A 95,221-nucleotide genomic window follows, 5' to 3' on the forward strand; every position below is an offset into this window, starting at 1 on the left:
TTATTGATTATTAATTAAATGTATATCGTATGGTAATTCCTGAACGAATGGTCGTCATCGGATAAGAGGTCGAAATAGCATATTTCGAGAAAGAATAATCGAAATAGAAGATTCCCGATAGGTTCTTGGAGAAAGCATAATCCGCTGTAAAGCGTGCCAGCCAGGAAGTCTGCCCATTGGTTACCTGATTATCGTCCAATTCCATATTGCGAATCACCGTATAGTCACTACGTAAGGCTATATCTGCCTTGAGGTTCAGGTCACTTTTGATAATCACATCACGCCCATTGAAGCGGGAAGCGAAGCTAATATCCTTAAAGCGGTAACCCAATCCTATACGATATTCACGGCGCATAAGTTCAGTGAGGTAGTTGTTGTCTAAGCTAATAGAGATAGTCCTATCACGGCGTATTTCTCCCATAATACTTAGCGAGTTCTGTAGCTCGGTATCTATACGTATCAGTGGAGAGAACTGCTCTACCAAGTTCACATTGGTGAAGAGTTTCTCGCTGCGGAAATTACCCCCTTGATCTAACTGATCTGGGTTCTGGTAATACTCCAAGTTGGTACGGAAATCACTTAGTGCATAGCTTGAACGATAGCCATGGGTGAGGGAGAAGCGGCGGAAATTGTGCTTGATAAACTCCAATCGCATCAGTCCCGAATAGCGTACTGTCCATGCAGGAATAGGAATACTGCGGAAAGCACCCAAAGAAACCCCCTCGGCACTACGCCCTGTATAAGCGGCATAGAAGGCAGGCATCAGTACCGCTTGACTATTCTTACCATACCCCTTAGGGAAACCATCAGCATCTATATTGTTCGGATTCGAAAGGTCAATACCTCGCTGTCTGGCCAATCGATTGGCTATGGTAAGCCTATTCTCCTTGAAAGTCTGGAAGGTCTTGGAACTATACTCATCCGATGGTGTAAAGGCCGTAAGAATCATATTGTCCGAAATCACAAAGTTACCTGTGGTATTGCCTATCAGCGGATTGTAATAACCATTGATAGCATTGAAGGTCTCTGTGAAGTTATCTATATACTCTCGATCGGCTTTCAGGTCTATCTGTAGGTCATAGGCAGGTTGCAATCCAGCGGTAATATTAAGGGTCTTATTGGTAGAGCGAACAAACTGATCATTGAAATCAGCAAAATTGGTCAGCCAACCATGACGCCCTGCCTCATAGCGAATATCATCCTGCCAGCCAAAGGCAAAAGGCAAGGAAGGTTTGGAGGTACCAAAGAAGCCTACTTGTGGTAGATACCCTGGTAGCATGGTACCATTGGTCTCGGTATAGCTTACCCCTACACGCTTGATCATAGTTGCAAAGCGCAAGAGATGATCCTTCAACGTTGTTTTCTGTCCTAATCCCTTGTTCTTCACTCCTAAAGTGGTATAGAAGCGATCGAAGGTCATATTGGCAGTGAAATTATGGGTATTGGCATTCTGCACTTTATTGATCTGATGTCCTGCTACTTCCATAAGAGCATCGGAACCTCGTTGCCAATCGAAATCTCCTGTATAGGAATACGATGCCTTGACAAAGGAGAGGTAAGGCAACTTATCCAAAGGCAATTCGTAGTTGAGCTTGAAGGCCGACATGAAGTGGTTTGGAGTTCCTGGATTCCAGAAGTCATTCCACAAGGTGAGCTCTTTGTTCGTTTGGCGCTGTCCATTCTCCCAAGTATAATAGTTGCGAACAATATTGCTATTGGTCACATCATAGCTTAGCTTGAGCGACTTGGTCAGTGAGTAGTTCAGACCATATTGCCAATCAAAAAGGTAGTTACGTTGTTGCAACTCTGGTAGGGGCACCTGATTGTTCGGATTCACTCCCAAAGGATACACCTCTCTAAACTGCTGACGGGCAAAAGTTCGTGTGATGGTAGGTCCTATATAGATATTGTTAGGCAATAGGTTGAAATTCACTTCCGATAACCATTTGAGATATTTATTGGTATTAACCTTCTGATTGGTTTTGAAAGGAGTCCATTTCACCTGTTCGAAGGCATGGGCATAGAGTACCCCTGTGCGCACATTCTGTTCCCTTTGGTTTTCTATCTCAAAATCATGGTGATCCATTTCATTATAAGCATAGTTCACCGTAAAGTTCTCTATACTATAGAATTTGGCTTTCTGCTCTTCCCCTAAATTCTTCTTGACTCCTATCAGGGAGATTCCTCTTCTTAGGGTATAGTCCTCTGCTTGGCGCTTGATAAGGTCTTTCTGCTCTTGAGTCTGTGCAGCATTGATGCGATCTTTGAGCTTAATATCCTCATACTGAGGGTCATATTCTGGCGTAGCTACTGAGGATGAACGGTTTAGCCCGATAGGCACTTGCATATTCCATTTTTTAGGGAAGAGCTTTCCTGCATTGATATTCATCATAGCATCAAGCTGTCTGAGTTCTTTGCGGCTACGTTCATTAGGTTTCTGTTCTACCGTACCAAAGCCTACAGTACTTATCTTACCTGTTACGGACATCTCCATGAAGTCAGCGGCATTGAGGTCTACGGCAGCTATCCCTGCCCAGCCTCCTTTGTTCTCAAGCTCTGCCATGCGCAATTCGTTGAACCACACTTCTCCACATACTTGATTGGAAGTAGCATTCTTGATCCCTACCATAATCACTTGTATATCAGCCAAAGACGGATTTCCCTTGATAGCATAGCGGTTCTGCCCAGCTACATGTGGGGTAGTACTTGGCGAAGAAATCAGGTTCAGTGCTGCATCATAATAGGTAAGGTTGGCCAAGTTGCCGCTATTGATTCCCTTTGCTTTGATCTGGGTGAGAGCATCCATAGGAATATCGAATCGGTTCTGAGTAGGCCATATAGCATCGGCTAAGTAAGCTCCTGCAGGGGTTACCTGTAGGGGTAGCTCTACCTGATAGAAGTTCTCTGAAAGATCTGACCCTAAGCGCACAAAGGCGACCATCTCTCCATCGGCAAGAGGTTGGTTCTTATAGCGCTCAGCATGAACAAACATCTTGATACGCTTGTACTGCCTTAGGTCGGCATTGAGGTTTTTATACACCCCGCGTGCATCTCCTGTATTAAGGTCACATACGGTATAGGAGAGGGATTGCTCATTTTGGCTAACTATTGTATTATTCTGATTGATCTGCTCTCTGTATACTCCTGGTGGCATACGATATGGGATAGGCTGGCGAGTTTCGTTCTCGATAAGGCTGACCGAACCAATCTCGGTGTGGGTACCTGTGCCAGGAGCTGAAAGATCATCCTTGAGAGACTTGGTATAGTGTCGCCAGTCACCTCGTACCAGATCCAAAGTACCAAAGCGCAAAACTACATCGGAAGAGAAGCCAGTAAGGTACATACGGATGTGAGTTACCGAGCGGAGGTCTCCCCCACCACCATATTCTCTTCGATTGGCATCCTTTACAGGTATCTTATACTGAATCCAACGGGCTAAAATAGGTTGTCCACTTGGGGTCTCAGCATATACCTCTCGGATATCGCTCACATAGCGATCGGTACGTTGTACATTGCCTCGGATAGGAACACGGTATTCGTAATAGCTATCCACAGTACTCATGGTATTGTCCTTATTAATATCCTCTACATCAGGGGTGAGTGAGGCTGCCTGACTATTCCCAGCTACAGGGGAATTCCCTTGGGTACCATTATAATTATAGTATCGACTGAGGATTCCTCCACTACGAGAGAGGTAATACTCATAGTTGTCCATAGCTGGGTCATTAGGGAACTCTGTTATATTATTGGCATAGATAGCTCTCTCCTGTGCATCAGTAAGACCATCTAAACCAATATCTTGCAAAGCTCTATTTTCTGTATTACTATCAAAAGCATAGAGGAGCGACTGTGCCACTGGAGTTTTCCCCCAAGTGGTTGCATAAGTGGGTGACTGTATAGAAAGTCCTGGTAATCCGTTTTCATATTGCTTCCTACCATCCTTGAGGATATCCTCAGAAATATTTCCTAAGTCAAAGACCAATTCGCCTGATATTGAAGGGGTAAATTCGCCCGAGGTATAAGGATCTAATACCCAGAATTGTATATATTCTATATTGTTTTCCTCAAAATTCGTTGCTGAAACCCCTCGCATAATACCTCCCCATTTGTCGGTAGCAGCTACAGAGGCCATGGCTGTAGGGTTGTTATTGTAAGGACCTTTAGCCGATGGATAATAAGCTAGGTCTAAGGTATTCTGTACCAAAAGATCTCCCTGTGCTAATTCTCGTTCTGGGAATATTTCTTTGACATAGATACGGCGGGTACTGTTTTTGGATATTTCAGTAGCACTGACATCACTAGGCTTATTATTGGTATAGAATACAGGATCTATAGTATACCAAGCCAATTTGGCACGACCATAGCCATTCTTTAAGTTCTCTGGATCATCAGGGGCAGTACCATAGAGGGTTTGGTTAGGGTAGGCTCCCTGACCAAAACGCAACGGAGTACTGGCCATTGACCAAGCTCTGAAGCCGCGTATATCTACGGTAGTTTGCGCTCCCTCGAAGTCGTCGAGATAAGCGGTAGATTCTCCATCGAAATCGGTACTCTTAGGAGCACTGGGGCGCAAGAAAGCTACCTCTCCTCTTACGGAGATATTCGAAGGCACATCGCTCTGCAAGGAAGGTACCTTGTTGAGCAAGCGGGTAAGGAAAGGCAACTCTGTGGAATAGGTTCCTCCAAATCCAAAAATGGTATTGTTCACTGGCTCTTGCCCATAATTAGCTTTCTGAGTATAAGGGCGCTCTCGCATATTGATAAGCGATCCACCTATGATGAACTTATCATTGAACTTATGCTCTATATTCACCCCCATAAAGCGGCGGCTTTGCCCACCAAATATTAAGTTATTCTCCACAGATACCTGTATTGGCATATTGGAGTTCTCTATCGTTGGGTCTATGATCTGTACGGTTCCTTGTTGGTAATTCACTACATAGTCTATCCCTTCCTGTAGGATACGCCCTCCTACAGTTACACGCACCGAACCGCGTGGTACATTGTAGGCTCCCAAGGAAATACCTCGGCTTCCTTTGGACTTGTAGCGCCCCTTGAGGGTGAATTTGTTCTTCTCAGCATCCTCCAAGGCTTTTGCCTTGATGTCTGTATAGAGCGAACGGAATACGTATTTCTTCTGGTTGGCATTCCATGCCGTTGAGGTAGATTGGTAGGCGGTAGGATCCTGATATCGATTCCCGCCTCCGAGCTTATCATAGAGATACTTCCCAAAAGGCTCTACCTTGGTAAAAATAATCTTCCCATATTCAGGGTCTATAGTGATTCCTTCGACAAAGTCAAAGAAACCATCTCCCCCATCCTGAGGGTCGTTATAGGCATTGAGTCGGTCAAAATTGAAGAGTTGAAGAAGGATCTTGCGGGTCAGTTCCCTATTCCAAGTGGTTTCATCTACAGGAGAAATATAGTTCACTGGCGAAGGGTCATTGTAGAAGATATTTAGGCGGAAGTTCTCGGGGTTGATCTGTGCGGTATTGAGAGAATATACGTTCTTCATCATCAGGTTCCAGATAGGGTCTCCCACTACCAAGCGGTTACTCTTGAGCATCTTGAGTACCAAACAGTTATTAGTGATTTTGTTTTGCCCTGCTATATAAGCATTGGTGGTTGCAGATATCCCATCATTGGCAAACTCTCCTACTTGGTATACATTTCCTTCGTAGGTATATTGGTAAGCCACTGCCAAGACTTCATCGTTATTAAGTCGCTGGCTCAGGGAGATATATCCTAATTGCTTATTCACCTTGAAGTCTCGTCCTTCTTCGAGTTTTTGGGCATTTTCCAATACGGCATAGTCAAATCCTTCATTGACCAAGGAAGACATAGAGCCGAACCCAGAACGAATAGTGGCGACATCTCGGATATTTTTTGTCAATACAGACTGGGGAGAATCCATACGAGTAGGATCGTACATATTGGCCTCATTGGTAGGTCGATCTCCTATGGATCCACGGAAGAAGCCCACAGGGGCATTGCCTGCTATACGGGTATTCTCCGCTTTGGCTTCTCCTAAGTCCTGTAGGGCTACTATATTACGAATGTTGGCAGTACGGTTGGAGCGATTGGTTGCCCACACTTCCACACGCACGATTTGCACTTTACTACGTATATAGGGATAGTTCTCAAGGGCGCGATCGTATTGGTCTCTGAAGAATTGAGAGAGGAAGTAGTTGCGGTTTTCGTCATAATCCAGGGCACGTATCTCAAAGTCTTGTAGAGTACCTCCCCCTTGAGCAGTGACGGTTTGGGACTGAGAGCGTTGTTCGGAGAAGACACCCGTTACTCGGGTACGACCGAACTGAAGTTCTGTCTTGACCCCAAAAAGGCTTTGGGCACCTGTAATCAAGGAGCTATTCAGTGGTAGGCTCACGTTCCCCAGCTCTACCTTACGCACAATATCGTCTTCATTGGGGGTGTATTCCAGCTTAAAAACATTCTGAAAATCAAAAGTCGCTTGGGTATCATACATAGCGCTCAGTGATAGGCGTGTCCCTATCTTCCCTTGTATCCCTAAGCTAATCCTCTGATCAAAGTCAAGCCCATAAGAACTTCTGTATTCAGGACTGATGGACGGGTTGTCATTCTTATTATAGCGTATCCCAAGGTCAAAAGCAACATTTCCCTGTGGGATGATATCTATATTGTTCCCACCAAAGATGGACTCAAAGAGCTCTGACTTTACATAGAACTCTGGAAGCAAATCTCGCTGTGTGTTGGCCGATTGGGGATTAGTAGCAGGCTGCATAGCTGCATTCTTCTCTCTGAAATACAAGCCCATACGCTCACGAAGCACCAAGTTCTCATACTCCTTGGGAGTGAGGAACATAGGGGTAGAGATATCATATGTCCCTACCTTTTCGGTATATACATACTTGTCCAAAGCGGCATTATACTTATACTTTCGAGAGATTCTGTCTGAATCTTTTAGCAACAAACGCCTCAGCGAGGTACTTGTCCTAACGGTATCCTTGACTTTTTCCTGGGGGGTATCCTGCTGTGCCCTAAGGGTAAGAGTAGGTGTGAGCAAAAAAAAGAAAAACAACTGTATGACTAATTTCCCGTTCATCTTTGTTTATAATTGTTTTAATGCTTGTTTGATAAGCTGTTCTACAGAGAATTCTTGTCCTGATTGGGTAAGGATTTTATTGACTACGGCTTCGGCCGCTTTCCTTGGATAGCCCAAAACTTCTAAAGCAGCCAGCGCTTCTTCTTTGTTTGATGGGCTTTGTGATGCCGCTACCAAAGAGGCATTATCGCCTGTGAGCTTAACCATCTTTTCCTTCAGATCCAATATGATTCGTTGCGCTGTCTTAGCACCTATCCCCTTGACTGACTGTATAGTACGTACGTCTGAATTGACGATCGCACTCTGAAGCTGTGCCGGAGATAGCGAGGAAAGCATCACTCGGGCAGTATTGGCCCCTACACCTGATACAGAGATAAGTAGCGAAAAAATCTCCCGCTCGAACTTATCAAAAAATCCAAAAAGCGTATGTGCATCTTCCTTTATTTGCAAGTAGGTATATATCTTCAACTGCTGTGTATCAGACAATTGTGAAAATGTATGCAATGAGATATTCACCCAATAGCCTACCCCATTACAGTCTATAACAAGGTAGGTGGGTGTCTTCTCTACTAAGCGTCCTTGTAGATGTGTTATCATAGGCTTGTGCTTTTTTATTCCCCATTGTGCATGAAATCATGCTTTTGCATAAGCTGCTCCTGGGTCTCCTTACAATTCTCATCTGGAATACAACAATCCACAGGGCACACAGCAGCACATTGTGGTTCCTCATGGAAACCTACACACTCAGTACATTTGTCGGGGACTATATAGTAATAGTCATCACTGATAGGCTTTTGTACCTCATCGGCATTGGCATGCTTTCCACTGGGCAAAATGATATTCCCACGGAGCTTGGTGCCATCACTATAGCGCCAATCATCGGCGCCTTCATAAATAGCATTGTTAGGACATTCAGGTTCGCAAGCCCCACAATTGATACAGTCGTCTGTTATTATAATTGCCATTTTTTTATTTTTTAGTAATAAAGTAATGTCAGAATTGGGGGATGTTTTATTGAGGGCAAAGATACAACATTTTCTTTGGCAAAAAGGAAAAACTATCTATTTTTAACAAAAAAACTGCTCACGTGTTTTTCACGTAGAGCAGTTTTGTGCTGTATATATAAGTTATCCCCTACAAATCAATCATTTGTATCGCTGTGATTGCTGCTTCTATTCCTTTGTTTCCATGCTTGCCTCCGCTCCTATCTATGGATTGTTGGAGAGTATTATCGGTAAGCACACAGAAGATTACAGGAATATCTTGGATGGCATTCAGGTGGGCTATTCCATAGGTAACTCCTTGGCAGACAAAGTCAAAGTGCTTAGTCTCTCCCTGTATTACACAACCTATGACGATTACGGCATCCACAGCCTCCTCTATCATACGCTTAGCGCCATTAACCAGCTCAAAAGCCCCTGGCACACTCCACTCTATGATATTCTCTGGGGAGAAACCACAATCCAAGAGGGTATCCACCGCTCCCTTACGCATATTATTGGTAATCTGCCCATTCCATTGAGAGGTGATAATCCCTACACTCTTACCCACAACCGATGGCAGAGAATCCTTATCGTAAGTAGATAGATTCTTGTTCTCTGTTGCCATATTATTGGTTCATAAGGGTTTTTACACGGCTGATTTGCATATCTACTGAAGTAGCTTCTTGAGATTTAGGATAGTCGTTTTTGATTTTCTCCAAGTACTCCAAAGCCTCTTTATAGTTCTTTTGCTCTTCTGCTACAAGAGCTGCTTTGTTCATATATATGGGAGCTGTAAGAGTGTTATCACTCTTATCAATAGCTTTTTTGTAATAATCCATCGCTTCTTTAGGTTGCTTAAGGGCTACAAAAGCATCTCCTATATTCCCTAAAGCCAAAGCACTTAGGATAGGATCCTCTGAAGAGAATTTGTCCAAGTGGGTTACCGCTTCCTTGTATTTGTTCAATTGTAGATAGGCCATTCCTGCTGAGTAATAGGCTACATTGGCTGCTTTGCTGGAAGAATAATCCTTAATCACTTGCAGAAATCCTCCATGACTCTTATCCCCATTGAGAGAAAGAGTAAATAGAGAATCGCGCTGTGCTGTTGTAGGAGCATTGAGAGCTTCATCAAATACAGTAAGGGCAAAAGATAGTTTTTCTGAGGCCTCAGTCTCACGTGGAGTGGATACAAATTGTTTATATAACATATATCCCAAACCTACCACTACGACAGCTACCACCGTCAAGAGAATAGAACGCTGATTTCTCTGCACCCATGCCTCAGTCTTTCCTGCTTTCTCATCCAATGTCTGAAACACTTCTGCAGTGGTACTCTCATGTGATAATTGCTCGCTGGTGAGCTCTTTGGTTGGCTCTTCTTGTTCTCTTTCTTTCTTTGTTTGTCGCCCAGGACGATAGTTATTCTTCTTGTAAACTGACATAAATTTTTTGCTTTAAAAAGATTTTGCAAAAATAAAATTTTTATTTGTAATAAAGGGTGTTTTTCTCAATATTTTTTTATAATTTGCGCGAGTTTTTTCAAGCCCCTTTTTAGATGTTCCTAAAACGACTTTACATATTGAATTTCAAGAATATAGAAAGCCGAGACTTTTCTTTTTCTCCCTCTCTCAATTGCCTAATTGGTGACAATGGAGTGGGAAAAACGAATTCTTTGGACGCTATTTACCACTTAGGAATGACCAAAAGCTACTTCTCTTCGTCTACTTTGATGAATATTCGCTTAGGGGAAGACTTCTATCTTATTGAGGGAAATTTCGAAAAAGAGGGACGGGAGGAGACGGTCGTTTGTAGTGTAAAAAAAGGTCAAAAAAAAATCCTCAAACGCAATGGCAAGCTTTATGAGAAACTCGCCGATCATATAGGCGCCTTTCCTATAGTGATTATCTCGCCCTCGGATCGTGACCTTATTCATGAAGGAAGTGAGGCACGTCGCAAATTCTTGGATGGACTCCTAAGCCAGCTATATCCGAGCTACCTCGACACATTACTTAGGTACAACAAAGTCTTAGCCCAGCGCAATACCCTACTCAAGTCCTTTCATGAGAGGCAATACCTTGATCCTGATACACTTGATATCTATGATGACCAGCTTTCACTATATGGGAACAAGATCTTTCAGGTGCGCTTGGCTTTTCTTGAGTCTTTCCTACCTATCTTCCAGGAACAGTATACACACCTCTCCCAAGGGAAAGAAGAGGTAAGCATCCGCTATGAGAGCCGCTTGCTTGGACAGGATTTCAAGAACCTTCTTAAGGAGAGTTTCCCTCAGGATAGTGCCGCTCAATACACCACTATAGGAATCCATAAGGATGACCTCCTCTTGGATATCAATGGACAATTGGTCAAGAAGTTCGCCAGCCAAGGCCAACAGAAATCATTCCTTATCGCACTGAAATTAGCTCAGTTCCATTGTTTGTATAAGCAGACAAATACCACTCCTATTCTTCTATTGGACGATATTTTCGACAAACTGGATTCCAAGCGTGTCGCACAGCTGATTTCCTTGGTTACTCGTCCACCCTTTGGACAGGTTTTCCTGAGTGATACCGACAAAGAACGTACGGAAAACATAGTAAAAGAAACAACCTCTAATTACCATCTTTTTTATTTGTAGAAATTTATCTACAAATATTTTTGTGTAATTAAAAAAATTCCTATATTTGCACCCTCAAACTGCATATTAGAATGAAAGATAAAAAACGCGATCTAAAAGCGTATGATATTCACTTTGCAGGATTAAAAGATGGCGAACATCTCTTTGAGTATCAAGTAGATAATCATTTTTTTGAGCTCTTTGATTATCAGGAGTTCAATAGTGTTAATCACTTAGTACAGGTGCACTTACAGAAGAAAAGTACACTCTTAGAGTTGGATTTTTCCGCTCAAGGCACTATCAATGTCAATTGTGATATCACTGATGAACCTTTTGATCTCCCCACTCAGGCTCAGTCTCACTTGGTTGTCAAGTTTGGGGAAGAATATAATGATGATAATGAAGAGCTGCTTATTCTCCCTCAGGGAGAACACACTCTCAATGTGGCTCAATATATCTATGAAATACTGGTACTATCAGTGCCTGCAAAGCGTGTGAATCCTAATACACAGAGTTTTGCACAAGCCATGGAAACTCTTGAGGCACTCAGTCCAAAAGAGCTTGACGAGGCTGAAGATGATTCCCAAATAGATCCTCGATGGAACGAATTAAGAAAATTGTTGAACAAATAAAAAAATAAGAAAATGGCACATCCCAAACGAAGACAATCCTCTACACGCAGAGACAAAAGAAGAACTCATGATAAAGCTGTAGTTCCTCAAATAGCTAAAGATGTAACTACAGGTGAGTTCCACCTATACCACCGCGCTCACTGGTTCGAAGGTAAGTTGTACTACCGTGGTCAAGTCCTTATCGACGAAACTCCTAAAGAAGCTCAAACCGAAACAAAATAAAACAAGAGGTTTTTTTATAAGAATGTTATAGGAACTCTTCCCCTTTTAGGGAAGGGTTTTTTTATGTAGATATACAAGGGCTATTTGTGGTATTTTTATAAAGATACCTTTTTTTGCATAAGCGAAGTATCTAAAGCAATGCTCCCTTACCAAGAGAATCGCTACAAATCTATAAAAATCAAAAGACTATCCTCTAAAGAGGATAGTCTTTCTTTATGAATTATAAAATAGACATTTCTGCTTATTTGTACATCACTTTCTTCACAGCTTTGATTACATCCTGTGCATTAGGCAACCATTCTTGTAACAAGGCTGGTGAATAAGGTGCTGGAGTATCAGCGGTAGTGATACGTTGGATAGGAGCATCCAAATAATCGAAGATATGTTCTTGTACTTGGTAAGTAATTTCTGAAGATACAGAGCCAAATGGCCATGCTTCTTCGAGAATCACCAAGCGGTTAGTCTTTTTCACAGAAGCGAAGATAGTTTCCCAGTCCATAGGGCGAACTGTACGAATATCTATGATTTCACATTCTATTCCTTCTTTAGCCAATTCCTCTGCTGCTATGAAGGCTTCTTTGATAATCTTACCAAAAGAAACAATAGTCACATCTTTTCCTTCTCGCTTGATATCGGCTACACCAAGTGGAATAGTGTATTCTTCTTCTGGCACTTCTCCCTTGTCGCCATACATTTGTTCTGACTCCATGAAGATCACAGGATCGTTATCACGGATAGCTGATTTGAGCAATCCCTTAGCATCATAAGGAGTAGAAGGCACCACTACTTTGAGCCCTGGACAGTTCGCAAACCAGTTTTCGAAAGCTTGTGAGTGGGTAGCTCCCAACTGTCCTGCAGAAGCGGTAGGACCACGAAATACGATAGGAATATTAATCTGTCCTCCAGACATTTGGCGCATCTTGGCTGCATTGGAAATAATCTGATCCATTGCGACCAAAGAGAAGTTAAAGGTCATAAACTCTATGATAGGACGGCATCCATTCATGGCTGACCCTACTCCGATTCCTGAAAACCCACTCTCTGCAATAGGGGTATCTATGATTCGCTTAGGACCAAATTCGTCCAACATCCCCTTGGAAGCCTTGTATGCTCCATTATATTCTGCTACTTCCTCTCCCATGAGATAAATAGAAGGATCACGACGCATTTCTTCACTCATTGCTTCGCAAACAGCTTCTCTGAATTGTATTGTTCTCATTGTATTTATTTTATATCAATCTTTTAATGACTAATGGTTTATGATCAACAGTTAGCTACTAAAACCTTAGAATCGTGCAAAGTTACGTATTTTTTTATTTTACACAAAATCTGTTATCAATTTTGTGATAAAATTTATTTGTTCTTTGTCCAATTCTGTGTGCATAGGCAAGGAGATAACTTCCTGTACCAGCTCATTGGTAGCAGGAAAATCCGCTTCACGATAGCGACTATCCTCATAGGCTTTCTGCTTGTGCAAAGGTATCGGGTAGTAGATACCAAAGGGTACTCCATGCTTTGTGAGGTGTTCGGCCAAGGCATCTCGCTTACCGCCTAATATGCGTATGGTATATTGGTGAAATACATGCGAGGTATCTCCCTGAGGAATCTCTGGGGTGATGATATTTGGATTGCCTTGCAACCCCTCGGTATAGAGACGAGCGGCTTCTCTTCTCTTTTGGTTATAGCTATCCAAGTGTGGTAATTTGGCACGAAGCACACAGGCTTGTAGAGAGTCCAAGCGAGAATTCACCCCTACTACATCGTGATGATAGCGTATGTACATCCCATGATTGACTATACCTCGTAGGATATGTGCCAACTGATCATCATTGGTAAAGATAGCTCCCCCATCTCCATAACAACCTAAGTTCTTGGAAGGGAAAAAGCTGGTAGCCCCTACATGTCCTATAGTCCCTACTTTCTGTTTGCGTCCATCACTCCAAGTGAAATCAGCCCCTATGGCTTGTGCATTGTCTTCTATGACATAGAGGTTGTACTCCTTGGCTATCTGCATGATAGCTTCCATATTGGCCGGACGACCATATAGGTGTACTGGTACGATCGCCTTGGTCTTAGGAGTAATAGCTTTGCGAATTGCTTCTATATTTATATTAAAGGTATCTTTATCCACATCTACCAGAACAGGGGTAAGTCCCAATAGGGCTATCACCTCCACTGTAGCCGCAAAAGTAAAATCAGCAGTGATTACTTCATCGCCTCTTTTTAGGCCTAAGCCCATCATGGCTATCTGGAGAGCATCCGTACCATTAGCACAAGGAATCACATGCTTCACCTGCAAATAAGTTTCCAATTCCTTCTGGAATGCTTGTACTTGAGGACCGTTGATAAAGGCAGCGGAATCCAATACTTCTGCAAAGGATGCTTGTATTTGTGCTTTCAAGGGTTCATATTGCCCTTGCAAGTCTACCATCTGAATTTTTTTCATGGTCTTTGTTTTTTATCGCCTGCAAAATTACGAAATAATGATTAATTTTTAATGATTAATGATTATTTTTTTTACTATAGGGTCGCATAACCTTCCGCCCTCTATCTTTCATAGGACAAGTGAGCTTTCCTCTATTATTTAAAGAAATGTTAAATATACAAATTAGACCAAATACAAATAATATCTTTGCAGCCTGAAATTTTTCTATATGAAGTGTTTTGCAATAGTTCTTTTTTTCTTCTTCTCTTGGAGTTACAGTCAGCAACAACTGCTCTCTGGAGTGGTACAAGATGAAAATAAAACACCATTATTAGGCGTGAGTATCATAGATAAAAATACCAAAAAATGGGCTATCACCAATGAAAAGGGACAGTTTTCCCTCCCTTTTTTAGAAGAATATGATCTTGATATTCAGCTTTTGGGCATGGAAAAGAAAGCACTCAAAGGAAAAGATACTTCTATAACCATCACTCTCAAGGAAGAGACGCTCTCCCTTAAGGAAGTTGTGGTTACTGCTGATAAGGTTAAGGACAAAACCAGCTCAGCCATTACCTTGGACAAATATGCGATCTCTCAGTTCCAATCGCTTTCCCTCTCCGATGTACTCCAACAGCTTCCAGGACAGGCGATCAAGAATATCGACCTGACAGCCCCTAAAAGTATTCAACTGCGTTCTGCACTTTCTTCGCTTAACAACGCTTTTGGGGTGGGCTTCATCATAGACGATATGTATATATCCAATGATGAAAATATGCAATCCTATGGCTATACTCGTATAGGTGGAAGTAATACTGCAGCTTTCTCTCATATGAATAGTTCTATTGACCTACGTACCATTCCCGCGGCTAATATAGAGAAGGTAGAAGTGATCAGTGGTATTGCCGATGCTAAGTATGGCAATGCTACCTCGGGGCTTATCATTATAGAGCGCAAAGCGGGAGTCTCTCCCTTGCAGCTCTCGGCTTCTATGGTAGGAGGTGGAAATACGATTAATGTACAAAAGGGTTTTAAGCTACCTCAAAAATGGGGAAGCCTGAGCCTTTCCTTGGATTACCTCAACTCCAATAGTGACCCTCGCAACGATCTAATGTCCTTCAACCGGCTCTCTGCCACAGGTATATGGAGTACTTTCAATGCTTCTCAAAAGCTAAAAAATACCCTAACACTCTCAACAAGCAGAAACTTAGATGGCAGTAAGCAGTATCAAGAATTGGACGAAGCTTTTCGCAATGGTTCTACCAAGAAGGAATATAGCTACTCACTAAGCAATCGTGTCTCTTGGCAGATAGATAACTCTTGGATAGATCTGCTGAGTGGTTCGGTAAGTATATCTTATACAAAAACAGATTCTTCCAAAGAATCCTATGTTAATGGTATTGGCAATGTTGTTCCTTTAGCAGATCGCACTTCCTTTCACCAAGGAGTCTATACCCCCGTCTCCTATATGTCGATCGAACGTACTATAGGTGAACCTCTCAACATCTCTGCATCTGTGAGTGCTTCCAAGACACTCTCACATGGTTATTTCCGCCACTCGCTCTCTGGGGGAACAGGATTCACTTATAGTGACAACATTGGTGAGGGAAAGGTCTTTGATTCGAACTCGGCCTCTATTATGACCTCTCTTATGCCCAACAGAAGTGGGGACAGTCAACAGGGAGTACGCCCACTGAATTTCAATAGATATGTAATTGCCAATAAGCTCTTTCACTTTTACTTACAGGACAATATCTCTTATACCTTCAATGACCGTCAGTCTCTACTGGCCAATATAGGGCTTCGCTATGAAAACCAAAATGGGTTTTCCTCTCTTAGCCCGCGTATCAATACCGCTTTTGTCCTCTCCCCTTCTGTGAAGTTTCGTGCAGGCGTGGGGCTCTCTACCAAAGCTCCTTCTCTGGTGAATCGCTTTCCTGGCAATGTCTTTTTTGACGTCTTGGTCAAGGACTTGCGTACACGCGACTATGCAGTGAACTATATACAGACACATGTAGTTGAGCGCCCCGAGGTGTCTCTCTTGCCTGCCAAAGCTTGGAAATATGAAGTAGGAGCGGACTTCAATCTTCCTTTCGTTCGTATGAACCTTACAGGCTTCCTCAATCATAATTTTGACAACTTTGAGAACACCCCTCACTTAGGACTTTATCCTATTCCTGAGCTGAGCTTTACTAACAATCCAAACCCCACACTCCCTCCTTCCTATACCATTACAGGATATAAGGATATTGTCTTAGAATACCAGACGACAGGGAACACCAAACGAAGCAAGGATATAGGGGTGGAACTGATGATGCACTTCAACAAAATTGAGGCGCTCAATACCCAATTTACACTCTCTGGTAGCTATGTATACTCTGAGTCCGATAGTACTTTGCCCAATCGTGAAGCCAATGCCAATGTAGCAGATACCGAGCATAAATATATCTTTTATCCCAGAGACATCAATCGTGCTGATAAGCTCAGCCTACGACTTACCACCTCTTACCACCTATCTTTCTTGGGACTGCTCGCCTCCCTAACTATTGAACAATTTACCTTTAGCAATGCTTTTGCCTCCATTAAGGATATTTATCCCTTGGGGTATCTCAATGATCGCTTGGAATATACAGAAATTCCTCCATCGGAACGTACTAATAATCAATATCAGGCACTACATAGAGTTACTAAAGAAAAAAATAGGGATAGTCGTACACCTATATATCACAATTTCCACCTGCGTCTGACCAAGGAGCTCCAGAATGGACTTTCACTCTCTTTTTATATCAACAATGTGGCCAATTACCGCCCTACCATTATCATTAATGGCAGTGAAAGACGTATGAATGAGGATATCTCTTTTGGAGCTACAGCTACTTTCAAATTTGGAAAATTATAATTCAGGAAGCAATAAGCAGTGGTATGTGATGAAGAATCAGCTGACCACTAACCCATAACACCTAAAACCTTTTAAAAAAATGAGAAAAATTATTTTTGCTTTATCTCTAACTGCCCTTCTGAGTGCTTGTCGCAAGGATGACGACAGCTTTGGCAGTGGAAATGACAATGGACAAGTGTCCCGCATCGCCTACACCATAGAGACTACTTATGGGGATAAGTTCAATAACCTCAAAGCCGCTGGATCTGTAGTGAAACTCACCGACACCTCTACCGGACAACAATACGAAGCCACTACCTCCGATGAAGGAAAGGCTATCCTACAGCTCCTCCCTGGTACTTATAACATAGAGGTATCCAAATCCCTTACTAAAGAACAGAACAACAGCCTTTTTGGTTTTGACAACGAGGCTAATTTCGCTGCTTCCAAGCAAGGAGTCATTATCTCCTCAACCGCTAATTCTCTCTATTTCAAGATGAGTGCGGCTCGTATGGGAGACTTGGTGATCAAGCAGATATATTATACTGGTTCTGATATAAAAAAAGCAGCCAACTATCATGATAATTTCTTTGAGGTGTACAACAACTCCTCCGATACGATCTACTTGGATGGTATCTATTTTGCCAAATTACAAGGAGCTCAAAAGTATATAGCCTCCAATGCTGGAAAAAAAGGATATACTGCCAACGGACAATATAACTGGGCAGAGGCACAAGGCTTGGAAGGATTGGGCGAAAAGGCCAATACCGATTATGTATATGCCAAAACAGTCATCGCTTTCCCTGGCACTGGCAAGGACTATCCTTTAGCTCCTGGCAAGTCTAAGATTGTAGCCAGTTCCGCTCGTAATCACAAAGAACCACTCCCTGGCAAGCCTGCAGTACAGAAACCTGAACTCACCATTGACCTAAGTCATGCCCATTTCGAGGTGTACTTAGATCCTTCTTTTGTAAAAGATGGAAAATCGTTAGACACTGATAACCCTGCTGTTACGAACATGGTCATACTTCACAAAAATGGAGGGAAGGACTTTCTCTTAGACACCCAAGGCAGAGAGGCTTATATCCTCTTTAGGGACACTAAGGAGAACTTTGAGGCTTATAAGCGTGTTCCTCTTCCAACCGTTACCAATGCTGATTCTAATAGTGCCAAATGTGTACAGATTCCTTTGGATAAAATCATCGATGGGGTCAATGCCCAGCACAATAATGCCAACAACTCTCTCCCTCATCGCCTCCCTGACAGCATAGATGCAGGAGAGCTCAAGGCTAAAAGTGCCTTCTCTTCTGAAGTATTTATTCGCAAAGTCAAAGAGGTTAAGAATGGTTTCACTCGCTATCAGGATACCAACAATTCTACCAATGATTTTCAGTTAAAAGACAATGTATTCGACCTTAGTGCCTTAAATGAATAACCTGTAGGGGCAAATTGCAATTCGCCCTTACATATTTTATATTGCAATTCACCCTTTCATATTTTCATATTGCAATTCGCCCTTTTACTTATTTTTACCATGAAAAGATTCCTTTTACCCTTGTGTATACTCTTTACACCTATTCTTTATGGACAAATAGCCCCGGATACGGATATGTTTGCCAAGATGTACACTATATACGAGCAGACTCCTATTTTTTTGACAGAAATACCTGTAAAAAATTTTACCCTCAGTAGTGTATACCTCAATCATCAAGAGGGAAATCTCCGCTTAGGACAACAACCCAAGGAACAAACTGACTTTGGCTTACAGTCCTATGGGTTTTACAAACATAAGGAAATACGTTTTTTAGGTCGGCTCAATATGCAGCGTATCTACCAAAGAAACAAGGCTTGGAATCTCTCCGAAACAGAGGTACAAGCTAATGGTCTCATGCCTGATCCTCACTACTTTGGGGTAAGCCGTCCAGCTCCTTGGGTAAACCAACAATACAATATTTTTGGAGGAGTATCCCTCCCTCTATACCAACAGGTATGGTCTCTCTCACTCTCTACCCATATCAACTATGAGGAGAAATTCCGAGAAACCTACGATCCTCGTCCTAAAACAAGCCATAACGAGCTCCATTTTGCTGCACAAACGGCCTTGCGTATTTTCCCCAAGCACAAAATAGCCCTCTCTGGAGAATATGGATTCAACAAAATGGTTGATAAAATGAAGTTTGCCGATGAAAATGGACAGAAACCACTGAACTTAACTAAGTACAACCGTTGGCAACTTGGCTATGGTAATTTTCAACTCTCTTCCTCCTCCAATAACAAACGTAAGAATGACTATTATGGCTTTGCTCTTGGCTATCATTATACAGGGCTACAGCACAAGTTCTTGGTGGAAGGAAGTTACCGAAATACCCTAACTCATACCTACCTCAATGCCAATGACAGTGAGTCTGATTTGGATATCATTGCCCGCCTATACGAAGATACTTTTATGGCTAAGGCTCATTATCTTAATCAGCTAAAAGAAGACCAAGTACTGAGTCTTTCCATAATTGCCTCCCAACGAGAAGCCTCGAACCGTCTTGTGATGCGGCAAGGACGTTCTTACCGCTCCTACCAAGAGGATATCACCTTCTCTGCCAATCTGCTAAAAAATATCGGTACTACCACTCGCGAACTCGCCTTTGAAGCTGTTTATCAAGGAGCTTATCAAAAAGATATCATTGCCAAAACCCTTACCGATCACAGTACTTTGGCTCTTTCTCTCCTATGGGCTAAGGAATATGAAGTGGACACTTTCTTGGTTCGTCCGACTGTAAAAGGTACTGTAATTTTCCCTTTGTATAACAAACTTATCAATCAAAATACAGATTATCACAAGCCCTATTCCGAAACGGACTATGCAGCCCGTACCCTACGCCTTTTCTATGAGGAAGTAGTCTACCCTGACCATGAATTTTTCCATACTACCCGCTATCAGTTTTCTTTAGGAACTGACCTGAAGAAGCGTCTTTCCAAGCAAACCTTACTGATCACAGGCATCCATTCGACCTATACGACCTCTTTCAAAGGAAAAGATCGCTATGGAGCGGCTATCTCTATTTCACTACTCAAGTAAAAATCGTATCTTTGCCTCCATAACTATACCCCTTAAATTCTATAACCCTAAAATGAAAAAAATACTTATCTTACCCCTTTGTATGGGAGTTTTCTTCTCTTTCACTCGGCTGAAAGACTCCTTATATGAACCAGAATATATCACCCAACTCCGAGAAGCCTATAGCAGTGGAGATACGAAAAACTGGGAAGTTCCTTTCTTGGACGAAAGTGTCAAGGCTTACTATGTGGAGATAGGATCCTTACCTAAACTCTCTTTCCCAGAAAACAACCCTTATTCCGATGCTAAAAAGGAGTTGGGCAAACTCCTTTTCTTCGACCCTCGCCTATCGAAATCCAAACAAATATCCTGTGCCAACTGCCATGACCCCGAATTGGCATGGGCGGATGGGCGCAGTGTCTCTTTCGGGCACAACCGCAAGAATGGGGTAAGGAACTCTCCTTCGGTGTTCAATATGGCGTATCATACTACCTTCTTCTGGGATGGAAGAGCAAGCACATTAGAATCTCAGGCTATGTTCCCACTTACCGATCCGGTGGAGATGGCCTCCCACGAGGCAGTAGCAGTAAAGCACATCAAGCGTATCAAGGGCTATCGTCCTTACTTCAAGGAAGCTTTTGGCGATGAGAAGATTACCCTTACACGTATCTTCGAGGCCATTGCCACCTACGAGCGTACCATTGTCAGCGGCAAAAGCAAGTTTGACCGCTTTATCTCTGGAGATAAAAATCTCTTCACTGATGAGGAGGTCTTGGGCTTACACCTATTCCGCACCAAGGCACGTTGTGTGAACTGTCACTTCTCTCCCCTATTCTCCGACCAGCAATTCCACAACTTAGGTCTTTCCTACTATGGGCGCAAGCATGAGGACTTAGGGCGCTTCAAGATCTCTAAGGACACTGCCGATGTAGGGCGCTTCAAGACAGCTTCCCTTCGAGAAGTAGCCCGTACCGCTCCCTACATGCACAACGGGCTTATCCCTTCCTTGGACGAGGTCATCCAGATGTATGATGCAGGCATGGCACACCCTAAACCACGCAAAGATCAGCAGAACGATCCCCTATTCCCTACCACAGATCCTCTATTACAAAAGCTCTCCCTTACCAAAGAGGAAAGAGCCGCTCTCAAGGCTTTTCTTCTAACACTCAACTCCCCTGCCAAGCGAGAAAAAATGCCTGAATTACCATGATTTAGTGATTTAGAGGTTTAGAATTTAAGGGTTATAGGGTTTTAGCTAAAATCCTATAACCCTAAATATTTCTATAAATCCTTTATCCTTACTCTACTAAACTATTGTTAATTATTGATTGATAACAACTTATATTTCATACTTTTGCCTCCTAAATATAACTATATTAAAAATAAAAAGTATGAAAAAGCTCATCTTTTCGGCTCTTGTAGCCACAGCAATATGCATTTCCTCTTGTTCCAAAGATGGAGATGGAGGAGGAAGTGGCAGCGGCCTCCCTGGTACACTCTATGTGGATTTCGCTACCGATGGCATTCAGTCCTATAACTTCTCCAATGGCAAGCTCAGCAAGGTAGTCAAAACCATGAATGGGCCAGGCATCACAGGTTGTGATATCACTTATGGTAGCAAGGAAATAGCACTGGCTATCAGTACTGATCGTTCGTTTGGCACTCAAGATACCCAAACTTTCTTATTGCGTCCTTGGGACGGTGGTCATGTATGGTTCGCCTATGATAAACTTCCAAAAACAGGCAACACTTTCTCGTTTAGCTTTACTTATGACCCTAAGGAGTTCTACAAAGAGTGTATCATTCGCCTCTCACCCAATAAGAAATTTATCGCCGTTGATTCCTATGAATGGGACGAGCGAGGGGTGCTCTTACTCAATACCGAGACAGGTAAGCTCATAGCCGACTTCACCAAGGGACTTACCCGTGACGATTTGGGCTATCAAAGCACACCTGTATGGACTGAAAACAACGAGATGTATAGTGCTATCAAGGGAGTACTTTATCGCTGGAAGGAGGGCTACGGAGACCGTGTAGAAGAAGTTCTTACACTCAACGAAGGCAAAGGTGCCAGCTATGTAACGGTAAATCCACAAGGTACTCGTGTGGCTTTTCGCTATAACAAACACCTTTGGGTACAGAATATAGACGGCAGTAACCTGCACCAAGTAACTACCTCCCAACTCACTGGCTCTAACAAAGCCGATGGTGAATATCACCCTGTATTCTCCCCCGATGGCAAGTATATTGCTCTTGTAGGAGCACCCACTGTAGGGCGTGCTTGGACAGACTATGATCCCTTGCAACCCAGCCAAGGAGGTGTTGTGGTAACAAGTGGTGGCTATGGCTATGTGTTTGTAATTCGTGATGACGGCAAACTCTATGACCTTGAAAACGACAAAAGTGGCTTCATTGTGCTCCGCCAAGGAGGAGGCATACATGGAGTACCCTCTTACTTCAGCGGGATGATGTGGAGATAATGGTCAATGATTAATGATTGATTCTATAAAAAACTGATTCTTTCGGCTCTTGTAGCCACAGCATTATTCGTTTCCTCTTGTTCCAAAAAGGGAGATGTAGGGGAGGTGATAAATATATGATGTTACTGACCCTCAAAACAAAAAAGAACTATTGCTTGCTGCGAAGAAGGTGATACTTTTGATTAGGTAAAAGAAGACAATCACTAATACAACGTTTCTAATAGACAAAAGCACCTATCCCGTTTTAGATTTAGCGAAGATAAACAAACGCTTTTCTTTGGTAATGAATACTACTTTAGTCTCACAAAAATAAATCTAAAAATTTCTTGTAACATTCAGGAAAATATTGTATTTTTGTGCGCAAAATTCTTAAATGATAAAAAAATGGATAAAAAAACTACAGCTCTCGTGTCATATATCACTCTTATTGGGTGGTTGATTGCGTTTTTTACAGGAAAAGATGACGCTGATGACTTTGTGAAATTTCATTTTCGCCAGTCTTTAGGGTTACACATTACCTCTTTTGTGTTCTGTATTGTACTAGGAATCATTATTTCCATTGTTCCTGCCTTAAGTTTCTTAGGACTTATTGGTCTTGTATTCTTTGTACTTATGGTCTTGGGAGCTATCAATGCCAACAAAGGAGAGAAAACTCCTCTTCCTATCATTGGACAATATTTCCTAGAAAAATAAAATCACAGTTCTCAGCGATCTGTAAAACAACAAACAGGTAATAGTGATTAGTAATTGATCTCTATTACCTGTTTGCTATTTATGTCGACACTCGCTAGCTTTACTCTCATACTCGCTCACGCGACTTTATCTATTACCTTACCTAACATAAAGATATCCCTTCTTCATATAAGACACTCCCTGTTGGTAATAGTGTATCACGTAAAAATACGTACCTGTGGGAAGGCGCTGTCCACTACCTACCACTCCTCGGACATTAGCATAGCCCCTAAAGACATCGCTTCCTTGTTGGTAGTGAGTACTTTCGTATACTTTCAACCCCATTTCATTAAAAATAACTACTTCTATAGGAGTGTTATCATCTGTATTCTCTATCTTAAAATAGTTTTGACTTCCACTCTCTGTAGAAATCCCATTATATACAGCTATTCCTTTATTATTTAGCTCTGGCATGAAAGCTGGAGCAGGCTTAGGCTCTGGAGTAGGAGCCGGTATATCCTTTTTAGGCTTTATAGTAATAACCTGTGTATGAGTGGCTTTATTACCATTGCTATCACTCACAACCCATTGGTAAGTAATGTGATCAGAAGTTTCTTCCTTAGTAGGAGTGGCCGTAAGAATACCCTCACAATTGTCTTGCGCTGCAAGGGGTGCACCTTCTGGTATAGGATCTCCCTGTAGGATCTCCTTAGGTTGTGGCAATTGTCCTAGCCATACAGGAGCTTTGTCATCTTTTACTGTAATAAGCTGTAAGTGAGTCACCTCCCCACAATTGTCTTTAGCTTTGTAGGTTCGCTCTATCTCGTAGTCATTAGGAGCATGTTGTACTTTTATCCTATCCTGATATGTCACTTGGGGAGTACTACAGCCTCCTGAAGTCAAAGGGAGTTGCACTGAGGGTACTTTTCCACTACAATCCACAGTAATGGACTGAGGTAGTGTATGTGCTACAAAAGAGATCGGTTGTGGGTTGTTGCTCTTTTGTGGGTTAATGGTAATAATCTGTTCATAGCGATTTTCATTATGGGCATTATCCTCTGCAAACCATATATTACGTTCTCCTATCTTTTTACCTTGTTTGTCATAGATAGGCTCAGAACTTGAAGAAACATCTACTCGAGAATCACAATTATCCGTAGCTGTAAGGGTAGGTTTGAAAGGTATTTCACTTTCATCCTTTACGGTTAGGTTCGCAGGATAAGCTGAAAATTCGGGACGCTGGGTGTCTTTTAAGAAAATTTGTTGAACATGGCGGATAGCGGGGGCATCAGCCGCATAAGCCGTCCATACACGAGTGAGCTTGTAGGCTTTCTTATCACCCTCGGTCATTTCTTCCTCGTATTCTATCTCAACCGAATCGCTTCCTTCTGCCTGCAATGTGGCTTTAGGAGGAATCTCTCCTCGGCACTGTACATGTATATCTTGGGGAAGATCTCCTACAAAATGTAGGGTCCTGGTAGGTGTTTCCTTTTCAAAATAGATATATTGAACAAAAGTGGCTTTGTTTTTACATTTATCTATAGCTACCCAACGGCGCAGTATATAGTCGGGATATGTTTCTTCTGAAAAAGAAACCATTGTATTTTTATCATTACAATAGACAGATCTAGCAGTAACCTCCGCCCTTTCTGGAATTTCTGTCCTTTTTACGGTAATGACAGGCTTGGGCAGATTATTGAAGATGATATCCGATTTTACCATGTCCTTCATATAGAGTTTATCCAAATCAACAGCATAAGCTATATGATCCAGCACTTCTATCTTAAAGAGCCCCTCCACATAACCAGCATATCCCTTCCAGCCTTTTGCTTGAGGAAAAGTTACTGTTGCTTCTCCGTTATTAGGTACCCCTTCTGCTAAAACATAGTCATAGGTCTTTCCATAGTTATCTGAGAAAAGGATACGTACCTTACTATCTGGAGCAAATAGTTTCTTATCTACACTCCAGTGCAGGGTAACATCCTCCCCCCTCTTGTAAGCTCCTGACCTACTACTCCTTACTATATTTGTAATTCTAAAAGGGGTTCCATCCTTTATTTGTACTTTGGTCTGATACACATCATAGAGAGGCGTATGGGGTTTGCCCGCTTTATAAGCACCTACAGAGCCGTCGCATACCCCTAACCAAAAAGTAAAATCTCCTGTTTCGTATTCCTCAGTGAATTTGTAAGGAACCTCTTTCCATTCATTCGTGTTATTATCCTTAGTATATGGACGATAGAAAGCAATTTTATTATCTGTAGTAGGACGGTTGGAAGGGAAACGTGCCTTACCAAACTCCTTAAAATCAGCCTGATGCGCCATATAAAGCAAAGGGTCTCCATCGGGATCACTCGCTTCTATGGTAAATTGAAAATAGGTATTAGGGGGTAAGGCATAGCTTTTTTTGAGTTTGCTACGGTCAATCATCGGTGCCTTGTTATCAGAGGGTTCTCCATAAGGTATATTGGGCTGAGGAAGACCCACAAGCTGGGTACGTGCCTTATCGGCATAATAGGCATCATGCAGATTGGTACGATTATGAATGGTATAGATAGAAGGCAAGGAAAAATAAGTGCCATAAGGGTCATTGATATAACTCATAATAGAGTTGCCCCTATCGGGTTCGGTAAAAGAAGAAGCTGTCGCACCTCCTATGGTAAAAGTATGGGCAGAACCCAATAGGTGCCCAAGCTCATGCAGAATAATATAGAACTCCTGATTGGCTACACAGCCTCCCTTGAGCTTGCCTGTAATCTCTCCCAGATGTGCCAATCCGCGATTGTCCTTATATACAGAAAAGACAATACCTGCATCGTAATTCTCCTCTCCTATGAGTTTATTAAATGTATCTGTAGCTGTATTTACAACAGTACGTACCAACGGCTTATCGGGATAGACTTCTTTTTTCTCGGTATCTCGGATGAGGCGTGCATCATCTACTAATTCAAATTGGTAACCCAACTCCCTTCCGCATACCTCATTGAGTTTGGTTTGTACATCCACCATAAAGGCCTTGGCCAGTTCCATACTCCCCTGACAATGCCCTTTGTAAAAGCTATAATCTATCAGCATGGCCAAGCGGAAAGTCCTCAGTACATGCACATTATACAGTACTCGTTTGTCCTCGGAGGGTAGAGATTCCTCTGCAAGAATTGTTCCTCGGCTAAGAACTTGTGAAGAGGGGCGTATATCACAATCCCCTTCTTGACAAGTAGCACAGGAAGTAGCTCCTCGGGAGGGGCTAACCCTAAGCAGCCCCTTCTCATCTGTGAGAAAATAGGTATGCCCTTCATGCCATATTTCTCCCGAAAAGGTATTGGAAGACAAAGAGATACTTCCTGAAAATACTCCCTCATGGTAGGCTACAAAGCTGCGAAAACCTTCTTGAGAAAGCGAATTTTGTCGAGGACGCCACTCCAGATCAAGACGTCCCTCATTAGTAGAGATTGCCCAATGAACTGGCGCTTCTGATGAAAAACGCGCTAAGACATCTGCTGTTTTCTCTTGAGCATAGAGCATGGAGGTACTAAACCATGCAAATGCCACAGAAAACAAATAATATATTTTTTTCATTTCTAATAAAATAATAATCAACGATTACTTCCTACCTACCAGTAAAAATTATCTAAGATACAAGTATCCTTTCTTTGTATAAGGTACTCCCTGATAATAATAGTGTAAGATATAAAAATAAGTTCCCGAAGGCAGGCGTTGCCCCTTGCCTACTACGCTACTCACATTGGCATAACCGCGGAAAAAAGCTCCTTTTTCTTGATAATGAGAACTCTCATATACTTTTATTCCCATTTCATTGAAGATAAGCACTTCTATGGGAGCATCAGGATCGGTATTTTCTACTTTAAAATAGTTTTGAGAATCTTCTACAGAGGAAACTCCATTATACACAACTACTTCTTTTTGCTTTAGCTCTGGTATGGGAGTAGGCACTGGTTTTGGATCGGGTTCCGGAGTAGGAGTTGGCTTAGGCTCCGGAGTAGGAACTGGCTTAGGCTCGGGAGTAGGGACCGGCTTAGGCTCCGGAGTAGGAACTGGCTTAGGCTCCGGAGTAGGGGCTGGCTTAGGATCCGGGGTAGGGACCGGCTTAGGCTCCGGAGTAGGGACCGGCTTAGGCTCCGGAGTAGGTATTTCTTTTTTAGGATTAATAGTAATTACTTGGGTATGAGCAATTCTACCCCCACAATCATCAGTAGCTATCCACTGATAGATGCGCTTTACTAGTTTACTCTCTTTCTTTTCTTCTGTTACAGAAGGAGTTACTATAGGATTATTACAAGAACTTACCGCACTAAGATGTGCCTGTTCTACGATAGGTTGTCCCTCTTCTATTGTCATATCCTGAGGAAGAACTCCTACAAAAGCCAAGGGAAGAGAAGAATCCTTCTCTATGGTAAAACCGCCTCCTTGTTGAGGATTTTCAGCAGTCACAGTGAAAGCAATTCCTTCCATCACTTCTATCTTAATCACCCCTGCCCCCACCTTGAGGTTTGTGTTCCCATAGTTTTTCTTTCCTATAGACAAGTTGGGCAAGACAAGCTCATAACTCCCCGTATTGTCCACACCTTCAGCTAAGGTATAGGGAAAGGTTTGCCCATGATCCTCAGAGAGGCGAATGCGCACCTTGGTATCCCTAAATAGCTCAGGATCCACCGTCCATGTAAGGGCGAGCCTCTGCCCTCCTCTATAGGTCTTTCCAGCTGTAGAAGTAGTGATTTTGAAGGGAATCCCATCACGCACTTCCACTTGGGTTTCTGCCAAATCATACTGTACAATATGATCCACAGTAGGAGTCTCCAAGGCATCACTCACTCCAAGCCAAAAAGTAAAAACCCCTGTTGTCTGCCCACTAATCCAGCTATTGGACACCTCTGCTCCTGTTTGTTTGCTATACTCTCTCTTGAAGGCTATCAAAGGGCTGTGGCTACGCTGAGGAATGATGTACTGTGCGATAGAAGGATCTTCGCCCAAGCGGACATCACGCTGCTGTGCCATATAAGTAAGAGATGGACTATCGGGATCTGTGGCGGAAATAGCAAACTGAAAATAGGTATCTTTGGGCAAAAGGTATTGCTTTTTTATTTTTGTCTTATCTATATGAGGAGGCTGAGTACCCAAAGGAATTCCTCCTACAGGAACCGCTGCTACCAGATGCTCACGAATCAGTTGGATACTAGAGAGGGAAAAGAAGTCTCTAGGACTACCTGTACTCATGACTGATTGCCCATTGTCATATTCGGTTTTCTCACTAGCATAGTCAAACTTTTTCCCACTAAAAGTATGCCTTCCCCCAAAAAGGTGACCTATCTCATGAGCAATAACTTCTTTGGTAGGAAAAGCAACTGCTGCCCCTTTATATTGGTCTTGATACACGCCTCGGATATGGGCAAGCCCTCGTATCCCCTTGGAACTAGTATAAGAGATACAAATTCCTACATCATAGCTATCGCTCCCTATCCGATTGTTGATAGTTTCAGTAGAAAGACCTATGACATAGCTTGCATTGTGTGCACGGGTGAAAACTTCCTCTGCAGGGACTTTGATAATCAATCGCTCATCCCTAAGTACCTCAAAGCGTACGCCTATATCACGCATATATAATTCATTAAGAAAATCCTCTGTTTTTTGCCAAAAAACCTTTACTTTCTCGGTATTCTGAGCAAAAGTAGCGCTCTTATAAGCATTATGGGTGACGTAAATAGCCAAGCGATACACCCTAAGAGTTTGCGTATTGGAGATGGTGGGTTGAGCAATTACCTTTGCTAACCCTAAGAATAACAAAAAGATACACAAAAGAGAATTTCTCATGAGAATTATTTCTTAACAAAAGGCAAAGGTAGTAAAAAATATTCTAAAAATAGTATCGATTTCTCAAAAAATTTCACCCTCTCAACATTCGTTTTAAAAATGGAAAAATGGAGACAAAAAGAATCAATACATTGCCCTCAAGCTACATCTGCCATTTTGTCAGCCTTACAAGTATGGTATTATCTTTGCTAAAGAATAGGCAAAATTCGAATACAAATGAAAGGACAAATAAACGTTTCTGTGGAAAATATCTTTCCACTCATTAAAAAATTCTTATATAGCGATCATGAGATTTTTCTTCGTGAACTAATCTCCAATGCGACAGATGCCACTCTTAAGCTCAAGCACCTTTGCCAAATTGGGGAAGCTAAAGTACCTTATGGCAATCCAATTATTGAAGTCAAGGTCGATAAGGAAGGTAAGAAAATCCATATCTTAGACCAAGGTATCGGAATGACTGAGGAAGAAGTGGAGAAATACATCAACCAAATCGCCTTCTCTGGAGCTGAAGAGTTCCTAAACAAATATAAGGACTCCGCCAAGGACACCGGTATCATCGGGCACTTTGGTCTGGGCTTCTATTCGGCTTTCATGGTAGCCGATAAGGTGGAAATCTTGACCCGTTCTTACCAAGAAGGAGCACAAGCAGTACGCTGGGAGTGTGATGGCTCCCCTGCCTATAGTATAGAACCTATCGAAAAAGAAGGACATGGAACTGAAATTATCCTTCACATTGCTGAAGACTCCACTGAGTTCTTAGAAGAAAGTAAGATCCGTGAACTCTTAGTGAAATATAACAAGTTCATGCCTATTCCTATCAAATTAGGCATGCGCAAGGAGGCACTCCCTCGTCCTGAAAATGCTCCCGAAGATTACAAAACAGAGTATAAGGAGGTAGATAATATCATTAATAACCCCACCCCTGCTTGGACAAAACAACCTTCTGACCTTACCGACGAAGACTACAAGGCTTTCTATCATGAGCTATACCCCTCGCAGTATGAGGATCCTATGTTCAGTATTCACCTGAATGTGGATTATCCTTTCCATCTGACAGGGATACTCTATTTCCCTAAACTAAGCAACGACATGCAATTGCAGAAAGATAGAATCCAACTCTACCAAAATCAAGTCTTTGTAACTGACAATGTAGAGGGTATTGTTCCTGAGTTCCTTACTCTTTTGCGTGGGGTAATCGACTCTCCAGATATTCCCTTGAATGTCTCTCGTTCGTACCTACAAGCCGATGGTAATGTAAAAAAGATTTCTAGCTATGTAACTCGTAAGGTAGCTGACAAGCTACAATCCCTTTTCAAAGAAAACCGAGAGGATTTCGAGAAAAAATGGAATGATATCAAAATCGTAATAGAATATGGGATGCTCTCCGAAGAAAAGTTCTTCGAGAAAGCTCAGAAATTTGCTCTATACCCTACTGTAAATGACAAATACTATACCTTTGAAGAGCTTTTAGAAAAGATAAAACCCTTACAAACCAATAAGGACGAGCAAACTATCATCCTCTATGCCAACAACAAGGAAGCCCAACACAGCTACATCGCTGAAGCAGAAGCTAAAGGTTATGAGGTACTCCTCTTGGACTCCCCACTGGTATCTCACTTGATTCAGAAATTGGAAACTACTCAAGAGAAAATATCTTTCGCCCGTGTAGATGCAGACTCCATAGAGAACCTTATCAAGAAAGAAGATACTCTAATCTCCAAACTTTCTGAGGAGGAAACCGAAAAGCTCAAGGACTTTGTAACCACTGCCATAGAGAATACTGCCTATACAGTACAACCTGAGGCCTTGGATAGCGAAGCAACCCCTTTCCTTATCACTCAGCCGGAATTCATCCGCCGTATGAAAGAAATGCAAGCTGTAGGGGGAGGCATGGGCTTTGGTGGCTTCCCTGAGATGTACAACTTGGTCGTAAATACCAACAGTCCCTTAGCCAGTCAAATCCTCTCCACATCGGATGAGGCTGCTCGCAAGGCACTGATTAGTCAATCCTTCGACCTAGCTCGTCTCTCCCAAGGATTACTCAAAGGAGAAGCCCTAACTGAGTTTGTCAAGCGCAGTTTTAGTTTGTTGAAATAAAATAGTAGAAATGAGGGAGTTGTACAACTCCCTTATTTATTTTATCATTCTTCGTATTTTAAAATATCCATGTTAGGACACTTATTTCACATAGAGAAATCCTTTTTTCACTTCCTTTTGTCCCCTATGTGAACAAGTAAGTATATAGAAATAAGTCCCTTGAGGCAATCTTTGTCCCTTCCCTACTACCCCACTTACATTCGCATAGCCTCGGAACACCTCTCCATTTTCTTGATAATGATTACTTTCATATACTTTTAACCCCATTTCATTAAAAATCATTACCTCCATAGGCGTAGGTATATCATACCCCTCTACCTTGAAATAGTTCTGTGAATTGTCCTGAGTAGAAACAGCGTTATATATGGCAATCTCCCTCGTTTCTTCTATAGAATCAGGTGTTGGTTCTGGCTTAGGTGCTGGTATTGGATCAGGCTTGGGAACTGGCTTAGGCTCAGGTGCTGGTTTTGGGTCTGGCTTAGGAATAGGCATTGGCTTGGGTTCAGGTGCTGGCTTTGGTTCAGGTGCTGGCTTTGGCTTGGGAGCAGGTACAGGTTCTTCTTTTTTGGGAAGAAGAGTAATTGTCTGAGTATGTGTCACCTGATTCCCACAATCGTCCTGAGCAACCCACTGATAGACTATTTTTTGCTCACTCTTCTGTTGTGTAGGCATCACCTGAAAGGTTCCTTTGCAATCATCCTGAGCTGTAAGGACTTCCCCCTGAGGAATAGCAGCACCTTGTTCTATTGTTTTGTCCTGTGGCAGTCCTCCGACAAAAACAGGAGGAAGAGCATCTTTCTTAGTGATATATTGTTCAAAGGTAAGCCTATTCTGACACTGATCTACAAAGGTATAAGTACGCTTTAGGGTATATAACTCTGGGCAATGCTTTTGTATCATCTGCTCAGAAAGAGAAAAAGTTATCTTATCACAACCTCCTTGAGTCTCTATAGAAGCTGGTGGCGGAAGAGTTTCTTTGCAGCTTAGAGTCACGTATTGTGGAGGAAGCGTTGTTGCAACAAAAGTCAAGGGTTCCTTATTAGAAGTAGGCTCTTGAGGAGTAGAGGTAGGAAACCCTATCTTGTTCTCCCCTATTCGTATGAGCTGAATATGCTCTATTGTATGCCCGCAACTATCCTTAGCGGTAAAAATACGTTCTATAGCCACATCTGGGGCATAGGATACCTCATTGCGGCGATCTTGATAGCTTACTTGAGGGGTAGAACACCCTCCCACCGCAGTGGGCAATTCCGCAGGAGGTATAGCAACCTCTTCCTTTACTGAAATATCCTGTGGAAGAGAAGCTGGAACAAACTGCAAAGGCTCTGGAGCCTGCTGATCTTTCTCTATCATAAAGCCACCCTGCTTATAGGGAGAACGTGTGGTAAGTGCATAGGCCAAGCCGTCAATAACCTCAACCTTGATAATCCCCTTCCCCTTGAGCTTGCCAAAATGACCACGAGTAGTACCTATGGCTACATTGGGAAGGGTTACCTCACAATGTCCATTATTAGGAGCTTCTTCTACCAGTACATACTTATAGCTCTTTCCTGAATCGTCAGAAAGAAGAATACGCACCTTGCTCTCTGGAGAAAAAATCTGTTCATCTACCTGCCAATGAAGCGCAAGACGTTCACCTGCACGATAGGTTCTATTGTGTGTATAAGAACCATTATCAAAATTTTGTATCTCAAATGGTTTCCCCTTCTTGATTTTTACTTTTGTTTCTACTACATCATACTTAGGGACATGATAAGGATTCGCAGGATTGTGATCGGCAACTCCTATCCAAAAAGTAAAAGTTCCTGGACGATAGGAAATAGTCCCCTTGGCAGGAGCAAAAGTATTATGTTCAGCTTCTACCCATTCCTCTTGGAAACGGATATGAGGTGTAGCAGTTCCCTTATAAGTAAGGAACTGTGCATTGGAGCGTGATGAATGAAAACGTCTGTCAGCAGGATGCGCCATATAGGTTAGTGCGTCCCCCTCTGGATCTCTACCTGTAAGATAAAACTGAAAATAAGTATTCTCAGGGATTAGATATTCTCTCTTAAGGCGCGCCTGCTCCAGTATAGGTGGTTTATTCTCGCTTTTGACACCATAGACCAAATTGTTTCCTGTATCCTTTACACGTTTTCCCGCTTCTTGAGTACGTGCCTGATCGGTATAATAAGCCATAGAATTGCCCAAAAAAGCGCGGATAATCTGTACACTGATTAAGGAAAAGAAATCACGAGCATACTCATGTCCATAGCTCATAATAGACTGTCCTCTATCTGTTTCTGTTTTTTCTGAATATTCTCCTCCATTAGAGAGAGTATGATCCGCACCGAACATATGGCCAATCTCATGTGCTATAGTCGAAGGCCCCTTGGGGCGTGCTGCTCCATTGGCTTTCTGATGTGTCTGGTAGGCAGCATATACTGCAGCTAAGCCATTGTAATTTTGTCTGAAATCGGTAATAATTACTGCCAAATCATAGTCCTTGCTATCATAATGCTTATTGAGGGTGATGGTACCCATATCTACCACCTCATTTCCACTAATAAGGGAAGGGAAAAGAGCACTTTGTGGAGTCGTGAAAATAAGCCTATCATCATCTATCACCTCGAAATGTACTCCTATATCATTGCCATAGAGTTCGTTAAGAAAAGTTTCTGTAGCATACCAGAAAGCCCTAATTTTGTTCTTATCCTTATTGAAAGGAGTTTTCATGATATAGTAACTATAGTCCACCGGCAAGGCAAGGCGATAGAGTCGCCATACTCCATCGGTATGAATAAGGCTCTTAGGATAGAGAGAGTTGTAGATGGTAGGTTGTGTGATAGGAGGATCGTTTTCGTCCTTATCTGCTTGAGGAAACATATTACGAAAGCCTATTCCTTGAGGTATAGTCTTTTTTGGGGCTTCTTTTCCCTGTGAGGGGGTTGTTCCACAGCGAGCATTTTTCTGTAGAATGACTTCCAATTTTCCTTTAGGAGAAGTCATAAGCTGATAAGATTTCCCTTTGTAGAGAATTTCTCCATAAAGCAATCCCTCAGCCAAAGAGAGTGTCCCTACAAAAGTTTCTTGGTGATAGCCTACAAAAGTACGATACCCTTTGGCATTGAAGGCTCCTTTTCGCTCTTGCCAGCGAATCAGTAAGGGTTTTTTCACAGCGGGGAGCTGAGGAGACCACTTAGGAGTTGTTTGTTCAAATAGAGCATATATCGTCTGTACATCTTCTTGTGCTTGAACCACTTGTACACTCAGCCACAAAAAGAGACAACGAAAAAAAGTTTTCATCGGATAACAAGATTACAGTAAGGCAAAAATACGATTTCTTTCTTACTTTTTAAGATTTTTCTTGTTAATATAAATGTTAATTTTAGACAATAAAAATGAGGGGGTAATACTAAACCATGCAATAAGCAAAATCACATGAATAAGTATGGGGGTAATAACACCCAATCAAGAGTTGAGAAAGAGACAACCTTTTAATTTTATAGAAAAACTACAAGCGAGTATTAGACTCTCTCAACGAAGAAGAGGCAACAATAAAGCAAAAAAATATTGACCATTAAGCTTTGATCATTGCTTATATACCAATGGTATCGAAAGAGTGCTTTCGTTTCCTACTTTATCTGCTACAGTGAGTTCAAAAAGGTAGTCTTCACCTTCAGTGAAATATTTATCAGAAAGGGTAAAGAAGAGCAGCCCTTCCTTATGTTCGTACTCCATAAGTACCCATTGTCCATTGATGGTGGCACGATATTTGCCTATCCCACTGAAATTGTCTTTGACACTGACCTTGAGCTTGTCAAGCTTGTTTATATTGTTCTTTACCTTGGAGAAGTTCAGCGGCTTTATAACTGGGGGTATCTTATCGGTGGTAAGAACAAAGTTGCCTAAGGTCTTCACTCTGGCGGTGAGTATCTTATCCTTGCGATAAGAGCCCTGATAATACTTACCCTTACCCCTTACTGAGGCGATACATACATAAGGAAGTTCTGCCTCGGAATACTTATCCCCATTGAAAACCACAGTATATTGTTTCTTTAGAGGTTGAATAGGCGCTTTTACCGATAGGGTATCTCCTTTTTGCTGCACCTCTATATAAGTATCATGGAAGAAAGTATTTTCAGGGAAGAATACTGAAGCTCGATCGGTTTTGTACATATTATCACGATTGGCTACCAAGAGGGTTCCTTTGCTAAGGGTTTCTTCAGCCTTAGGGGATAGCACTTCTTTTTTTCCTTCTATAGGAATGGTAATAGTGGATTTGTTGTGTGCAAAATCTTCTACCTCGACAGTAATAATATAGAAAAGACCGTCCTGAATCTCTATAACACCGTTATTTTCAACTAAGGTATAGTTGGATAGCTTATTGTAAGGTTCCTTGTAGAGAAGCTGTACTCGCGCCCCTGTCTTGACAAAAAGAGGAAAGTCTATCAGGGTATTGATATAGGTATCCTCCCCTGAGACAAGTTCGTCGAAAGTATATGAGAACTTAGGCGTCCCATTGACCGAGAGAGTTACCTTATACACCCCAAAGGTATTATAAGTGCCGGTCATCTTATCTATTGCCTTGATACCTATCCCAATTTTCCCTTGAGCGGTAATCTTAGCTGTGTGGTAGTCATTCTTCTCTTTAGCCAAGTATAGTGCTTTCTTTTCTTGCCTGCCCTCTATGGCAGCTGCATCGTCCAAAGGATACGCCACTACTTGATTTATGATAGGAGAGAGATCATCTGGACAAGGATAGCCAAAGAGCAAGGGATTATAGGCATTTTTGGTCTGTGTATCGCGAATTTCATAGTGTAAGTGAGGGGCAGCACTTCCGCCTGTATTGCCACTTACAGCGATCCAATCTCCTTTCTTCACAGGGAAATCAGTTGGTGTAAAGTCCCATTCCATTTCATATTTTTCGGCTTTGTACTGTTGCTCCTTAACAAACTTCTCTATCTCAGGAGCAAATTTTTGTAGGTGGGCATACACTGTAGTATAGCCATTAGGGTGATCTATATACATCACCTTGCCATAGCTATAGGTACTAACCTTAATACAAGAGATATAGCCATCGGCAGTGGCGTATACATTCAGCCCCTGCTTCCCATCTGTTTTGATATCCATCCCCCCATGAAAGTGATTGGGACGTAGCTCACAGAAATTCCCCGCATAAGAGAGGGGAATGTCCAAAGGGGAAGCAAAATAATCTGTAGGGTGTTCTCTATGGGTAGTCTGAGCCCAAAGAAAAGTTGCTGAAAAATATAATAAAAGGAAAGAGATTTTTTTTATCATCTTATATAAAATAAACAAGCGGCAAAATTACAGGTTTTTCTCTTACAAATCAAGAAGTTTTGATTGATTCTTTATCTTCTTCGTTTTACCTTGACAAGAATAGATAACAAAAAAGCACCTATATTGATAAAATCACTGATAAAAAGAGTATAAAGCCATAGCATTCCTCTGTAGAAATCACCTTTGAAAAGTATATAGAACAGATACTGATAAAGGATATGGAGCGCAAAACCCATAGCCAAAGACATAGGAATAAAATAAGACATTGCTTTTTTGGAAAAGAAATATATCCCTATAAGGAAAGGGATTGAAAGCAATAAGGCCTTCATATAGAGAGAAATATTGTCTGTTAAGACCTGATAACTCATCACTCAAATTTTCTGCAAAGGTACTAAATATTTCTCAGAACAAGAAAATCACTATCAAAAAAATCTATAGTAATAAGCCTTTTTATTTCATTTTTTGTAGTACTTTTGCTCCAATAAAAATAGACCTATATGAAACTTAGTTGGGGCACAGGGATTCTCCTGGCCATCTTAGCCTTTGTAGGCTTTATCATGTATTTCTTCGTCATTACTTTAGTGGACAAGCAGTATGATCATGAATTGGTTACTGAGAACTATTATGCTCAGGAATTAGACTTTCAGAAGGACATTGATGCTCAGAAACAGACACTTGATGCACACATGCAAGTGGAACTCTCCTACACCAAGGGTGCCAAAGAGGGGATTCGCTTTGACTTTCCTTCGGAGGTTGCAGGCAAGTCGGTGGTAGGAGTTATCTCTTTCTATCGCCCTTCGGATAGCAAAAAAGACTTTACCTTGCCTATCACCTCCTTGGATAACTGCTCTCTAAAAGTCCCTGCCGACTTGCTCACTGAAGGGCGCTGGAATATCCGTGTGGAATATAGTTTTGAAGGAAAGAATTACCTAACCCTATTTGACAAAGTTAATTATTAGATGCTCGTCCTCGCTTTCACTTTAGGACTATTTGGGAGTCTTCATTGTGTAGGTATGTGTGGCCCTATTGCCTTGCTGATTCCTCTGCAAAGACAGCGCAAGGGCTTTCGCTACCTCCAATTAGGTGCTTATTTCATAGGTAAAACCCTTACCTATGCCCTTATGGGCTTGCTCTTTGGTCTTGTAGGAGAAGGAGTTTTTATCGCTGAGTACCAGCAGGAATTTTCTATTTTTGCAGGTCTTCTGATGATTCTTATGGGACTTTTCTCCCTATTGCACCTCCGTGTAAAAGGTCTTGGCAACCCACTGCTCAAGGGATTTTCTCTACTGAAAAATGCCTTAGGAAAGCAACTTTCAAAAAAAACCGTCACAAGCTCGCTCTCTATTGGTTTTCTCAATGGGTTTCTACCTTGTGGACTTGTCTATACTGCTCTATTTGGAGCGCTGGCTATGGGCAATTGGAGGGGAAGTATGACCTATATGGCCGTATTTGGAGTGGGCACCATTCCCCTGATGCTCTTACTCATCCTCTTAGGTGATTTCTTGCCTCTTGCTCTTAGAAGAAGGCTCAACCAATGGCTACCCTTAGTGGTAATTTTGGTAGGGATATTGTTCATTTTACGCGGCTTAGGTCTAGGAATTCCATACCTCTCCCCTGCAGATACTCATCTGATACTCCACCCAAAGGCAGATTGCTAATGCTTATTATTTATGAAAAACTTTTGCTTATTACTTCTGCTCTTGTTTACCTCCTGTGGTATCTTTCATAAGAAAATAAGTCCGCCAGAGACCTCTCTATACTCTTCACAGACACCTGTGGTGGAGAATCTTCACGATTCCTTGTATTCCTTTGGGGACAACTATCTTATCCGCAACAAACAAGGAATATGGGAGCTGTACCTCTCTGGCAACCCGCTACAATTGGGACTCAATTCTGGCGCCCTGACCCAAAGACTCTACCACCGTCAGGACAGTCTTCTTTTTACCAAGCTCAAAGACTTTGTCCCCTCCGAGCGGAAACAGCGCTTTCTGTACAAATTTCTCAAATGGTTCAATCGAGATATCGATAAGAATATCCTCCCCATCTATAGAGCAGAACTCTACGGACAATCCCGCTATGCCGATAGCCTCTTTGACTATATAGCTCCTAAGTATGAGCGCAGCCTATACCTGCACTCAGCCCATGACATAGGGCATGCCTTACAGGATCTGATGCTGGTAGGGTGCTCCTCCTTAGCCGCATGGGGCAAGCATACCGAAGGGGGGAAGCTCCTTATAGGGCGCAACTTTGACTTCTACCTCTCGGACGATTTCGCCACCGAGAAAATCGTTCGCTTTGTTCGTCCCACTCAGGGGTATCCCTTTATGTCTTATGCTTGGGGAGGGATGATTGGGGTCATGTCGGGCATGAACACCGAAGGGCTTACTGTAACGATTAATGCAGGTAAGTCCAATATTCCTCTGAAAGCACGCACCCCCATCTCTCTCCTGTGTAGAGAAATATTACAATTTGCCACCACCACTGGAGAAGCTATCGCGATTGCAAAAAAAAGAAAAATATTTGTCTCCGAGGCAATTATGGTAGCAAGTGCCAAAGAACGCAAGGCTATCTTGATAGAAGTCTCCCCAAAGAAGTTTGGCGTATATGAGGTAGATAATGGTATACTACTATGTGCCAATCACTTTCAAAGCCCTACTTATGCCAAAGACAAAAAAAACCTCAAGCAAATAGCTCAAACACATACTGCCTATCGTTATGCAAAAATGCAGGAATTAGTAGCCGAAAATGAGCAACTTACTCCTGAAAAAATAGCCAATATTCTTCGTAATACCGAAGGATTACAGGGAAAATCTTTAGGCTATGGAAACGAAAAAGCCCTTAACCAACTTCTGGCTCATCATAGTGTTATCTTCTCCCCAGAGGAACGTATCGCTTGGGTCTCTACAGCTCCCTATCAGTTAGGGGAGTTTGTCGCCTATGATCTGAAAGAAATTTTCAAAGGAGAAACATATGCTCCTCATACAGTATATCCACAGACTAATGAGAATATTCCTGCGGATCCCTTTCTTTATACACAAGCCTATAAGGACTATGAAGCCTACAGACAACTCGAACAGCGACTCAGCCAGCAATTGAGAGAGAAAACTACTATACAGATAAGTGATTACCTCTCCCTAACCTCTCTTAATCCCAATTATTGGAAAGGCTATTACCTACTTGGAGAGGCTTATTGGGCAAATGGACAATATGAAGAAGCCAAAGAACAATATAAAATAGCGCTGACGAAGGAGATTCCCTATGCTGTAGAAAAGGAACGTATAGAAAAGAGACTTAAAGATTGAACCTTGGGGCTCATTCTTCCTCCGATGACAAATCAAAAGGAAGAGTATAGAAAAACTCATCAAGGAAAATTTCCCCAAAGTCCGCTGTATCAAGCTGTATTTCTTGTTTCTCTCCATTGACCAAGGTAATTATCCCTATTTTGTGAAGCAGTATAGCATCGGGCTGAGCATAGAAAGTAACATAGCTTTTGACTTGTTTTTGAGTATCCCCATCTGAATAACCGCCTTGCCCTTCTGTGGTGAAGTATTTCCCTTTGACTACAATTTCATAAGAATTACCTCCATAGAGACTACTCTTTAGGTGAAGTCCTTCATTGACAAGCACCTTGTACTGATCCTTTTCTTGGCTTAACAGTACAATAATAGGCTGTTGCGGCATTCTGGAATTGGTAGGAGAAAAAACAAAGATATGATCCTCATATCCATCCCCATTAAGGTCTGCCGACTTCTCTTTGTCCTTTGTATAGAACCCTGCCGACTCTATACGGGCTACAAAGGCGGCAGCATCGGTGATATGTACTTGATCCTTGTTGGGCTTAATCAGTTGCTCTTCCAATCCCTCTGATGCTTTAAGATATTCATAAATATTCCATGGATTATTGGTTATGGAGATAGGTTCTTCCCTTGTCCAATGCCCATCCTTGAGCTTATAGAAAATAATCTTGGCGAATTCCTTCATTCTATATCCACTGACGGAATCTGGTTCCAAATATTTCTTATCGACAATGGCAAGCAATACATTGAAGTTCTGAGCTATCTGTTGGGGAGACATCTCCTTGATAGGATTAAAAACTACATCCACCCAATCCTGTTTGTCCCCATAGTACATAGCTGCCCTAACTACTTTAGTGTCGAACTGTTCATTCTTTGGATAGAGAAAGATATCTACCTGCCCGAAAGGGTTTTCCTCCTCTGGGCAAGCCTCATTAGCAAAGTAATAACCATTTTTTTCGATATCCTTCAGCTCACTCAGGTCAAAACGTGCACAGCCGATGAGCTTGTACAATGCCGCCTCTACCTTAGGTGTGAGAGATTCATCATTGATAGTAGGGGTATGCTTAGGACACCCCCACAAAAGAAGTGCTAAAAAAACTAAGAAGATTCTATACATAATGGATTAGGGTTAATTTGCAAGAGACTACTTCACTCAAAAATATTCTATCTGTCGCTCAATAATTGTCTTTGGTTTGCCATCTTGATACTCGAAACGCTCTATCCAATTGCCGTTTTTATCATATTTGTAATGAAAGGTATTCTTCTGAGCAAAATTTCTCTTGAGCAACGAAAGAATACGGTCGTAATCTCCATGACCATTGTAGCGATACTTCCCTTTGTTGAATATATTCTCTCCTTTGTCCACTATATGTTGTTCCTGCTCCAAGAGTCGCCCTTTACTATCATAGGAAGAGTGAATTTTCATAGAAAAATCCTCTCCTAGGAAATTGCTCTCCTTAGCCAATCCCTTGTCATTATAGATAAACAAAGCAGAATACTCCAAGTCTCCATTCTGATCATAGGTCTCTTCCTTGGTCACATTGCCTTGTGCATCACAATTGAAGAGTGTAAGCCCCACCTTTTCCTTTTTCGGGTTGAGATGTAGCTTGTACTTCTTGGCTCCCTGGGCATTGTACACATACTCATAGCGAAGTGTCTCGGCATTCTTATCATCAAAATAGATTTCCAAGATAATATTTCCTTGTGAATCAAAAGTTTTTTCCAGATTCATCTCGGCTATAAGTGCCCCCTTCTGCGCCATTGCGCCATTTTCTATGACATGATACCCCTTAATACGAAGTGTTTTTATAGCTTTTTGGAGCCTTTCCCTACTCCAATCTGTCTTATGTTGTCCATAGGAGAGAGAAAAGACCCCCCAGAGACAACAGATATATAACAACCTACATATTTTCATCATTCAAGAATAAATTACTCCCTTATTTTACGCTGTTGAGCAGCTCTGATACGCTTAAGTCTAAGCATCACCTCGTCTTGATGAAGGGCTTTCTTAGCCACTTTTCCTACTGTAAGTCCCTGTACTAAGATAGAGAACAATACTACTATATAAGTAATCTGCAAAAGTGTTTCCTTCATCCCTGCATGATCCTGTGGAATAGAAAGCACCAAGGCGATAGAGACGCCCCCACGTACTCCCCCCCATACCATAGTAATGAGGGAACCTCGTGAATAGGAGCTGACCTTGCGCAAAATCGTTTGTGCAGGTATATAAATAGCCAGTGCGCGCGCCAAGAGACATACAATAATAGTGATAGCACCTAGAAGAAACTGCTTATCCAAATTGTCAATCAATAGCATCTCAAAACCTATAAAAAGAAAGAGGATAGCATTCATAATCTCATCCACAATCGCCCAGAACTTACTAAGATAATCCCTATTTTCCTCACTGCTGGCTTTCTTTCCTACATTACCCACAAAAAGTCCTGCAATAACCATTGCCAAAGGAGAGGACACATGAGAGGCCTTGGCAATAAGAAATCCTCCCATAACCACCGCAAGGGTTACTAGCACACTCACATGGTAATCATCTGCTTTTTTCATCATCTCAGAAGCAAGAAAGCCTAAAATCACTCCTAGGAAAATTCCTCCTCCTGCCTCCAAAAGAAAAAGCTTAGTAATGGCATTGAACGAAGGCTCAAAAGCCGCATCAGTAGCCAGCTTGAGTACCACGGCGAACATCACCACAGCTACCCCATCATTGAAAAGAGATTCTCCTGTGATCTTCGTCTCAATACGCTTGGGCACATTGGCCTGCTTGAGTACGCCCAAAACCACAATAGGATCCGTAGGCGAAATAAGAGTACCAAAGAGCAAGCAATATAGATAAGGGATATCCATTCCTACCCAATGAGCAATATAGTACAACAGACCAGAAATAATAAATGCTGAGAGCACCACACTCACAGTAGCATAGGTAAAAATAGGCAATTTATACTCCTTCAAATCGGAGACATTGATATGTAATGCAGCTGCAAAAAGCAGGAAATTAAGCATCGCACTCATCAAGATTTCTGTAAAGTCGAACCCCTGCAAGAGAGACTCCAACTTATGAGAGAGACCTGCAAAAATGACCTCCCCAAAGAGACGTATCCCCACCGATACCATCATGGCGACAACCATAATCCCTATAGTCATTGGGAGCTTTATGTACCTTACATTTACATAAGAAAACAAAGCTGCCAATACAATAATTACAGAAAATGCGTAGTATAATTCCATATTGTTTTTAATTTGGGCAAAAATACAAAAATAATGATAAATGACAAACGACTAAAGAGAATTTTATTCGTTATTTGTCATGCTGCCGCTCTTTAGAAGAAGGCAATATACTTTCAGCCTTATTCAACAAGTTATCTCAAGAACACCTTTTTGCAGTTTTCTCCTCAAACAGCAGCCTCTCAAGCAATTCTTTCTGATCCTACCACATTTCATAAGTGATTTTCTGGGGTTTTATCCCCCAATCGTCCAAGGAGATAAGCATCTTGACAGCATTAAGTAGCTCTCGTATAGAAGAGTAAACGGTCTTCTCCTCTTGTACTTGAGGCTGACCCCTTGACAATACACCATAGGATTTAGTAATCACTACTAAAACTCAAAACTCAAAACTTGTTTGCCATTTGTTATTATTTTTGTATTTTTGTACCCTGAAAACATTTGAAAAATGCTTAAAAAACTTACTCAAATCCTTATTTCTACACGCCTAATGGCGGTGCTTTTCTTAGTCTATGGAGCGGCTCTTGCTATGGGTACTTTTGTAGAAACATGGTACAATACTGACACCGCAAAAATCTGGATCTACAATGCTTGGTGGTTCGAACTCATCATGGTACTTTTTGTAGTGAATTTCATAGGAAACATTGGCAGGTATCGCCTACTTAAGCGTGAGAACTGGGCTGTCTTTGTCCTACATGCTTCTTGGATATTCATTATTGTAGGCGCTGGAGTTACTCGATACATCAGCGATGAGGGCAAGCTCGCCCTACGCGAAGGTGAGGAGGCTGATTTCTACACCTCGGAGCTAACCTATATTACTGCTCAGGTCGATGGCATCTACGAGGGACAACCCTTGCGTAAAGCCAAACAGACAGAGGTACTCTTCTCTGAGTTCACCTCGAACAACTACAGTTGGGCTTCGGACTTCAAGGGAAAGGATTTCCATATAGAACTCACCCGATTCATAGCCAATGCTGAGGAATCCTTTGTAGAGGATCCCTCCGGCGAGGAATACCTCAAGATTGTAGAAAGCTCTGGAGGGGAAGGACACGAACATTATCTCAAAGTAGGTAGTCTCGAGAACTTCCATGGGCTACCTATTTCCCTGAACAAACCTACCGAAGGGGCTATCAACCTACAGATTACTCCAGAAGGAAGCTATATCAGTAGCCCTTATTTGGGCAGCTATATGACTATGACAGACCAAAAGGTTTTCACTGTGGCTAAGGATAGTATGCAACCCCTCCAATATCGCTGCCTATACAACATAGGGGGCATGCGCTTTGTATTACCAGAACCTCTTAAGAAAGGAAAAATGGTTATGGCTTCTATTGCGGCAAACAAACGAACTGCGGCTGACCAAAGCGCCCTTCTGATGAAGATCAGTTGTGGTGGAGAAACCAAGGAGGTAGAGGTTCTCGGCAGGCGTGATGTGATCAACCCTCCTACTTCAGTAGAGGTAGGTGGACTTACCTTCCACCTGAACTATGGCTCGGTACGTACCCCCTTACCCTTCAAGGTGAAATTGGATGACTTTATTGCAGACAAATACCCTGGTACTGATCGTAGCTACTCTTCTTTCAAGAGCAAAGTGACCGTAACAGCACCTGAGGAGTCTTTCAAATATGATATCTACATGAATAATATCCTTAACTATAAGGGCTATCGCTTCTTCCAAGCCAATTTCTTTCCTGACGAACAGGGAACTATCCTCTCTGTTAATCATGATTTTTGGGGAACTTTACTTACTTATATCGGTTATACCCTGCTCTATATTGGCCTTATTGCCAGCATGTTCTTCGGAAAGACACGCTTTGTACAACTGAGCCAAAAACTCAAAAAACTCTCCCTCAAGCGCAAAGGAACCCTCATCCTCTTGGCTATGTTCTTCTGGGTCGGAGGTTATGCACAACATAACTCTTTTGAACTAACTCCCAAACAGATAGACTCCCTTATCAAGGCTACTACTGTGAAAAAGGAACATGCTGACCGCTTCGCTCACTTAGTAATACAAGACGAAGACGGTCGTATGAAACCTATCAATACCTTTGCTTCTGAATTGCTCAGAAAAGTCAGCAAGGCCGATACTTTCCGCGGACTGGATGCCAATCAGGTATTCCTCTCTATGCTTCTGAATCGTCAGCTATGGTACAATGTAGATTTTTTCTATATCAAGAAAGACAATGATAGTTTACATAAGATCTTAGGTGTAGAAAAAGGTCTCAAGCGTGTACGTGCTTTGGACTTCTTAGACCAAGAATATAACAACAAACTTAACCCCTACTTGGTAGAGGCTTATTCCACTTCCAACCCTAACCAATTCCAAAAAGAATTCAAAGAAGTGGACATGAAGATGCACCTTTTAGAACGTGCCCTTTCGGGAAGTATGTTGCGTATCTTTCCTCTGAAGGATAGTCCTAACAACAAGTGGATTTCCCCATTGGACATCTACGAGAATCCTCGCTATACCCAAGACTCATTGGAAGTTGGATTTATCAAACATGCCTTCCGCTGGTACCTCTCTTCGGTAAAGGAAGCTACTGAAACAGGGGATTACACGGAGGCCGACAAGATTTTGAGTTTGCTCAAGGAAAACCAACGTGCCGTAGGTAAGGCTGTGATCCCTTCTGAGAGACAAATCGATGCCGAGATTCTGTACAACAAATATGATGTTTTCAAAAGTCTCTTTAGCTGGTACTTATATGTAGGAACTCTCATGTTCGTTGTGCTAATAGCTCGTATTTTCAGAGAGCGAAAAGTGCTACGCATCATCACCCAAGTGTGTACAGGGTTACTCTTTTTCCTCTTTGCCCTACATACCGCAGGACTTGCCTTCCGCTGGTATATCTCAGGTCACGCCCCTTGGAGCGATGCCTATGAGAGTATGATCTATGTAGCATGGGCTACCATGGGTATTGGTTTGTGCTTTGCCCGTCGCTCACCGCTGAGCCTCGCCTCCACCGCCTTTGTAACCTCCATGATCCTGATGATAGCACACTGGAACTGGCTTGACCCTTCTATAGGCAACCTACAACCTGTACTCAATAGCTACTGGTTGATGCTCCATGTGGCGGTGATTGTAGGTAGCTATGGACCTTTTACCTTGGGAATGATCTTAGGAGCTATTAACCTCTTACTCATGATCCTTACCACGTCAAAGAACCGAGAAAAAATCAAGGGTGTAATAGATGAACTGACTATTGTCAATGAGTTAGCACTCACTGTAGGGCTTATTATGCTCACCATTGGGAACTTCTTGGGAGCTCAGTGGGCCAATGAGAGCTGGGGACGCTACTGGGGCTGGGATCCAAAGGAGACTTGGGCACTGGTGAGCATCATGGTTTATGCCTTTGTGATTCATATGCGTATTGTACCCTCCTTACGTGGCGTGTGGAGCTTTAACTTTGCCAGTGTGGTAGCCTTTGCCAGTATCCTGATGACCTATTTCGGGGTTAATTTCTACCTTTCAGGACTACATAGCTACGCCAGCGGAGAAAAGGTCATTACTCCAAACTTTGTCTATTATGCGGCAGTATTGGTCGTGATTTTAGGAATTGTCTCTTTTATCAGAAGGAAAAAACTTAAAGATTAATTACCCATGAAACCTGTTTATTTATTTCTCTCCAGCATACTGCTCTTTGCCAATTGTCAGAAAAACAATTCTGAAGAAACAGTTCTCTCTGTCCCTACCGATTACAGTCAGATGGAGATGAAACAGTATACAGAAAGTCAAGCAGACATTCTTAATCCTGAACGAGGATTCTATACACATCGTGGTTTCTCTGCCAATAAAAAAGAAACACTCTCTGTCAGTGATATCCAAAAATATCGCAAGGAAGGCATTTCTCTTGTTTTCACGATCTACTATTTGAAAGAATTCCGAGATAGGCCTATATCTGAAGCTTTTCTTGAGCAAATTCGTCACAATATGAGAGTACTCCGCGAAGGAGGTAATAAGGCTATTCTACGCTTTGCTTATACTTCTTCCAGAGACGAGAAACCTTGGGATGCCCCTTGGGATATTACCCAAAGACACATCGCTCAGCTCAAGCCTATTCTGCAAGAATATTCAGATGTCATTTGCCTAATGGAAGCTGGCTTTGTAGGGGTGTGGGGAGAATGGTACTATACAGATAACTATGTGTACAAGCCCAAGGAGGGAGAGTATACCCCTAGAGCTCGTGTTCTTACCGCTCTTTTGGATGCACTCCCTTCGGATAGAATGATTGCTGTACGCACGCCTCAGGCCAAACTCCTCACTCAGGGCATCAGCGCCAAAGATACTCTTAGCGCTTCGACAGCCTTTCAGGGAACTCCTCTATCTCGTATTGCCGCACATAATGATTGCTTTTTAGCAGACAACGATGATAGAGGTACCTTTGCCAACAACCTCATGTACCGCAATTTCTGGAAGGCAGAAAGCAAATATGTCGCCATGGGGGGAGAGACTTGTGCTCTTTCTTCGTTAGCTATATGTAGCAATGCCTTGGAACAACTCTCTCAGTATCACTGGTCTTACCTCAATCGAGACTATCATCAAGATGTTTTCCAACAATGGAAAGGAGGGAAATGCCTTGATGAAATCCAAAAACGATTGGGCTATCGCTTCTCTTTAGTCAAAGGGTATTTCACCAAGACTCCTAAGATAGGAAGTCCTTATCAGATAGAATTGCAGCTAAAAAATACTGGATGGGCTTCCCCTTTCAATCCTCGCAACGTAGAGCTGTTGTTCGTCTCTGAGGAAAATCCTCGTGAGAAATACAAAATCACCTTGACAGATGATCCTCGCTACTGGTTTGCTGGAAAAACAAGCACCATAAGGACTACTTTTTTGTTACCTAACAGTATGGCAAAAGGCAAATATACTATCTACCTAAACCTACCCGATCCTCGAGAGACCCTTTACCTCAAAAAGGAATATAGTATCCAACTGGCCAATAAAGATGTATGGAATCCACAGAAAGGATACAACAAAATACAAAAGGTTACTCTCTCTGAAATAGGGGAAAATAACTTAGGAAATATACGCTCTTTAGCAAAATTTACTGAATAAAAATGAGATTATTTTATTATAATTTCTTTTGAAAAGGGGATGTCCCCTATTGACCACAATTCAGGATGTACCTTACTATAATTTAGTAACGAACATCGCAGAGAAATACACATAGCTCTCCAAGCACAAGCAGATATAGGAAATCTCTTCTCTGTAAAAGCAGGAATCGCTATCAAAATTTAATCAAAAAAATCGTTATTTCTCCGATAAAAATTGTATTTTTGCACCATAACACAATTGTGATTATTCGATGAAATATACACAAAAAAAACCGGCTATAATCCTCTTGGAGGATGGCACTATTTTCTATGGGAAGGCCGTAGGAAAAGAAGGAAGTGCCTTTGGGGAAATCTGTTTTAATACAGGAATGACAGGGTATCAGGAAATTTTCACTGACCCTTCCTATTATGGACAAATTATGGTAGCTGCTACCGTTCATATAGGTAATTATGGAACTTTCTCCCAAGAGAATGAGTCCGAAGGAGTAAAAATTGCAGGGCTTGTATGTCGCAATTTTAGCGAATTTGGTTCTCGCCCTATCAGTGAAGAGACTTTAGGAAACTTCCTCGAAAAACAAGGTCTATTTGTGGTAAGTGAGGTAGATACTCGTGCCTTAGTCTCCTACATCCGTGACCATGGAAGTATGAACGCTGTACTCTCCACCGAAGTGGAGAATATAGAGGGGCTCAAAGCCCGACTTAAGGCACAACCTTCCATGAAAGGATTAGCCTTAGCTCCTAAAGTATCTACCAAAGAAGCTTATTTTGTAGGTGATGAAAATGCACCTTTCCGTGTTGCTGCTTTGGACTTAGGTATCAAGCGTAATATATTGCGTAACTTAGCTGCTCGTGGTGCCTATATCAAGGTGTTTCCTCATACAGCTACTTTTGAGCAGCTCAATGCTTTTACTCCAGATGGTTTCTTCCTCTCCAATGGTCCCGGTGACCCTGAGCCCTTGACTGAGGTAATAGCTCTTACCCAAAAACTTATTGAAAGTGGCAAACCTATTTTTGGTATCTGCTTAGGCCACCAGCTTATTGCCCTCTCCCAAGGTATCCCTACCTATAAGATGCGTAATGGACATAGAGGTATCAATCACCCTGTGAGAAACCTCCTTACAGGAAAAAGTGAGATTACTTCTCAAAACCATGGATTCGCTGTTAATAAAGAATTAGCCGAGAAAAACCCAAATATTGAGATCACTCACCTGCACCTCAATGATGGTACAGTAGCGGGTATCCGTCTTAAGAACCGCCCTGTATTCAGTGTACAATACCACCCTGAAGCCGCCCCAGGTCCTCATGATGCGAGCTATCTCTTTGATCAATTTATTGAACTAATGACCAATAATAAATAAACTAAAATAGGAAACGCCTCACAGATCTGTGAGGCGTTTCCTATGAATTGATATTCTCTATTATTCTTTCTCCAAGAGTTGTCTTTGCATATCCATCGTAAGGCGATAACTTTCCTCTATAGGAACTACCTTTCGACTGACAGCCTCTATCTGTTGTCCTTCTTTTGTCCAAAGGAAAGGAAAGAAAGAAAATACCTGATTCCCATTAAGCTTGGAAACTTCTTCCTGCCATCCATCCCAATAGAAAGGCTCATAAAACATATGTATATCTCCGCCCAGTGTCCAGCTGACAAATTCGGAATAACCACAGTTCATAGGCTCCCAAGAGAGTGTATCAGGAGCTAAATAGTACATCTGCCCTAACCCCTCTTGTCCAAACGCCCCTCCATTGATAGCAAAAAGTCCTCCTAAGATATCATCGGCTACCAAGAGGTATGCAGGTGGCTCTCCATAGTTCTCAAAAGTCTTTCCTTTATTCCACTGAAACATCCCTCTGTCCAATCTTTCACAGCCTGAACCTAAGATACGTATCCAACCGTTATTTATAAGAATGCCACCCGTCTCATAGAGAATAGCTCCCATAGGAGAACGAGTAGTTACTTGTGCATTGAGAAGCTCTGCCTCGGCTCGCTTAGCATCTCGAGGTAATACTTCGTATGGATTGGTAGCCTCTTGCATCCATTCTTCTACCAAGTCCCATCCTGGCTCTTCCTTATTGATCAATTCTTCTAATGTTCTCATATCCTGCTTTTTTATAAAAATATTGCCTTACAAAATGTAAGGCAATATCTCAAATATTAAGTCAATAATTTTATTTTACATAATTTTGAGCTACTTCTTTGGCAACTTTTTCCAATACAGCAGTAATCTCATCATTGATTTTTCCAGCTTTAAGCTCCAAGAGAACATTCTCGTGTGCTGTACGAAGGTTTTCCAAGTATTCTTTTTCGAACTCACGTACTCTCTCTACAGGAATTTGACGCAATAGGTTCTTAGACCCTACATAGATAATTGCTACCTGATCTTCTACCTTGTATGGAGTATTAGAAGATTGTTTGAGAATTTCCACGTTGCGTTTTCCTTTCTCAATCACATTGCTTGTAGCTGCATCAAGGTCAGAACCGAACTTAGCAAAAGCGGCTAATTCGCGGAACTGTGCTTGGTCAAGCTTAAGAGTACCAGCTACCTTCTTCATAGACTTGATCTGAGCCGATCCCCCTACACGAGATACAGAGATACCTACGTTGATTGCGGGGCGCACTCCAGAGTTGAAGAGGTCAGACTCAAGGAATATCTGTCCGTCAGTGATAGAAATCACGTTGGTTGGGATATAAGCAGAAACGTCTCCAGCTTGAGTCTCTATCACTGGTAATGCAGTAAGAGATCCACCACCCTTTACAAGGTGCTTGATAGAGTCTGGAAGGTCATTCATATTGCGAGCTACATTATCATCTTTGATTACCTTAGCCGCACGCTCTAAGAGACGAGAGTGTAAGTAGAACACGTCCCCAGGGTAAGCTTCACGTCCTGGTGGGCGACGAAGCAAGAGAGATACCTCACGGTAAGCCATTGCTTGCTTGGAAAGGTCATCATAGATAATAAGGGCAGGGCGACCTGTATCACGGAAGTACTCCCCTATAGCAACCCCTGCAAAAGGAGCATATACCTGCATAGGAGCTGGATCGGAAGCATTAGCCGCTACGATAGTAGTATAAGCAAGCGCTCCTGCATCTTCCAAAGTCTTGGCAATACCTGCCACTGTAGAGGCTTTCTGACCAATGGCTACATAGATACAATATACAGGGTTACCTGCATCATAAAATTCTTTTTGGTTAAGGATAGTATCGATACATACTGTTGTTTTCCCTGTCTGACGGTCACCAATCACAAGCTCACGCTGACCACGACCAATAGGAATCATGGCATCAATAGCCTTAATTCCTGTTTGCAAAGGCTCATTCACTGGTTGGCGATAGATTACCCCTGGAGCCTTTCGCTCAAAAGGCATTTCGTAAAGTTCGCCTAAGATAGGGCCTTTGCCATCGATAGGTTCCCCTAAGGTATTGATTACACGACCTACAATCCCCTCCCCTACCTTGATAGAGGCAATGGTTTTGGTACGCTTTACAGTATCTCCTTCTTTTATTTGAGTAGAAGAACCGAGGAGTACTACCCCTACATGATCTTCTTCTAGGTTGAGCACCATTCCTTCTTGTCCAGACTCAAAGTGGACAAGCTCCCCATTTTCAACTTTGGAGAGACCAAAAATGCGAGCAATCCCATCTCCTACTTCTAACACCGTCCCTACCTCTTCCAAAGATACAGACGCATCGAAGTTTGCTAGTTGTTTTTTAAGAATCGCTGAAACCTCAGCCGCCTTTATTTGTGCCATTATTTTTATGTATGAATATTCTTTTTATTTGTTCTAATTTTTCTTTTAGAAACACTTCTATAAGTTACCGCGCAAAGATACAAAAAAAAATCAAATCTACCATACTTTTACAAAGAAACTTTTTATGACTAATGCTTATATTGAAAATGATTAATACTATTGCTAGTCAAATCTTTCTGTATGGCGTATTGGTTATTACTCATTGTCTTATGCTATCTTTATTTGTCATAAGTGTTTAGAAAACAAAAAACAGCTGCAAAATGCAGCTGTTTTTTGTTGAATAGTTATTAATTGTTTCTATTGTTTGGCAAAAATAAGTTTTTTATTCATCACATCGGTAGATCCCATACCCATGTTCTTCAAAGCTTCTTGATAGTTAGCCAAGTTGATATTCTTATATGTCAAAGGATAACGGAGACGTTCTGGGAAAGGCACTCCATCTACCAATGAAGTAAAAGAGTAAGTAGTTATAGTAGAACCATTCTTATCTTGTACTGGTTCTACCATAGGTATACCTCTTTCTCCATCTTTTATAAGTACTGAAGGATATCCTGTACGGCGGTACTCTGTCCAAGCCTCATTAGGATTCATATAGAGGGCTATATACTTTTGGGTCATTACAGTTTCCTCTGTAGCAGCAGGAAGAGCCGTAACAAAAGCAGTTATCTTACTGCTTTCTACACCCCATTTTTCCATAGAAGCTTTTACTCCTTCTTTGTACTTAGCATCATCCCAAGTTCCATTCACTACATAGTTAGCTTCAGAAAGCAAGAAACATACTTCTGAATATTCCATAAACACTTCTGCATAGTCCGCAGATAGAATCTTCTGTGAGAATAGAGAAACTATACGTCCTGAACCAAATTGAGAGTCACTATAAGATTCACTAATTCCGTAAGGCATTCCTACATATTTAGTAAGATCCGTAGTTTCTTGATATTGACCATCTCTTACTTGCTCTATTTTAAGACCCTTAGGAGTCACATATTTTTGCAAACGAGGGTCCACTCCAAAGCCTAAACTCGCTCCTCTAGTTCCCTTAAGCATATCCACAAGTGTATTGGCTGGGGAATAGTCAGTTCTCTTATCTACAAAATAGTTCTTATAAATAGGAGAAGCATTTATATCATTTTTTTCATAAGGAAGCTCTACAGTATCTGCATTAGAAGCCATTACTGGATATTGAGCAGGATTTTGCACAATCTCTTTGATAACATCAATAGCTTTCTGTTTTAGTTCTGCATCTTGCACCCTTGAAAGGTGTATAGCGATACGCAAACGCAATGAGTTACCAAATTTCTCTAAGCGTTCAGGGGTCTTGAAGACCATATCTCCTGCTGTAAAGACATTTGATTTTGACTTGTTTATTTGTGCTACAGCTTCCTTAAGATCATCCAACATATCCATATAAATATCCTTCTGAGAAGCATATTTAGGAGAAATGTATTTTTCCAACTGTAGCGCTTGGAACTTAGGATTATCCTTTCCATGCCAAGAGTAATAAGGAACATCTCCAAAAGTTTCAACAACAATGCTCATCGCATAATTCATCATAATACGTGCAGCAGCTATTTGATTGTCATTATCTCCATAAAGAGCTGTTTTCTCTTTAGTCTTAGGATCTGTATTGAGTTCTATTATTTCCTTATAGATACCTGCTACTTGGTAGCAGAAACGCCAGATATAGTCTCCCGCTGTATCCGCGTAAAGAAATCTACTTTCCTTAGTATAAGCGGTTTGAGCGGTATATTGCATCCAAGTACGAATAAGCTTTCCTGAAGTAGTAGTATACCTCGTATAGTCCATTAGTCTCTTGTTAGCACCATTGAACAAAGCATAAGGAAGAGATGTTTTAGGTTTATTAGGATTCGTATTGATCTCTTCGAAATCTTTTTCACAACTAGAGGTAGCAAAAAGTAGCCCTACCCCACATAAAATAGATACTATTTTTTTCATGTTCGTCATCTTAAATTTGTTTTATAATTTTAAACCTAAGCTCATACCGAAGGAACGAGTAGAAGGCAAGGAAGTCTCACCGATACCTTTGTTAGAAGCAGCGATTTCAGGATCCATACCATCCCAATCAAGACCAGTAGTCCAAAGATTGTTTCCAAAGATAGAGATATTAACTCCTTTGATATGTTTTTTCTCTGTTAGAGGTACATCATAAGAAAGGGTTACACTTCTGAGCTTAAAGTAAGTTGCATCAAAAATATTTTGAGCATCTACCCCACGATAGAAAAGTCCTCCATATGCTTTAGGGCTGAGTCGTGCATCGTTAGGTTGTCCTGCTTTAGGAGTTCCTGGTGCAAATACTCCGGGTACTACAATACCTTTCTGTCCATCTATATATTGGGTGCTCTTTTCACGCATTCCATTATCAACGGTTTCACGTAGAGTACCTGTATACATACCTAGCATATAGGCATTAGCAAAATATTTCCCTCCTTTTTGGAAGTCAAACAAGAAAGACAAACTTACAGGACCATACTTAAATGAATTTCTAAGTCCCATTGTATAATCAGGAATAATAGTTCCTAAGGCCTTAGGTTCTGAAGTAACATATTTACCTGACTTATCTACTAATTTATTTCCTTTATCATCATATACGAAGTCTCTACCAAAAAGCTGTCCATAAGCTTCTCCTTCTATTGCATAGAGAGATACCAATCCTGAACTATCATTAGTGATTTTGTAACGAGTAGTACCTGGGTAAAGTTTTAAGAGCTTATTGTTGTTCTTAGCAAAATTCCAACTTACATTCCAAGAGAAATTTCCTACTTTCACAGGAGTAGCTGAAAGAGATACTTCTATACCTTTATTAGACATCTCTCCACTATTCACCATTTTGTTTACATACCCATTAGCTCCATCCACAGGAAGCGGAATGATTAAGTTCTTTGACAAGATATCATATACAGAAACATTCGCTGAAAGTCGATCGTTGAAGAAGCGCAATTCCAAACCTGCTTCTTTAGTTTCCTTAATCTCTGGGACTAGGTCTGGGTTATTTTGAGTAAATGGATGTAAATATACAGGACTTCCATTAAAAGGTAAGTTAATAGTAGGATAAGTAAGCAACTGATAAGGTCCTGTATCATTACCTGCTTGTGCCCATGCTCCACGTATTTTACCATAAGAAAGCCAAGATGGTTTGCTCTTCCATGCATTGGTAAATACAAATGAACCCGTTACTGAAGGATAGAAAACTGGAGCTGATACAGTAGAGAAATAATCCTGACGGCCTGTTACCTCTACGAAAGCCATTCCTTTGTATCCAAAAGAAGCCATTCCAAAAATACTATTGGTTCGTCTCCAACTACGATAATTGCTAGAAGAAGGCGTTTCTACACTATTTTCTAAGTTATAGAAGTCAGGAAGCACAAGCCCTCCATTGGTTTTTCCTTGTACCCATTGATACCTTCCTTCACGGCGAGCCAAGCCTATAAATCCTGTAAGGGTAAAGTCTTTCCCTAATTTAGGAGTATAGTGCAAACGTGTTTCATAGTTAAAATCAGAATTAGTATAATTAGTTACTACATAAGAAGCTGTCTCTTTTGAACCTACTGCTACACGAGCTTCTGTATTAAGAGCATAAATATCTCCATAGGCCTTAGCTACCCAATACAAATTATCTGTAAAATTGTAAGTGAAACCAATATTACCAAAGAAACGATGACGCTTGTCATTGCTGGTATTCTCATAGAGCGTCCAGTAAGGGTTATCTGCATAACGAGGAGTTCCATCTTCTGCTGACTTTCTATTCCAAGTACGATGTGTTCCATCAGGTGCCTTATAATAATCCTGTAATTTTTGAAGATCCAACTGACGCTGTGTCCATGCATATAATACTTTGGAAATAGGATTCTTCATTGTATAAGAGTTTTCTGGGTTCTCACGAGAAGTGATAATGTAGTTAAACCCTCCTTCACTCTTTAGCTTTTTAGAAAGAGTAGAGTTAAAGCTAATAGAGAGATTGGTTTTTTCCAATTTGGTATTAGGAATAATCCCTGTTACTTCATTATTACCTAAAGAGAAACGCAAATTAGTTCCTCCTACTGCACGAGATACAGAAACTGAATTAGAAAGGTTAACACCTGTTCTATACAATTTATCTACGTCATTCTTAGGAGCCTGCCAAGGAACTGGCTTAAGGTAATGTTGAGGAAGATATTTTTCATCAAATGCATACCAAGGTAGATAAGGTGTTCCATCATATTCAGGTCCCCAGCTCTCATCACTCTCGTAAGCAGCTATATTATAGGTTTGACCATTCTTAGTATACTTTTTAAAAGCATTAGCTCTACCACCCCCAAAACGGTTTTGCAACTTAGGAGCAATATAATGAGTTTCAAAAGCCACAGAAGACTTTACATCAATCGTTGTCTTCCCTGACTTTCCCGATTTAGTGGTGTAGATAATCACCCCATTACCTCCACGGCTACCATAAAGAGCAGTTGCAGCACCTCCTGAGAGCACGGTCACAGATTCTATATCTTCTGGGTTGATATCCCCAGCAGCATCTCCGAACTTACTATCAGCTCCTCCTACTGTTGCCATAGGCACCCCATCAATTACGATAAGTGGCTGGTTACTACCAGTGATACTCCCTACCCCACGAATGGTTACATTGGTATTACCACCCATAGAAGAAGTAGTACTAGTCTGTACCCCCGCTACGTTACCAGAAAGCCCTTGATCCGCATCTGTTTTTTGGGTAGCATATCCTACAGCGTTTTTATCACGCTTGATACCCAAAGCTCCTGCTTCTCCTTCTTGAGAGGAAGCGAGTTGAAGAACTGCATCCATGGTGGTAGAGAGACCTACCTTCATTTCTACATTCTTGTACCCTGCGGCAGAGAACTGGATCACTTCCCCTTCTTTGGCCATGATTGTATAAGTCCCCTCAGGACTCGTTTTAGTGGTACGGGTAGTGCCGAAAACCGTTACACTAGCCCCTGCTACAGGCTTTCCTGTGGCATCTTTTACGCTCCCAGAGAGATTCTGCTGAGCGAATGTCATTGTCGTAAAGACAAAGCAAATCCATAAGAATAATTTTTTTAAGTTCATATCTCTTGTATATTCATTAGTGTCACAAATTTACGTTTTTTATTTGAATTATGAACGATTTTATTTAATATTTTTTTTACATATACCCACATTAATACTCACTATTATTCATAAATTTAACACCCATTATATATTATGTTTATTATTTTGATTTAATTTGACAATATAAGAAAATAAATTCTTCATACATAATAATAAGTTGCTACTCTTTATAGATTTTTTATACACTTCTTTGAACAAAAAGATTGTCCAAAAGAGGCTTTAATAGTCTATTTTTAAAACCTCTTTGGACAATCTTAAAATGAATGAAATTAATTATATTAATGTCTTGCAAAGATTAGCTTCTTAGCCATAGAATCCTCTGACATATTCATATTTTTAAGGGCTTCTTTATAATTTTCAAAATTAATAAGCTTATATGTAGTCGGATAGTATAGGCGCTCAGGCAGGTCTGTAAGTTCCGCTACAGTAGAGGTGAAGGTATAAGTAGTCTCACCTGAAGTAGTAGGTTTGTTCAAAGGAACTGTTTCTCCCACCTTAATAAGTGTCTGAGGATATCCTGTTCTCCTATACTCAGCCCATGCTTCGTTAGGATTCATATATAATGCTATATATTTTTGGGTAATCACATTTTCCTTATTAGCTGTAGGAAGTCCATTAGCAAAATTTGTTGCTACGGTGGGGTCTACCTCCCATTTTTCCATAGAAGCAATTACTCCTTTTTTATACCATTGAGAATCCCATCCATTTACTTCAGAGAGTAAGAAACATACCTCTGCATACTCCATATAGACTTCTGCATAATCTGCCTTAAGAATCCTTTTTCCAAAGAAAGATACATCTCTTCCTGAATTAAACTGAAAGTCAGCCATGCTTTCTTCCATTCCATAAGGCATTCCTACATATTTAGAAAGATCTGTAGATTCTTGATATCCATCTCTTGCTTGGTATTTAGTAAGCCCCTTGACAGCAAAGTATTTTTGTAAGCGAGGATCCACTCCATAATTACCTCTTTGTCCTTTTAATAATTGTACAAAACTATTAGCAGGGGCATAGTCGGTACGATTATTCACATAATAGTTCCTAAATATAGGAGAAGGGTTTGTGTTGTCATTATCAAAAGGACGCTCTACTGTATCTGCATTGGACTGCATCACCTTAGTTCCATCCTTAAGCTCATTGATGGTTTCATTTGCCAAGCTCCTAAGTTGAGAATCCGTCACTTCATGTACACGAACAGCAATACGCAAACGAAGTGAATTAGCAAAACGCTTCATTTTTTGAGGCGTACCAAAGATGCGATCTCCTTGAATGAATACATAGGGCTGTGATTCATCTATCTGATCAGTTGCTTCTTTGAGTTCCTTCAGTAGATCCATATAGATTTCCTTCTGTGTAGCATATTTAGGAGAGATATATTTGTCCATCTGCAAAGCTTGGAAATTAGGATTATCCCTACCTCCCCAAGAATAATAAGGGATATCTCCAAAGGTTTCTACTAAGAGATTGAAAGTAAAAGCCATCATAATACGAGCTGCTGCTATTTGGTTGACATTACTTCCATATTTAGCAGTTTCATTCTTTGTTTTTGGATCCGTATTAAGTTCTATTATATCCTTATAATTACCAGCAGCCTTATAAGGATATCTCCATAGGTAATCTCCTGAATTATCTCGATATAAGAATCTACTTTCGGTAGTATAAGTTGTCTGTGCGGTATATTGCATCCAGGAACGCATCATCTGTCCTGAAGTAGTGTACACCCTTGTATTACTCAGAATAAGCTTATCAGAGCTATTGAACAATGCATAACTCAAAGGCTTCTGAGGTCTGTTGGGATTGGTATTGATTTTCTCAAAATCTTTCTGGCAACTAGTACTTAGTAATAATCCCACCCCACAGAATATAGTTGTTAATATATTTTTCATTTCTTTATTATATTAAATTTTTTACAATTTTAATCCTATGCTCATACCAAAAGAGCGAGTAGTTGGTAAGGAAACTTCCCCTATCCCTTTGTTAGAAGCAGCTGTTTCAGGATCCATACCATCCCAGTCAAGACCTGTAGTCCAAAGATTGTTTCCAAATAGAGTAATATTCAATCCTTTGATATTCTTCTTTTCAGGTAGAGGAACATCATAAGAGATGGAGACATTTCTCAATTTTAAGTAAGTAGCATCGAAGATATTTTGAGTATCAATACCTCCTCGATAGAATCCTTCCCCATATCTTTTAGGAGAGAGTACTTTAGTATTGCGCTGTCCATTGGCCAAAACCCCATCGAGAACAATACCTCTTTCTTCTACTCTTCCATTTCTTGTAATCAAATCACGTATCCCATTTTCAGTAGTTTCTCTCAACATACCTGTAGACATTCCCACCATGTGAGCCGCTGAGAAATACTTGCCTCCTTTTTGGAAATCAAACTTAAAGGAAACACTCAAGTGGCTATATTTGAGAGTATTGGAAAGCCCCATAGTATAATCTGGAATAATAGATCCTAAGGATTTTAACTCTGAAGGAGCGTATTTACCATTAGCTTGAATGATCTTATTTCCTTTATCATCATATTTAAAATCTCTACCATAAAGCTGTCCAAAAGCCTCTCCTTCTATAGCATAAAGAGATACCAAACCATATCTATCTGATGTTACTTTGTATCGCTTGATACCAGGAGCCAATTTGATCAATTCGTTTTTATTCTTAGCAAAATTCCAACTTACATTCCATGAAAACTTACCTACTTTCACTGGAGTTGCAGATAGAGATACCTCAATCCCTTTATTGGACATTTTTCCACTATTAACCCTTTTGCTAATAAAACCATTAGCCGCATCAACAGGAAGAGGAATAATAAGATCCTTTGAGAGAATATCGTATACAGAGACATTGGCAGAAAGGCGATCTTTGAAAAGACGTAGTTCTAATCCTGCTTCTTTAGTTTCTTTTATTTCTGGTACTAATTCTGGATTATTCGATACATCAGGACGAGAATAATCAGGAGCTCCTCCAAAAGGATTGTGTACAGTAGGATAGGTTACCAATTCATAAGGATTAGTATCATTTCCTGCCTGAGCCCAAGCTACACGTACCTTACCATAAGAAAGCCAAGAAGGTTTCTTTTTCAAAGCTGAAGTGAATACAAAGGAACCTGTTACTGAAGGATAAAATACAGGTTTGGAAACAGTCGAGAACCAATCTTGGCGTCCTGTTAGCTCAACAAAAGCCATTCCTTTATATCCGAAAGAGAGCATTCCAAATACACTATTGGTACGTCTCCATGAAGCATAATCAGAGGCTTGAGGGGTTTCTTTACTATTCGCTAAGTTATAGAAATTAGGAGAGACAAGACCTCCAACTGTTTTCCCTGAAGACCAGCCATATTTTCCATTACGACGAGAGAGCCCAATAAACCCTGTTAGTGTAAAATTCTTTGAAAGCTTAGGAGTATAGTGCAAGCGAGTTTCATAGTTGAAATCTGAGTTATTATACACTGTTTTAGTATAATAAGGAGTTCCAAAAGAACCTACTGCTTTTCTATCTTCCTTAGTGAGACTATAAATATCTCCATAGATTTTTCCTACCCAATATAATTGGCTTGAAAATTCATAAGTAAAACCAATATTTCCAAAGAAACGATGGCGCTTATCATTATTTGTGTTTTTATTAAGTTCCCAATAAGGATTGTCCACAAATTTGGGTTCAGCATTATTCCATGCTGTTCTGTTCCAAGGTCGCTGATCTCCAGCCTCATTTTCATAATATCTTTCCAAATTTCTCATATCCAACTGTCTTTGGCTCCAAGTATAATGCACTATAGCCAATGGATTATTCACTGTATTGGAAAAATCAGGATTATCGCGTTCGGTCAAGACATAGTTAACCCCTCCCTCACTTTTGAGTTTTGAAGACAACTTAGAGTTAAAATTGAAAGAGAAGTTTGTCTTCTGCAATTTGGTTGTAGGAACAATCCCAGTTACTTCATTATTTCCTAAAGAGAAGCGAAGATTGGTCCCTGACAAGGAGCGAGATACAGAAATAGAATTGGATATTCCCACTCCTGTTGTATAGAACTTATCTACGTCATTATCTGGAGCCTTCCAAGGCACTGTTTTCAGATATTTCTCTGGAAGATATTCTTTGTCGAAAGCATACCAAGGGAGGTATTGTTGGTTTTCGAATTTAGGCCCCCAGCTTTGATCTACTGCATAGCGAGCTATTTTATATTGTCGTCCATCGATATTAACTGTTTCAAATCGTTGAGAATCTCCACCTCCATACTCGTTTTGCAGCTTAGGAGCAATATATATTTTTTCAAAAGTTACCCCTGATTTCACATCAATAGAGGTCTTTCCTGCTTTTCCCGATTTGGTAGTATAGAGAATTACCCCATTACCTCCACGACTTCCGTAAAGAGCTGTAGCGGCTCCTCCCGATAGGACAGTTACAGACTCTATATCTTCAGGATTGATATCCCCAGCAGCGTCTCCGAACTTACTATCAGTACCTCCGACAGTAGCCATAGGCACTCCATCGATGACGATCAAAGGTTGGTTACTTCCTGTAATAGTACCGACCCCACGTATGGTAACGTTGGTATTTCCTCCCATAGAAGAAGTCGTATTGGTCTGCACCCCTGCTACACTCCCTGAAAGGTTATCACTGGCTCCTGCTTTTTGAGCGGTGTAACCTACAGCATTTTTATCACGCTTAATACCGAGAGCCCCTTCTTCTGCGGCAGCTTCGGCCTGTGGGAGTACCACATCAATAGTAGTAGAAACCCCTACTTTTACCTCCGTACTCTTGTAGCCAGAGGCTGAAAAATGGAGTACTTCATTTTCCTTAGCAGAGATTGTATAGGCTCCCTCTGCATTGGTTTTAGCGTTGCGCTGAGTTCCTACCACAATAACAGAAGCCTCCGGTAAGGGTTTTCCTGCACTATCCTTCACACTTCCAGAAATTTTCTGTTGAGCAAAGGTCGTAGCTGAAAAAGCTATAAAAAGATATAGCCACAATTTTTTAAAATTCATATCCTTTGTGTTTTTATTAGTAGGACAAACTTACGTTTTTTTTCTGAATATCCATCACTTTCTGTATATTTTTTTTAGCACTTTATATTTTTTTAAACATAAATCATACATAATAAATCTTATAAAAACTTAATTCATTGATTATAAAGCAGCTTAGAGACAAAGCACACCAAAAGGGGGATAGTAAAAAAAGAGACTGTCGGGAAAGACAGTCTCTTTTTGTTAAGAGATTATTTAATTACTAAAGAAACAAACTAAGGGCGACGTTGACCTCTATCAAAGATAAGTCTCTTGGTAAGAATATCTGTAGTCATCTGCATTGATTTCAATGCATTCTGGTAATTAGCCTCATTAATTACTTTGTATGCTACAGGATAAAACAAACGTTCAGGAATATCTGTAAGATCGGCTACTAAGGACTCAAATCTATATTTAGTTTGTCCTGCCTCAGTAGGAATATTTAAATCGGTTTCCTCATTTACTTTAATAAGGGTATGAGGATATCCTGTACGGCGATATTCAGCCCAAGCCTCATTTGGATTCATGTAGAGAGCAATATACTTCTGAGTCAATACATTTTCCTCATTAGCTGCAGGAATTGTATTCAAGAAGTTAGTTATCTTAGTATCAGCTACTCCCCATTTTTTCATAGAAGCTTCTACCCCTTTCTTATACCAAGTATTATCCCATCCGTTTGCTTCGGAAAGAAGGAAGCATACTTCAGAATATTCCATGAATACTTCAGCATAGTTAGGTTGGAGTATTCTACTACTGAAAAATGAAACTGCTACTCCTGATTTAAACTGAAAATCGGCCATACTTTCGTCCAAACCATAAGGCATTCCTATATAGTCATTGAGATTGTCACTTTCTGTATAGCGTCCGTCACGAGCCTGATACTTAGTAAGTCCCTTAGGAGCGAAGTATTTTTGCAAGCGAGGGTCTACTCCAAAATTTCCTCTTTGCCCTTTGAGTAACTGTACAAAGCTATTAGAAGGAGAATAATCCACACGATTGCTTACAAAGTATTCTTTGTAGATAGGGGCAGGGTTTGTATCGTCACTATCAAATTGGAGCTCTACTGTATCCGCTTCACTTTGCATTACTGCAGTACCTGCTTTTAGTTCATCAATGCTCTGTTGTGCAAGGGTTCTAAGCTCTGTATCTGATACATCTTTCAAACGAATCGCAAGGCGTAGGCGCAAAGAGTTGGCAAAACGTCTCATCTTATCAGGAGTTTCAAAGATATAATCTCCTTCCTTGAACACATAGGAATCACTGACTATTTGTGCAGCAGCTTCCTTAAGTTCTTTCAACAAATCTGTATAAATTTCCTTTTGAGTAGCATATACAGGAGAAATATATTTTTCCAACTGTAAAGCTTGGAAACGTTCTGGATTAGGAGATCCATAGGAATAGTAAGGTACATCTCCAAAAGTTTCTACCAAGAGTGCAAATGTATAGGCAAGCATGATACGTGCTGCTGCAATTTGATTTTCACTTTTTCCATAAGTAGTCATTAGTTCCTTAGTCTTAGGATCGGTATTCAAATCAATGATGTCCTTGTAGCCCCCAGCTACTTGATAAGGGTAGCGCCATAGGTAATCCCCTGCATAGTCACGGTATAGGAAACGGCTTTCCTTGGTATAGGTGTCCTGAGCTGTATATTGCATCCAAGAGCGAAACATCATTCCTGAGGTGGTATAGTTACGAGTATTCTTGAGGAAGAGTTTCGTAGATCCATTGAACAATGCTGTAGGAAGTGCCTGTTGTGGTCTATTAGGATTGGTATTAATTTCTTCAAAATCCTTTTGACAACTGGTGGTAGTACCCAAGAGAGCAAGCCCACCTAAAATTATGATTGCTAATCGTTTCATATCATATTCTATTTAAAGTTATAATTTTAATCCTACACTCATACCGAAAGAGCGTGTAGTAGGAAGAGAGATTTCTCCTATCCCTTGATTAGAGGCAGCTGTTTCAGGATCCATACCATCCCAATCCAATCCAGTTGTCCAAAGATTATTACCAAAGAAAGAAACATTCACATTCTTGATATATTTAGTACTTGGTAGAGGGACATCATAGGATAGTGACACACTTCTGAGCTTTAAGTAAGTTGCATCGAAGATATTTTGTTTGTCCACAGCACCTTGGAAGAATCCTTCTCCATAGGTCTGAGGGTCAATTCTCTTCGTATTGACAGCTCCACTTCTTGTGACACCTGGTAGAACAATCCCTTTTTGATTCTTAGGTCCTGTAGGATCGTATTCACGTATACCTCCTGCAACTGTCTCACGAAGCATACCTGTACTCATCCCTGTCATGTGAGCGGCAGAGAAGTAATTACCTCCTTTTTGGAAGTCAAATACGAAAGAGAAGTTCAAGCGACCATATCTGAAGCTATTGGTAAGTCCCATAGTATAGTCAGGGATGATATTTCCTAAGGCTTTAAGTTCAGAAGTTGCATATTTCCCATTGGATTGTACAATTCTATTTCCCTTGTCATCATATACAAAGTCTCTACCATAGAGTTCTCCAAATGGACGACCTTCTATCGCATAGAGAGATACCTGTCCATATTTGTCCCAATTCACCCTATAGGTTCTGATACCAGGAGCCAATTTTTCCAATTTGTTTTTATTCTTAGAGAAGTTCCAGCTGAGGTTCCAGTTGAATTTTTCTGTCTGTATAGGAGTTACAGACAAGGTTACTTCCACCCCTTTGTTGGACATTTCTCCACTGTTTACATATTTCCAGTTATATCCGTTGGCAGCATCTATAGGTAGTGGGATGATAAGGTCTTTGGAGAGAATATCATATATAGAAGCATTGATAGAAACACGATCCTTGAAGAAGCGAAGTTCGAGACCTGCCTCCTTAGTTTCCTTTATCTCAGGTACGAGGTCTGGATTGTTGGATGTATTGGAGCGAATATAGTCCGGACTACCTCTAAAAGGAGTATTTACGAGAGGATAGTTCATCAATCGGTAAGGACCAGTATCGTTACCCGCTTGTGCCCAAGCTACACGTGCTTTACCATAAGAAAGCCAAGAAGGTTTGCTCTTCCATGCAGAAGTAAAGACAAAGGAACCTGTTACAGAAGGATAGAATACAGGCTTGGACACAGTAGAGAACCAGTCCTGACGACCAGTTACTTCCACGAAAGCCATATTCTTGAATCCAAAAGAAGCCATTCCATATACACTATTAGTACGTTGCCAAGAAGAATAATCAGAAGCTTGTGGTACTTGCTTACTGTTAGACATATTATACAAATTAGGAACTACCAAACCTCCTACTGTTTTTCCACTTGACCAAGCATAACGGCTTTCACGACGAGACATACCCACAAATCCGGTAAGAGAGAAGTTTTCCCCTAACTTAGGAGTATAGTGTAAGCGGGTTTCATAGTTGAAATCGGTATTATTATACACAGTTTTCTGATAGCTTGGCACCCCATAAGCCCCTACTGCATTTCTATTTTCTTTGGTATAGTAATAGATATCTCCATATACTTTTCCTACTAAGTAAAGATTTTCTTTGAAGTGATAGGTAAGTCCCAAGTTTCCAAAGAAGCGGTGACGCTTATCATTATTGTAGTTCTTATATACTTCCCAATAAGGGTTATTAGCGAACTTAGGTTCTTCATTATCCCAAGCAGTACGGTTCCAAGTACGTTGTCCTCCAGCTGGATCTATGTAATATTTTTCCAAATTTCTTACATCCAACTGGCGGTGGCTCCAAGCATAGAATACATTCGCCAAATCATTATTCACCGTATTGGCATAATCTGGATTGGTACGGGAAGTTATTACATAATTGAATCCTCCTTCACTCTTAAGTTTTTTAGAAAGATCTGCACTAAAACTGAAAGCAAGGTTTGTCTTGTGCAAATCGGTATTAGGAACGATACCATTTACCTGATTGTTACCTAAGGAGAAACGTAGGTTGGTACCTGAGAGGGAACGTGTTACTGAGAAAGAGTTGGACACCCCTACCCCTGTACGATAGAATTTTTCAATACCTTTTTGTGGAGCTACCCAAGGTACAGGTTTTAGATAATGTTCTGGAAGATATTTTTGGTCAAAAGCATACCAAGGAAGGTACATTTTACTAGAATCATACTTTGGTCCCCAGCTTTGGTCTACTGCATAACGGGCTAAATTGTATTGCTGTCCATTGATTGTAGCTCTTTCAAACTGCTGAGAATCTCCACCTCCGTATTCGTTTTGAAGAACAGGAGCTATATAAGCCGTTTCAAAGGTAACTCCAGATTTGACTTCAATAGAAGTTTTTCCACCTTTACCTGATTTGGTAGTAATAAGGATTACCCCATTACCTCCACGGCTTCCGTAGAGTGCTGTTGCAGCACCTCCAGAGAGTACGCTTTGGGATTCTATATCCTCAGGGTTGATATCACTGAGCGCATCCCCTGTGTTCTTACCATCTCCTACGGTAGCCATAGGCACCCCATCAATTACGATAAGTGGTTGGTTACTACCTGTTACGGTACCTACCCCACGAAGGATGATATTGGTATTCCCACCCATAGAAGAAGAAGAACTGGTTTGAGCTCCCGCTACGGCACCTGAGAGGTTCTGCCCTCCCTCTGTATTTTGGGTATTGTACCCCACAGCATCCTTGTTACGCTCGATTCCCAAGGCACCTGCTTCCTGTTTGTTTTCCATAGGGAGCAATACTGCATTCACTACGGAGGAGAGCCCCACCTTAATTTCTACGTTTTGATACCCCTGAGCGGAGAAGCGAAGCGTTTCCTCAGCTTGTGCTTGGATCGCATATGCCCCCTCGGAGTTAGTTGTTGCACTACGGCTGGCGCCTACCACTTGCACGGTAGCTCCGGCCACGGGTTTCCCTGTGCTATCCTTCACACTCCCTTTTACAGATTGTTGTGCAAAGGCCATTGTCGTAAAGACAAGGAAACACAATAGAAGTAATTTCTTTAGGTTCATATCTCTTTATGATATTTGATTAGATACCCAAAAGTACGTTTTTTTTCGCTATTATCCTACAGCCAAAGATAAAAACCAAAAAAATTATGTCCTACTTATTATTTATAATTTTTTATACTAAAAAAGGGGAGAGTATAGCCACTAAAAAAGAAAAATATACTGTTTTTTATAATTTTATTTTTACACGGCTTTTAAGAAGAAAGAAGGGATATTTGTCTTTTTTTAGACAAAAAAAGCCATCTTTTATAAAGATGGCTTTAAAATATGATTACAAATTCACTTTTACTGACGTGTAGCGAAGATTAGTTTATGAGATCTAGCATCATTAGGATTCCCCATGTTCTTAAGGGCTTCTATATAATTTAAGTTGAGCCCAGTATAGGTATCTGGATAGTTCAATCGATCTGGTATGCCACTAACATCCTTAGCAGAAGGTTCCTTTTTGAACTCATATACAAGAGGATTTCCTTCGGGATAGTTACCTCTTACACGTTCGCCTACTTGGATCAGTGTTTTAGGATAGCCTGTTCTACGATATTCTACCCAAGCTTCATCTGGATCCATATATAAGGATATGTACTTTTGGGTAAGGACATTTTCCTCATTCGCTGCAGGGAGTGCTGCCATAAAGTTAGATTTTCTAGTACCTGTGATATCCCATCTGTCCAAAGAAGCTTCTACCCCTTTTCTATATAGAGCATTATCCCATCCTCTTAATTCAGAGAGGATAAAACATACTTCTGAGTAGTCCATAAGTACTTCTGTAGCAGTAGCTGACAATATTTCTTTAGAAAAGAGAGAAACTCTATCTCCTCCATTGTACTGGTCAGTAGTAGCTCCTTCTTGCATACCATAAGGCATCCCTACATAACTAGTAGTATCGATAGGATTGCTTTGATCTAAGGTATAACCATAGTACACATCCCATTTACCCATACCTTTAGGTGCGAAATACTTTTCCATACGAGGATCTACACTTCCAAAGTTCAGACCTCTGTCATTAGCTTTTTTATTATTTCCTGCAAGAAGTTTTACAAAATTACTAGAAGGCAGATAGTCCACACGGTTTCCTACATAATAATCATAGTAGATTGGTGCAGGATAGGTATAGTTATCCTCAAAAGATAATCCTACTCTTTCTCCTTCTCCCAAAAGTTCAGTTTCTGTACCTACAGTGGTGTAATGATTAATGATATCCGTAACTTTTTGTTTCAATTCAGCACCTAATACAGTAGCATTAGCTCCTTTCAAGTGATTAGCAATGCGCAAGCGCAAAGAGTTGGCAAATTTTTTCATTTTTGCTGGAGTACCAAAAATAAAATCTCCATCTTTAAATACATAAGAAACAGAAGTATCCATCTCACTTATGGCTTGGTCTAATTCTTTGAGAATATCCAAGTAAATATCCTTTTGAGAGGCAAATACAGGAGTTACATAAGTATCTGTCTGCAAAGCTTGGAACTTAGGATTATCGGGATCCAAAGCAGAATAATAAGGAACATCTCCAAAAGATTGTACCAAAAGACTAAAAGTATAAGCCATCATGATACGAGCTGCGGCTATCTGGTTTTCATTCTTTCCATAAGCAGCAACCAATTCTTTCGTTTTAGGATCCGTATTAAGATCTATAATAGTCTTATAATCCATAGCTCGCTTATAACCTTGAAAATAAATTGTACTAGGTCCATTAGGATCCAATAGGTAACGACTTTCCTTAGTGTAAATAGGCTGTGCGGCATATTGCATCCATACACGCATTTGCTTCATATTATCATATCCTCTTGTATTATTCATCAGAGCTTGGTTACTGCCATTGAATAAAGCGTAGGTAAGGTAATCTTCTGGTACGTTTGGGTTTTTATTAATTTCTTCAAAATCCTTTGTACAACTTCCTAAGAGGAGTCCAGCTCCTAAGGTGGCTATTAGAATTTTTTTCATGTTCGTCCAATTTTAGTTTATTATTTTATAATTTTAATCCTACACTAAGCGCATAGCTTCTGATAGTAGGCAAGGAAGAGTTCCCCATCCCTTGATTATACATAGCTGTTTCAGGATCCATACCATCCCAAGCCAAGGCTCCAGTCCAGAGGTTATAGCCAGAAAGGGTGAAGTTCAATCCCTTGATATATCTGGTCTCTGTTAGTGGCACATCATAAGAGAGTGATACACTACGAAGTTTCAAGAAAGTAGCATCAAATACAGCCTGTGCATCAATTCCTTTATAGAAAGTAGTACCATGCTGTTTAGGACTGATGGCTTTGGTATTCTTCACTCCTGTAGAAACGATACTTCCATCAGCTTGTTTGTGTCCTACAACCCCATCAAGTACAATCCCTTTTTGTCCATTAGGTCCATTGGGATCTCTTTCACGCATACCATTTTCTACTGTTTCACGGATAGTACCGGCATACATACCCAAGGCATAAGGTCCTGCATAATAGCTACCTCCATGAGAGTAGTCAAAAGTAAAGGAAAGGCTTAAATTACCATAGGTAAGAGTATTGGTAAGACCTGTAGTAAAATCAGGGTTGATATTACCTAACACCTCTTTTTTAGGAGATATGAAATAATTACCTTCTTCATCCACTAGGCGATTTCCCTTGTCGTCATATACATAATTACCTCCATAGATTTCTCCAAAAGGACGACCTTCTACGGCATATAACTCTACATTTCCATAGTATTCCCAAGTGACTTTATAACGAGAAAGCCCAGGAGCTAATTTGAGAAGTTTATTTCTGTTGCGAGAGAGATTCCAGTCCAAAGTCCAGCTAAACTTATCTGTCTGAACAGGAGTAGCAGAAAGAGTTATCTCGAAACCACGATTCACCATTTCTCCACTATTTACCTTTTTATAAGTGTAGCCATTGGCAGCATCTACAGGCATAGAAAGGATAAGATCTTTGGAGAGAATATCGTAATAAGAGAATCCTAAAGAAAGACGACCATTGAAGAATTGCAAGTCGATACCGGCTTCTTTAGTTTCTTTGATTTCAGGTCTTAGTTCTGGATTTTTCTTTTCTGTAGGCACTAAATAATATTGAGCTCCCTTGAATGGTTGGTATACAGAAGGATATGTTTTGAGTACATAAGCAGAAGCATCATTACCTACTTGAGCCCATCCTGCACGGAGCTTACCATAAGTAAACCAAGAAGGCAAGTTCTTGAAGGAATTAGAGAATACATAAGAAGCCGTCACTGAAGGATAGAAGATGGAAGTAGAGACTGTAGAGAACCAGTCATTACGCCCTGTTACTTCTACGAAGGCAGTACCTTTGTATCCAAAAGAAGCCATACCATATACACTATTGGTACGTGTCCATGAAGAATAAGTGACCCCTCTAGGTCTTTCTTTACTATTAGCTGCAGAATAATAGTTAGGAACGATTAATCCTCCTTGCGTTTCTGCCCCTACATATTCATATTTATTTTGGGCACGAGCAACTCCTATAAATCCTGTAAGAGTAAAGTTTTCTCCTAAGTCAGGATTGTAGTGCAAACGAGTTTCATAGTTGAAAGAAGAGTTGTCATAGATATATCTTGAATATTGAGAAGTATCATGAGAACCTACTGCGGTTCTGGATTCAGTAGTAAGAGCATAGATATCTCCATACATTTTACCCACCAAGAAAAGCTTATCTGTGAAGTTATAGGTAAGTCCTATATTACCAAAAAAGCGATGGCGTTTGTCATTTTGTGTATTTTCGTAGAGCATCCAATAAAGGTTGTCTGCAAAGTTAGGTTTTGGATTTTCCCAACTTGTTCTGTTCCAAGTACGTTGTTCTCCAATAGGGGATTTGTAGAATCTTCTCAAATTCTCCATATCCAATTGGCGGTGAGTATATCCATATAACACAGTAGAGAAACCTCCATTATCATTGGCATCAGCATAGGTATAGTTAGGATTTTCACGTACAGTGATAGAATAGTTCAACCCTCCTTCTGCTTTTAGTTTTTTAGAAAGCTCTGAAGTAAAGCTAAAAGCAAGACTGGTACGGCGTAGCTCTGTGGTAGGCACTATCCCTGTAGTTTCGGTATTTCCTAAAGAGAAACGCAAGTTAGTTCCTGAAATAGAACGTGTAATAGAAGCTGAGTTATTGATATTCATCCCTGTACGGAAGAACTTATCAATATCATTCTTAGGAGCTTGCCAAGGCACTGGTTTTAGGTAATGCTCTGGAAGATATTTTTTATCAAAAGCATACCAAGGTAGGTAAGGAGTCCCATCATACTTAGGACCCCAACTTTCGTCTACTTCATATTGAGGAAGATTGTAGGTAGTTCCATTGATCAGTTGTTGTGTAAAGTCCAAGCTAGAACCACCTCCATATTCGTTCTGTAATTTAGGAGAGATATAAGCTCTATCAAAGGATACAGAAGAGTTGATATCAATAGCAGTTTTTCCTCCCTTACCAGACTTAGTAGTATAGAGAATTACCCCGTTACCACCACGGCTACCATAGAGAGCAGTAGCTGCTCCTCCAGTAAGTACCGTTACAGATTCGATATCATCTTTGTTGATTTCACTGGCTGAGTCTCCATATTTGGATCCCATATCTACCATAGGTACCCCATCAATTACGATCAGTGGTTGGTTACTACCGGTAACACTTCCCTTACCACGGAGTTCCATTTTGGATCCTTGCATCCCTCCTGAGGAAGTAGCTGTAAGTCCTGCCGTTTTCCCTTTGAGGTCTTCGCCTCCTTCCAAGGTAGTATCGGTATAACCTGCGGCGTTGGCATCACGCTCTACCCCAAGAGCACCTACTTTTTTGTTTTCTTCGGTAGCCAAAGGAAGTACAATATCAATTGTGGTTTCTAAACCTACCTTTTTTTGTACATTTTGATACCCCTGAGCAGCAAATTGCAGCGTTTCCTCAGCTTGTGCCTCTATGGAATATCCTCCATCGGAGTTAGTAGTTGCAGAGCGACTGGTGCCTATCACAAGTACAGTAGCACCTGTCACAGGTTTCCCTTTGCTGTCTTTTACACTCCCCTTAATGGTCTGTTGTGCAAAAGCCATTGTTGTAAAAACAAGGGAACACAATAAAAATAGTTTTTTTAAATTCATATCTCTTTATGAAATTTGATTAGCGAACCAAAAGTACGTCTTTTTTTTTAATTGACCAACGAGAAAATAGTATTTTTTCCGCAGAAAATGTGTTAAATTTATGTTTCCATTCTAAATCATTCAAAACAAAGAAGTTCTATATTTTTAGGAGAAAATATCCGTTATTAGTTCTAAAGAAGGATAAACTACTCTCTTTGTTATAAAAATCAACCATTTATAAAAAGAAAGAAGCGATTTTTTTTCTGTTTTTAGACAATAGAATTTTTTTCGAGAAAAGTAAAGAAAGAAGGGAGAGAAGAAACCTTCGCTCGCACCAGCGAGGAGGTATGTGTTGATAAGTTGGTTAATAACTTATCTACTCTTGTGGAAAAACCCATCTTTTTCTACCTACCTTTGCCCTACCACAAAAAAAGACTTGTATATGATTTATTATTCTGACTTGCAGGTAGTTCTGCAAGAGGTGCCTGGAGAAATCAGCCTATGTGTGAGTGTGACGGGCTGTCCACTGCGCTGTAAGGGATGTCATTCACCTTTTCTTTGGAAAAAAGGTACTGGATCTGCTCTGACAGATGAGGTATTTGTTGGAGCTCTTGAGCGCTACAAGAACATGCTCTCCTGTGTACTCTTCATGGGAGGAGAATGGGAAGCAGAGGCACTGATCCACAAACTACAAATCGCACGCTCTTACTCCTTACATACTTGCTTATACACCGGACTGATAGAGGAGGAAGTGCCCCCCGCTATCAAACAAGAGCTTACTTGGCTCAAAACAGGTCCCTGGATAGCATCCTTAGGAGGACTCTCCTGCCCTACTACTAACCAACGCTTTATAAAGGTAAGTACTGGAGAAGTGCTTAACAAACTCTTTTATAAGTGAAGACCCAAGAGCGAAAAATTAAAAATCCACTCTCATAATTAAAAACTCAAAAACCCAAAACTTAATTTTATACCATAAATATATGTCTATGATTCGACTTACACAAAATCAAATTCAACAGAAGATTGACTTTATTAGCCAGTATCTGCAAGCGAGTAATGCCGCTACTGCCTCACAGGTAGATGCCAATGCCAATGTCACCAGTAAGAATATTGCTACCATGGAGGCGGAAATCAACAAGGATATCAATATCCAAATCAATCGAGAACTTGTCCGTCGCAAGATTGAGGAACTTTTCGGAGAGGAACTTTCCCGAGAGTATATTCGCCAGATAGAAGCGCATGAAATCTATGTACATGATGAGACTTCGCTCAAGCCCTATTGTGTTTCTATCAGTATGTATCCCTTCCTTTTAGATGGACTCATGAAGCTTGGCGGGGAGAGTCGTGCACCAAAGCACTTGGAAAGCTTCTGTGGAGAGTTCGTCAATTTGGTTTTTGCCATCAGCTCGCAATTTGCTGGAGCCTTGGCTACGGTAGAATTTCTCTTATACTTTGATCATTTTGCAGCCAAGGACTATGGAGAGAATTACCTGGAGACCCATCCCAAGATGATAGAGAACCACTTGCAGCATGTAATCTACGCAATCAACCAGCCTGCGGCAGCCAGAGGATATCAGTCTGTCTTTTGGAATATCTCCCTATATGACGAACCTTATTTTGATAGCATGTTTGGTGATTTTGTATTCCCAGATATGAGCAAACCTTCGTTTGCCCGCTTATTCAAGTTACAACATTTTTTCCTTAAATGGTTCAATGCCGAGCGCCTCAAGGCTATACTAACCTTCCCTGTGGTAACAGCAGCTATGCTTACCTCAGAGGGTAAGCCTGTCGATAGTGCCTTTGCCGATATGTGTGCTGAAGAGCTCAGCGAAGGCAATTCCTTCTTCGTATACCAATCTGAGAGTGCTGATAGCTTGGCCTCCTGCTGTCGCTTACGCAATGAGATTTCCGATCACACCTTCAGCTACTCACTCGGGGCAGGTGGAGTCGCAACAGGATCTATCAATGTAATCACACTAAATATGAACCGCCTTGTACAACAAAACCGCAACCTATCAGAAGAAGTACGCAAGATACACCGCTACCAAGTGGCTTTCCGCAAACTTATAGAGGAATACAAGGCAGGAGGATTGCTTCCGGTATATGATGCTGGCTTTATCTCCCTTGACAAACAATTTCTTACCATTGGAATCAATGGTATGGTGGAAGCCGCTGAGTATCTGGGAATTGCCCCAACCAACAACGAGCAATACAAGAATTTCGTGCGCCATCACCTGAAAATCATCTATGAAGAGAACCGCAAGGCACGTGAAGTGTATGGATATATGTTCAATACTGAGTTTGTCCCTGCAGAGAACTTGGGAGTGAAGAATGCCCTATGGGACAAGAAAGACGGACTTTTCTCCCCTCGTGAATGCTACAACTCCTACTTCTATGCTGTAGAAGATACACAGGTGAATGCCTTAGACAAAATTATCCTCCATGGCAAGGAGATTATCCAATACTTGGATGGAGGGTCTGCCCTACACTTGAACTTGGAGGAAACGCCCAACAAGGAAGGCTTTCTCAAGCTGCTCAACGCAACGGCATTGGCAGGTTGTAACTACTTCTGTTTCAACATTCGTATCACAATATGCAACGAATGTAACCATATAGATAAGCGTACACTCTTTGAGTGTCCTGAGTGCCACAGCGAGAATGTGGATCACGCTACTCGTGTAATTGGCTACCTAAAGCGTGTGTCCTGCTTTAGCACTGCTCGCCAGAAGGAACATGCCCTTAGACACTACCATGTACAGTGAGCAGTGAACAGTAAGCAGTGAACGGTGGCGGTGAATTTTTTATGAGAAAAATTTGTCAGATAGAAAAAAAGGCGTATCTTTGCACCCGCTAAGTAACCTCTGGCGAAGGACGTGTATGTTGCTTAGGATTCACTTAATTAATTTTATATTTTTTATGGAGTCTTTATTAAAGTACGTACAAGACAATCTCATTGCTAAAAAAGATTTTCCTGATTTTTCCACAGGGGACACAATCACAGTGTACTATGAGATCAAGGAAGGTGAAAAATCACGTGTTCAGTTCTTCAGAGGTGTGGTAATCCAACGCCGTGGTACAGGAGCTACTGAGACATTTACTATTCGTAAAATGTCTGGAGAAGTAGGGGTAGAACGTATCTTCCCTATCAATATGCCTGCTATCCAAAAAATTGAAGTGAACAAACGTGGGAAAGTACGTCGCGCTCGTATCTTCTATTACCGTGAATTGCGTGGTAAGAAAGCACGTATCAAAGAAATACGAAAATAATATTTTTATTGTATTCAAAAACAGAAAAAGGTTGTCTCTTGACAGCCTTTTTTTGTAATACTAAAGACTTTCCTTATTATTCCTGACTCATGAGTAAGATTTTTATCAATGGGCTCTCGTGTATCTCCCCACAGCCTACATTTGCAGAGGAATTTCCTATGACTCTCTTAGACCATAGCTTAGAGAATGTTCTCTGTGCTATAGAGCCCTCATACAAAGAATACATCTCTCCGGCAGCCAGCAGAAGGATGGCCAAAGGGGTAAAAATGGGTACTGCTACAGCTATGACAGCCCTAAAGCAGGCAGGTATTTCGCTACCTGATGCCATCGTGGTAGGTACCGGTCTGGGATGTATACAGGATTCCGAGAAATTCCTCAAGGGAATTTTGGACAACCAAGAGCAGCACCTCACCCCTACCTCCTTTATCCAGTCCACTCATAATACTGTAGCTGGGCAAATCGCCCTAAACCTACAGTGCAAAGGGCTGAACTTCTCCTATGTAAATGGTGCTGTTTCCTTTGAGAGTGCCCTATTGGAAAGCATACTCCTAATACAGGCAGAAGGTCTACACCATATATTGGTCGGCGCTGTGGACGAACACGCACCCCACACCATCTACCTATATGAACTCTCAGGAGCCATCAAGAGCAAAGAAGCCCTACAACAGCCCTCCCCTACTTCAGGGATTCGTATGGGAGAAGGAGCTACCTTCTTTGTCCTGAGTGATACCTTTGGCGAAGAAACCCTCGCCGAATTGGTCGATGTTACTTTCTGTAACCAATTAGAGAACAATAGTATAGAGCACTTCACACACACATTCCTCTCCCGAGAAGGGCTTGAGTTCTCGGATATAGATCTGATTGTTTCTGGTAGGAATGAAAACCAAGATGACACCCCCTATTTTGAAAACTTCGAGCGCTTGTTTCCCAATGCTACCACACTGATATACAAACACCTAACAGGAGAATTCTTCACCGCCTCCGCTATAGGAACCTGGCTGGGATGTCAGGCACTTCAAGGAAAAGAAATCCCCAAAGCCTTTTTCCTTAGAAAGAACTTAGACAAGCCTTTGCAATATGTATTACTATACAACCAATACTTAGGAAGAGAACACAGTTTAGTATTGTTAAGAAAAAAATAACATCTTTCTTACTATTAAACTTGTTGTTGGTATTATTTTTTTTCATACTTTTGTCCTTTATTACTAAAAATAAATTTTATGTCATTTACATTACCCCAACTTCCTTACGCTTATGAAGCACTTGAGCCTTCAATAGATGCGCGTACTATGGAAATTCACTACACCAAGCACCACAAAGCCTATACTGATAATCTGAATAATGCCATTGCAGGAACCCCTTTAGAAGGAAAAAGCATTGAGGATATTCTCCTACATTTGGACACAGAAAACAAAGCTGTTCGCAACAATGGTGGAGGATACTACAACCACAATTTGTTCTGGGAAATTCTTACTCCTAAGAAAGGAACTGCCCCAAGTGAAGAGCTGGCTAAGGCCATAGATGAGGCTTTTGGTTCTTTTGAGGCTTTCAAAACAGCCTTTTCCAAAGCTGCTGCTACCCAATTTGGTTCTGGATGGGCTTGGCTTACTGTACAAAAAGGAGGAAAGGTAGCAGTATTGTCCACTGCAAACCAAGACAATCCGCTAATGCCTCATGTAGGTGGTGGTACTCCCATCTTAGGATTGGATGTATGGGAACATGCTTATTACCTAAACTACCAAAATCGCCGTGCTGACTATATAGAAGCCTTTTTTGCTATTATCAACTGGGAAAAAGTTAGCCAACTATACCACCAACATGCATAGTTTTTATTATTTTTTCTTTAAATAGAAAAAATTGGCACAATTATTGATTGTATCTATAACAAATAGAAACTTTTAAAAGAAATCACCCATGAAACCTAAAAAGAACCCCAATGCCGACCTGAAAAAACGTACAGGTTTATTCTTTTCCATAGGGCTTGCTTTGGCTACTTTCGCCAGCCTATACGCTCTAAATTATCGTTCTGTAGATAAAGAAAAGGGAAAGATTGAGTTTGACAAAGTTGTAGATCTTACCGAAGATGTGAAGGACTTCACTATGGAAGAGAACACTCCTCCTCCCGCAGCTCCTCCTGAACCTCCTAAAGTAGAGGTGGAGCCAGAAGTGATCAAGCAGGTAGATGATAAACAAAAAGTAGAGACTGACTTCAAAGCCAACGATACCAACAAAGAAGACAATGCTAACACAGTTCCTCCTAAGATCAACTCAACTGGTGGGGTTGCTGGAGGTACAGGTACTGGTGATGAAGAGATAGAAAACGATGTCCAATTCTTTGCTATCGAACAAAAACCTATGTTCGAACAATGTAAGGGGTTGCCTAAGGAAGAACAAGAGAAATGCTTTAAGAAATCCTTGGATGCCTTTGTAAACAAAAATCTTGTCTATCCGGATGCAGCTATCCAAATGGGTTCTCAAGGACGTGTGGTGGTTCAGTTCCGTATCAAAAAAGACGGAAGTGTAGAGGTGATTAATACTCAAGGGAAAGACAAAATTTTAGAGAAAGAGGCTCGTCGTGTAATCGAAAAACTACCTAAGCTTATCCCTGGAAAACAACGTGATAGGCCAGTGGCGGTAATCTTCTCTTACCCTATTGTATTCAAGCTAAACTAATGATTTTTAGCAATTATATTTGAAAGAGGCTATCTGAAAGAAAAATTCTGTTTTTAGTAAGCAATTGCTATTCAAGGGCGAAATTATCCCCAAAACAGTATTCTAATTTTTTCAGATAGTTTCTTTTTTAAAGAGTACTCTCATGCATCAGAAACTAAAATCAGTGTTGTGGATAGGTAGCTGTGTAGCCTTAATAGCTTTGGCTGCATGGGGGATTCATGCCCTACGCAAAGGACAGTCTCATGGATTCTATATAGTAGGCAAAGCCCCTGCTTTCTGTCTTACTGATCAGCATGGACAGCATATCTGCAACAAAGATTTTGAGGGAAAGATCTGGGTGGTGGATTTCTTCTTTACCTCCTGTCCGACCATTTGTCCTGTGATGACAAGTCATATGGTTGCCGTACAAGATGCCTTTGCTGACCATAGTATTGGGATTGCCTCTTTCTCTATAGATCCCGAGGTAGATACTCCTGAAGTATTACAGACTTATGCTCGGGAAAAAGGTGTACGTTCTCCCCACTGGCACTTACTTACAGGGGATGAAAAGGAAATCTACCGTATTGCCAACGAAGGATTCAACATCTATGCGAAAGCAGGAGACACACCTGAGAATTTTGAGCATTCAGGACTGTTTGCTTTGGTAGATACTCAAGGAAACATTATATGCAGAAAAGAGAAAGGAAAACCCATTCTCTTTTACAATGGGATGACCCCAGAAGGCATAGCCATGCTTATAGAAGACATCAAAAAGTTAAAACAATAACCTTTTTATTTTGAAAAAATCCCCTGTTCAACCCAAGAAACATTTAGGTCAACACTTTCTTACCAACCTAAGTATTGCCCAACAGATAGCCAACACCTTATCCGAAGTAGGGTATGATAGAGTTTTGGAAATAGGTCCCGGTACTGGGGTGCTCACCCAATTCCTTTTGGGAAAAAATATAGAAGTCTTTGTCATCGAAATTGATACAGAATCGGTAACCTATCTTGAACAACACTTCTCTAAGCTCAAAGGTCATATATTGGGAGAGGATTTTCTAAAGTTCGACATTGTAAGCCATTTCTCTAAGAAACCGTTTGCCATTATTGGAAACTTCCCTTATAATATCTCTTCCCAGATTGTGTTCAAACTATTAGAGATAAGAGACTTTGTACCTGAATTTTCAGGTATGTTCCAGAAGGAAGTAGCTGAGCGCATCTGTGAGAAGGCTGGAAGCAAGACCTATGGAATTCTCTCAGTGCTTACCCAAGCCTTTTATGATACCGAATACCTCTTCACTGTAAGCGAACATGTATTCAACCCTCCCCCAAAAGTAAAAAGTGGTGTGATACGCCTCAAGCGCAAAGAGAACTACAGTCTTCCGTGTGAGGAAAAGCTCTTCTTCCAGATAGTCAAGACCGCTTTTGGCCAACGCAGAAAGACCCTACGCAACAGTCTCAAGTCCTTTCTAATAGAAAAAGAGTCGCTCAAAAGCGACCCCTTATTCGATAAGCGTCCCGAGATGCTCTCCGTGGAGGAGTTCATCACTCTTGCGCAATGGTTAGCCTAAAGTCTTAGGAATAGATTCCCCCATTGATATTGACGACCTCTCCTGTGATATAGCCTGCCTTCTGGGAGACAAGAAAACTCACTAAATCGGCCACTTCCTGAGCCTTGCCAAAGCGCCCCATAGGAATCATTCGGGAGAGTTCCTTCTCGTCCAAGGCAGCTGTCATATCCGTCTGTATAAAACCTGGAGCTACCGCATTAACCGTGATATTGCGCTTGGCTACTTCTTGTGCCAAAGCCTTGGTAGCTGCTACCAAAGCTCCCTTAGCCGCAGAATAATTTACCTGCCCTTCGGTACCCTTTACTCCTGAAACAGAAGCAACATTGACAATACGTCCATAACGATTTCTCAGCATTTTTTGGATAAAAAAATGCGTCACATTATAGAAACCATCCAAGGTTGTTTTCAGTACTTTTTCCCAATCATCATAGGGCATCCACATAAATAAGCCATCGCGAGTGATACCCGCATTATTGACAATCACCTCTACCAGTGCTTCTTTGTTCTGCTCTTGCCAGAGAGAGAGCACCTGCTCGGTTTGCTCCTTGTCAGTGACATCAAAACAAAGTAGCTCCGCAGTAGCTCCTAAGCGCTGTACTTGCTCAAGGGTCTCAGTTGCAGCAGATGCATTACTCTGATAATTAATCAGTAAGTGATAGGAAGTATCCGAGGCCAGTTGTTCGCAGATAGCCCTACCTATCCCTCGAGAACCTCCTGTTATAATAGCACATTTCTTCATTTCTACTTTTTATTAACAAACAATGATCCGTGAATAGTGTAAGAGACTGTCCGAAAAGTCCAAAAACAGTATTTTTCAAAGTTTAAATTGAATGAATATTTTAAAATTTTATTCTATTGAAAATTAGTTGTTTTGGGTTCTGTTGTAGAGGCGATTTGCAAATCGCCCTTCAGGAATAAGACTTTTCGGACAGCCCCTGAGTGATGAGCGTCATTGATTAATACAATTGAGGATATTTGATAGGATTTATCTCATTCATCATAGCATATACCTTTTCAAAGATATCCTCTGCATTGGGCTTGGAGAAATAATCCCCATCAGAAGCATAAGCAGGTCGGTGCGACTTAGCGGTAAGTGTCTGAGGTTTGCTATCGAGATAGCGGTAAGCATTCTGATTCTCTACAATCTCCTGTAATAGATAAGCCGATGCTCCTCCTTCTACATCCTCATCTACGATCAGTAAGTTATTAGTTTTTTGGACACTCTTAACCGTATCATGATTGATATCAAAAGGAATGAGCGACTGAGCATCAATAATTTCTATACTAATATCCACCCTATCCAATTCCTTAGCGACCTGTTCTACAATACGCAAGGTAGAGCCATAAGATACCACAGTGATATCCCTACCTTCACGGATTTTTTCCACTACTCCGATAGGAGTGGTGAACTCTCCTAAGTTGGTAGGCATTTTCTCCTTAGTACGGTATCCATTGAGGCATTCCACTACAAAAGCAGGCTGATCTCCTTGCAAAAGTGTATTGTAGAATCCAGCCGCTTTAGTCATATTGCGAGGCACTAATAAATATACTCCTCTAAGGAAGTTCAGCAGCCCTGCCATAGGTGATCCAGAGTGCCAGATGCCCTCCAAGCGATGGCCGCGAGTGCGAACAATCAAAGGGGCTCTCTGGTAGCCACAACTACGATAACTTAATGTAGCTAAGTCATCGGTAAGAGTCTGTATGGCATAGGGAGTATAGTCAATATACTGGATTTCAGCAATAGGGCGCAGTCCTCGCATAGCCATACCTACCCCCTGTCCTATGATAGTGGATTCACGTATACTGGTATCATTTACACGAGTGACTCCATATTTCTCTTGTAGACCTTCCATCCCCTGATTTACATCGCCTATCTTGCCCGTATCTTCACCAAAAGTAAGTAGTGTCGGATACTTAGCCAATAGCGCATCAAAGTTATCCCTTAGTACAATACGCCCGTCCACCTCTGGAGCATCTGGAGCATATTCAGGATCTACTTTCTTTACAAGAATAGGATTTTTATCCGTCTCGCTATAGAGATGAGCACTATATTTCTCTTGTAATTTTTCCTGAAGATCACCAAGCCATTTCTTAAGATTTTCTACCGCTTCATTCTCTTCACCTACAACCCAGCGCAAGACCTTGCGAGCAGTACTTACCACATCACGATAGAGGGGGGTCTCTATTTCGGCCAAGGCATCCTTCAAGCGAGAAATCTCCAAGCTATTGAAACACTCTTTTTCCATCTCATAAAGCAAGTTAATCAGCTCTCTTTTTGCTGTTTTAATAGGAGTTTGATACTCTTGCCATGCTTTATCACGTGCTTCTCTAACTTGTTTTTTTGCTTCTTCCTCTATAGCAGAGAGTTCCTCAGAAGTCGCTATCCCATTTTCAATCAACCACTTACGGAATTGTACATTACAATCGAACTCCTTTTCCCATTCCAGACGTTCACTACTTTTATAGCGTTCGTGAGAGCCCGAAGTAGAGTGTCCTTGTGGTTGGGTAAGCTCTGTAACATGTATCAAAGAAGGCACATGCTCGGTGCGTGCCAAGTGACCAGCCTTGGCATACGTATCCATCAGTGCAGGGTAGTCCCAGCCCTTGATGGTATATATCTCAAACCCCTTGTGATTAAAATCCCTTTGGAAGCCCTTGAGCGCCTCAGAGATACTTTCCTTAACTGTATGATAGGCCGCAGGTACCGAAATCCCATAATAATCGTCCCATACACTCATCACCACAGGTACCTGTAGTACTCCTATAGCATTGAAAGCCTCTAAGAAAAGGCCTTCACTGGTCGAAGCATTTCCTATGGTACCCCAAGCCACCTCGTTCCCATTGTTGGAGAACTGCTCACTTCCTTCTATAGAAAGGGTACGATACACCTTGGAAGCCTGAGCCAGCCCCACCAAGTGAGGAATCTGTCCAGCAGTACAAGACACATCGCTGGCTGTATTATATTGATCCACCAATCTTTTCCAGTTTCCTTGCTCATCAAGACTATGTGTGGAGAAGTGTCCGCCCATCTGGCGGCCACCACTATGGGGTTCGTGGGTTATATCATTATCGGCATATATCCCCGCGAAGAATTGCTTGGGGGTATACTCACCTATGGCCAGCATGAAAGTCTGGTCACGATAGTAGCCACTACGGAAATCTCCTTTTTGGAAAGCCCTTGCCATAGCCAATTGAGGCACTTCCTTTCCATCTCCAAAGATACCAAACTTAGCCTTGCCTGTAAGGACTTCCTTACGCCCCAGGAGACTACATTCGCGGCTGAGCACCGCTATAGTATAATCCTCCAAGGATTGTCTTTTCAACTCATCAAAAGGCATACTCTGTAAAAAAGAGGTCGTTGCATCCATAAAAAATTCGTTTTCTGAAATAGAGCCCAAAAGTACATAAAAAATAATTATTTGCCAAGAAAAACTGCCTAAATCTCTACTTTTAACAAATAAAAAAGGCTACCTCCAAAGAGAGCAGCCTTTGCCATAATCTAAAATGAAAAATTTAAACTTTTAGAATCTCAGCTTCTTTTTTAGCCAGTACTTCATCTATTTGTTTGATATACTTATCGGTAAGTTTCTGTACACGCTCTTCAGCATCTTTTTTTACATCGTCAGAAGCTTCCGTTTTCTTTATATCCTTATTAGCCTCTTGGCGGGCATTACGCACCCCTATCTTAGCTTCTTCGCTTTCTCCTTTGGCTTGTTTTACTAATTCTTTACGTCTTTCCTCTGTCAAGGGCGGCACACTGATAATGATTGTCTCTCCGTTGTTCATAGGGTTAAAGCCCAAATTGGCAACCATAATAGCCTTCTCTATAGTAGAAAGCATATTTTTTTCCCAAGGTTGTATACTGATAGTACGAGAATCTGGAGTATTCACATTGGCCACTTGGCTCAAGGGAGTCTGTGAACCATAGTAATCCACATACACACTGCCAAGCATCTGAGGAGAAGCCTTTCCTGCACGTATGTTGAGCAATGATTTCTCCAAGTGGTTTAGCGAACCTTGCATCGCTTCCTTAGTGCTTTCTAAAATAAAATCTATTTCTTCGTTCATAAATAGTTATTTTTGTATTTGCTACATTCTTTTTAACGCGACAAAGATACAATATTTAAGTGAAAAATAAAAAAGAGAAAGACATTTTTTTTATTTTATACTGATAAACAATATTTTACAATTAAACAAAGTTCAATAACACTTATTAACACTCAAAAACAAACTCACTGTATATCAGGATTTTAAAAATTAAACAAAGATATACTCTTTTCTACATTTACATTTATTTAAGAAATTATAGTGTTAAAATCACCTTAATTAAAGTATGAAAAGTTCATTTTTTTAACTTTGTTTTAATCAAATAAGTATTGCTTATTTAGAAAATAGATGTACTTTTGTCAAAAAGTAAAAGCGCTCTCTGTAAGAAATAATCCAACTTACAAGTATCTTGACAGAGGCAAACCTTCTAAATTACATTGCTTATGAGAAAATTTTCACTCTATAATTTCCTTTCCTTATTAGTGCTAACGTCTTGCCAGAACCAAGAACCAGACCTCATAATTGAGGATTTTGAATCGGCTTCTTTTGCCAATTGGACTGTCGAAGGTGATGCTTTTGGAGAGACACCTGCCCAAGGAAGCCTCTCGGGAGAGCAACTTGTGACAGGCTTTCAAGGGAGCTACTTAGCCAATAGCTTTCACAATGGAGATGATTCCCGAGGAATACTCACCAGTAAGCCCTTCCGCATAGAGCGTGACTTTATCAACTTTCTTATAGGAGGAGGGATGTCCGAGGACACCTATATAGAACTCCTTGTCGGTGAGCAGCGTGTAGCCAGGTCCCATAGTCCTGTAGAGAGCGAAACCCTACAACTGATGAGCTGGGATGTAAAAGCCTATAGGGGGCAAGAGGCCTCCTTACGCATCGTGGATAACCAGCGAGGTAGCTGGGGACATATCCTTATCGATGCGATAGAACAAAGTAATCAATATAAGAGTAGCATTATGGAAAACTATACCCTTACCTATGATATCTCCCAGAAATATCTCTTGCTCCCCATAGAGGACAGTGCCCCAGAAACAAAGGTACAACTCATGGTAGAAGGCAAGGAAGTGGGAGTGGCCATGGACATTCGCTTGGCCAAAACACACATTGAATATTGGCTTCCCCTCCCTGTGGATGCCTACCGAGGAAAGAAAATTTCTTTGGTTTTCGGACAAGCCATGAAGGGAGATATGGGCATCAGCCAAATAAAACCTTCAGATACTTTTGATCTGAACTATGATGAGCCTTATCGTCCTTACTATCACTTCACTCCCGAATATGGTTGGATGAATGACCCTAATGGAATGGTATATCACAACGGCGAATACCACCTCTTCTATCAGTACAATCCTTATGGAGCTCGCTGGGGAAATATGCATTGGGGACATGCAGTAAGTGAAGATATGATGCATTGGAAACACTTGCCTATAGCCCTGGCACCTGATCCATTAGGAGCTATCTTCTCAGGGAGTGCTGTGGTGGACAAGGACAACACTGCTGGCTTTGGCAAAGGGGCTATCGTGATCTTCTATACCTCGGCGGGAGAACAACAGACCCAGTCTATCGCTTATAGTTTGGATAATGGTCGCACCTTTACCAAGTACGAACACAATCCTGTGATTGCCAATCCAAATATAGCAGACTTCAGAGACCCTAAGGTATTCTGGTATGCACCCCAAAGGAAATGGATCTTGTCATTGGCCACCTCACAAACCATTACTTTTTATGCTTCTAAAAACCTTAAAGAATGGGAGCGGCTTAGTGAATTTGGCCAAAATATAGGAGCTCATACAGGCGTATGGGAATGTCCAGATCTCTTCCCCCTCTCCTATGAAGGAAAAACTAAGTGGGTGCTTTTTGTCAGTATCAACCCCGGTGGTCCTAATGGAGGCAATGCTACCCAATACTTCATTGGAGACTTTGATGGTACTACCTTCACCCCTGAGGCTCTTCCCTACCCTTTGTGGATAGACTATGGTCGGGACAACTATGCAGGAGTGACTTGGAACAATATTCCTGAGAGTGATGGACGTAGGCTTTTCTTAGGATGGATGAATAATTGGGACTATGGTAATAGCGTACCTACCAAGAATTTTCGCAGTGCGATGACTCTCCCCAGAGAGCTAAGACTACAGCACAACGGATCACACCTTGTAGTGGCCAGTTTCCCTGTAAAGGAAGTAGGTGATGAACAAGATAACCAACCTATTATTATGAATAAGCTTGCAGAAAATCCCCTACCTATTGGTGCCGATTTCTATAATAATGGGTATGTGGTAAGCTTCACTGTAAAGCTCAATGCTCTTAAGGCTTTTAGATTTGCACTCCAAAATAGCAAGGGAGAAAAGATAGTGTATTATTTTGATACAGAGGAAAAAAACTTTGTTGTAGACAGAAGAAAAAGCGGTCTTACAGACTTCAGTAACAACTTTGCTGATCCCCTGATCGTAGCTCCCCTAATCCCTAAGAAAAGCTACACTATACACTTATGGGTAGATAAAGCCTCTGTTGAAGCCTTTGTAAATGGAGGAGAAGTAGTGCAGACCAATACTGTTTTCCCTACAGAGCCTTACAACCAACTATGGTTTGACTTAAGAGGAAACACTGTTGTTAGTGTAGAGAATATCACCCTTTACAAGATAAAAAATTAATAATTTCTAAAAAAGCAGAGGAATATCGATTTCCTCTGCTTTTTATTGTATCACGACTTTAAAAATATCTGAATATGAGACATAAAATCGTAGGACTGGGAGAGATTCTCTGGGATGTTTTCCCTGAAAGAAAGGTATTAGGAGGAGCTCCTGCCAATTTTGCCTATCATATCTCCCAATTTGGGTTCGATGGTTGTACTGTAAGTGCTATTGGCAACGATCCTTTAGGCACAGAGATTTTAGATAGCTTAGCCCAGAGACAACTCAACCATCTCATAGAAAAAACTGATTTTCCCACAGGAACGGTCAAGGTCAGTATCGACAACTGGGGGGTTCCTTGTTATGAGATCTGTGAAGATGCAGCTTGGGACAACATTCCCTTTACCCCTGCCATAGCGGAGATAGCCAAAGAAACTCAAGTGGTCTGTTTCGGTTCCTTAGCCCAACGACATGAGGTTTCCCGAGCTACCATTCACGCTTTCTTGGACGCCATGCCTAAGGATAGTTTGAAAATCTTTGACATCAACCTAAGATTACATTACTATACCAAAGAGGTTATCGAAAGATCATTAGAAAGAGCTGATATACTAAAAATTAATGATGAAGAGGTGGTAAAGATAGCCCAACTCTTCGGCTGGAACCTATCTGAAAAAGAAGTGTGTAAGCGCTTACTAAGCATGTACAATCTTGATATACTGATACTTACTAAAGGAACTGAAGGTAGTTGGGTACTTACCCCTAAAGAAGAGTCCTTTTTGGCAACCCCAAAGATTAGTATTGCTGATACAGTAGGGGCGGGAGATTCCTTTACCGCTGCCTTTATTGCCTCTCACCTACATGGGCGTTGTCTTAGTGCTTCCCACCAATTGGCAGTAGAGGTATCAGCCTATGTATGCCAACAACATGGTGCTATGCCACGCCTTGCCGATGCACATTTAGAGCTATTTAAGTGATGTGTTCTGTAGGAGATAGTGATAAAATTTTTCAAAGATAATCTTGAACCATACGGTATATACCTGAGGATTTTGCTCAATATCTTCCCTTATAGCCTCTAAGGAAAGCCATTTCCAAGAAGCTACTTCCTCAGGGTTAATCTCAGGAGGAGTATCACTACAGCCTATAAGAACATGATCATACTCATGTTCGGTAAGACCATTATCAAAAGGAGCCTTATAGACAAAGGAGAAGACTTCCTGAAGGGGGACTTTCATACCCATTTCCTCCTGCAGGCGTCTCTCTCCAGCGGCTATATTGGTCTCCCCTGCTCTGGGATGACTACAACAGGTATTAGTCCAAAGGTTGGGAGAATGGTATTTACAGGCTGCACGCTGCTGTAGAAGCACTTCTTTTTTAGAATTGAAGACAAAAACAGAAAATGCCCTATGTAGAAGCCCCTTCTGGTGTGCCTCCATTTTCCCCATAAGCCCTATGGGTTCATCCTTTTCATTGACTAAGATTACCTGTTCTTCCATAAGTATCAGTCAATCAATGATTCATAGCTCATGCGATCACCTTTGGTAAGTCCTAACTTATCCGAAAGTCCTCCATTAATCTCCAATACATACATGGCATTCCCTTCTGAAGGACGAGATTCCTCAGAAAGAGGGGTAGCATTTTTGGCAATACTTACGATCTGCTTATTTTTATCCAAATATATGATATCCAAAGGGATATAAGTATTACGCATCCAAAATGAACGAGGTTGTTCCTCATGGAAGACAAAAAGCATTCCTTCGTTATCCTTCATTGATTTTCGGTACATAAGCCCTAATTCTGTTTCCTGTTGGGTACGGGCAAATTCTATCTGGAAAGTCTTGATCAGGGTACTATCTTTTTTGTAGAAAGAGAGATCACCTTCGTGGGTGAAAGGAGGTTCATACTCCCTTATAGGCTCATCATTAGGAATTATTTGCTGGGGAAGTGAATCTTCGGCTCCTCGTCCGAAGAAATAAGGCAATATTGTCGCCAACCCTACCAATAGAAGGCCTCCCATAAGAATATTGGTGAAATGTTTTCTGAAAAAATCCATGAATTATACAATTAGTTTTTTAAAGGGCAAAAGTACAAAAAAATAATGATTAATGATTAATTTTTAATGATTAATTCCTCCTTGCCAATTCCACTCCTTTTGTTATTGATCATTAATCATTGAATATTGATGGCGTTATTATATAATTTTTCCCACAAAGAAAAGCACACACATGAGAAAAGTAGAAAGTGCTACTACTTTCAGTTGAGAGTCAAAATCCTTAGGATTCTCTACCTTTTTGACATAAAACAAATGAAATACCAAAGGAATAAAAGCAATGATGTACAATACCTTATAGCGAAACTCAAAGTTCATTACACTATAGAGCATCATCAGAAACATAGGAATAATAATAAGTAGATAATGGTAATACTTAGCTAAGGGTAGACCTATTTTGACCACTATGGTCTGTTTGCCCATTTGTCTATCATTATCTATATCTCGCATGTTATTGAGGTTCAGTACCCCCATACTCAGCATTCCACAAGCAGAGGCAGGTAACAGCACCCAAGGATCAAACTGTTTGGTATAGAGCATATAAGAACCCATCACACTTACCCAACCAAAAAAGATAAATACAAATATATCTCCTAAGCCCTTGTAGCCATAGGCAGATTTTCCTACAGTATAGCGAATTGCCGAAAAAATAGCTCCCCCTCCCAAAAATGTAAAAAGGAGTGCCAAAACCCAATGTTCGCTAAAAGAAACTCCTATGAGTACTAAAGCCGCAATAGCAGAAAGAATAGCTGTGATGACAACTACACGCTTCATTTCAAGTAAGGTCATCGCTCCTGTCTGTATAGCTCGCTTAGGGCCTAAGCGCTGATCATTATCCGTTCCTTTTTGTGCATCTCCATAATCGTTGGCATAGTCGGAAAGCACTTGGAACAATACTGTTGTCAGTAGCGCTAAAAGAAAAATAGGCCACTGAAAAGCTCCTTGTCCATAGGCAATAGCACTTCCTAATAAGATTCCAGAGAGGGAAAGAGGAAGCGAGCGCAAGCGAGCAGACTGATACAAGCTATGAAATGTAATCACAATAACTATTATTTTAGTAATACACACAATACCCCAAGCACTGGCTCGGGGTATCAATATCTATAAATTAAACAAACTATCTCTCGGTACAGTTACATCCACCGATACCTTGGAACATGTCGATTCCGAGAGTAATCATATGAGAACCAGAGTTATACGAACGTATGGTGTTTAGGTTGAGGTTGTACCCATAAGCGAAGTAGAACACCCCCTTCTTCAGACCCAACATAGGTCCTACAGAAAGTGGCTTGAAGGCCTGATCATTCACAAATCGAGCAGTGGCTCCTACCCAGTAATAGTCCTCAAAATCAAACCAACGGAACTTTACATTCGCATCGGTTAGAGAGCGGCTATCTCCCTCTCTGTATTGCACAAATACAGAGGGCTCTATCTCCAAGATACTGTTGGGAGTACGCTTATAACGGTACCCTGCGTATAGGTTATAGTTTCTTAGGGTAGTAGGCTCCTTTACATCGAACATCTCTTTGTTCTTATTCAGGATATTCGTCGCTGCCAAGCTGGCAAAAATACCCTTATAACGATAGAGCACCCCTACCTCAAAGTTGTGATTAATCATCGCTCGGTTATCCGTTACAGCAGCATCCGCTCTAGGACGCCCTGCCTCGGTAAACTTGTCGATATCTATACGGAAGGCATTGACCAAGTAAGAGATCCCAAACGACACAAAATGGCTATCGTAACTATCCAAAGTCAAGTGGTGGGAGAAGGTCGCCTTCGCTCCCATCTGCTTGGTGTATCCATTTCGGTCATTATACAAGCTCAACCCCAGTCCACTGCGGTTCCCCAAGCGCATATCTCCCGATAAGCTCTGGTAGTCCGGTGCCTCCTTGAGACCTACCCATTGGCTGGTTGCCGATAGGCGCACCCGTACGTTGTTACCTATACCCGCATAAGTGGGCATAATCAAAAATTCACTGTCGGCCAAGTACTGATTCCCTGAGGGTAATTGCAACTCTTGCCCAAACACACTCGGCATGCCCATAAGCACACATATGTATAACGCTAGTTTTTTCATCATCCTTTTTTTAAAATTTATTTATAAACTCTCAGTCGTCAGTTGTCAGTTATTGGAAACTGACAACTGATAACTGACAGCTGATAACTGTTATCTGTATAAAGTAAAGTGTCCTTTGAATTCTCTACCATCGGATTCCTCACCCAAGGTGATGATATACCAATAGTCTCCCGTAGGCATTTCCTTACCATTGTAAGTACCATCCCAGCTTTGTCCCTGAGAAAGTTCCTTGAGCAAGCGACCATAACGATCGAATATCAAGGTCTGGATATTCGGATACTGCTGCGTATTGCGCGGTGCCCAAGTATCGTTCTCACCATCTCCTGTAGGAGTGAAGAAACGTGGGATTTCTATATCATAGTATTCTACATAGAATACCTCTTCTGCCGTACATCCCTTGCTATCTTCCACTCGCGCTTCTATACGCTTCTTGAGCTTATTGTCGCTTGGGTCTACTCCCTCTGGGTCTTGCTTCCTTACGATGTAAGTGCCATTGTTACCCTGATGTACCCCATTGATATAGTAAGTATAATCCGGAACCCCGTTCTTACCTAAGAGCGGTAATTCGTTGATATCTGGATGACGACTTGGATCCTTGATCAAAGTCAACTTCTCTACCACTGGGATCACCACTGGGTTGGTCTCTCCCTCACAGTTAGTTCCCGCATCGCTATAGTATAGCTTGATAGACTGTGGCAAGGACGAAGGCCTTACACTGCTGTGTGTACGACTGATGCGTGCCTGTGCTCCAGAGGTCATACCTGCGGCAAAAGAGTGCTTAGTGACTCCATTGTCAAAAGAGTATTGTACCTTGGTGAAGTCCACCGTAGCATCCTCAAAGGTCAGTACTACATAGCCCTGATATTCATTGTCCTCACAGTTGTCCTCATAAGTGGCCTTAATGTCTAACTTAGGTGCCGCAGTTAGTGAGAACAAATCGGATTCTCCTGCACAACGCTTGCCGTCCATCGCTCTTACTCGGTAGTTCACTCCTGCCCTGAGACCTGCTATCTCTTTAGGGAAATCTGCCATCTTGACCTTATCCAAGCGATTGACTACTACATCGCGGTCTGCCTCTACCAATTCCAAACTGTAAATGTATGCCAAAGCACCTCCTGCATCTGGATCTGGAGTCTGTGTTCCTCCTGTGACAGAGACACTTACCTTACCTGTATCCCCATGGCATACCAAGTTGCTATTGCTCACTCGGGTTACCTGTATCTCCGGTGGAGTACCCAAGGTAAACTGTACACTCTTCTCACAGTTCCAACGGTCTCTTACATACAAGGTATAGTTACCTGCTGGTAGCTCGGTGAACTCATTGCTTAACTGCAATGGTCTGATGGCTCCTTCTATATCGTGATATAGTTCGTAATAGTAAGTGGTTGTCAGGGTCGTTGCTGTAGGATCATCCACAGCTCCTCCTCGTGCATTCTTCACCACTACCTTACCATCACGCTCATTCTTACAAGATACCATGGTGATCTCTGGGTCGTCAAAGTCTATTGGATCTGGCTTGACAACTTTATTTACATTCACCGTAGGAGTTACCACACAGCCCCATGCATCTTCTATCTGGAAGGTGAAGGTAGCCCTGGTGCTGCCGCTCCTGGCACTCCAGTGAAGAGCCAACGGTTGTATACCTGATTGGCTGTCTGAGTGTGGCCATTATCTCCTGTCATCGTTACCTTATAAGGCGCTATACCTCCGGTGATATCAATAGAGATTTCCGCGCTACCTGTGGCACTACAATCATCCGGTACTCTAAGCTTAGCTGCCATATTGATAGGCTGGTCTGCCTGACGGATGGTAAAGTTTGCCGGAATCTTAGTGATACAGCCCGTAGAAGTGGATTCCGCTTCTGCTGTATAGGAACCATATGCTAAGGTATTGAGCGTATGGGTAGCTGAACCTGCCGGAACAGTCACTGTTATAATCGGATCTGTAGGACGGGTAAGGCTCTTGATTCTTAGGGTATACCCTTGGGTAGCCTGGTTCACCCCACCGCTGTTCTCTAAGTCTAAGTCTTCCAAGGTAAAGGTGATAGAACCATCATTACCTCCGTAACACTTCACTGGCTTTTCCTCTGTCGCGGTGAGCGAGAAGGTATTCGGATCCTGTACCTTGTAGGTAGTACCATAGGTCACACAGCCAGTTTCATCATTGGTTGCCACCACACTGTAGTTGCCCATAGGCACATTGGTAAAGGTATGAGTTGCCGTAGTTGCTCCCGCAGGTACTGTTATCTGTACCATTTGGTGAGAGCTATTCGTTACACTTCTTAGTGACAAGCTTACTTTTATAGGATCCCCTCCAGCTGGTGCAAGGGTGGCTTCCACCTTCACATCCTCGCCTGCGCGACAAGTAATATCGGTAACCTCTGTGGCGGTGACTGTAGTGAGCTTCACAAACGGCTTGATCGCTGTTGGGAATGGCTTGGTCACCTCTGCACATTGGTACTGTGCATCCTCTACTCTTAGGGTAAAGTTACCTCCTGTCTCATCCGAGATAGTGAAGGTAGGCTCGGTAAGGTCTATATTACCCTGTACTGGAGTTCCTCCCTTGAGTAGGGTGAAGCGGTAGCGTCCACTACCTCCAGTGATGGCGGTCTTTGGTAAGCTCAGCTTAGCCAATACCTCCTGATTCCCACTACACTGGAACTGGGTCACTGCCTCTTGGGTCATATCTATCTCTATAGGTTTCACCCCATAGATCGTAAATTCTGTTGTTGCAGTACAGCCATTGGCTGCCTTAGCCTCTACTGTATAGATGATTCCTCTTACATCTCCTAACAAGCCCTTGAAGGTTACCTGTCTACCATTGTTCTGCCAATCCACATAGGTATTGGACGCTGTTACATTGGTATGGGTCGCTGGGATGGTCGCCAGTGCAGTCACTGCACTATTATCATCCGCATAGCGGGCTGCCTTCAGACTATAGCTCATCGGAAGCTGGCTCTCTGGAGCCGCTACCAAGGTCGCTGATCCTCCTCCATTTACATCCAAGAGGTCTTGGTTGGCATTATAACACTTCGAGTCGGTACTGTTGTCCAATGACAATATCGGTAACACCTTGTCATTGACCGTAAGGGTACGGCTGAATGGACAACCTCCGTGGGTGGTATCCACAATCTCTACTCTATAGCGTCCTGGCTGGGTGATTGGCACAGTAAAGGCACCAAATCCACTCATCGGAGTATCATTCACTATCACGATATCTCCTCCTGCATCTTCCTTCAATACCCTATAGATATGTGGGTTCGCAGGATTATGGTTAGCGATATTATCTATCTTGAGCTCTCCATTGCCTGCCACACCTGGCTGACAGGTGATAGGCTTGGACTGTGTCAAGTCAAAGCTGATCTTGCCTTGGAAGACAAAGTTTACTGCCGCACTCTTACATCCGTTCTGGTCATAGATGGTGATATCACGTGCCACAGAAGATGCATATACTCGGTAGATATATCCTTCCCATACACTTGGACCTGTCTGGGTAAACTGTATTGGCTGTTGTGGCCCTTCTGTTCCTCCCGCTGGCTTAAAGGTATAGTAGTGTTGTCCCTTACCTATCTGGCTGAGGGTTACTTTCACTGTATATTCTGTACCTACCACACAAGGGTTCTCTACCTCTGCTTTGGTAGCCGCTGGGGCAGGATCTTCCTTCACTGTTACCGCTTGAGAAATATGACAGTCATTAGCATCTCTTACATGTACATACCATGTAGCTCCCGTTGGAGTACCCTTGATCTTGCCTCCAAAGGTAGTCTCAAAAGTCTGATCCAAAAGCACATCACGGCTATTGGTTGGCAATACAGCTGCATGTGCCCACTGAGTATCCGTAGGCTCTGTGCTAGCTTGGCTTATTGTATATTTGTAAGGGCCTACTCCATCCTTGATGGTTACCTTCACCTGAGCTGTCTCATTTGCCGAACCTGAACAAGCTGAGTTTCTCAACAAGTCTGTCTGTACAAAGGCCAATGGCTGAGCAGCGCGAAGTACCGTAAAGATTTCGGTACCCATTACGCAGTTATTCGCCGTTCCATCTCTTACCACCAAGATATATGTCTTGTTCTCAGTAAGGCCTGTTACCGTTTGCTTAATCTCACTCTTACCTCCCGATGGAGTCGAAGCTGTACCTGTAGCTATTGGACTTTGTGCTCCTGGACGAGTATCAAATGGATAAGTATACAACTCCCACTTAGGTGCCGTACTACCTGCAAAGGCACTCAACTCATAGTGTAATGTTACTGATCCTGTAGCACCTGCTCCACAGAGGTTTGGCTTACGTTTTTCAGTAATTGTTACCCCTGGAGTAGCTATATTCGGTGTGAATTTACCATCCAACAAGGTCTTACAGCCCTTATACTCTACTGCAATTCTATAAGGAGTCTTCGCCAAGAGGGTAAACTCTATTTCTACTTTCTTGTTGTTTCCTGTACCTGTGATCGTTCCTGTAGTACCTGGTATCCAAGTGAGCAATCCACTGCCCAGCGGTCCATCTCGGTAGATGGCTACCTTAAGCTGGGTCTCATCTATTTCTGCACCATCCTCAAAGAACTCTATCTTTTGCTTAGCTGTATTACAGTCTACCTGTTGTGCAGGTATCGCATTGGCTTTGATCTGAGAGCCTCCTATCTGTACCATTGGTAATTTTACCTTACAGCCCGTAGCCATATTGGTAATCGCTGGATAGTAATCCCCTGGTGGCAAGTGATCAAAAATCTTAGTAGCTCCTGTGGAGTTCACATAGTTCTCTCCTGTCACCTGTGGCGTACCTGCATGATTCTGTGCAGGGGTAGTATAGTTACTATCAGTATACAAGGCCATATAATAGTTGCCTTGTAAGCCTGTGGTAAACCTTAACTCTATCTCTCCTAAGCTGCTTGCTCCTGAGGTACAAGTGATGTCTTTCTTCCTTACCAAGGTAAGCACTGGTGCTTCTATTTCTTTGATTTCCAAATCTACAGAAGTCTTACATCCCTTAGCATCAGAAAGCTCTACCTTATACCAGCCTTTGCTCAAGTCTCGACCGGTATTGCTTGACTGTAGGGTCTCTGCACTACCTGGAGTGGTAGCATATTTGTAGATCTTTATCACATAAGGAGCTACTCCCTTAGTTCTATCAATCGCATCTGTTATCGGTAAGTAAGCCGTTCCATCATATACACCTATCACTCCCGTAGACTCTCCTGTACAAGCTACCATGCTGGCAGAAAGACCAGGATTTG

At 41.5% G+C, this 95,221-nt stretch carries 61 protein-coding genes; 26 read left to right on the forward strand and 35 right to left on the reverse strand.

From position 1 onward, the window contains the following. Positions 1–10 precede the first annotated feature (10 nt). The 5 genes from sov to CAPGI0001_RS10660 all read right to left on the reverse strand — a co-directional run bounded on the left by sov (position 11) and on the right by CAPGI0001_RS10660 (position 9,509). Positions 11–7,084 (reverse strand): T9SS outer membrane translocon Sov/SprA, encoded by a 7,074-nt coding sequence (sov, locus tag CAPGI0001_RS10640; protein WP_002670001.1) that lies wholly within the window; start codon positions 7,082–7,084, stop codon positions 11–13. 6 nt (positions 7,085–7,090) lie between these two features. Next, positions 7,091–7,681 (reverse strand): Holliday junction branch migration protein RuvA, encoded by a 591-nt coding sequence (ruvA, locus tag CAPGI0001_RS10645; protein ID WP_002670087.1) that lies wholly within the window; start codon positions 7,679–7,681, stop codon positions 7,091–7,093. A 14-nt stretch (positions 7,682–7,695) separates the two neighbouring features. Beyond that, positions 7,696–8,049: a 4Fe-4S dicluster domain-containing protein gene (locus tag CAPGI0001_RS10650; protein ID WP_002670062.1), complete on the reverse strand. Its 354-nt coding sequence runs from the start codon at positions 8,047–8,049 to the stop codon at positions 7,696–7,698. A gap of 169 nt (positions 8,050–8,218) precedes the next feature. Continuing rightward, positions 8,219–8,692, reverse strand: a complete 474-nt coding sequence (gene ribH, locus CAPGI0001_RS10655) for a 6,7-dimethyl-8-ribityllumazine synthase (RefSeq protein WP_002670030.1) — start codon at positions 8,690–8,692, stop codon at positions 8,219–8,221. A gap of 1 nt (position 8,693) precedes the next feature. Beyond that, positions 8,694–9,509 carry a tetratricopeptide repeat protein gene (locus tag CAPGI0001_RS10660; protein WP_002670014.1) on the reverse strand — a complete coding sequence of 272 codons (816 nt, stop codon included), beginning with the start codon at positions 9,507–9,509 and terminating at the stop codon, positions 8,694–8,696. Positions 9,510–9,622: 113 nt separating this feature from the next. On the opposite strand from CAPGI0001_RS10660, the gene recF reads away from it, so the two are divergent. The 3 genes from recF (at position 9,623) to rpmF (ending at position 11,535) form a co-directional block, all read left to right on the forward strand. Further along, the gene (recF, locus tag CAPGI0001_RS10665; protein ID WP_002670036.1) at positions 9,623–10,702 is read left to right on the forward strand and encodes a DNA replication/repair protein RecF; all 1,080 of its coding nucleotides are present in this window, start codon (positions 9,623–9,625) and stop codon (positions 10,700–10,702) included. 71 nt (positions 10,703–10,773) lie between these two features. Next, positions 10,774–11,313: a YceD family protein gene (locus tag CAPGI0001_RS10670; protein ID WP_002670040.1), complete on the forward strand. Its 540-nt coding sequence runs from the start codon at positions 10,774–10,776 to the stop codon at positions 11,311–11,313. Positions 11,314–11,325: 12 nt separating this feature from the next. Beyond that, positions 11,326–11,535 carry a 50S ribosomal protein L32 gene (gene rpmF / locus CAPGI0001_RS10675; RefSeq protein ID WP_002670042.1) on the forward strand — a complete coding sequence of 70 codons (210 nt, stop codon included), beginning with the start codon at positions 11,326–11,328 and terminating at the stop codon, positions 11,533–11,535. 241 nt (positions 11,536–11,776) lie between these two features. Here rpmF and CAPGI0001_RS10680 read toward each other — a convergent pair whose 3' ends face one another. Both CAPGI0001_RS10680 and CAPGI0001_RS10685 read right to left on the reverse strand, forming a co-directional pair. Then, positions 11,777–12,754, reverse strand: coding sequence for a pyruvate dehydrogenase complex E1 component subunit beta (locus CAPGI0001_RS10680; RefSeq protein ID WP_002670086.1), 978 nt, complete (start codon positions 12,752–12,754; stop codon positions 11,777–11,779). Between the two features lie 99 nt (positions 12,755–12,853). Continuing rightward, a complete protein-coding gene (locus tag CAPGI0001_RS10685; protein WP_002670021.1) occupies positions 12,854–13,981 on the reverse strand; it encodes a DegT/DnrJ/EryC1/StrS family aminotransferase in 1,128 nt (375 codons plus the stop codon). Between the two features lie 208 nt (positions 13,982–14,189). On the opposite strand from CAPGI0001_RS10685, the gene CAPGI0001_RS10690 reads away from it, so the two are divergent. From CAPGI0001_RS10690 to CAPGI0001_RS10715, 6 genes are all read left to right on the forward strand, one after another. Beyond that, a complete protein-coding gene (locus CAPGI0001_RS10690; protein ID WP_002670006.1) occupies positions 14,190–16,856 on the forward strand; it encodes a TonB-dependent receptor in 2,667 nt (888 codons plus the stop codon). 79 nt (positions 16,857–16,935) lie between these two features. Further along, complete coding sequence (locus tag CAPGI0001_RS10695) at positions 16,936–18,270, forward strand: DUF4876 domain-containing protein (protein ID WP_002670117.1); 1,335 nt, start codon at positions 16,936–16,938, stop codon at positions 18,268–18,270. Between the two features lie 99 nt (positions 18,271–18,369). Next, positions 18,370–19,908, forward strand: a complete 1,539-nt coding sequence (locus tag CAPGI0001_RS10700; RefSeq protein WP_002670128.1) for a DUF6850 family outer membrane beta-barrel protein — start codon at positions 18,370–18,372, stop codon at positions 19,906–19,908. Between the two features lie 52 nt (positions 19,909–19,960). After that, positions 19,961–21,097, forward strand: a complete 1,137-nt coding sequence (locus tag CAPGI0001_RS10705) for a cytochrome-c peroxidase (RefSeq protein ID WP_002670076.1) — start codon at positions 19,961–19,963, stop codon at positions 21,095–21,097. A gap of 181 nt (positions 21,098–21,278) precedes the next feature. Continuing rightward, entirely contained in the window at positions 21,279–22,367 is a 1,089-nt protein-coding gene (locus tag CAPGI0001_RS10710; RefSeq protein WP_002670082.1) for a TolB family protein, read from the forward strand. 384 nt (positions 22,368–22,751) lie between these two features. Next, complete coding sequence (locus CAPGI0001_RS10715; protein ID WP_002670116.1) at positions 22,752–23,060, forward strand: DUF4870 domain-containing protein; 309 nt, start codon at positions 22,752–22,754, stop codon at positions 23,058–23,060. 138 nt (positions 23,061–23,198) lie between these two features. Here CAPGI0001_RS10715 and CAPGI0001_RS10720 read toward each other — a convergent pair whose 3' ends face one another. Next, entirely contained in the window at positions 23,199–26,615 is a 3,417-nt protein-coding gene (locus CAPGI0001_RS10720) for a M12 family metallo-peptidase (RefSeq protein ID WP_050769252.1), read from the reverse strand. Positions 26,616–26,663: 48 nt separating this feature from the next. Next, the gene (locus CAPGI0001_RS10725) at positions 26,664–28,865 is read right to left on the reverse strand and encodes a T9SS type B sorting domain-containing protein (protein WP_002670121.1); all 2,202 of its coding nucleotides are present in this window, start codon (positions 28,863–28,865) and stop codon (positions 26,664–26,666) included. Between the two features lie 216 nt (positions 28,866–29,081). On the opposite strand from CAPGI0001_RS10725, the gene htpG reads away from it, so the two are divergent. After that, the gene (gene htpG, locus CAPGI0001_RS10730) at positions 29,082–30,962 is read left to right on the forward strand and encodes a molecular chaperone HtpG (protein WP_002670114.1); all 1,881 of its coding nucleotides are present in this window, start codon (positions 29,082–29,084) and stop codon (positions 30,960–30,962) included. Between the two features lie 81 nt (positions 30,963–31,043). Here htpG and CAPGI0001_RS10735 read toward each other — a convergent pair whose 3' ends face one another. The 3 genes from CAPGI0001_RS10735 to CAPGI0001_RS10745 all read right to left on the reverse strand — a co-directional run bounded on the left by CAPGI0001_RS10735 (position 31,044) and on the right by CAPGI0001_RS10745 (position 36,508). Further along, a complete protein-coding gene (locus CAPGI0001_RS10735) occupies positions 31,044–34,247 on the reverse strand; it encodes a T9SS type B sorting domain-containing protein (protein ID WP_002670071.1) in 3,204 nt (1,067 codons plus the stop codon). Positions 34,248–34,532: 285 nt separating this feature from the next. Continuing rightward, positions 34,533–36,242 carry a M23 family metallopeptidase gene (locus CAPGI0001_RS10740; protein WP_002670123.1) on the reverse strand — a complete coding sequence of 570 codons (1,710 nt, stop codon included), beginning with the start codon at positions 36,240–36,242 and terminating at the stop codon, positions 34,533–34,535. Between the two features lie 71 nt (positions 36,243–36,313). Further along, entirely contained in the window at positions 36,314–36,508 is a 195-nt protein-coding gene (locus CAPGI0001_RS10745; RefSeq protein WP_248601317.1) for a hypothetical protein, read from the reverse strand. A gap of 231 nt (positions 36,509–36,739) precedes the next feature. On the opposite strand from CAPGI0001_RS10745, the gene CAPGI0001_RS10750 reads away from it, so the two are divergent. The 3 genes from CAPGI0001_RS10750 to CAPGI0001_RS10760 are packed head-to-tail and all read left to right on the forward strand — an operon-like array spanning position 36,740 to position 39,544. After that, positions 36,740–37,201 (forward strand): FixH family protein, encoded by a 462-nt coding sequence (locus CAPGI0001_RS10750; RefSeq protein ID WP_002670044.1) that lies wholly within the window; start codon positions 36,740–36,742, stop codon positions 37,199–37,201. Further along, positions 37,202–37,900 (forward strand): sulfite exporter TauE/SafE family protein, encoded by a 699-nt coding sequence (locus CAPGI0001_RS10755; protein ID WP_002670131.1) that lies wholly within the window; start codon positions 37,202–37,204, stop codon positions 37,898–37,900. It begins immediately after the preceding gene. 12 nt (positions 37,901–37,912) lie between these two features. Continuing rightward, positions 37,913–39,544 carry an acyl-CoA--6-aminopenicillanic acid acyl-transferase gene (locus CAPGI0001_RS10760; protein WP_002670125.1) on the forward strand — a complete coding sequence of 544 codons (1,632 nt, stop codon included), beginning with the start codon at positions 37,913–37,915 and terminating at the stop codon, positions 39,542–39,544. A gap of 10 nt (positions 39,545–39,554) precedes the next feature. Here the strand turns inward: CAPGI0001_RS10760 and CAPGI0001_RS10765 are convergent, their stop codons facing one another. The 4 genes from CAPGI0001_RS10765 to CAPGI0001_RS13005 form a co-directional block, all read right to left on the reverse strand. Next, positions 39,555–40,655, reverse strand: a complete 1,101-nt coding sequence (locus CAPGI0001_RS10765; protein WP_002670010.1) for a hypothetical protein — start codon at positions 40,653–40,655, stop codon at positions 39,555–39,557. Positions 40,656–40,691: 36 nt separating this feature from the next. After that, positions 40,692–41,456: a hypothetical protein gene (locus tag CAPGI0001_RS10770; protein WP_002670057.1), complete on the reverse strand. Its 765-nt coding sequence runs from the start codon at positions 41,454–41,456 to the stop codon at positions 40,692–40,694. Between the two features lie 11 nt (positions 41,457–41,467). Continuing rightward, on the reverse strand, positions 41,468–42,775 hold the full coding sequence (locus tag CAPGI0001_RS10775; RefSeq protein WP_002670105.1) for a cation:proton antiporter: 1,308 nt from the start codon (positions 42,773–42,775) through the stop codon (positions 41,468–41,470). Between the two features lie 199 nt (positions 42,776–42,974). Then, on the reverse strand, positions 42,975–43,115 hold the full coding sequence (locus CAPGI0001_RS13005; protein ID WP_002670012.1) for a hypothetical protein: 141 nt from the start codon (positions 43,113–43,115) through the stop codon (positions 42,975–42,977). Positions 43,116–43,217: 102 nt separating this feature from the next. Here CAPGI0001_RS13005 and CAPGI0001_RS10780 point away from each other — a divergent pair, with 102 nt between their 5' ends. The 3 genes from CAPGI0001_RS10780 to carA all read left to right on the forward strand — a co-directional run bounded on the left by CAPGI0001_RS10780 (position 43,218) and on the right by carA (position 49,179). Further along, positions 43,218–46,361, forward strand: a complete 3,144-nt coding sequence (locus CAPGI0001_RS10780) for a cytochrome c biogenesis protein CcsA (protein ID WP_002670055.1) — start codon at positions 43,218–43,220, stop codon at positions 46,359–46,361. A 6-nt stretch (positions 46,362–46,367) separates the two neighbouring features. After that, entirely contained in the window at positions 46,368–47,822 is a 1,455-nt protein-coding gene (locus CAPGI0001_RS10785; protein WP_002670016.1) for a DUF4832 domain-containing protein, read from the forward strand. Between the two features lie 250 nt (positions 47,823–48,072). Further along, positions 48,073–49,179, forward strand: coding sequence for a glutamine-hydrolyzing carbamoyl-phosphate synthase small subunit (carA, locus tag CAPGI0001_RS10790; RefSeq protein ID WP_002670032.1), 1,107 nt, complete (start codon positions 48,073–48,075; stop codon positions 49,177–49,179). A 60-nt stretch (positions 49,180–49,239) separates the two neighbouring features. Here carA and CAPGI0001_RS10795 read toward each other — a convergent pair whose 3' ends face one another. The 10 genes from CAPGI0001_RS10795 to CAPGI0001_RS10845 form a co-directional block, all read right to left on the reverse strand. Continuing rightward, a complete protein-coding gene (locus tag CAPGI0001_RS10795; protein ID WP_002670067.1) occupies positions 49,240–49,920 on the reverse strand; it encodes a DUF2625 domain-containing protein in 681 nt (226 codons plus the stop codon). 70 nt (positions 49,921–49,990) lie between these two features. Next, positions 49,991–51,571: a F0F1 ATP synthase subunit alpha gene (gene atpA / locus CAPGI0001_RS10800; RefSeq protein WP_002670085.1), complete on the reverse strand. Its 1,581-nt coding sequence runs from the start codon at positions 51,569–51,571 to the stop codon at positions 49,991–49,993. A 297-nt stretch (positions 51,572–51,868) separates the two neighbouring features. After that, positions 51,869–53,527 carry a SusD/RagB family nutrient-binding outer membrane lipoprotein gene (locus tag CAPGI0001_RS10805; protein ID WP_040360307.1) on the reverse strand — a complete coding sequence of 553 codons (1,659 nt, stop codon included), beginning with the start codon at positions 53,525–53,527 and terminating at the stop codon, positions 51,869–51,871. 21 nt (positions 53,528–53,548) lie between these two features. Continuing rightward, positions 53,549–56,641, reverse strand: coding sequence for a SusC/RagA family TonB-linked outer membrane protein (locus tag CAPGI0001_RS10810; RefSeq protein ID WP_002670074.1), 3,093 nt, complete (start codon positions 56,639–56,641; stop codon positions 53,549–53,551). A 320-nt stretch (positions 56,642–56,961) separates the two neighbouring features. After that, complete coding sequence (locus tag CAPGI0001_RS10815) at positions 56,962–58,569, reverse strand: SusD/RagB family nutrient-binding outer membrane lipoprotein (protein WP_002670093.1); 1,608 nt, start codon at positions 58,567–58,569, stop codon at positions 56,962–56,964. A gap of 21 nt (positions 58,570–58,590) precedes the next feature. Then, on the reverse strand, positions 58,591–61,671 hold the full coding sequence (locus tag CAPGI0001_RS10820; RefSeq protein ID WP_002670119.1) for a SusC/RagA family TonB-linked outer membrane protein: 3,081 nt from the start codon (positions 61,669–61,671) through the stop codon (positions 58,591–58,593). Positions 61,672–61,925: 254 nt separating this feature from the next. Continuing rightward, positions 61,926–63,548 (reverse strand): SusD/RagB family nutrient-binding outer membrane lipoprotein, encoded by a 1,623-nt coding sequence (locus CAPGI0001_RS10825; protein WP_002670050.1) that lies wholly within the window; start codon positions 63,546–63,548, stop codon positions 61,926–61,928. Between the two features lie 18 nt (positions 63,549–63,566). Beyond that, the gene (locus CAPGI0001_RS10830) at positions 63,567–66,644 is read right to left on the reverse strand and encodes a SusC/RagA family TonB-linked outer membrane protein (protein ID WP_002670013.1); all 3,078 of its coding nucleotides are present in this window, start codon (positions 66,642–66,644) and stop codon (positions 63,567–63,569) included. Between the two features lie 282 nt (positions 66,645–66,926). Then, positions 66,927–68,582: a SusD/RagB family nutrient-binding outer membrane lipoprotein gene (locus CAPGI0001_RS10840; RefSeq protein WP_002670035.1), complete on the reverse strand. Its 1,656-nt coding sequence runs from the start codon at positions 68,580–68,582 to the stop codon at positions 66,927–66,929. A gap of 25 nt (positions 68,583–68,607) precedes the next feature. Continuing rightward, positions 68,608–71,715: a SusC/RagA family TonB-linked outer membrane protein gene (locus tag CAPGI0001_RS10845; RefSeq protein WP_002670078.1), complete on the reverse strand. Its 3,108-nt coding sequence runs from the start codon at positions 71,713–71,715 to the stop codon at positions 68,608–68,610. A gap of 421 nt (positions 71,716–72,136) precedes the next feature. Between CAPGI0001_RS10845 and nrdG the strand changes: the two genes are divergently transcribed. The 8 genes from nrdG to rsmA all read left to right on the forward strand — a co-directional run bounded on the left by nrdG (position 72,137) and on the right by rsmA (position 79,187). Continuing rightward, the gene (nrdG, locus tag CAPGI0001_RS10850; protein WP_040360310.1) at positions 72,137–72,592 is read left to right on the forward strand and encodes an anaerobic ribonucleoside-triphosphate reductase activating protein; all 456 of its coding nucleotides are present in this window, start codon (positions 72,137–72,139) and stop codon (positions 72,590–72,592) included. A gap of 88 nt (positions 72,593–72,680) precedes the next feature. Next, complete coding sequence (gene nrdD, locus CAPGI0001_RS10855) at positions 72,681–74,456, forward strand: anaerobic ribonucleoside-triphosphate reductase (protein ID WP_002670075.1); 1,776 nt, start codon at positions 72,681–72,683, stop codon at positions 74,454–74,456. A gap of 154 nt (positions 74,457–74,610) precedes the next feature. Continuing rightward, complete coding sequence (gene rplS / locus CAPGI0001_RS10860) at positions 74,611–74,961, forward strand: 50S ribosomal protein L19 (protein ID WP_002670037.1); 351 nt, start codon at positions 74,611–74,613, stop codon at positions 74,959–74,961. 89 nt (positions 74,962–75,050) lie between these two features. Continuing rightward, positions 75,051–76,103: a beta-ketoacyl synthase chain length factor gene (locus tag CAPGI0001_RS10865; RefSeq protein WP_002670112.1), complete on the forward strand. Its 1,053-nt coding sequence runs from the start codon at positions 75,051–75,053 to the stop codon at positions 76,101–76,103. A 78-nt stretch (positions 76,104–76,181) separates the two neighbouring features. Further along, positions 76,182–76,787: a superoxide dismutase gene (locus tag CAPGI0001_RS10870; protein WP_002670024.1), complete on the forward strand. Its 606-nt coding sequence runs from the start codon at positions 76,182–76,184 to the stop codon at positions 76,785–76,787. An 88-nt stretch (positions 76,788–76,875) separates the two neighbouring features. Further along, a complete protein-coding gene (locus tag CAPGI0001_RS10875) occupies positions 76,876–77,634 on the forward strand; it encodes an energy transducer TonB (RefSeq protein ID WP_002670060.1) in 759 nt (252 codons plus the stop codon). 142 nt (positions 77,635–77,776) lie between these two features. After that, the gene (locus tag CAPGI0001_RS10880) at positions 77,777–78,400 is read left to right on the forward strand and encodes an SCO family protein (protein WP_002670005.1); all 624 of its coding nucleotides are present in this window, start codon (positions 77,777–77,779) and stop codon (positions 78,398–78,400) included. 10 nt (positions 78,401–78,410) lie between these two features. Then, positions 78,411–79,187 carry a 16S rRNA (adenine(1518)-N(6)/adenine(1519)-N(6))-dimethyltransferase RsmA gene (rsmA, locus tag CAPGI0001_RS10885; RefSeq protein ID WP_002670069.1) on the forward strand — a complete coding sequence of 259 codons (777 nt, stop codon included), beginning with the start codon at positions 78,411–78,413 and terminating at the stop codon, positions 79,185–79,187. 4 nt (positions 79,188–79,191) lie between these two features. Here rsmA and flxB read toward each other — a convergent pair whose 3' ends face one another. From flxB to frr, 3 genes are all read right to left on the reverse strand, one after another. Further along, the gene (gene flxB / locus CAPGI0001_RS10890; protein WP_002670126.1) at positions 79,192–79,926 is read right to left on the reverse strand and encodes a flexirubin biosynthesis SDR family reductase FlxB; all 735 of its coding nucleotides are present in this window, start codon (positions 79,924–79,926) and stop codon (positions 79,192–79,194) included. 217 nt (positions 79,927–80,143) lie between these two features. Then, positions 80,144–82,555: a thiamine pyrophosphate-dependent enzyme gene (locus tag CAPGI0001_RS10895; RefSeq protein WP_002670033.1), complete on the reverse strand. Its 2,412-nt coding sequence runs from the start codon at positions 82,553–82,555 to the stop codon at positions 80,144–80,146. 145 nt (positions 82,556–82,700) lie between these two features. Next, entirely contained in the window at positions 82,701–83,255 is a 555-nt protein-coding gene (gene frr, locus CAPGI0001_RS10900) for a ribosome recycling factor (RefSeq protein WP_002670052.1), read from the reverse strand. Between the two features lie 422 nt (positions 83,256–83,677). On the opposite strand from frr, the gene CAPGI0001_RS10905 reads away from it, so the two are divergent. Continuing rightward, the gene (locus tag CAPGI0001_RS10905) at positions 83,678–85,891 is read left to right on the forward strand and encodes a glycoside hydrolase family 32 protein (RefSeq protein WP_002670099.1); all 2,214 of its coding nucleotides are present in this window, start codon (positions 83,678–83,680) and stop codon (positions 85,889–85,891) included. A gap of 74 nt (positions 85,892–85,965) precedes the next feature. After that, on the forward strand, positions 85,966–86,844 hold the full coding sequence (locus CAPGI0001_RS10910; protein ID WP_002670047.1) for a carbohydrate kinase family protein: 879 nt from the start codon (positions 85,966–85,968) through the stop codon (positions 86,842–86,844). On the opposite strand, the gene idi is transcribed toward CAPGI0001_RS10910, so the two are convergent. The 6 genes from idi to CAPGI0001_RS13110 all read right to left on the reverse strand — a co-directional run. Then, on the reverse strand, positions 86,833–87,363 hold the full coding sequence (gene idi, locus CAPGI0001_RS10915; RefSeq protein WP_002670053.1) for an isopentenyl-diphosphate Delta-isomerase: 531 nt from the start codon (positions 87,361–87,363) through the stop codon (positions 86,833–86,835). The two genes, CAPGI0001_RS10910 and idi, sit on opposite strands and share 12 nt — an antisense overlap. 5 nt (positions 87,364–87,368) lie before the next feature. Further along, positions 87,369–87,920 carry a DUF192 domain-containing protein gene (locus CAPGI0001_RS10920; RefSeq protein ID WP_002670015.1) on the reverse strand — a complete coding sequence of 184 codons (552 nt, stop codon included), beginning with the start codon at positions 87,918–87,920 and terminating at the stop codon, positions 87,369–87,371. 138 nt (positions 87,921–88,058) lie between these two features. Beyond that, positions 88,059–88,958 (reverse strand): 1,4-dihydroxy-2-naphthoate octaprenyltransferase, encoded by a 900-nt coding sequence (gene menA / locus CAPGI0001_RS10925; RefSeq protein WP_002670019.1) that lies wholly within the window; start codon positions 88,956–88,958, stop codon positions 88,059–88,061. Positions 88,959–89,034: 76 nt separating this feature from the next. Beyond that, complete coding sequence (locus CAPGI0001_RS10930) at positions 89,035–89,994, reverse strand: PorP/SprF family type IX secretion system membrane protein (RefSeq protein ID WP_040360101.1); 960 nt, start codon at positions 89,992–89,994, stop codon at positions 89,035–89,037. A 90-nt stretch (positions 89,995–90,084) separates the two neighbouring features. After that, on the reverse strand, positions 90,085–91,626 hold the full coding sequence (locus CAPGI0001_RS10935; RefSeq protein WP_155813478.1) for a T9SS type B sorting domain-containing protein: 1,542 nt from the start codon (positions 91,624–91,626) through the stop codon (positions 90,085–90,087). After that, positions 91,566–95,221, reverse strand: a 3,656-nt coding sequence (locus tag CAPGI0001_RS13110; protein ID WP_162013390.1) for an adhesin, incomplete at its 5' end; no start/stop codon positions are given. The genes CAPGI0001_RS10935 and CAPGI0001_RS13110, both read right to left, overlap by 61 nt.

Source organism: Capnocytophaga gingivalis ATCC 33624 (genome assembly GCF_000174755.1).
GTDB lineage: Bacteria > Bacteroidota > Bacteroidia > Flavobacteriales > Flavobacteriaceae > Capnocytophaga > Capnocytophaga gingivalis.

Coding starts and splice junctions, on each gene's coding strand:
- sov (WP_002670001.1), bottom strand. CDS start 7,084: ATGAACGGGAAATTAGTCATACAGTTGTTTTTCTTTTTTTTGCTCACA.
- ruvA (WP_002670087.1), bottom strand. CDS start 7,681: ATGATAACACATCTACAAGGACGCTTAGTAGAGAAGACACCCACCTAC.
- CAPGI0001_RS10650 (WP_002670062.1), bottom strand. CDS start 8,049: ATGGCAATTATAATAACAGACGACTGTATCAATTGTGGGGCTTGCGAA.
- ribH (WP_002670030.1), bottom strand. CDS start 8,692: ATGGCAACAGAGAACAAGAATCTATCTACTTACGATAAGGATTCTCTG.
- CAPGI0001_RS10660 (WP_002670014.1), bottom strand. CDS start 9,509: ATGTCAGTTTACAAGAAGAATAACTATCGTCCTGGGCGACAAACAAAG.
- recF (WP_002670036.1), top strand. CDS start 9,623: ATGTTCCTAAAACGACTTTACATATTGAATTTCAAGAATATAGAAAGC.
- CAPGI0001_RS10670 (WP_002670040.1), top strand. CDS start 10,774: ATGAAAGATAAAAAACGCGATCTAAAAGCGTATGATATTCACTTTGCA.
- rpmF (WP_002670042.1), top strand. CDS start 11,326: ATGGCACATCCCAAACGAAGACAATCCTCTACACGCAGAGACAAAAGA.
- CAPGI0001_RS10680 (WP_002670086.1), bottom strand. CDS start 12,754: ATGAGAACAATACAATTCAGAGAAGCTGTTTGCGAAGCAATGAGTGAA.
- CAPGI0001_RS10685 (WP_002670021.1), bottom strand. CDS start 13,981: ATGAAAAAAATTCAGATGGTAGACTTGCAAGGGCAATATGAACCCTTG.
- CAPGI0001_RS10690 (WP_002670006.1), top strand. CDS start 14,190: ATGAAGTGTTTTGCAATAGTTCTTTTTTTCTTCTTCTCTTGGAGTTAC.
- CAPGI0001_RS10695 (WP_002670117.1), top strand. CDS start 16,936: ATGAGAAAAATTATTTTTGCTTTATCTCTAACTGCCCTTCTGAGTGCT.
- CAPGI0001_RS10700 (WP_002670128.1), top strand. CDS start 18,370: ATGAAAAGATTCCTTTTACCCTTGTGTATACTCTTTACACCTATTCTT.
- CAPGI0001_RS10705 (WP_002670076.1), top strand. CDS start 19,961: ATGAAAAAAATACTTATCTTACCCCTTTGTATGGGAGTTTTCTTCTCT.
- CAPGI0001_RS10710 (WP_002670082.1), top strand. CDS start 21,279: ATGAAAAAGCTCATCTTTTCGGCTCTTGTAGCCACAGCAATATGCATT.
- CAPGI0001_RS10715 (WP_002670116.1), top strand. CDS start 22,752: ATGGATAAAAAAACTACAGCTCTCGTGTCATATATCACTCTTATTGGG.
- CAPGI0001_RS10720 (WP_050769252.1), bottom strand. CDS start 26,615: ATGAAAAAAATATATTATTTGTTTTCTGTGGCATTTGCATGGTTTAGT.
- CAPGI0001_RS10725 (WP_002670121.1), bottom strand. CDS start 28,865: ATGAGAAATTCTCTTTTGTGTATCTTTTTGTTATTCTTAGGGTTAGCA.
- htpG (WP_002670114.1), top strand. CDS start 29,082: ATGAAAGGACAAATAAACGTTTCTGTGGAAAATATCTTTCCACTCATT.
- CAPGI0001_RS10735 (WP_002670071.1), bottom strand. CDS start 34,247: ATGAAAACTTTTTTTCGTTGTCTCTTTTTGTGGCTGAGTGTACAAGTG.
- CAPGI0001_RS10740 (WP_002670123.1), bottom strand. CDS start 36,242: ATGATAAAAAAAATCTCTTTCCTTTTATTATATTTTTCAGCAACTTTT.
- CAPGI0001_RS10745 (WP_248601317.1), bottom strand. CDS start 36,508: ATGTCTTATTTTATTCCTATGTCTTTGGCTATGGGTTTTGCGCTCCAT.
- CAPGI0001_RS10750 (WP_002670044.1), top strand. CDS start 36,740: ATGAAACTTAGTTGGGGCACAGGGATTCTCCTGGCCATCTTAGCCTTT.
- CAPGI0001_RS10755 (WP_002670131.1), top strand. CDS start 37,202: ATGCTCGTCCTCGCTTTCACTTTAGGACTATTTGGGAGTCTTCATTGT.
- CAPGI0001_RS10760 (WP_002670125.1), top strand. CDS start 37,913: ATGAAAAACTTTTGCTTATTACTTCTGCTCTTGTTTACCTCCTGTGGT.
- CAPGI0001_RS10765 (WP_002670010.1), bottom strand. CDS start 40,655: ATGTATAGAATCTTCTTAGTTTTTTTAGCACTTCTTTTGTGGGGGTGT.
- CAPGI0001_RS10770 (WP_002670057.1), bottom strand. CDS start 41,456: ATGATGAAAATATGTAGGTTGTTATATATCTGTTGTCTCTGGGGGGTC.
- CAPGI0001_RS10775 (WP_002670105.1), bottom strand. CDS start 42,775: ATGGAATTATACTACGCATTTTCTGTAATTATTGTATTGGCAGCTTTG.
- CAPGI0001_RS10780 (WP_002670055.1), top strand. CDS start 43,218: ATGCTTAAAAAACTTACTCAAATCCTTATTTCTACACGCCTAATGGCG.
- CAPGI0001_RS10785 (WP_002670016.1), top strand. CDS start 46,368: ATGAAACCTGTTTATTTATTTCTCTCCAGCATACTGCTCTTTGCCAAT.
- carA (WP_002670032.1), top strand. CDS start 48,073: ATGAAATATACACAAAAAAAACCGGCTATAATCCTCTTGGAGGATGGC.
- CAPGI0001_RS10795 (WP_002670067.1), bottom strand. CDS start 49,920: ATGAGAACATTAGAAGAATTGATCAATAAGGAAGAGCCAGGATGGGAC.
- atpA (WP_002670085.1), bottom strand. CDS start 51,571: ATGGCACAAATAAAGGCGGCTGAGGTTTCAGCGATTCTTAAAAAACAA.
- CAPGI0001_RS10805 (WP_040360307.1), bottom strand. CDS start 53,527: ATGAAAAAAATAGTATCTATTTTATGTGGGGTAGGGCTACTTTTTGCT.
- CAPGI0001_RS10810 (WP_002670074.1), bottom strand. CDS start 56,641: ATGAACTTAAAAAAATTATTCTTATGGATTTGCTTTGTCTTTACGACA.
- CAPGI0001_RS10815 (WP_002670093.1), bottom strand. CDS start 58,569: ATGAAAAATATATTAACAACTATATTCTGTGGGGTGGGATTATTACTA.
- CAPGI0001_RS10820 (WP_002670119.1), bottom strand. CDS start 61,671: ATGAATTTTAAAAAATTGTGGCTATATCTTTTTATAGCTTTTTCAGCT.
- CAPGI0001_RS10825 (WP_002670050.1), bottom strand. CDS start 63,548: ATGAAACGATTAGCAATCATAATTTTAGGTGGGCTTGCTCTCTTGGGT.
- CAPGI0001_RS10830 (WP_002670013.1), bottom strand. CDS start 66,644: ATGAACCTAAAGAAATTACTTCTATTGTGTTTCCTTGTCTTTACGACA.
- CAPGI0001_RS10840 (WP_002670035.1), bottom strand. CDS start 68,582: ATGAAAAAAATTCTAATAGCCACCTTAGGAGCTGGACTCCTCTTAGGA.
- CAPGI0001_RS10845 (WP_002670078.1), bottom strand. CDS start 71,715: ATGAATTTAAAAAAACTATTTTTATTGTGTTCCCTTGTTTTTACAACA.
- nrdG (WP_040360310.1), top strand. CDS start 72,137: ATGATTTATTATTCTGACTTGCAGGTAGTTCTGCAAGAGGTGCCTGGA.
- nrdD (WP_002670075.1), top strand. CDS start 72,681: ATGATTCGACTTACACAAAATCAAATTCAACAGAAGATTGACTTTATT.
- rplS (WP_002670037.1), top strand. CDS start 74,611: ATGGAGTCTTTATTAAAGTACGTACAAGACAATCTCATTGCTAAAAAA.
- CAPGI0001_RS10865 (WP_002670112.1), top strand. CDS start 75,051: ATGAGTAAGATTTTTATCAATGGGCTCTCGTGTATCTCCCCACAGCCT.
- CAPGI0001_RS10870 (WP_002670024.1), top strand. CDS start 76,182: ATGTCATTTACATTACCCCAACTTCCTTACGCTTATGAAGCACTTGAG.
- CAPGI0001_RS10875 (WP_002670060.1), top strand. CDS start 76,876: ATGAAACCTAAAAAGAACCCCAATGCCGACCTGAAAAAACGTACAGGT.
- CAPGI0001_RS10880 (WP_002670005.1), top strand. CDS start 77,777: ATGCATCAGAAACTAAAATCAGTGTTGTGGATAGGTAGCTGTGTAGCC.
- flxB (WP_002670126.1), bottom strand. CDS start 79,926: ATGAAGAAATGTGCTATTATAACAGGAGGTTCTCGAGGGATAGGTAGG.
- CAPGI0001_RS10895 (WP_002670033.1), bottom strand. CDS start 82,555: ATGGATGCAACGACCTCTTTTTTACAGAGTATGCCTTTTGATGAGTTG.
- frr (WP_002670052.1), bottom strand. CDS start 83,255: ATGAACGAAGAAATAGATTTTATTTTAGAAAGCACTAAGGAAGCGATG.
- CAPGI0001_RS10905 (WP_002670099.1), top strand. CDS start 83,678: ATGAGAAAATTTTCACTCTATAATTTCCTTTCCTTATTAGTGCTAACG.
- CAPGI0001_RS10910 (WP_002670047.1), top strand. CDS start 85,966: ATGAGACATAAAATCGTAGGACTGGGAGAGATTCTCTGGGATGTTTTC.
- idi (WP_002670053.1), bottom strand. CDS start 87,363: ATGGAAGAACAGGTAATCTTAGTCAATGAAAAGGATGAACCCATAGGG.
- CAPGI0001_RS10920 (WP_002670015.1), bottom strand. CDS start 87,920: ATGGATTTTTTCAGAAAACATTTCACCAATATTCTTATGGGAGGCCTT.
- CAPGI0001_RS10930 (WP_040360101.1), bottom strand. CDS start 89,994: ATGAAAAAACTAGCGTTATACATATGTGTGCTTATGGGCATGCCGAGT.